Annotated in this window: 103 protein-coding genes, 2 tRNA genes, 1 rRNA gene, 1 pseudogene and 2 riboswitches (1 of these 109 only partly in view); of the genes and pseudogenes, 54 read left to right on the forward strand and 53 right to left on the reverse strand. The window is 65.5% G+C overall.

Going from position 1 to position 112,860, the window contains the following annotated elements:
- The first annotated feature begins 263 nt into the window (after positions 1–263).
- The 3 genes from rrf to NNX38_RS11815 all read left to right on the forward strand — a co-directional run bounded on the left by rrf (position 264) and on the right by NNX38_RS11815 (position 2,378).
- Positions 264–380 (forward strand): 5S ribosomal RNA (gene rrf / locus NNX38_RS11805).
- Positions 381–500: 120 nt separating this feature from the next.
- Complete coding sequence (locus NNX38_RS11810) at positions 501–992, forward strand: hypothetical protein (protein WP_255798179.1); 492 nt, start codon at positions 501–503, stop codon at positions 990–992.
- Positions 993–1,001: 9 nt separating this feature from the next.
- Entirely contained in the window at positions 1,002–2,378 is a 1,377-nt protein-coding gene (locus tag NNX38_RS11815) for an FAD-binding oxidoreductase (RefSeq protein WP_255798180.1), read from the forward strand.
- On the opposite strand, the gene NNX38_RS11820 is transcribed toward NNX38_RS11815, so the two are convergent.
- The gene (locus NNX38_RS11820) at positions 2,375–4,084 is read right to left on the reverse strand and encodes a glycoside hydrolase family 13 protein (protein ID WP_255798181.1); all 1,710 of its coding nucleotides are present in this window, start codon (positions 4,082–4,084) and stop codon (positions 2,375–2,377) included. The genes NNX38_RS11815 and NNX38_RS11820 overlap by 4 nt on opposite strands.
- Before the next feature lie 269 nt (positions 4,085–4,353).
- Between NNX38_RS11820 and NNX38_RS11825 the strand changes: the two genes are divergently transcribed.
- Positions 4,354–4,899 carry a DUF4190 domain-containing protein gene (locus NNX38_RS11825; RefSeq protein ID WP_255798182.1) on the forward strand — a complete coding sequence of 182 codons (546 nt, stop codon included), beginning with the start codon at positions 4,354–4,356 and terminating at the stop codon, positions 4,897–4,899.
- A gap of 34 nt (positions 4,900–4,933) precedes the next feature.
- Here NNX38_RS11825 and NNX38_RS11830 read toward each other — a convergent pair whose 3' ends face one another.
- The 4 genes from NNX38_RS11830 to NNX38_RS11845 form a co-directional block, all read right to left on the reverse strand.
- Positions 4,934–6,295: a DUF4032 domain-containing protein gene (locus NNX38_RS11830; protein WP_255798183.1), complete on the reverse strand. Its 1,362-nt coding sequence runs from the start codon at positions 6,293–6,295 to the stop codon at positions 4,934–4,936.
- 106 nt (positions 6,296–6,401) lie between these two features.
- Positions 6,402–7,490, reverse strand: a complete 1,089-nt coding sequence (locus tag NNX38_RS11835; RefSeq protein WP_255798184.1) for an ABC transporter ATP-binding protein — start codon at positions 7,488–7,490, stop codon at positions 6,402–6,404.
- Positions 7,491–7,670: 180 nt separating this feature from the next.
- A complete protein-coding gene (otsB, locus tag NNX38_RS11840; protein WP_255798185.1) occupies positions 7,671–8,456 on the reverse strand; it encodes a trehalose-phosphatase in 786 nt (261 codons plus the stop codon).
- Complete coding sequence (locus tag NNX38_RS11845; protein WP_255798186.1) at positions 8,453–9,952, reverse strand: trehalose-6-phosphate synthase; 1,500 nt, start codon at positions 9,950–9,952, stop codon at positions 8,453–8,455. The genes otsB and NNX38_RS11845 overlap by 4 nt, the downstream gene beginning before the upstream one ends.
- A gap of 169 nt (positions 9,953–10,121) precedes the next feature.
- On the opposite strand from NNX38_RS11845, the gene NNX38_RS11850 reads away from it, so the two are divergent.
- The 6 genes from NNX38_RS11850 (at position 10,122) to NNX38_RS11875 (ending at position 14,859) form a co-directional block, all read left to right on the forward strand.
- A complete protein-coding gene (locus NNX38_RS11850) occupies positions 10,122–10,991 on the forward strand; it encodes a thioredoxin domain-containing protein (protein ID WP_255798187.1) in 870 nt (289 codons plus the stop codon).
- Positions 10,992–11,147: 156 nt separating this feature from the next.
- Positions 11,148–11,224 (forward strand) — tRNA-Thr (locus NNX38_RS11855).
- Between the two features lie 213 nt (positions 11,225–11,437).
- Positions 11,438–12,250 (forward strand): hypothetical protein, encoded by an 813-nt coding sequence (locus tag NNX38_RS11860; RefSeq protein WP_255798188.1) that lies wholly within the window; start codon positions 11,438–11,440, stop codon positions 12,248–12,250.
- Positions 12,251–12,714: 464 nt separating this feature from the next.
- Complete coding sequence (locus NNX38_RS11865) at positions 12,715–13,452, forward strand: S-layer homology domain-containing protein (RefSeq protein WP_255798189.1); 738 nt, start codon at positions 12,715–12,717, stop codon at positions 13,450–13,452.
- A 153-nt stretch (positions 13,453–13,605) separates the two neighbouring features.
- Positions 13,606–14,430: a histidine phosphatase family protein gene (locus tag NNX38_RS11870; RefSeq protein ID WP_255798190.1), complete on the forward strand. Its 825-nt coding sequence runs from the start codon at positions 13,606–13,608 to the stop codon at positions 14,428–14,430.
- Positions 14,431–14,484: 54 nt separating this feature from the next.
- Positions 14,485–14,859, forward strand: a complete 375-nt coding sequence (locus NNX38_RS11875) for a DUF4259 domain-containing protein (RefSeq protein ID WP_255798191.1) — start codon at positions 14,485–14,487, stop codon at positions 14,857–14,859.
- A 40-nt stretch (positions 14,860–14,899) separates the two neighbouring features.
- On the opposite strand, the gene NNX38_RS11880 is transcribed toward NNX38_RS11875, so the two are convergent.
- The 10 genes from NNX38_RS11880 to NNX38_RS11925 all read right to left on the reverse strand — a co-directional run bounded on the left by NNX38_RS11880 (position 14,900) and on the right by NNX38_RS11925 (position 27,934).
- Positions 14,900–16,375, reverse strand: a complete 1,476-nt coding sequence (locus NNX38_RS11880) for an ATP-binding protein (RefSeq protein WP_255798192.1) — start codon at positions 16,373–16,375, stop codon at positions 14,900–14,902.
- Between the two features lie 77 nt (positions 16,376–16,452).
- Entirely contained in the window at positions 16,453–17,100 is a 648-nt protein-coding gene (locus NNX38_RS11885; RefSeq protein WP_255798193.1) for a hypothetical protein, read from the reverse strand.
- Positions 17,101–17,267: 167 nt separating this feature from the next.
- Positions 17,268–18,170, reverse strand: coding sequence for a ribokinase (locus NNX38_RS11890; RefSeq protein WP_255798194.1), 903 nt, complete (start codon positions 18,168–18,170; stop codon positions 17,268–17,270).
- Between the two features lie 28 nt (positions 18,171–18,198).
- Positions 18,199–19,632, reverse strand: coding sequence for an MFS transporter (locus tag NNX38_RS11895; protein WP_255798195.1), 1,434 nt, complete (start codon positions 19,630–19,632; stop codon positions 18,199–18,201).
- The gene (locus tag NNX38_RS11900) at positions 19,629–21,086 is read right to left on the reverse strand and encodes an MFS transporter (protein ID WP_255798196.1); all 1,458 of its coding nucleotides are present in this window, start codon (positions 21,084–21,086) and stop codon (positions 19,629–19,631) included. The genes NNX38_RS11895 and NNX38_RS11900 overlap by 4 nt, the downstream gene beginning before the upstream one ends.
- Positions 21,083–22,030, reverse strand: a complete 948-nt coding sequence (locus tag NNX38_RS11905) for a nucleoside hydrolase (RefSeq protein WP_255798197.1) — start codon at positions 22,028–22,030, stop codon at positions 21,083–21,085. The genes NNX38_RS11900 and NNX38_RS11905 overlap by 4 nt, the downstream gene beginning before the upstream one ends.
- Before the next feature lie 437 nt (positions 22,031–22,467).
- Positions 22,468–22,695: a hypothetical protein gene (locus NNX38_RS11910; RefSeq protein WP_255798198.1), complete on the reverse strand. Its 228-nt coding sequence runs from the start codon at positions 22,693–22,695 to the stop codon at positions 22,468–22,470.
- A gap of 317 nt (positions 22,696–23,012) precedes the next feature.
- Positions 23,013–23,942, reverse strand: coding sequence for an NADP-dependent oxidoreductase (locus NNX38_RS11915; RefSeq protein ID WP_255798199.1), 930 nt, complete (start codon positions 23,940–23,942; stop codon positions 23,013–23,015).
- A gap of 12 nt (positions 23,943–23,954) precedes the next feature.
- On the reverse strand, positions 23,955–25,130 hold the full coding sequence (locus NNX38_RS11920; protein ID WP_255798200.1) for an SDR family oxidoreductase: 1,176 nt from the start codon (positions 25,128–25,130) through the stop codon (positions 23,955–23,957).
- 296 nt (positions 25,131–25,426) lie between these two features.
- The gene (locus NNX38_RS11925; protein WP_255798201.1) at positions 25,427–27,934 is read right to left on the reverse strand and encodes a CAP domain-containing protein; all 2,508 of its coding nucleotides are present in this window, start codon (positions 27,932–27,934) and stop codon (positions 25,427–25,429) included.
- A 198-nt stretch (positions 27,935–28,132) separates the two neighbouring features.
- Between NNX38_RS11925 and NNX38_RS11930 the strand changes: the two genes are divergently transcribed.
- The 5 genes from NNX38_RS11930 (at position 28,133) to NNX38_RS11950 (ending at position 32,810) form a co-directional block, all read left to right on the forward strand.
- Positions 28,133–29,215: a PLP-dependent cysteine synthase family protein gene (locus tag NNX38_RS11930; RefSeq protein ID WP_255798202.1), complete on the forward strand. Its 1,083-nt coding sequence runs from the start codon at positions 28,133–28,135 to the stop codon at positions 29,213–29,215.
- A 143-nt stretch (positions 29,216–29,358) separates the two neighbouring features.
- Positions 29,359–30,336, forward strand: a complete 978-nt coding sequence (locus NNX38_RS11935) for an ABC transporter substrate-binding protein (RefSeq protein WP_255798203.1) — start codon at positions 29,359–29,361, stop codon at positions 30,334–30,336.
- Positions 30,336–31,175, forward strand: coding sequence for an ABC transporter permease (locus NNX38_RS11940; protein ID WP_255798204.1), 840 nt, complete (start codon positions 30,336–30,338; stop codon positions 31,173–31,175). Before NNX38_RS11935 ends, NNX38_RS11940 begins: the two co-directional genes overlap by 1 nt.
- A complete protein-coding gene (locus tag NNX38_RS11945; protein WP_255798205.1) occupies positions 31,172–31,945 on the forward strand; it encodes an ABC transporter permease in 774 nt (257 codons plus the stop codon). The genes NNX38_RS11940 and NNX38_RS11945 overlap by 4 nt, the downstream gene beginning before the upstream one ends.
- The gene (locus NNX38_RS11950) at positions 31,935–32,810 is read left to right on the forward strand and encodes an ABC transporter ATP-binding protein (RefSeq protein ID WP_255798206.1); all 876 of its coding nucleotides are present in this window, start codon (positions 31,935–31,937) and stop codon (positions 32,808–32,810) included. Before NNX38_RS11945 ends, NNX38_RS11950 begins: the two co-directional genes overlap by 11 nt.
- Positions 32,811–32,876: 66 nt before the next feature.
- On the opposite strand, the gene NNX38_RS11955 is transcribed toward NNX38_RS11950, so the two are convergent.
- Together NNX38_RS11955 and NNX38_RS11960 are read right to left on the reverse strand one after the other, a co-directional pair.
- On the reverse strand, positions 32,877–33,839 hold the full coding sequence (locus NNX38_RS11955) for a catechol 2,3-dioxygenase (RefSeq protein WP_255798207.1): 963 nt from the start codon (positions 33,837–33,839) through the stop codon (positions 32,877–32,879).
- 124 nt (positions 33,840–33,963) lie between these two features.
- On the reverse strand, positions 33,964–34,746 hold the full coding sequence (locus tag NNX38_RS11960; protein WP_255798208.1) for an NAD(P)-dependent oxidoreductase: 783 nt from the start codon (positions 34,744–34,746) through the stop codon (positions 33,964–33,966).
- 150 nt (positions 34,747–34,896) lie between these two features.
- Here NNX38_RS11960 and NNX38_RS11965 point away from each other — a divergent pair, with 150 nt between their 5' ends.
- Positions 34,897–35,562, forward strand: a complete 666-nt coding sequence (locus tag NNX38_RS11965) for a GntR family transcriptional regulator (RefSeq protein ID WP_255798209.1) — start codon at positions 34,897–34,899, stop codon at positions 35,560–35,562.
- Here the strand turns inward: NNX38_RS11965 and NNX38_RS11970 are convergent.
- Positions 35,559–35,885 carry an SdpI family protein gene (locus NNX38_RS11970; RefSeq protein WP_304661715.1) on the reverse strand — a complete coding sequence of 109 codons (327 nt, stop codon included), beginning with the start codon at positions 35,883–35,885 and terminating at the stop codon, positions 35,559–35,561. The genes NNX38_RS11965 and NNX38_RS11970 overlap by 4 nt on opposite strands.
- Positions 35,886–36,166: 281 nt before the next feature.
- Between NNX38_RS11970 and NNX38_RS11975 the strand changes: the two genes are divergently transcribed.
- The 3 genes from NNX38_RS11975 to ligK are packed head-to-tail and all read left to right on the forward strand — an operon-like array spanning position 36,167 to position 39,088.
- Positions 36,167–37,360 carry a 4-oxalomesaconate tautomerase gene (locus NNX38_RS11975; RefSeq protein ID WP_255798210.1) on the forward strand — a complete coding sequence of 398 codons (1,194 nt, stop codon included), beginning with the start codon at positions 36,167–36,169 and terminating at the stop codon, positions 37,358–37,360.
- Positions 37,357–38,412, forward strand: a complete 1,056-nt coding sequence (locus NNX38_RS11980) for an amidohydrolase family protein (protein WP_255798211.1) — start codon at positions 37,357–37,359, stop codon at positions 38,410–38,412. The genes NNX38_RS11975 and NNX38_RS11980 overlap by 4 nt, the downstream gene beginning before the upstream one ends.
- Entirely contained in the window at positions 38,405–39,088 is a 684-nt protein-coding gene (ligK, locus tag NNX38_RS11985) for a 4-carboxy-4-hydroxy-2-oxoadipate aldolase/oxaloacetate decarboxylase (RefSeq protein WP_255798212.1), read from the forward strand. The genes NNX38_RS11980 and ligK overlap by 8 nt, the downstream gene beginning before the upstream one ends.
- Before the next feature lie 75 nt (positions 39,089–39,163).
- On the opposite strand, the gene NNX38_RS11990 is transcribed toward ligK, so the two are convergent.
- Positions 39,164–39,670: a GNAT family N-acetyltransferase gene (locus tag NNX38_RS11990; protein WP_255798213.1), complete on the reverse strand. Its 507-nt coding sequence runs from the start codon at positions 39,668–39,670 to the stop codon at positions 39,164–39,166.
- A gap of 210 nt (positions 39,671–39,880) precedes the next feature.
- On the opposite strand from NNX38_RS11990, the gene NNX38_RS11995 reads away from it, so the two are divergent.
- From NNX38_RS11995 to NNX38_RS12005, 3 genes are all read left to right on the forward strand, one after another.
- Positions 39,881–40,426 carry a hypothetical protein gene (locus NNX38_RS11995; RefSeq protein WP_255798214.1) on the forward strand — a complete coding sequence of 182 codons (546 nt, stop codon included), beginning with the start codon at positions 39,881–39,883 and terminating at the stop codon, positions 40,424–40,426.
- Complete coding sequence (locus tag NNX38_RS12000; protein WP_255798215.1) at positions 40,426–40,962, forward strand: hypothetical protein; 537 nt, start codon at positions 40,426–40,428, stop codon at positions 40,960–40,962. The genes NNX38_RS11995 and NNX38_RS12000 overlap by 1 nt, the downstream gene beginning before the upstream one ends.
- A gap of 102 nt (positions 40,963–41,064) precedes the next feature.
- Positions 41,065–41,484 (forward strand): hypothetical protein, encoded by a 420-nt coding sequence (locus NNX38_RS12005; RefSeq protein ID WP_255798216.1) that lies wholly within the window; start codon positions 41,065–41,067, stop codon positions 41,482–41,484.
- 26 nt (positions 41,485–41,510) lie between these two features.
- Here NNX38_RS12005 and NNX38_RS12010 read toward each other — a convergent pair whose 3' ends face one another.
- Entirely contained in the window at positions 41,511–41,993 is a 483-nt protein-coding gene (locus NNX38_RS12010) for a hypothetical protein (protein ID WP_255798217.1), read from the reverse strand.
- A gap of 130 nt (positions 41,994–42,123) precedes the next feature.
- On the opposite strand from NNX38_RS12010, the gene NNX38_RS12015 reads away from it, so the two are divergent.
- Genes NNX38_RS12015 through NNX38_RS12025 form a run of 3 tightly spaced genes read left to right on the forward strand, consistent with a single transcriptional unit; the run spans position 42,124 to position 44,909 of the window.
- Positions 42,124–42,789, forward strand: a complete 666-nt coding sequence (locus tag NNX38_RS12015; protein WP_255798218.1) for a peptidyl-tRNA hydrolase — start codon at positions 42,124–42,126, stop codon at positions 42,787–42,789.
- Between the two features lie 42 nt (positions 42,790–42,831).
- Complete coding sequence (locus NNX38_RS12020; RefSeq protein ID WP_255798219.1) at positions 42,832–44,091, forward strand: MFS transporter; 1,260 nt, start codon at positions 42,832–42,834, stop codon at positions 44,089–44,091.
- A gap of 50 nt (positions 44,092–44,141) precedes the next feature.
- Complete coding sequence (locus NNX38_RS12025) at positions 44,142–44,909, forward strand: SDR family NAD(P)-dependent oxidoreductase (RefSeq protein WP_255798220.1); 768 nt, start codon at positions 44,142–44,144, stop codon at positions 44,907–44,909.
- A gap of 22 nt (positions 44,910–44,931) precedes the next feature.
- Here NNX38_RS12025 and NNX38_RS12030 read toward each other — a convergent pair whose 3' ends face one another.
- Genes NNX38_RS12030 through NNX38_RS12040 form a run of 3 tightly spaced genes read right to left on the reverse strand, consistent with a single transcriptional unit; the run spans position 44,932 to position 48,309 of the window.
- Complete coding sequence (locus tag NNX38_RS12030) at positions 44,932–45,690, reverse strand: SDR family NAD(P)-dependent oxidoreductase (protein WP_255798221.1); 759 nt, start codon at positions 45,688–45,690, stop codon at positions 44,932–44,934.
- 22 nt (positions 45,691–45,712) lie between these two features.
- Complete coding sequence (gene nhaA / locus NNX38_RS12035; protein ID WP_255798222.1) at positions 45,713–47,539, reverse strand: Na+/H+ antiporter NhaA; 1,827 nt, start codon at positions 47,537–47,539, stop codon at positions 45,713–45,715.
- Between the two features lie 2 nt (positions 47,540–47,541).
- Entirely contained in the window at positions 47,542–48,309 is a 768-nt protein-coding gene (locus tag NNX38_RS12040; RefSeq protein ID WP_255798223.1) for a tyrosine-protein phosphatase, read from the reverse strand.
- A gap of 160 nt (positions 48,310–48,469) precedes the next feature.
- Here NNX38_RS12040 and NNX38_RS12045 point away from each other — a divergent pair, with 160 nt between their 5' ends.
- Complete coding sequence (locus tag NNX38_RS12045; RefSeq protein ID WP_255798224.1) at positions 48,470–49,996, forward strand: acetyl-CoA hydrolase/transferase family protein; 1,527 nt, start codon at positions 48,470–48,472, stop codon at positions 49,994–49,996.
- 17 nt (positions 49,997–50,013) lie between these two features.
- Here NNX38_RS12045 and NNX38_RS12050 read toward each other — a convergent pair whose 3' ends face one another.
- The 3 genes from NNX38_RS12050 to NNX38_RS12060 are packed head-to-tail and all read right to left on the reverse strand — an operon-like array spanning position 50,014 to position 51,571.
- Positions 50,014–50,394 (reverse strand): RNA-binding S4 domain-containing protein, encoded by a 381-nt coding sequence (locus NNX38_RS12050; RefSeq protein ID WP_255798225.1) that lies wholly within the window; start codon positions 50,392–50,394, stop codon positions 50,014–50,016.
- 13 nt (positions 50,395–50,407) lie between these two features.
- A complete protein-coding gene (locus NNX38_RS12055) occupies positions 50,408–51,277 on the reverse strand; it encodes a restriction endonuclease (protein WP_255798226.1) in 870 nt (289 codons plus the stop codon).
- A 3-nt stretch (positions 51,278–51,280) separates the two neighbouring features.
- Positions 51,281–51,571, reverse strand: a complete 291-nt coding sequence (locus NNX38_RS12060; protein ID WP_229952828.1) for a DUF1540 domain-containing protein — start codon at positions 51,569–51,571, stop codon at positions 51,281–51,283.
- 136 nt (positions 51,572–51,707) lie between these two features.
- On the opposite strand from NNX38_RS12060, the gene zapE reads away from it, so the two are divergent.
- Positions 51,708–52,772, forward strand: a complete 1,065-nt coding sequence (gene zapE, locus NNX38_RS12065; protein ID WP_255798227.1) for a cell division protein ZapE — start codon at positions 51,708–51,710, stop codon at positions 52,770–52,772.
- 29 nt (positions 52,773–52,801) lie between these two features.
- On the opposite strand, the gene NNX38_RS12070 is transcribed toward zapE, so the two are convergent.
- The 3 genes from NNX38_RS12070 to NNX38_RS12080 form a co-directional block, all read right to left on the reverse strand.
- On the reverse strand, positions 52,802–53,764 hold the full coding sequence (locus tag NNX38_RS12070; RefSeq protein ID WP_255798228.1) for a hypothetical protein: 963 nt from the start codon (positions 53,762–53,764) through the stop codon (positions 52,802–52,804).
- Complete coding sequence (locus NNX38_RS12075) at positions 53,761–54,132, reverse strand: DoxX family protein (RefSeq protein WP_255798229.1); 372 nt, start codon at positions 54,130–54,132, stop codon at positions 53,761–53,763. Before NNX38_RS12075 ends, NNX38_RS12070 begins: the two co-directional genes overlap by 4 nt.
- Before the next feature lie 137 nt (positions 54,133–54,269).
- On the reverse strand, positions 54,270–55,247 hold the full coding sequence (locus NNX38_RS12080) for an aldo/keto reductase (protein WP_255798636.1): 978 nt from the start codon (positions 55,245–55,247) through the stop codon (positions 54,270–54,272).
- A gap of 136 nt (positions 55,248–55,383) precedes the next feature.
- Between NNX38_RS12080 and NNX38_RS12085 the strand changes: the two genes are divergently transcribed.
- The 4 genes from NNX38_RS12085 to NNX38_RS12100 all read left to right on the forward strand — a co-directional run bounded on the left by NNX38_RS12085 (position 55,384) and on the right by NNX38_RS12100 (position 61,693).
- Positions 55,384–56,901, forward strand: a complete 1,518-nt coding sequence (locus tag NNX38_RS12085; protein ID WP_255798230.1) for a CHAD domain-containing protein — start codon at positions 55,384–55,386, stop codon at positions 56,899–56,901.
- A gap of 13 nt (positions 56,902–56,914) precedes the next feature.
- Positions 56,915–58,480, forward strand: coding sequence for an MFS transporter (locus tag NNX38_RS12090; protein WP_255798231.1), 1,566 nt, complete (start codon positions 56,915–56,917; stop codon positions 58,478–58,480).
- A gap of 129 nt (positions 58,481–58,609) precedes the next feature.
- Positions 58,610–59,683: a peptidoglycan bridge formation glycyltransferase FemA/FemB family protein gene (locus tag NNX38_RS12095; protein WP_255798232.1), complete on the forward strand. Its 1,074-nt coding sequence runs from the start codon at positions 58,610–58,612 to the stop codon at positions 59,681–59,683.
- A gap of 507 nt (positions 59,684–60,190) precedes the next feature.
- Positions 60,191–61,693 carry a threonine/serine exporter ThrE family protein gene (locus NNX38_RS12100; RefSeq protein WP_370646465.1) on the forward strand — a complete coding sequence of 501 codons (1,503 nt, stop codon included), beginning with the start codon at positions 60,191–60,193 and terminating at the stop codon, positions 61,691–61,693.
- A gap of 64 nt (positions 61,694–61,757) precedes the next feature.
- Here the strand turns inward: NNX38_RS12100 and NNX38_RS12105 are convergent, their stop codons facing one another.
- Both NNX38_RS12105 and NNX38_RS12110 read right to left on the reverse strand, forming a co-directional pair.
- Complete coding sequence (locus NNX38_RS12105; protein ID WP_255798234.1) at positions 61,758–62,621, reverse strand: siderophore-interacting protein; 864 nt, start codon at positions 62,619–62,621, stop codon at positions 61,758–61,760.
- Between the two features lie 46 nt (positions 62,622–62,667).
- Positions 62,668–63,447: a uracil-DNA glycosylase gene (locus tag NNX38_RS12110; RefSeq protein WP_370646438.1), complete on the reverse strand. Its 780-nt coding sequence runs from the start codon at positions 63,445–63,447 to the stop codon at positions 62,668–62,670.
- Between the two features lie 167 nt (positions 63,448–63,614).
- Here NNX38_RS12110 and NNX38_RS12115 point away from each other — a divergent pair, with 167 nt between their 5' ends.
- From NNX38_RS12115 to groL, 4 genes are all read left to right on the forward strand, one after another.
- Positions 63,615–63,878 (forward strand): DUF3263 domain-containing protein, encoded by a 264-nt coding sequence (locus NNX38_RS12115; protein ID WP_370646466.1) that lies wholly within the window; start codon positions 63,615–63,617, stop codon positions 63,876–63,878.
- Between the two features lie 67 nt (positions 63,879–63,945).
- Positions 63,946–64,581 carry a LytR C-terminal domain-containing protein gene (locus tag NNX38_RS16840; RefSeq protein ID WP_304661700.1) on the forward strand — a complete coding sequence of 212 codons (636 nt, stop codon included), beginning with the start codon at positions 63,946–63,948 and terminating at the stop codon, positions 64,579–64,581.
- A gap of 200 nt (positions 64,582–64,781) precedes the next feature.
- A complete protein-coding gene (locus NNX38_RS12125; RefSeq protein WP_255792935.1) occupies positions 64,782–64,985 on the forward strand; it encodes a cold-shock protein in 204 nt (67 codons plus the stop codon).
- A 355-nt stretch (positions 64,986–65,340) separates the two neighbouring features.
- The gene (gene groL, locus NNX38_RS12130; RefSeq protein WP_255798235.1) at positions 65,341–66,978 is read left to right on the forward strand and encodes a chaperonin GroEL; all 1,638 of its coding nucleotides are present in this window, start codon (positions 65,341–65,343) and stop codon (positions 66,976–66,978) included.
- Positions 66,979–67,215: 237 nt separating this feature from the next.
- On the opposite strand, the gene NNX38_RS12135 is transcribed toward groL, so the two are convergent.
- The 6 genes from NNX38_RS12135 to NNX38_RS12160 all read right to left on the reverse strand — a co-directional run bounded on the left by NNX38_RS12135 (position 67,216) and on the right by NNX38_RS12160 (position 74,434).
- Positions 67,216–67,506, reverse strand: a complete 291-nt coding sequence (locus tag NNX38_RS12135; protein WP_229952771.1) for a WXG100 family type VII secretion target — start codon at positions 67,504–67,506, stop codon at positions 67,216–67,218.
- Between the two features lie 181 nt (positions 67,507–67,687).
- Positions 67,688–69,103, reverse strand: a complete 1,416-nt coding sequence (locus tag NNX38_RS12140; RefSeq protein ID WP_255798236.1) for a cell wall metabolism sensor histidine kinase WalK — start codon at positions 69,101–69,103, stop codon at positions 67,688–67,690.
- Positions 69,104–69,158: 55 nt separating this feature from the next.
- Entirely contained in the window at positions 69,159–69,872 is a 714-nt protein-coding gene (locus NNX38_RS12145) for a response regulator transcription factor (protein ID WP_227913521.1), read from the reverse strand.
- 139 nt (positions 69,873–70,011) lie between these two features.
- Positions 70,012–71,658, reverse strand: coding sequence for a DNA repair helicase XPB (locus NNX38_RS12150; protein ID WP_230026423.1), 1,647 nt, complete (start codon positions 71,656–71,658; stop codon positions 70,012–70,014).
- Positions 71,651–74,083, reverse strand: a complete 2,433-nt coding sequence (locus NNX38_RS12155; protein ID WP_255798237.1) for a helicase-associated domain-containing protein — start codon at positions 74,081–74,083, stop codon at positions 71,651–71,653. Before NNX38_RS12155 ends, NNX38_RS12150 begins: the two co-directional genes overlap by 8 nt.
- A 39-nt stretch (positions 74,084–74,122) precedes the next feature.
- On the reverse strand, positions 74,123–74,434 hold the full coding sequence (locus NNX38_RS12160) for a hypothetical protein (RefSeq protein ID WP_255798238.1): 312 nt from the start codon (positions 74,432–74,434) through the stop codon (positions 74,123–74,125).
- A gap of 211 nt (positions 74,435–74,645) precedes the next feature.
- Here NNX38_RS12160 and NNX38_RS12165 point away from each other — a divergent pair, with 211 nt between their 5' ends.
- The 3 genes from NNX38_RS12165 to NNX38_RS12175 are packed head-to-tail and all read left to right on the forward strand — an operon-like array spanning position 74,646 to position 76,982.
- Entirely contained in the window at positions 74,646–75,029 is a 384-nt protein-coding gene (locus NNX38_RS12165; RefSeq protein ID WP_229952760.1) for a cold-shock protein, read from the forward strand.
- Between the two features lie 21 nt (positions 75,030–75,050).
- The gene (locus tag NNX38_RS12170) at positions 75,051–75,647 is read left to right on the forward strand and encodes a DUF3027 domain-containing protein (protein WP_255798639.1); all 597 of its coding nucleotides are present in this window, start codon (positions 75,051–75,053) and stop codon (positions 75,645–75,647) included.
- Between the two features lie 54 nt (positions 75,648–75,701).
- Positions 75,702–76,982 (forward strand): MFS transporter, encoded by a 1,281-nt coding sequence (locus NNX38_RS12175; RefSeq protein ID WP_255798239.1) that lies wholly within the window; start codon positions 75,702–75,704, stop codon positions 76,980–76,982.
- Between the two features lie 27 nt (positions 76,983–77,009).
- Here the strand turns inward: NNX38_RS12175 and serC are convergent, their stop codons facing one another.
- The gene (serC, locus tag NNX38_RS12180) at positions 77,010–78,137 is read right to left on the reverse strand and encodes a phosphoserine transaminase (RefSeq protein ID WP_255798240.1); all 1,128 of its coding nucleotides are present in this window, start codon (positions 78,135–78,137) and stop codon (positions 77,010–77,012) included.
- A 217-nt stretch (positions 78,138–78,354) separates the two neighbouring features.
- Between serC and NNX38_RS12185 the strand changes: the two genes are divergently transcribed.
- From NNX38_RS12185 to fdhD, 9 genes are all read left to right on the forward strand, one after another.
- A complete protein-coding gene (locus tag NNX38_RS12185; protein WP_255798241.1) occupies positions 78,355–79,053 on the forward strand; it encodes a metal-dependent transcriptional regulator in 699 nt (232 codons plus the stop codon).
- 90 nt (positions 79,054–79,143) lie between these two features.
- A riboswitch (cyclic di-AMP (ydaO/yuaA leader) is annotated at positions 79,144–79,342 on the forward strand.
- Between the two features lie 3 nt (positions 79,343–79,345).
- The gene (locus tag NNX38_RS12190) at positions 79,346–80,110 is read left to right on the forward strand and encodes a M23 family metallopeptidase (protein ID WP_255798242.1); all 765 of its coding nucleotides are present in this window, start codon (positions 79,346–79,348) and stop codon (positions 80,108–80,110) included.
- Positions 80,111–80,258: 148 nt separating this feature from the next.
- A riboswitch (cyclic di-AMP (ydaO/yuaA leader) is annotated at positions 80,259–80,417 on the forward strand.
- Positions 80,418–80,420: 3 nt separating this feature from the next.
- Positions 80,421–81,218: an NlpC/P60 family protein gene (locus tag NNX38_RS16945; protein WP_255798243.1), complete on the forward strand. Its 798-nt coding sequence runs from the start codon at positions 80,421–80,423 to the stop codon at positions 81,216–81,218.
- Between the two features lie 18 nt (positions 81,219–81,236).
- Entirely contained in the window at positions 81,237–82,019 is a 783-nt protein-coding gene (locus tag NNX38_RS12200; RefSeq protein ID WP_255798244.1) for an NlpC/P60 family protein, read from the forward strand.
- A gap of 252 nt (positions 82,020–82,271) precedes the next feature.
- Positions 82,272–82,772 (forward strand): HNH endonuclease, encoded by a 501-nt coding sequence (locus NNX38_RS12205; protein ID WP_255798245.1) that lies wholly within the window; start codon positions 82,272–82,274, stop codon positions 82,770–82,772.
- Positions 82,772–83,422 carry a molybdenum cofactor guanylyltransferase gene (locus tag NNX38_RS12210; protein WP_255798246.1) on the forward strand — a complete coding sequence of 217 codons (651 nt, stop codon included), beginning with the start codon at positions 82,772–82,774 and terminating at the stop codon, positions 83,420–83,422. The genes NNX38_RS12205 and NNX38_RS12210 overlap by 1 nt, the downstream gene beginning before the upstream one ends.
- Before the next feature lie 36 nt (positions 83,423–83,458).
- A complete protein-coding gene (locus NNX38_RS12215; RefSeq protein ID WP_255798247.1) occupies positions 83,459–83,743 on the forward strand; it encodes a DUF6457 domain-containing protein in 285 nt (94 codons plus the stop codon).
- Complete coding sequence (locus NNX38_RS12220; protein ID WP_255798248.1) at positions 83,740–85,035, forward strand: molybdopterin molybdotransferase MoeA; 1,296 nt, start codon at positions 83,740–83,742, stop codon at positions 85,033–85,035. The genes NNX38_RS12215 and NNX38_RS12220 overlap by 4 nt, the downstream gene beginning before the upstream one ends.
- Before the next feature lie 92 nt (positions 85,036–85,127).
- The gene (gene fdhD / locus NNX38_RS12225; RefSeq protein WP_255798249.1) at positions 85,128–85,997 is read left to right on the forward strand and encodes a formate dehydrogenase accessory sulfurtransferase FdhD; all 870 of its coding nucleotides are present in this window, start codon (positions 85,128–85,130) and stop codon (positions 85,995–85,997) included.
- Here fdhD and NNX38_RS12230 read toward each other — a convergent pair.
- Entirely contained in the window at positions 85,994–87,706 is a 1,713-nt protein-coding gene (locus NNX38_RS12230) for an ATP-binding protein (RefSeq protein ID WP_255798250.1), read from the reverse strand. The two genes, fdhD and NNX38_RS12230, sit on opposite strands and share 4 nt — an antisense overlap.
- Before the next feature lie 196 nt (positions 87,707–87,902).
- On the opposite strand from NNX38_RS12230, the gene NNX38_RS12235 reads away from it, so the two are divergent.
- A complete protein-coding gene (locus NNX38_RS12235; RefSeq protein ID WP_255798251.1) occupies positions 87,903–89,786 on the forward strand; it encodes an ABC transporter ATP-binding protein in 1,884 nt (627 codons plus the stop codon).
- A gap of 38 nt (positions 89,787–89,824) precedes the next feature.
- Here NNX38_RS12235 and NNX38_RS12240 read toward each other — a convergent pair.
- Together NNX38_RS12240 and NNX38_RS12245 are read right to left on the reverse strand one after the other, a co-directional pair.
- Positions 89,825–89,898, reverse strand: a tRNA-Arg gene (locus NNX38_RS12240).
- A gap of 32 nt (positions 89,899–89,930) precedes the next feature.
- Positions 89,931–90,464 (reverse strand): MarR family transcriptional regulator, encoded by a 534-nt coding sequence (locus NNX38_RS12245; RefSeq protein ID WP_255798252.1) that lies wholly within the window; start codon positions 90,462–90,464, stop codon positions 89,931–89,933.
- Positions 90,465–90,550: 86 nt separating this feature from the next.
- On the opposite strand from NNX38_RS12245, the pseudogene NNX38_RS12250 reads away from it, so the two are divergent.
- Positions 90,551–92,512 (forward strand): annotated as a pseudogene (locus tag NNX38_RS12250) (MMPL family transporter); the annotation flags it as partial.
- Between the two features lie 21 nt (positions 92,513–92,533).
- Here NNX38_RS12250 and NNX38_RS12255 read toward each other — a convergent pair.
- A complete protein-coding gene (locus tag NNX38_RS12255) occupies positions 92,534–93,166 on the reverse strand; it encodes a hypothetical protein (protein ID WP_255798253.1) in 633 nt (210 codons plus the stop codon).
- Positions 93,167–93,257: 91 nt separating this feature from the next.
- On the opposite strand from NNX38_RS12255, the gene NNX38_RS12260 reads away from it, so the two are divergent.
- The 5 genes from NNX38_RS12260 to NNX38_RS12280 all read left to right on the forward strand — a co-directional run bounded on the left by NNX38_RS12260 (position 93,258) and on the right by NNX38_RS12280 (position 100,404).
- Positions 93,258–94,061 (forward strand): inositol monophosphatase family protein, encoded by an 804-nt coding sequence (locus NNX38_RS12260; protein ID WP_255798254.1) that lies wholly within the window; start codon positions 93,258–93,260, stop codon positions 94,059–94,061.
- A gap of 96 nt (positions 94,062–94,157) precedes the next feature.
- The gene (gene pcrA / locus NNX38_RS12265; RefSeq protein ID WP_255798255.1) at positions 94,158–96,608 is read left to right on the forward strand and encodes a DNA helicase PcrA; all 2,451 of its coding nucleotides are present in this window, start codon (positions 94,158–94,160) and stop codon (positions 96,606–96,608) included.
- A 202-nt stretch (positions 96,609–96,810) separates the two neighbouring features.
- Entirely contained in the window at positions 96,811–97,980 is a 1,170-nt protein-coding gene (sucC, locus tag NNX38_RS12270) for an ADP-forming succinate--CoA ligase subunit beta (protein ID WP_255798256.1), read from the forward strand.
- A gap of 36 nt (positions 97,981–98,016) precedes the next feature.
- Entirely contained in the window at positions 98,017–98,919 is a 903-nt protein-coding gene (gene sucD / locus NNX38_RS12275) for a succinate--CoA ligase subunit alpha (protein WP_227905829.1), read from the forward strand.
- Between the two features lie 78 nt (positions 98,920–98,997).
- On the forward strand, positions 98,998–100,404 hold the full coding sequence (locus NNX38_RS12280; protein ID WP_255798257.1) for a sugar porter family MFS transporter: 1,407 nt from the start codon (positions 98,998–99,000) through the stop codon (positions 100,402–100,404).
- Between the two features lie 66 nt (positions 100,405–100,470).
- Here the strand turns inward: NNX38_RS12280 and NNX38_RS12285 are convergent, their stop codons facing one another.
- The 11 genes from NNX38_RS12285 to NNX38_RS12335 form a co-directional block, all read right to left on the reverse strand.
- The gene (locus NNX38_RS12285) at positions 100,471–102,024 is read right to left on the reverse strand and encodes a S9 family peptidase (protein ID WP_255798258.1); all 1,554 of its coding nucleotides are present in this window, start codon (positions 102,022–102,024) and stop codon (positions 100,471–100,473) included.
- A gap of 254 nt (positions 102,025–102,278) precedes the next feature.
- Positions 102,279–102,779 carry a hypothetical protein gene (locus NNX38_RS12290; RefSeq protein WP_255798259.1) on the reverse strand — a complete coding sequence of 167 codons (501 nt, stop codon included), beginning with the start codon at positions 102,777–102,779 and terminating at the stop codon, positions 102,279–102,281.
- A gap of 83 nt (positions 102,780–102,862) precedes the next feature.
- Positions 102,863–104,665, reverse strand: a complete 1,803-nt coding sequence (locus NNX38_RS12295; protein ID WP_255798260.1) for an alpha/beta hydrolase — start codon at positions 104,663–104,665, stop codon at positions 102,863–102,865.
- The gene (locus tag NNX38_RS12300) at positions 104,662–105,024 is read right to left on the reverse strand and encodes a DUF6507 family protein (protein WP_255798261.1); all 363 of its coding nucleotides are present in this window, start codon (positions 105,022–105,024) and stop codon (positions 104,662–104,664) included. Before NNX38_RS12300 ends, NNX38_RS12295 begins: the two co-directional genes overlap by 4 nt.
- Positions 105,025–105,198: 174 nt before the next feature.
- On the reverse strand, positions 105,199–107,106 hold the full coding sequence (locus NNX38_RS12305) for a BCCT family transporter (protein WP_255798262.1): 1,908 nt from the start codon (positions 107,104–107,106) through the stop codon (positions 105,199–105,201).
- Positions 107,107–107,450: 344 nt separating this feature from the next.
- Positions 107,451–108,035: a hypothetical protein gene (locus NNX38_RS12310; RefSeq protein WP_255798263.1), complete on the reverse strand. Its 585-nt coding sequence runs from the start codon at positions 108,033–108,035 to the stop codon at positions 107,451–107,453.
- Between the two features lie 83 nt (positions 108,036–108,118).
- The gene (locus tag NNX38_RS12315; RefSeq protein WP_255798264.1) at positions 108,119–108,676 is read right to left on the reverse strand and encodes a hypothetical protein; all 558 of its coding nucleotides are present in this window, start codon (positions 108,674–108,676) and stop codon (positions 108,119–108,121) included.
- Positions 108,673–109,830 (reverse strand): DUF6507 family protein, encoded by a 1,158-nt coding sequence (locus NNX38_RS12320; RefSeq protein ID WP_255798265.1) that lies wholly within the window; start codon positions 109,828–109,830, stop codon positions 108,673–108,675. The genes NNX38_RS12315 and NNX38_RS12320 overlap by 4 nt, the downstream gene beginning before the upstream one ends.
- 495 nt (positions 109,831–110,325) lie before the next feature.
- A complete protein-coding gene (locus tag NNX38_RS12325; RefSeq protein WP_255798266.1) occupies positions 110,326–110,910 on the reverse strand; it encodes a hypothetical protein in 585 nt (194 codons plus the stop codon).
- The gene (locus NNX38_RS16950; RefSeq protein ID WP_255798267.1) at positions 110,907–112,769 is read right to left on the reverse strand and encodes an alpha/beta hydrolase; all 1,863 of its coding nucleotides are present in this window, start codon (positions 112,767–112,769) and stop codon (positions 110,907–110,909) included. Before NNX38_RS16950 ends, NNX38_RS12325 begins: the two co-directional genes overlap by 4 nt.
- Positions 112,766–112,860 carry the final stretch of a hypothetical protein gene (locus NNX38_RS12335; protein WP_255798268.1) on the reverse strand. The gene runs 241 nt beyond the window's last position, so only the last 95 of its 336 coding nucleotides appear in the window; its start codon lies off the right edge, out of view — the gene reads right to left on this strand; the stop codon is at positions 112,766–112,768. Before NNX38_RS12335 ends, NNX38_RS16950 begins: the two co-directional genes overlap by 4 nt.

The raw sequence follows: 112,860 nt of genomic DNA on the forward strand, positions 1-112,860 counted from the left end.
ACACCAGCACCTGGACGGACACGACTTCAAACGGTCCGTCAAAGTATAAAGGGTGTTGTAGATCATGCTGCTTGCGTCCACTATGTGGTTCCCGGACAACAACCGTTGGTTGCTGTGCCTGGAACACGAACCATTGCCCCTTTGTCCAGGGGGCGGGTTCACATTTTTACCGCACTGCCCGGCACCCCTCATTGGGTGGTTCCGGGGGAGTGTTGTAACCATTGTTTTCCCCTCCCGCCTTTGGTGGGTGCGGGTAGAAGGGTTACGGCGGTCATAGCGTGGGGGAAACGCCCGGTCCCATTCCGAACCCGGAAGCTAAGACCCACAGCGCCGATGGTACTGCATCCGGGAGGATGTGGGAGAGTAGGTCACCGCCGGACAATATTTGAAGAGGTTGAGCCCGTACCAGTGTTGGTACGGGCTCTCCTTGTTTAAGCGCCGCCGTACGTTGTGGCTGCCGGCCGCTCAGCAGCAGGCCGGGTCCCGGTAGGCTGGAAAGCATGAGCCCATCCCTGTTTTCCCACGCCCCCGACCCGGATCCGAAGGACGCGGAGCAAGGCACGTCCGTTCCGGACGTAGTGGCGGTGCGGCAGATCCCCCGAGACGCCGAAGAAGCGTTCAACGGCTTCACCGATTACCTGCACCTATGGTGGCCGGAGGACCTTACGGACTTCGGTGAAGGTACACACGCTGAGTTTGAGGGCGGCGTCCTCACCGAGACAGGACCCGACGGTGAAACCGCCGTCTGGGCCACAGTACGCACCCGGGAACCGGACACGTTGCTGGAACTGGACTGGGTGGCTGGCCGGAATCCGCGGATCCCTACGGATATACGCGTCGACTTTTCCCCGGCTGATGACGGTTCCACGCTGGTGACACTCCGTCACTCAGGCCTTAACCGGCTACCCGACGCGGCTCAGGAATATGAGCGGCTGCAAAGGGAATGGCCCCAGATCCTGGACCGCTACGCTCGCTTTATGGGGGCGCGGTAGTCTGCTGGCATGTCTCTGGATGCCCTGCACGACCTCACCCTTACTGGCCCCAACCTGCTGGTCGAGACAGCGCCGGAGGTATTAGCTGCCTATGCCACCGACCAGGGGCCGGTACTGGCCTATATAGAGCCGTTGGCCGTCGTCTGGCCCACCAGCGTGGCGGACGTGCAGCTGGTGCTGCGCTGGGCCTCTGCAACGGGCACCGCCGTGGTACCCCGCGGCGCCGGTACAGGAGTCTCGGGCGGGGCCCACGCTACGGGCGGATGCATCATCCTCTGCCTGGACCGAATGAACCGCATTCTAGAGATCAATGCGCAGGATGAAGTGGCCGTCGTCGAGCCCGGCGTGATCAACGCGGACCTGAACGCAGCGGCGGCGGCCCACGGGTTGATGTACGCGCCGGATCCCGCCAGCTACCTGACCTCAACGATCGGCGGGAATGTGGCCACTAACGCCGGCGGTCTCCGCTGCGCCAAGTACGGGGTTACCCGTGACTCCGTCCTGGCACTCGACGTCGTTTTGGCCGATGGCACCCTCATCAGCACTGGTCGGCGCACCTTCAAGGGAGTAGCCGGCTACGACCTCACCAGCCTCTTCACGGGGTCGGAAGGCACGCTGGGCATCATCGTCGGCATCACCGTACGGCTGAGGTACCTGCCGGTGGAGATCCGAACCATTGCGGCCTTCTTCCCTGATTTTCCGACGGCGGCCGCGGGCGTGCTGGCCGTGGGTGCCGCCCGCGTACAGCCGGCCATTATGGAGCTGCTGGACGGTGCCACCCTGACCGCCCTGGACGAAGCCCACGGCAGCGACCTTCGTGCCCGTGGTGACGCGCTGCTACTGATCCAGACGGATGGTTTCGGTGCCGGAGCCGAGGCCGACGTCGTACGCAGCGTGCTCAGTGAACTGGGTGGAACGGTGAGTACGGAAGGGGCGGCCGAGGCCGAACGGCTGGTTGAACTGCGCCGGCACAGCCGCGGAGACGCGGTGCCGGACCAGCTGCGCGTGGGGGAGGATGTCGCCGTCCCCCGCTCCGCGCTGGTGCGGTATGTCGCGGAGCTGGAACGGATGGCGAGGCAGTACCGGGTCAACCTCAAGGTGGTGGCCCATGCCGGCGACGGCAACCTGCACCCTACCTTTTGGGTGCAGGCTGCCGACAACGGCGGACGCGAACGGTTGGACGCCGCACTGGACGAGTCCATCGCCGTTGCGCTGACAATGGGCGGAACCATTACCGGCGAACACGGAGTTGGCCAGTTCAAGCTGCACTGGCTGCCGCAGGAGCAGCGGGCCGAGGTGCTCGAGCTGCAGCGCAGGGTGAAAGCAGTGTTCGATCCAGCGGGCATCCTCAACCCCGGGAAAGCCATTCCCGGGGAGCCGCACTAGTCCAGGCGCATCCAGACGGTGCGGTTGGGTCGGAGCCGGTCACCCTCGAGAGCATCAGCAGCGCTGCCCACCAGCAACGGCAGATCGGGCAGCTGAACCGGTGCATCCCCCATGTTCATGGCCACCAGCACGCCCTCATTAACAAAGGCAACCAGCCCGTCGTCGTCGTGCTCCGGCCACCACGCCAGTGAACCGTTGCCCAGATCAAGCTCGCGGCGCAGATCAAGAGCGCGGCGGTAGAGGTTCAGGGTCGAGTCGGGGTTGCGCTGCTCGATATCCCGGGAATACCGGCCCCAAATAGGCGGCTGCGGCAGCCAGCTCTCACCCGTAGAACTGAAACCGTAACTGGGCAGGTTCGCCTTCCAGGGCAGGGGCACCCGGTTTCCGTCCCTGCCTACCCGGACACCTGCGGTGCGGTGGAAGGTGGGATCCTGGCGGAACTCGTCCGGAAGCATTGTGTGGTCCGGCAGGCCCAACTCCTCCCCTTGGTAGAGGTAGACGCCGCCGGGCAGGGCCAGCATCAGCAAGGTGGCGGCGCGGGCACGGGCGAGGCCGAGCTCAAGGTTGGGCTGTTCGTCCCGCGGTCCGAGGCCGTCCCCGGAGCGTGGACCGGCTCCGGTCAGGCCGAAGCGGCTGGTGTGCCGGACAACGTCGTGGTTGGACAGCACCCAGGTGGTGGGTGCCCCGACGCGGTCGAAGGCGCGCAGAGAGGACTCGATGACGTGCCGCAGGGCCGGGGCATGCCAGGGGTGGTGCAGGTAGGCGAAGTTGAACGTCTGGTGCATTTCGTCGGACCGGACCCAGTCGCTCAGCCGCTCGATCGGGTCGATGGTCGCTTCGGCGCAGAGCACCCGGTCCCCGTCGTAGGAGTCCAGGATTTTCCGCCAGGACCGGAAGATGTCGTGGATGCCGGGCTGGCCGAACATGGGAGCCGCGGAGCCGGGGAATCCTTCGGAGGAGGATCCGTCCGCGCGTCCGCCCCAGTCGGGGAGCCCGGATTTCTTGATCAATGCGTGGGCGACGTCCACGCGGAACCCGCCGACGCCGCGGTCCAGCCAGAACCGCAGGATCTTTTCGAATTCGGCGTGCACGGCAGGGCTGTCCCAGTTGAAGTCCGGCTGGGAGGTGTCGAAGAGGTGCAGATACCACTGTCCGGGGGTGCCGTCGGGTTCGGTGGTGCGGGTCCAGGCGGGGCCGCCGAAGTGGGACTGCCAGTTGTTGGGCGGATTCTCCCCGTGCTCTCCGGCGCCGTCGCGGAAGACGAACAGCTCCCGTTCCGGGGAACCGGCGGGGGAGGCCAGGGCTTTGCGGAACAGGGGGTGCTGGTCAGAGCAGTGGTTGGGGACCAGATCCACGATGACGCGGATGTTGTGCCGGGAGGCTTCGGCGACTAGGGCGTCGAAGTCCTCCAGGGTGCCGAAGAGGGGATCCACTGAGCAGTAGTCGGCGACGTCGTAGCCGGCGTCTTTCTGCGGGGAGCGGTAGAACGGGGAGAGCCAGATGGCGTCGATGTCGAGTTCGGCCAGGGCGGGGATCTCGGCGGTGATGCCGGGCAGGTCCCCGACTCCGTCTCCGCGCAGGTCGCGGAACGAACGCGGGTAGATCTGGTAGATCACCGAGGACCGCCACCACTCACGGCCGGCGGACGGCTCATGCACGGGGACCAACCTCGTCAGGCTGGAAGCGGTAGTCAGTTGTTCAACCATTCAGGGCGTCATCCTTCGCGCAGAGTTCTTAGACTTACAGTTCCATTTAACGACGTCGGCTTCTGCTAGGTTGGCGGTGGCCGCGCAGATCACATGAGATTCTCGTCACGCCCCCACGGGAAGGGGGAACGTTCCGGGGGAACGGATGGTACGGCTCGGCTTGGATGTATAGGATTGCCGTAGGTCACACCGACTTCGCGTAGTTGAATGGGCACGAATGGACACCCAATCGACTCCGCCAACCACTTCATCTTCAGGGGGAATACCGCGTGTCAGAGAACCGACCAGAATGGCAGACCGGCGGCGACCCGGCAGCCACAAACGATAGTACATCGGACAGCGGACAGTACGGCGCGCCCCCGTCGGCGCCGTCCGCCTACCCAGGGTCCCCGCAGAACGAAACGGGAAATACTGCCTATCCGTCCTACGGCCAGCAGCCTGAAGCGCCGTCTTACGGACAGCAGCCTGTGTACCCGGGTGCCGGCCAGCAGCCGGCCTACCCGGGTTCCGGCCAGGAAGCTTCGGCCTACGGCCAGCAGCCTGGTTACCCGGCCTACGGACAGGACGCCTACGCCCAGCCGCGGCCGAACCCCGGACAGGCCATGGGCATCGCCGGCCTCATCACGTCCTTCTTCTTCTCCATCGTGGGCCTGGTGCTGAGCATTGTGGGCCTGAACCAGTCACGCAAGGCGGGCATGAGCAACGTCCCCGCTGTGATCGGCATTATCGTCGGCGGATTGGGGACCCTCTTCGGGATCCTCTTCTTTATTCTCATCATGATTGGGATCGCGGCCGACAGCGGCTCCAGCTACTGACCGCAACCACGGCACGTCCGGAGGAGCCCCGACCCTAGGTCGGGGCTCCTCCTGCGTCCAGGATCTCCATGGTCCGGGTATCGGTGCTAAGCAGGATCGCAGCTTCGTCACGCCGGTGGCGGAGGATGGTATCCATGTACGACTGCACCGCCTCGGCCATGGGCACGTTGCGGTTGGCTTTTTCAGACATGTACCAGCGGTGCTCCAGGACCTCGTGCACCACCTCGGCAGCCTCGAGCTTGCTGCCCAGATCCCGCGGCACGGCTTTGACTATCGGTTCGAAGACCTGCGTGACCCACAGATGTGCGCTGAGCTCTTCGTCGAGTTCCGGGTGGTTGGTCGCCCGGTAGGAGTCCAGGTCATTAAGCAGCCGGCGGGCCTGGTTCTCCTGGGCATCGATGCCGGTCAGGCGCAGCAGTCGGCGTTGGTGATGGCCGGCGTCGACCACCTTGGGCTGCAACTGGACCTGCGTCCCGTCGGGGGTGGTGCTGATGCTGAGCTCGTCGACGTCGAACCCCAGGTCATTCAGGCGCCGGATGCGCGCATCGACACGCCAGCGATCGGCCATCCCGAAGGATTCCCGCTCGGTCAGTTCGGCCCAGAGACCGCGGTAGCTGTCCATGATCCGTTCGCTGGTGGCCAGCGGATCCACGGACTCCTCGACCAGGCCGCCCTCGGCCAGGTCCATCAGTTCTCCGGCAATGTTCACCCGGGCGATTTCCAGGTCGTATTCGCGCTGGCCGTTGGACAACTCCGGGTAGAGCTCTCCGGTTTCCGCATCCACCAGGTAGGCGGCAAAGGCGCCGGCGTCGCGGCGGAAGAGTGTGTTGGACAGGGACACATCGCCCCAGTAAAAACCGGCCAGGTGCAGGCGGACCAACAAGAGCGCCTGGGCATCGATCAGCCGCGTTAACGTGACTTCGCGCAGGGTCTGGGAGAAGACGGCACGGTAGGGAAGCGAGAAGCGCAGGTGCCGGGTGACCAGTACCGGCTGCAGCTCTTCACCCGCCGGATCCATGCGTCCGGTGATGACCGCCACCGGAGCCACCGCGGGGACATTCAGGCGACGAAGCTTGCGCAGCATGTGGTATTCCTGCCGCGCCACGTGTTCGCTGGTTTCCTTGATGGCAATGAGCGAATCGCCCAGCCGGGCGAAGCGGACAACGTGACGGGAAATTCCGCGGGGGAGTGCGGCCAGGTTCTCCTTGGGCCATTCCTCCAGCGGAATGTGCCACGGCAGGTCCAGCAGGGCCGGGTCCATGGACGCGGCCGTGATGTTCAGCGACCCGAGTGTGTTGATGCGGTTGGTCGAGGAGCGTGTGGTGCGGGGCAGTTTGCCGGTCTGCTCCCAGTCCGTGGGTTCGTTCTGCCAGTTCGCAGGTACGGAGTCTGTCATCGGCGAAAGCCCTTACGTCTCAAGCATGCGTTAACGAAAAAGCGGTGGCTCCCCACCCCAAGAGTTTAGTTGAGCAGGGGAGCCACCGCATGTCGTTCCGGCCGGGTTACGCCTGTTCCGCCAGCCGTTCCCCGTTGGAGGTATCGAACAGGTGTACGTGGCCCTTCTGCGGGCGGACGTGGAGCGTGTCACCCTTCATCGGAGGACGCCGGCCGTCAACGCGGACCACCATGTCATGGTCCTTGCCGTCGATGGTGCTGTGGCCGTAAACGTACGCATCGGCTCCCAGTTCCTCGACCACGTCCACTTCAACGCGCAGGCCCTCGCCCTCGGGCACGGTTTCCATGTCTTCGGGGCGGACACCCAGCGTGACGGTGTTGCCTGCGGCGGCGCCCAGCACCGAGCTCTCCACCGGGTACACGGCCCCGCCGAACGCTACGCCTCCGTCCACCACCGGAAGCTCGAGCAGGTTCATCGCAGGGGAGCCAATGAATCCGGCCACGAAAACGTTCCGCGGGTGGTCGTAGAGGTTGCGCGGGGTGTCGACCTGCTGCAGGACGCCGTCCTTGAGCACTGCCACGCGGTCGCCCATGGTCATGGCTTCCACCTGGTCGTGGGTGACGTACACCGTGGTGACTCCGAGCCGCCGGGTCAGGGAAGCAATCTGGGTGCGGGTCTGCACACGCAGCTTGGCATCCAGGTTGGAGAGCGGTTCATCCATCAGGAAGACCTGCGGGTTACGCACAATCGCGCGGCCCATGGCAACGCGCTGGCGCTGACCGCCGGAGAGCGCCTTCGGCTTGCGGTCCAGATAGTCTTCGAGGTCCAGCAGCTTCGCGGCCTCGCGGACGCGTTCCATGCGCTCTTCCTTGCTGATGCCGGCGATCTTCAGGGCAAAGCCCATGTTGTCCGCGACGGACATGTGCGGGTACAGCGCGTAGTTCTGGAAAACCATGGCGATGTCGCGGTCCTTGGGCGGAACATCGGTGACGTCACGGTCGCCGATGAGGATCCGCCCGGAGTTGACGTCTTCAAGCCCTGCGAGCATCCGCAGCGACGTGGATTTTCCGCAGCCCGAGGGGCCGACGAGAACCAGGAATTCGCCGTCGGCGATTTCGAGGCTGAGGTTGTCTACTGCGGGGCGTTCCGTCCCCGGGTAGACGCGTGTTGCCTGGTCAAACGTTACCGTTGCCATGGTGTTTCCCTTCACGGGCAGGTACGTGCCCGACGATCCGTTGTGAATGGAGAGCTATGTAATTGAGTTGATAACCGCTGTGTTGATTACTGCCGGAAGATCTTCTGCGACTGTGACGCGGCTCACGGGGACAGTATTACACACGTTGTCCAGCTGCGAAGGTCTGGCCGCTGCAGGGAGTTATTCAGCGAGGGCGGCGGCGCGCAGCCGTGCAAGTTCTGCGAGTACCGCAGTGAATGCCTCGGGGGAAGCGACCCGGTATGCGGCAGCCGTGCTTCCGTCGCCAACCTTGATGCCGACGTCGCCGGGCTGCAAAGCCTCGAAGCCGCGCTCATCGGTGACGTCGTCGCCGGCGAACAGCACCGCCGTCGCGCCGGTCAGTTGGCGCAGGGCGCGGATGCCTTCGCCCTTGTTGGTGTGGACCACGGAGGCCTCCAGGACGGACTTGCCGTCGGTGACCTGAACGCCCTCAAGCAGGCCGAGTTCCCTCCGCGCTTCCTCAGTGGCGGCGGCAGCGGCAGCCGGTTCGGAGACGCTGCGGGTGTGGAGGACGACGCCGGCCGGCTTGTGTTCCAGCCGGCAGCCGGGGTGCCGGGCGACCACGGATTCCACCGCTGTGCGGGCGCGGGCCAGCAGCTGGGCCTGCTCGGCGGTCAGCTGCAGCGGTTCCTGGTTGGGGCCGGTCCAGGTCTCGGCGCCGTGGCTGCCGATCAGCAGGGTTTCGGGATCCGGGGAGGCAACGGTGCGCAGGCTGTCCAGTGCGCGCCCGGAAATGAACGCGGTGACTGTGTTCGGAAGGGAAGCGAGGGCCCGGACAGCGGCCGCCGATCCGTCCAGCGGGCGGGCATCCTCGGCAAGCTCCACCAACGGGGCGAGCACGCCGTCGAAGTCCAGCGCCACCAGGAGTTTCCCGGTGCCGGCCACGGACTCCAGCGCCGCCTGCAGCTCGGTGTCCAGTGCACTCATGACTGCTCCCGGTCCTGGGTCTGCTGCCGGTCCTCGGTTTGTTCCCGGGCCTGGTCCTGTTCGAGTGCCTCCAGGAAGTTCTGGGACCACCGCTCGACGTCGTTCTGCAGCACCTGCCGGCGCATCAGGCGCATGCGGCGGCTGGCTTCCCTGGCCGGCATGTTTACCGCGGTGAGGATGGCGGCCTTCAGCCCGTCGATGTCGTGCGGGTTGACCAGCACGGCCTGGCGCAGCTGGTCCGCGGCGCCGGTGAACTCGGAGAGGACCAGGGTACCGGTGTTGCCGGTGCGGGCGGCGACGTATTCCTTCGCGACCAGGTTCATGCCGTCGCGCAGAGCGGTGACGAGCATAACGTCGGCCGCTAGGTAGAGCGCCACCATTTCCTCCACCGGATAGCTGTGGTGCAGGTAGCGCAGTGCGGTGTTGGAGATGGTGTCGAAGCTGCCGCTGATCCGGCCGACGGTGCCTTCCACTTCTTCGCGCAGCAGCCGGTACTGTTCCACGCGCTCGCGGGAGGGGCTGGCCACCTGGATCATGGCGGCGTTTTCCACTGTGATCCGGCCGTCTTCGAGGAGTTCGCCGTAGGCCTTGAGCCGGTGGCTGATGCCCTTGGTGTAGTCCAGCCGGTCAACGCCCAGCAGCACCGTGTCCGGGTTGCCCAGTTCGCGGCGGATCTGCTTGGAGCGCTCAATGACGTCTTCGCGCTGTGCCAGCTCGGCGATCTGGCCGGCATCGATGGAGATGGGGAATGCCTCGGCGCGGGAAACGTAGGACAGTCCGTCTTCCGTGGTGACGTTCACCTGCTGCTGGCGGATGGTGTAGCCGGCGAAGCGGCGCACGCAGCGCAGGAAGTTGCTGGCATCGGAGGGGCGCTGGAAGCCGATCAGATCGGCGCCGAGCAGGCCCTCGATGATGTTCCGGCGCCAGGGCAGCTGGGCGAAGATTTCCAGCGGCGGGAAGGGAATGTGGTTGAAGAAACCGATCTTCAGGTCGGGCCGGGCCTGGCGCAGCAGCTGCGGGACCAGCTGCAGCTGGTAGTCCTGGACCCAGACCGTGGCGCCCTTCGAGGCCACGGAAGCGGCGGCGTCGGCAAACCGGCGGTTCACGGTGCGGTAGGCATCCCACCAGGTGCGGTGGAACTCCGGGGCGGCAATCACGTCGTGATAGAGCGGCCACAGCGTCGCGTTGGAGAAGCCCTCGTAATACAGTTCCACTTCGTCGGTGCTCAGCGGCACCGGTTTCAGGTACATATTGTCGTGGTCGAAGGGTTCCACTTCTTCGTCCGGAGATCCGGGCCAGCCTACCCACGCGCCGTCGGCCTTTGCCATCACGGGAGCCAGGGCCGTGACCAGCCCGCCGGGCGAGCGCCGCCAGGTTTCGCCGTCCGGTCCACTAACGCGGTCAACCGGAAGCCGGTTGGACACGACGATAAAATCGAAGTCGCCGTAGCTGTCCGGAGCGTCTTCCTTGGAACTCGGATCCGCGTCAGCGTTCACGAATGGCACCCCTTTTTAGATTGGTCGTATATTGCCACTCTAGCGAAGCGGGGAAACTTTGTACCGCCCGCGGGCGTTGGTCGAAGGGTGGCGGGCGCCGTTCCCCCTACACTGGTGATGAGCTGAGCGGCCCCGGAAACGTGGCCGGCGTTGAGAGACATGAGGAAATATGACTGACCGGAACCCCAAGCCGACCAAGGCGGAACGCACTGCTGCTGCCCGCGAGCAGGCGCGCGCACTGCGCGAGGCCCAGCAGAAGAAGGAGCGGCGCAACCGTCTCCTGGTGATCTGGGGTGTTGTGGTGGCCATCGTGGCGGTCATCGCGATTGTGGGCGTGATTGTGTTTAACAGCATGGCCAAGGACGTGGCGAACACCGGCACTTCGCCGGCAAACGCCAACCAGTACGGCGGGTTTACCCTGACGTCGACCACCGCGCTGGAGCCCACGGAGACCTTCGACTTCGACACGGAGACGCTGCCGGCGGCACCGGAGGAAGCCGCAGAAGAGACTCCGATTCCGCCGGGGGTTGAAGCTGCGCCGGAGGGTGAGCCGGTCCAGGTGGTGGAATACGTGGACATCAACTGCGTGCACTGCGCGGACTTCGCCGCGACCTACGATGATCAGATCTCCCAGTGGCTGGATGCGGGCGAGATCACCTACGAATACCGCACCGTTGCATTCCTGGACCGTAACTCGGCCACCAATTACTCCTCCCGCGGAGCCAACGCTGCGGCATGCGTGGCGGACCAGAGCCCTGAGTCCTACTGGGACTTCATGAAGGCCATCTTCGCTCAGCACGCCGCCGGTGAAGTGAAGAACGCCGAGCTGGTGGACATGGCCGAGTCCGTGGGCGCCGACACCGAGGGCATGGAGGACTGCATCGACGACGGCACCTACCGTCCGTTCGTGAAGTACGCGGACCAGCTGGCCCGGGTGGACGGCATCAACGGCACCCCGACGGCCTTCGTCAACGGCGAGGAAGCGGACCTGAACGCCTTCGTGGAAACGGTCCAGGGCGCCATCGACGCCAACAAGTAAGCCTGACTTGGCCCGGCGTCCGTTCCCCGTGAAACCTTTCCGGTTTCACGGGGGCGGGCGCTCTGGGCTAATCTTGTCTAGCGCTGTTGTTCACACCCGTTTGTTCGGGCGGACGACGGCGGCGTGACTGGCTTGGACTTTTAGGCCGCCAGCCACGCCCCCTTAGCTCAGTTGGCCAGAGCACCTGTCTTGTAAACAGGGGGTCGCCGGTTCGAATCCGGCAGGGGGCTCCACGAAAACCCCTCCTGATTAGGCATAACGCCTGATCAGGAGGGGTTTTTCTTTGGGCTGCCGGCGATGCGACCGAGGTTCCGGACGCAGCAATCAGTGGAAACCGGTTCCTGATCCTGTTCCTGGCGGAATTTTGCACTTGAAGCGGAGGCGCCGGACCTGCCGGGACAAACGCGGCGGCCGCAGCCTACCCTTGCTACGGGGGTGAGGCAGAAGTGCTCAAGAAATGGATCAATGACTGGCGGTTCACGCGGGTCCTGACAATCGTCGCGCCTGTGGCCATGACCGTCTGGTTCTTCGGCGGCGCACCTGGCCCGGCCGTCGGTTTCTTTGCGCTGGGTGCCTCCTACGGGGTCCTTCTGTTCAGGGTGGTTTCGCTGTCCGTGCGCGCTTCAATGGTGATGGGCGGGGCCTTCACTCTGATCCTCATCGTGATGCTCCGCATGGAAGACATCTCTGGCATCCCAATGGAGGGCCCGGCGCTCATGGGATTCATCGCAGGCGGCATTGCCGGCGGACACCGGTGGTCCGGGAAGAAGGCCGGATCTGAAATCAGGCGCAAGCGGGAGCGTACCGCCGACGGCGGCTACACGGGCGGGTGGCAACTGGCGCTGATCAACGCAGCCTCCGCAGCCGTGCTGCTCGGTGCGCCCACAGCCATGCTCCTTGACGGTGTCACGGTGCAGACCCTCGCCGTGTCCCTGGCCATCGGTTTCGTCGGCGGGTGGGCGCTGGTTCGCTTTGTGAAGTCGTTCCAAACCCGGTTCATAATTCTCATTGCCATGTTCTTCGCCTTCATACCTGCACTGATCCTGGCCGGTTTCATTGGCTACGTAGACGCCGTATTCACCGGGCTGTTCGGCTTCCTCGCAGGCAGTTTGATCGGCGGCAGGTACTGGTGGGGCCCGCGGTTCGGCGCACCGCGCCCTCCATTCGCCGGCAAAACCAAGCGGCGGCGAAAGCGGAAGCGGAAGGCGAAGACTACTTCCTCAAAGCGCCCCGTCGAACTGTCGAAGGTGACTGCCTAAGGCGTCCGCCTAGATCGAAGCGAAGACCCACCAATTCCGCGGTTAATTGTCACGAGAAAATCCGCTGACCCGGCTGTTTTTCTTCGCCATAGCGGCACTGTCGAATTCATAGAGAATGTCTTCAGCCCGGCAGGAACAAAAAACGTGTTATTCTCCCAATTAATCAATCACGGGTTTCTACCCCCATGCCGAAACCCTATCCACGCTATCCCTTTTTTAGTGAACGATTCCGGTCGCAAATACTGTGGCACGGTCGTAGTTTCGGCATTCGGTAGAACTGGCGAATTCCAGATTTTGCCGGCTTTCCAGCCATAGGCAGTCCCCAAAGGCGCATGTTCATCTTGTGCGCCTGCCGGAGCATGCAAAGCGATCAATAAGCTGCACGGATTTCTCTCCGTCGTCCGGGATAAATCGTCAGGTTCGTTCACCGTCATTGACCCGAGCACCACCCGAAAGGACTCCCCGTGAGCTTCATTCCCAGGCCTGGCATCAAATCCGCCAAGGCTCTCACCGCCGTGCTGATGTCCGGCGCTCTGCTCTTCGGTGCGGGTGCTGTCCCCGCCTCGGCCACCGAGAATCAGACCTCCAATGCCGGAGACTCAGCGCTGCGGCCTGCCGCAGCTGCCGGCTTGCCGTTCAGCGACATCACGTGGGAGACGCAGTTCGCGGCGGAAATCGTGTGGGTTTCACGTAGCGGCATCTCCACAGGATGGCCTGATCACACATACCGACCGCTGCAGCCGGTGTCCCGCGAGGCAATGGCCGCCTTCATGCACCGCCTCGACGCGCTGAAGGGGGAGAAGGACGGTCTCGCCGATGCCTCTTTCGCGTTCTCCGATGTGGCCAACTCACAGTTCAAGGGTGAGATCGGGTGGCTGCTGGCTTCAGGCGTTACGACGGGCTACCCCGACAAAACCTTCCGCCCGGGCAATCCCGTAAACCGCGATGCCATGGCCGCTTACCTCTACCGGATGGCCGGCTATCCCGAGTTCACGCCGCCGAAGCAGTCACCCTTCGCCGATGTCAGCACGGACAACCAGTTCTACCGGGAAATCTCCTGGCTCGCCTCTACAGGCATCTCCACCGGCTGGGAGCAGCCCAACGGCACCCGGACGTTCGGTCCGGTGCAGCCGGTGAACCGCGACGCGATGGCGGCCTTCATGTATCGCTTTGCAGAAAAGGGATACGTCCCCAAGCAGTAGGCATTGAGGGAACGGCCACCGGGCTAAAAATCCGGTGGCCGTTCTTGTTTAGAGCCACTGTTGTCGGAGATGACTCAACCCCGGTCAGGCCACCTCGCCGACCACCCATATGATGGAAAAGCAGAATCAGTGCGCACGTATTAGGAGTCTCCAATGGTTATGCCCCGGAACCTGTTCCTCGTCCGGCATGGACAGAGCGAAGCAAACGTTATGCAAAGGGCAGCCAAGGCCGGGGACCCGAGCCTCTACAACGAAGAGACCATGACGGTCCCGGACCGCTCGTGGCGGCTCACGGAACTCGGGGTCCAGCAGGCCAAGGTCGCCGGGGCATGGATCGCCCGGCAGAACATAGAATTCGACCGCGCCATGGTCTCCGTTTACACCCGGACCCGCGAAACCGCCGCGCACCTCGGGCTGGACGTGCGCTGGGAAGAGAACCGGGTGATCCGCGAGCGTTCCTGGGGCGAAATCGGCTCCATGTCGAAGCAGGACTTCGCGCAGAAGTACTCGCAGAACGCCGCCTACCGCGAGAGCGATCCGTTGTACTGGGCTCCGCCCGCCGGCGAATCCATTGCCAATGTCGCCGAAAACCGGGTGCGGAACATCCTGAGCACCCTGCACCGCGAAAACGCCCGCGACAACGTCCTCCTGGTGACCCACGGTGAATTCATGTGGGCCACGCGCCTGGTGCTGGAGCGGTGGAGCGACGAGGAGTTCCTGGAACGGGACGCGGACAAAGAGCAGATGATCCACAACTGCACCGTCCTGCAGTACACCAGCACCGATCCGGCCAACCGGAACAACGTCCGCGAAAAGCTCAACTGGGTCCGCCGCTGCTGGCCGGTTCAGGTCGACGGCGAGTGGACCATGTTCGTCGGCGATTGGGAAGAGTTCGATCGGAAGTACTTCACCAGGGAGGATCTCCTGGAGCGGGCCGAAGCAAACCGGCATTTCCTCGAGGGTGCGTTCGGAAGCTGAACAGGTCCAACCGGCTTCCGCCCCTTAAATTCATTTATCTGCAATACTCGCCGTATGGGTGCATGGGGGAGTGGCATTTTTGCCAATGACACGGCGGCGGACATTCGCGGGGAATACCGCGAACATCTCGAGGACCAGATTCCGGACGAGGAAGCGACGCGCCTGGTCATCGAATCGTTCGGTTATATGCTGCGCGAGGACAACGCTGCCGAGTTGTGGGTGACGCTCGCGGCGGCGCAGTCCCAGGTGGGCAGGCTCGACGACGAGGTGAAAGCCGCCGCGCTTGATGTGATCGATCAGGGCAGCGGCCTCGAGGAGTGGGAGGAAGAGGGCCCGGAGGAACTCGCCGAACGTGTGGCGGCCCTCCAGGAACTGCGGAACCAGCTCACCGGGCCGCAACCGGCCCGAATGAAGCTCAACCGGCGGTAGCCCGCCTGGGCGAGCCAGCAGCAGCGGCTCCGGACAGGACCTACGGCGTCCAACCAACCGTGTACCCCACGCTGACCCCGGGCTGCGGATCCGGGCCGCCCGGACCGAAGCCCGCACCGCCGTCGTCGCCGTCGCCTCCGGAACCGTCTCCGCCGGCGCCCAACAGGCTTCGGGTCAGCGCCTCTCCTTGGCCCAACAGTTCCTCGGCCGCAGCGGCCAGATGGGAATCGCCGGGTTTCTCACCGGCATCTACGGCCCGAAGCACGGCGCGGCGCACCAACTCCCGGGCAAAGGACGCTGTCGCGCCTTCGGACTGCTCGGCCGCGGACTGCAGCGCGGCATCGGAGAACACCCCGGCGGGAGCATAGAGTTCCAGCAGCCGGACCCGGTTCTCGACGCCGGGCAGCGGGATCCGGACGGCAAGGTCCACCCGACCGGGCCGCTGCACCAGTGCCCGTTCGAGCGCCTCGGCGCGGTTGGTGGTCATCAGGAACACGACGTCGGCGTCCGCGTCCAACCCGTCCAGTGCGTCCAGAACCTCAAAGAGCAGCGGCTGCGGGCCGTGGCCCATGTTCCGGTCCTCGGCCACCAGGTCAATGTCCTCGAGAATCACCATGGACGGCGCCATGGCACGGGCCAGCCGTGCGGCCTCACCCACCATGTGCAGCGAATTTCCGGCCAGCAGCACCGCCGTCGTACCCTCGCTGGCGCTGAGCAGGTGGCGCACGGTATGGGTTTCTCCGGTGCCGGGAGGGCCATAGAGCAAGACGCCGCGTTTCAGGTGCTGTCCATGCTCCCGCAGCACCTCCCGGTTCGCCGCGATGCCGAGCACATGGCGCCGCACGCGGTCGAGCACTTCACCCGGCAGAATCACTTCCTCCGCCGGCAACGACGGGCGGGCAAGGAACGTGACACCGGCGCCCTGCTGGCCGTACGGATCGAAGGCGAAAGAGACAACCTGGCCGCGCAGGATGCTGTTGGTGCGCAATTCTTCCTGCAGCTCAGCCAGGAAGCCCACGGCCGCTTCACGGTTCCGGCCGAGCACCGCCACGTCCGCTCCCGAACGTCCGTACTGGGGGTTGGCAGCGCGCTGCAGCACGGCAAGCGGAACACCTTCGTAGGCGAACAACCGCAGCCCCAAGGCCACCACCTCACGGGTACTGTCCGGCCCGACGGCGAGGTTCACGAAATCGGGCTGGCCGACCCCCACGGGTCCGTACCCTTCCTGGACGATGTCGGCCAGGGATTGATGCTGGCGCTGCTGCCCGCCGCCCACCCCGATGAGCCGGGCCCCGGGATCCCGTCCGGCGATCTTCTCCATGGAAATGTCCAGGTCCGCGAACCGGTGAACGGGAACATCCTGCGACACGATGGGCACCTCGGACGCGGGCACGCCGATGTGCTCCGTCAACACGTCAATGATGCGTTCCCTGCCGTCGTTTTGTGCCAAGTGCTCCCGTGAGAGTTCGATCGCGCGGTTGAAGTTGCTAAGGAATGCCCCGAGTTTTTCATCCATGCGGGCAGAGCCTAGCACCGGCGCAAAAAGGCGGTGCCTCCCCGGGAGGCACCGCCTTCAGTGTGTTGCAGAACTGCTTAGTACGGCTGCTTGAGCATTTTGTGCTGCCGGTACTGGCTCATCGCTTGGAAGTACTGCGGCGACGGCTTCCGGAACAGCATTGCCGTTGCGATAACCAGGGCCAGGACTGCCCACCAACCCAGCAGGCCAATATTGGTGATCAGGGTCAGCACTGAGATCCCTGTGTAAACGGCAAGCAGGATCCGGGCCCAGTTATGGCCTTTGCGGATGAAAATAGCGGCAACCAGAGTGATGGCGAGGCAGATGATGCCCAGAACCACCAGGATCATGACACCTGCCATGGGGACATCGGGGCCGGCTGCGTTCGCCAGGAGGATTCCGGCGGGAACGCTCAGAACGGTCAGGCCCAGAATGACCATCAGCAGCGTGAAAGCGGAATCCACCTGCTTCGGCCGCTGCGGCGGTACCAGAGGACCGGCCGGAGCGCCTGTCTGAGCGTAGGGAGCGCCTGCCTGTGCGAAGGGCGGACCTGCCTGAGCGTAGGGAGCGCCTGCCTGTGCGAAGGGCGGTCCCGCCTGTGCGTAGGGAGGACCTGCCTGCGGAACGGGAGGCGCTGCCGGCCCGGGCGGAGTCTGGCCTCCGGGATACGCATTTGAGTTGTGGCTGTTGTTGTTGTTGGCGCCCTGCGGCACTTGTTCGGACATGCTTCCCCCATAAAAGCCGGCTGATCCACGGCGGATTTGCCGCAGTACCTGCCAGCATAGGCGGCGGTGAACGAACTATGAAAAAGCTGCACGGAAAAGGGCCCTGCAGCTGCCGAGTGGCAGCTGCAGGGCCCTTTGCGGCCGGGGCCCGGTGGTCAGCCCACCAATTACAGCCGCGCCGAATACGAGGACTGCGCACCCTCGCGGGTAGCGGCCAATGCGCCGGCGCGCGCCGCAAACTCGGCAGCCTGGACCAGCGAATCACCGGCGGCAAGCCGGGCAGCAGTACCGGCGGTGAATGCGTCCCCGCAGCCGGTGGTGTCCACCGCGGTCACCCGGGTGGGAGCGACGGCAGCAACACGGTCCGCACCGGCAGCGGTGCCGTCCAGTACGACGGCGCCCTCTCCGCCGAGCGTGATGATGGTACGGCGCACGCCCAGGCGGGCCAGGGAAGCGATGACCCGTTCCCAGTCCGACGCCGGATCGGCCAGTCCCGTGACCAGCGCCGCTTCGTGGGCGTTGAGCAGCAGGACATCGGTCAAGGCGAGCAGTTCGGCGGGAACCTCCCGGTACGGCGAGAGATTCAGCAGCACCTGGGCGCCGGCGTCGTGCCCTGCCTGCGCTGCGGCGGCCACCGCTTCGAGCGGAACCTCCAAGCTCAGGCAGAGCACTGCGGCATCGTCGAACAGGTCCGCCGGGAGGTCGGCGCCGGTGACCGTGCCGTTGGCGCCGGGGGAGACGATGATGGTGTTCTCCCCGGCAGCGTCCACCACGATCATCGCGGTGCCCGTCGCTGTGCCGGTGCGGCGCAGGACGCGGGAGGCGTCTACGCCGGCGTCGGCTGCTGCCTTCAGCAGCAGATCACCGTGCCCGTCGGCGCCCACGGCACCGAAGAGCCGCACCTCGGCACCCAGCAGGGCAGCGGCAGCGGCCTGGTTGGCGCTCTTGCCGCCCGGGACAATGACCAGTTCCGATCCGTTCAGGGTTTCCCCGGGGGAGGGGAAACGGTCGGTGCGGACGGTCAGATCGGCATTAAGCGAGCCGACAACTACAACTTTTCCGGCGGACATGCAGTGATTCTCCTAGGGTGGCGGACGGTCAGCGGTGGTCGGTCTCGGCCGGGGCGGCGTCAACCTCGGCATCGGCCGGCCTCGGAATGAGGAAGGACGAGGCCAGGGCCAGCGCCAGGATGACCAGTCCGGCAATGATACCGGCGTAGTACCCGGTGGATCCGGCGCCGTCGGCCGGGGTGGCAGCCGTCTTCACCGCGTAGATCACGGCGAAGCTCAGGCCCGCGCCCAGATTGAACGCACCGGCGTTGAGGCCGGGCAGGAAGCCGGGGTTCTCCTTCGGGGAGAGCACGATGCCCAGTCCGTTGAGCATGATGTTGCTGATGCCGGCGTAGGTGATGCCGATCAGCACGGATACGCCCAGCAGCCCCAGCCGGGAGTCGCTGCCGACTATCAGGAGCATCAGGGCCAGGGTGATGACGGAGCCGATCAGGCCGATCCGCAGCACCTTGCCGTAACCCCAGCTGGCGGCCAGCCGGCCGGCGAGGGGCCCCAGGAACAGGCCCGCGAGGGCGTACGGCGTAAGGGTCCACCAGGCGGACTCCTCGGCGCCCATGCCGAAACCGACAACGCCGTCCTGCGCCAGGGCCGGGATGATGCCGTTGATCACGGCAAAGACGCCGGTCATGGTCAGCAGCGTGGTCAGCAGCAGGGCCCAAGTGGAGCGCTGCTTCAGCAGATAGGTGGCCACGAGCGGCTGCTCGGTGCGGTTCTCCACCTTCCAGAACGCCACGAAGGCGACTACGCCAATGACGATCAGGGCGATGACCAGCGGCCAGTTGGCGTCCGCCAGTTTGCCCGCCTCATTGAACGCGGTCAGGAGCGTGCCCACGGAAATGACCAGCGGAACAACGCCCACCCAGTCCATCTTTTCCTTCTTTTCGGCCCGGGATTCGGGGGCCAGGAAGAAGAGCAGGGCCGTGGCGACCGCACCGACAATGGCCATGGCCCAGAAGACGGACGCGAACCCGTGGTTTTCCGCAAGGTAGCCGCCGGCGACGGCGTCGACCCCTGCGATGCCGCCGTTGACGGCGGTGATGACGCCCATCAGGGTGCCGTACAGCTTGGGATCGCGGATCTCCACGCGCAGCATGATCAGCGTCAGCGGCACCACCGGTCCCGAAACGCCCTGGATCAGGCGGGCCAGGAAGAGGACCTCGATGCTCGGTGCCAGGGCGGCTACCACGGAGCCGATGGTCAGGACCACCAGCATCCCGGTGAGGACCTTCTTGCGGCCGATGATGTCGCCGAGGCGCGGCAGGAACAGCGAGAACAGTGCGGCAGCGGTGAAGAACGCGGTCTGCGTCAGGCCCACTGCCGCCGAGGTGGTTTCCAGTTCCTCCTCGATGCTGACCAATGCGGGGGAGAGCATGGAGGCGTTGAGCTGGAACGCCACGCAGGCGGCCAGCAGGGCGGCCATCAGTGCGCCGACATTTACCCGTCGGCGGGCGGTTTCAGTCACGAGTTCACCTCGATTTTGGCTCGGGCGGCATCGGGTTCGGCTGCCTCCGGATCACCACTGATGTCAGCAGGCTTGGGGATGAGGAAGGACGTGGCCAGGGCCAGGGCCAGAATGACTGCGCCGGCAATGATGCCGCCGTAATAGCCCTCGGTGCCGGACCCGTCCGTTACCGTGGTTGCCGTCTTCGCGGCGTAAATCACGGCGAAGCTCAGGCCGGCGCCCAGGTTGAACGCACCGGCGTTGAGGCCGGGAAGGAAGCCGGGGTTCTCCTTCGGGGAAAGCATGACGCCCAAGCCGCTGAGCATCACGTTGCCGACGCCGGCATAGGTGATGCCGACCAGGATGGAAATAGCCAGCAGGCCCAGCCGGGAATCGCTGCCGACGACCGGGAGCATCAGTGCCAGCGCGATGACCGAGCCGATGGTGCCGATCCGCAGCACCTTGGCGTAGCCCCAGCTGCCTGCCAGCCGTCCCGCGAACGGTCCCACGATGAGGCCGGCGAGGGCGTAGGGGGTGATGGTCCACCAGGCCGACTCTTCCGCACCCATGCCGAAGCCTACGGCGCCGTCCTGGGCCAGGGCCGGGATGATCCCGTTCATCACGGCGAAAACGCCGGTCATGGTCAGAACGGTGGTCAGCAGCAGGGCCCAGGTGGAGCGCTGCTTCAGGAGGTAAGTAGCGATGAGTGGCTGCTCGGTCCGGTTTTCGATCTTCCAGAACACCGTGAACGCGATGACGGAAATGACGATCAGGCCGATGACCAGCGGCCAGTTGGCTTCCGCCAGTTTGCCGGCCTCGTTGAAGGCCGTGAGCAGGGTGCCGACCGAGATGACCAGGGGGACAACGCCCACCCAGTCCATCTTTTCCTTCTTCTCGGCACGGGATTCAGGGATCACGGCAATGACGAGGGCGGCGGCAATGACGCCGACGACGGCCATGGACCAGAAGATTGATGCGAAGCCGTGGTTCTGCGCCAGATAGCCGCCGGCAATGGCATCAACGCCGGCGATGCCGCCGTTGACTGCGGCAATGACGCCCATCAGGGTGCCGTACAGCTTGGGGTCGCGGATCTCCACGCGCAGCATGATCATGGACAGCGCAACGGTGGGTCCGGAGACGCCCTGGATCAGCCGGGCCAGGAACAGGACCTCGATGCTCGGTGCGAGGGCGGCAATCACGGAGCCGATGGTCAGGACCACCAGCATTCCGCCGAGGACCTTCTTGCGGCCGATGATGTCGCCGAGGCGCGGCAGGAACAGGGAGAACAGTGCGGCGGCGGTGAAGAACGCCGTCTGGGTCAGGGCTACGGCAGCCGAAGTGGTGTTAAGTTCCTGCTCGATGGTGAACAGGGCGGGGGAGAGCATGGAGGCGTTGAGCTGGAACGCAACGCAGGCGGCCAGCAGAGCCGCCATCAGTGCGCCGACGCTCACCCGGCGGCGGGTCGTTTCACTCACAGTTCAACCTCGCCAATGCGCTGAAGGGCGTCCACAACCAGATCCCAGAACTTCCGGTGGTCCAGGTCCACGGCCACGGAGGTGTTGCAGTCTGCGGGGGCCGGCGCGCGGAAGTCCGCCACCGTCATCCCCAGTGTCAGGGTGCCGGTCAGTTCCACGTCCAGCGGGACGCGCCGGGTGGTCATGACGGAGGGGTCGATGACGTAAGCGACGGCGCAGGGATCATGCACGGGCGGGAAGTCGAAGCCCTGGGCATCCTTGTAGGCCTCGCCGAAGAAGTCGAGCAGTTCGCCGACGAATTTAGCGGGCTTCGTGCCGACGGCGGCGATGCGCTCGGCAACTTCGTCCGTAGCCAGTGCCTGGTGCGTGAGGTCCAGGCCGACCATGGTCAGCGGCCACTTCTCGTTGAACACGATGTGCGCTGCTTCGGGGTCGATCTTGATGTTGAACTCGGCCACGGCGGACCAGTTGCCTACGTGGTAGCCGCCGCCCATGAGGACGACTTCCTTGACCCGTTCGGCGATGCGCGGTTCCTTGCGCACGGCCATGGCGATGTTGGTCAGGCCGGCTGTGGGGACGAGGGTGACGGTGTTCGGCTCGTGTGCCATGACGGTGTCGATGATCAGATCCACTGCGTGGCGGGAATCCAGTTCGAGGGTTGGCTCCGGAAGCTCGGGACCGTCCATGCCGGAGTCGCCGTGGATGTCCGGGGCGTTTTCGATCGTGCGGACCAGGGGCCTGTCACAGCCCGCTGCGAAGGGAATGCCTGTGATATTTGCGACACGGGCAATTGCCAGTGCGTTACGTGTCACCTTCTCCAGGGTCTGGTTTCCGACGACGGTTGTCACCGCCAGGAGGTCGATCTCCGGGCTGCCGTGTGCCAGCAGCAGGGCGACCGCATCATCATGCCCGGGATCGCAATCCAGGATGATTTTGTGGGGCATTACGTCTCCGCTTCGTTGAGGTTCTAGCTCCGGGACCGCAGTTCCGGCATTGCGGCGTCCGGCTCCGGTACTCCTGCAGCGGTCCGCAGCGGTGCGGACATGGGGGAGTGCCTGCCTGGCACCAGAATTAACGATATAGACGTATTGCGGACCACTCCGCCGTGGCTCCTGCCGCGCACCGGCCGGAACTCCGTTCCGATTTGCCATCTGGCTGCGGGGAAATTATGCTGTCCGCCGCTCTTTCGCGGGCGGGGCGCGACGCCGGGCCGCTGCCTCCCTTCCAGCATGACCGAACGCCCCGGACCCCACCAGACGGCAGCTTGATTTGGGTTGCCGGTGCGACCTATTCGGGGGATGTTCCCTGCTCCGATCGGGGAGTCAAAGACGGCAGCCCCGCTCCGGGGAGAGCGGGGCTGCCGAAGATGCCCTTCAGCTACTTACCACCGGACCTTTCGCTCCCGCGGTCCCTGCCTGGTGGTCGCACGGGTGGGCTTGTGGTCTTTGCCGAGACTCTGCCAGCCGGGCAGGGCGGTCTCCGGGGCAGAGCCCAGCTGCTGGGCGCTCGCCTCGCTCAGCCGTGCTTCGGCCGCGGGAGCGAGATGGATCTCGACGAGCGGCAATACGGGTTGTGGGGCTTCGGGCTTTTTCTCTTTGGGTACACGCATGGTGTCCTCCAATGGCTCTGGGCCGTTGAGGTTATGTCAGGGACACCGTCCGGGCGTGCGGAAGGCACACCGGTTCTACCGGGAGGTTTTGGCTGGGCAGACGGACGGACTCGGAGGCAGTGCCTCAACAAGCTCTAATGGATGGTGTCTGCGGTGGGTTCGAGCGCGCGGCGCTACTCGAATATCAGTATTCCCATGCCGATGACCATAACAGTGCGCCGGTGCCCCGGATAGCCCTTTCCCAAAGAACCTGACGTATTAACGGTGACGACGGCGGCACCTGGGCCGGTGCCGCCGTCGCGCTGTTTAGCGAAGGATTAGAAAGTCAGGACAATTCGGCCGCGCAGGCCGCCGGCCTCCAGCCTGCGGTGCGCATCGGCAGCCCGTTCGGCGGGCAGGACGTCCGCGATCCGCAGGCTGAGCAGGTCCGCTTCGGCCAGCGCCCGCAGCCGGTCCAGCTTCACCCCGGAGGAGTACTCCTCGGCGACTCGGATCGGATGCACCGTAATGCCGCGGCCGGGATGCCCGTCCCACCCGCGTACGGTGGCGAACCCGCCGCCGTCGCGCACAGCGCCCGCTGCCAGCTCGTTCATCACCGCCGCATCCGCGACGGCGTCTACACCGTCGGGGAAAAGCTCCCGGATCCGGTCGGCAACGTCGTCGCCGCGCTCCACCACGTGGTCCGCCCCCAGTGCCGTTACGACCTCAGCGTCCCGCGGGGAGGCATCGGCAACAACAGTCAGTCCGGCCTCCTTGGCGAGCTGGATCAGATAGTTGCCGAGGGTTCCGGCTGCACCGGTGATCGCCAGGACCGAGCCTTCGGCAAGGTCCAGTTTCTCCAAGGTCTGCACCGCAGTCAGTCCGTTCATCGGCAGCGTGGCGGCGGCCTCCAGCCCGACGCCGGCCGGGATCCGTGCGATGGAGTCCGACGGTGCCACCAAGTACTCGGCATAGGCGCCCCGCCGTGCGGCCCGGGGCAGGGCCAGGGCCATGACTTCGTCGCCGATCCGCCAGCCGGCGCCCTCACCCACCTCGTCGACCACTCCGGCGGCGTCCATGCCCGGGATATAGGGCGGCTCCTGCCCGCCCATGTCCTGGGCGCCGGAGCGCAGCACGGTGTCGGTGGGGCTGACCGCGGCCGCGTGGACCCGGATGCGGACCTCGCCGGGGCCGGCATGGGGTTCGGGCACGTCGAGGACCTCCAAGACCTCGGGGCCGCCGAAGGCACGGATGCCAACAATCTTCATGGGGAACTCCTCTTACTTCTGCAGCGGGGCCGTGGGCCCCGGAATGATGCGCTGTTGTGCCAGCCGGTCGAAGAGCTCCAGGAACCGGTCTTCGGAGTCCAGGCAGTCGGCAAAACCTGCCTGGCGGGCCTTGATGGTGGAGGAGACGTTGTCGAACTCCGAGCGGAAAATGAAGTCGGCGAATTCCCAGCGCACCAGTTCTTCGTAAGGGATCTGTTCCAATCCGTACCGTGCGGTCATCTGCTTCCAGAGGGCACGGTACTGCGGCATTGCATCCGTCAGGGGCACGGGCTGTGGCTCTGCGTATTCCATGCCGAAGTACCTGGCGAAGGCCGGCCACAGCTGCCGCCAGCGGAACTGGTCGCCGTTGGTGATGTTGTAGATTTCCCCTGCGGCGGTGGGTTCCGAGCCTGCCCATGCGGCGGCGCGGGCCAGCAGCTCGGCGTCGGTGACCTGGTACAGGGCATCGTATGCCGCCACGGTGCCGGGGAAACGCAGCGGCTGGCCCAGTTCCTTGCTGATGCTGGCGTAGACCGCGATGGCCATCAGCAGGTTCATCGGGTTGCCGGTGGCGTAGCCGATCACGCCCTCGGGACGCAGCACGGTCAGGGTGAAGCCGCGCTCGGCGGCCACCTCGCGCAGCAGGTCCTCCTGGTCGTAGTAGAAGTTCGGCTGGATCAGCCGCGGATCCCGTTCCTTGGCCGGGGCGTTGAAGTAGCCCAGATGCGCGCCGTAGGCCTTCCCGCCCTGATAGAGCGTGACATGGCGCAGCGGAGCCCCGGCGGCGTGCAGGCCGTCCAAGGTGTTGCGCAGGAGAGCGGTGTTGACCTCGGACAATTCGGCCGACGTCGGACGCTCAATGTAGGCACCGAAGACCAGATGGGTGGTGTCCGCCGCCGGGGCCAGGCCTTCGCGGGCCTTGTCGGCATCCAGCAGGTCCACGGACAGATGCTCCCAGTCTGCGCCGGGCACGGGGCGGCGGCTGGCTCCGCGTACCTTCCAGCCACGGCGGGCATACTCGTCCGCGGCATGCCGGCCGATCACTCCGCCGGCGCCGGCCACGAGCACGACGCCGGCTCCCGAGTCGTGGGGCGGCGCCGCGGTGTGGGCCTGGTCCTGTTCGATGATGCCGGGCGTCGGGTTGGCGCCGGCATGTGACTCGGCGGCTGCTTCAGGGAAGGTTTCCATGGGTTCTCCTGTTGATTCCGTAATACCTGGTCAACGGCCAGTACCTCGACGATATCGATCATCAGCGTGCTTATGAAAATCCCGGGGGTTGCCGCATGGGGCGGACAATCCATCAGGCCTGTTCCAGGTTCCGGTCCCGGCCGGCTGGTCCGCTCCCTTTTCCTCACGGCTGGTCCTTTCCCAAAGACCCTGACGCATTAACGGTGACGACGGCGGCACCTGGGCCGGTGCCGCCGTCGCGCTGTTTAGCGAAGGATTAGAAAGTCAGGATCGTCCGGCCCCGCAGGCCGCTGGTCTTATCGTGCTCCGGACACTTTGTATTCCTTCTGGTCGAACCGGAACATGAAGGCGGCCATGGCATCGCGCTTTACCGGCTCCAAGGCGCGGTAAGTGCGGGTTCCATTGGCTTCGGTCCACCCGGTACTGATGCCTTGATCGGCCAGCCAGGCCATTTCCTTGTAAAACTGCTGGCCGGTGGTGACATCTGCAAAGGGCGAAATAGCCGGGGCGGTGTAGGCGGGGGAACCGGCCAAGCGGTACATGAAGGCGGCCATGGCATCGCGCTTTACCGGCTCCAAGGCGCGGTAGGTGCGGGTTCCATTGGCTTCGGTCCACCCGGTACTGATGCCTTGATCGGCGAGCCAGGACATTTCCTTGAAGAACTGTCTATTTACCGGCACATCCGCGAACGGGGAGACGTTCGGAGCAGCAAAGGACGGCTCGTCCGCAAGGCGGTACATGAATGCGGACATCGCATCACGCGCCACGGGATTTAGGGGACGGTACGTGCCGTCGTCCCAGCCAGTCGATATACCCTCAGCGGCCATCCAACGGATTTCCTCGGAAAACTGCATGTCAACCGGAACATCCTTGAACGGTGCTGTTACCGGCGTGGTGCTCCCTCGGACTATGGCGGTAGGGCTGGACGTAACCGCGGTACTGGCGTAGTCGGGTGCAGACCCAGTCACAGTGACAGTGATGGTGCTACCGGAATCGCCGATGTCGAGCTTATATCGGCTCGAAGTGGCCCCGGTTATGGCTTTGCCTCCACGGTTCCACTGGTAGGTGAACTGGACGCCCTTGTCCCAGGTCCCCGGGGCGGCGGTCAAGGTTTCGCCTACCGTGGGGGTTCCGGTGATGACGGGTCCGGACTGGTAGGCGACGGACCGGATGGTCACGTTGGCGGTGGGTGCCGTGGTGACGGAGGCGGAAGTGAATCCGGTTCTGCTGCCGGTAACCTTCGCGGAGATTCTAGTCCCAGTGTGGAAAGCCGTGAGTTTGAGGGATTTCCCGGTGGCACCCTCAATAGCCTTTCCGTCGCTCAGCCATTGATAGGACAGCGAAGCTTTGTCGCTCCATGTTCCCGGTTCGACGGTCAGTGTCTGTCCCTGGACTGCCGCTCCTGAGATGGCGGGCTTAACGAGGTTCTTGACCGTCTCGGCCGGCGCGGCGACAACTTGGACCGTAGGGTTGGACACGACCGTGAGAGGGTTGTAGCCGCGCGCTGAGGCCTGCACCGAAAAGGAGATGGCCGCGCCGATGTCTTCAGGGACGGGTGTGTAGGAGGTGGCACCCTCGGCACCGCTTATTTCCATACCGTCGCGGAGCCAGGTGTACTTAAGGACCGGATTCGCGTTCCAGCTTCCGGAATCCGGAACGATGGGTTTACCGACAATGGCCGTGACGTCTTTGATGGAGGGCTTTACCGTATAAGCCAGTTGCGGTGCCGGGATATCGATAGCCAAATCAATGCTCTTCGGAGACATTCCGGAAGCGCTTCCGGTGACGGTCACGGACGTATTCGTCTCAAAGTCTTGGATTACATGGGTGGGCCCGGTTTCGCCGGTGCTCCACAGGTACGTCAGCGTTGCTCCGTCGGTCCATTTCCCAGGGGCAACGGTCAGTGTCTCACCCCATGCACGAATGCCGGCAATTGTGGGCTCCTCGAAGATTTCCACCGATGTGGGTCGCGGAATTACCGGGGTCGCAGCGGAAAAGACGGTTGTGGTGCGGTAACCAGGTGCCGTCGCTGTCACTCCCACCCAGATATTAGTGCCGGGGGCGTAATTGACTCGAAGTGTTGCCTCGGTGGCACCGGGAATCTTCCATAGTTCGGCATACCACTGATAGGTAAGCTGGGTTCCGGCCGGCCAACGGGCTTCCTTCAACCCGAGGGTCTGTCCGTATGCTGCTGTTCCCAGGATGGCCGGTGTTTCGGCCGGCACGGGAGGCAGGGCGGTAGCGGCCAGGAATTCCTCCGCAGTGGCATAGGTTGCCTCCGGCACGGTGCGGTATGTATAGAAAGTTGTGGAACCCCATAGCCGTTCCCGCCCGTCGGTGGAAAGGCCTATTCCAATAACGTTGTCTTCCCGGCGGCTCATATTGTCATTGTGGCCAGGGGAGTTTATCCACTGCGTGACGAGTAGCGGCGCGTCGGCGGGGGAATTGTAGGCGATATTTTCGGAAGCTGAAGAGTAGCCTGACACCCGCAAATCTTTGTGGTAGCTGGTGGAATGCACCAGTAAACCGGTATCGGCCATATGCCGGGACCATTCCTGTGCAACGGCGGACGCGTTGACTCCTATGCGCAGGGCAGGAAGTCCCTCGCTCTTGCGGAACGCGTTGATTCCGTTGAAGACATCTATGATCTGTTGTTCGCTGGCTGTCCACGCTGCGGGTTTCAGCACCTGTGCTTCAGTGGCTCCTGCGGGAGCCGCCATGACCGGTGGCGCTGCGCTGACAGTTCCGAGCGTAATCAAAACAGCCATGAGAAAGGCACCGGCTGCCACTGCAGTCTTGTCCATGCCGCGGCCGGGCAGAAAGGTTTTCCGGCGGAAGTGCATAAATGGTGCCTCTCGAAAAGGGGGTAAATAATAAGTTGCGCTAAAAGATGTGCGAATGGAAATGTACCAGCACCGAATAGGCTTTCCCGTGCAACACGTTCCAAATACCGGGACTTTATTTATCTACGGATGTCAGAGCCTGCCGCGTAGGCTGGAAACGTGAACACTCTTACGCTTCCGGACCGCAGCTGGGCCGAAACCGCCATCCGACGCATCGAGGCCGAGGGGGCACGCTCGGCTGACACGCACCTGTTCCAGGTCCCGGTCCCGGCCGGCTGGTCCGTGCAGATCTACCTGAAGGATGAGTCCACCCACCGCACCGGCAGCCTCAAGCACCGGCTGGCCCGCTCCCTCTTCCTCTTCGGCCTGGTCAACGGCTGGATCACCGAGGGCACCACCATCGTGGAGGCTTCCAGCGGTTCCACTGCCGTCTCGGAGGCTTACTTCGCCCAACTCCTGGGACTGCCGTTCGTGGCCGTGATGCCGCAGACCACCAGTGCGGAGAAGATCCGGCTGATCGAGCACTACGGCGGGCGCTGCCACTTCGTCCAGGAGCCTTCCGAGGTGTACGCCGCTGCCGAGGCCGTAGCGGCCAGCACCGGCGGGCACTACATGGACCAGTTCACGTATGCCGAACGCGCCACCGACTGGCGGGGCAACAACAATATTGCCGAGTCGATCTTTTCCCAGATGGCCCAGGAGGACCATCCGCTGCCGGACTGGATAGTGGTGGGTGCCGGTACCGGCGGGACAAGTGCAACGATCGGCCGCTATATCCGCTATCACCGGTATCCCACCCGGCTGGCAGTGGTGGATCCGGAGAACTCCGCATTCTTCCCCGCCTGGCAGAACCCGGGGGAGCCCGCGGCCGGAAGGCCCTCCCGGATTGAGGGTATTGGCCGGCCCCGGCCGGAACCCAGCTTCGTTCCGGCGGTAATCGACCATATGATCCAGGTCCCCGACGCCGCCTCGGTTGCCGCCTCGCGGCACCTGCGGCGAATCACCGGACTGCATGCGGGACCCTCCACCGGCACCAATCTCTGGGGTGTCTGGCAGTTGGCCGCAGCAATGGAAGCGGCCGGCCGTGCCGGAAGCATCGTCTCGCTTGTGTGCGACTCGGGGGACCGGTACACCGCGTCCTACGGCGACGACGCCTGGTTGGAGTCCCGCGGGCTGGATCCGGCCCGGGCCACGGCCGTGCTGGAGGAACTGTTCCGGACCGGGCGGTGGCCTGCGGGCTGATCCGCTCCGGGCGGACCGCGGCCGGAGCAATGGCGGCAGGCACCGCTCCTTGATCGTTATTGAGAATTGTTGACAATCGTGTTTACCAAAAATACCGTGTGTGTGACCTAGCTAACTTTTTACACGGAAACCGGGGAATGACAATGAAGCCAATTCTTAGGGTGCTCGCCGCCTCCACTGCGGTCCTGGCTCTGGCCGCCTGCGGCTCGGGGTCGCCCAGCGGGGAGGCCGAAGACACCGGCGAGGCCGGTGGCGGTGAGCTCACCCAGGTGACGGTCGGAGTCATTCCCATCGTCGATGTTGCCCCCATCTACCTCGGCGTCCAGGAAGGCTTCTTCGAAGAGGAAGGCCTGGAGCTGGAACTGCAGCCGGCCCAGGGCGGCGCGGCCATTGTTCCGGCCGTCATGAGCGGCAGCATGGACTTCGGCTTCAGCAACATTTCCTCGATGCTGGTGGCCAAGTCCAAGGGCCTGGATGTGCAGGTGGTGGCCGCTGGAGCGGCGTCGACAGGCGAGGACGGCGCCGATTTCGGCGGCATCCTGGTCAACCCGGATGCCGGGATCGAGACGGCGGCGGACCTCGCTGGCAAGAAGGTCGCCGTCAACACGCTCAACAACATCAACGACACCACCGTCCGGGCCTCCGTGCGCAAGGCAGGCGGTGACCCGTCGGGCATCGAGTTCGTGGAACTGGCCTTCCCCGATATGCAGGCTGCCCTGGAACGCGGCCAGGTGGACGCCATCCAGGTGGTGGAGCCCTTCCTGACCGGCGGCCAGAACGCCGGGTCCACGCCGATCGCTTCCAACTACGTGGATACCGCGGAGGACCTGACCGTCGCAGGCTACTTCACGACGTCGGCGAAGGCCGAGGACGATGCCGAGACGGTGGAGAAATTCACGGCGGCCATGAACAAGTCCTTGGAATACGCGGAGGAGAACCCGGACGCCGTCCGCGAAGTCCTGCTCACCTACACGAAGATCGACGCCGAGACCGCGAAGGCACTCACCCTGCCCAGCTTCACCACGGAAATCAATCGTGCCGGCGTGGAAACGCTTGCGGAGCTTTCGCTCAGTGACGGTTTGATCAGTGAAGAGCCGAAGCTGGATGAGTTGCTGCCGTAATGAGTACTGACGTGCTGGAACCCGGCCGGGCTGCGCAGCCACGCGCAGCCCGGCCGGGTGCGCGCCGCCCAGTGCCGAAGCCGGTGCTGGGCCTGGCCGGGGTCCTTGGCTTCCTGCTGATCTGGGAACTGGTTCCACGAGTCGGCCTGGTCCAGCCCCGCTTCCTGCCCCCTGCCTCGGAAGTCATCATCGCCCTCGTCCGGGACTTCGGGCTGACTGCCTTCTGGGTGGCCGTGGGGCACACCCTGATGGCCTGGGCCATCGGCCTAGCAGCCGCCGTCGTCGCCGCCGGCATCCTGGGCCTGGTGATCGGCATGAGTCCGTTCCTGCGCCGCTTTACCAACTCCACCATCGAGTTCCTGCGCCCGGTTCCCTCCGTTGCGCTGATCCCGCTGGCCGTGCTGCTGTTCGGCGTCAAAATCGAATCTTCTTTGATGCTGATCATCTATGCCTGCTTCTGGCAGGTGCTGATCCAGGTGCTCTACGGGGTGGCCGACGTCGACAATGTGGCAACGCAGACGGCGCAGTCCTACGGCTTCTCCAAGCTGCAGCGGATCCGGCATGTGGTGTTTCCCACCGTGCTGCCGTACCTGATGACGGGCATCCGTCTCGCGGCCTCCGTGGCGTTGATCCTGGCCATCACCGCCGAGCTGATCATTGGCTCGCCCGGACTCGGGCGTGAGATTGCCGATGCCCAGTCCGGCGGTGCCATCTCCGGCATGTACGCGCTGGTGCTGGCCACCGGCCTGCTGGGCGTGGCGATCAATATCGTGATGCGCCAGGTCGAGCAGCGCCTGCTGTCCTGGCATCCGTCCGTCCGCGGAGAGGTGGTGCTGTGAAGACGCTCAAGAGTCTTGGCTACGTGGTTGCGCTGCCCCTGCTGCTGGTGCTCCTCTGGTGGGCTTCCACCCGCGGCGAACCGAACTTCTTCGTGCCCACGCCCTCCGCCCTGGTGGATGTCTTCGGGCCCACCTGGTTTGAGGGGCGGATCACCGGGGATGTCCTGCCGTCGGTGGGGCGGCTGCTCGCGGGGCTCGCCATCGCGATCATCCTGGGCATCGTCGTCGGGCTGCTGGTGGGCTTGAACCGGACACTGCGGGCGCTGACCGAACCCGTGTTCGAGTTCTTCCGTGCCCTGCCGCCCCCGGTGCTGGTTCCGGTGCTGATCCTGCTGGTGGGCCTCAACGACGGCATGAAGGTTGCCGTGATTGTGGTCGGCTGCATCTGGCCGGTGCTGTTGAACACCATCGAAGGGGTCCGCTCCATCGACCCGGTGCAGAACGAAACGACCCGGTCCTACGGCATTTCCGGGCTGAACCGGATCCGCTACCAGGTGCTGCCTTCAGCCGCACCGACGATCATGGCAGGCATCCGGCAGTCGCTGTCCATCGGCCTGATCCTCATGGTCATTTCGGAGATGTTCGGTTCCTCCTCGGGGCTGGGCTTCACTATCCTGCAGTTCCAACGGTCCTTCGCCATCCCGGAAATGTGGTCCGGCATCCTGGTGCTCGGCCTGATCGGCCTGGCCCTGTCCCTGATCTTCCAATGGTGCGAACGGCGCGTGCTGCGCTGGTACCACGGCCTTAAAGAGGTAGAAAATGCAGCCTGACGCCATCTCCGCCAAAACAACTCCGGCGCCGGCGGCCGCCACACCGTCCGGGCGTACCCTGCCCGAAGGGGAAGCGCTGCTTTCGGTCCGCGGGCTGAAAAAGGTCTACTCCACCGACGGCGGCCCCATCGAAGCCGTCCGCAACCTCACCTTCGACCTGGGCCACGGCGAGCTGGCCTGTCTGGTCGGTCCCTCCGGCTCCGGCAAAACCACCCTGCTCAAGTGCATCGCGGGACTGCTTGGAGCCACCGAGGGCGAAGTGCTGCTGGACGGCAAGAAGGTGACGGCACCGCCCAAGAAAATGGCTGTGGTGTTCCAGGAATACGGCCGTTCCCTGTTTCCCTGGCTGCGGGTTGCGGACAACGTGGAACTGCCCCTGAAGAACGCCGGCGTGCCCAAGGCGGAACGCCGGCAGCGGGTTGCCGACGCGCTGGAAGCGGTGGGACTGGAGCACGTGCCCAAGTCCTATCCCTGGCAGCTGTCCGGAGGCATGCAGCAGCGGGTGGCCATTGCCCGCGCGGTGGCATACCAGCCGGAGGTGCTGCTGATGGATGAGCCGTTTGCCGCCGTCGACGCCCAGACCCGTGCCGATCTGGAGGACCTTACCCGGCGGCTGTGGAAGGACCTGGGCATGACCATCCTGTTCGTCACGCACGACATCGACGAATCCGTGTACCTCGGTGAACGCGTCATCATCCTGTCCTCCTCGCCAACCGTGGTGCAGGAGGATATCCGAATCGATCTCCCGGAGGACCGCGACCAGCTGGAGACCCGGGGAATGCCGCGCTTCACGGAACTGCGCCACCACGTCTACGAGCAGATCCAGCTCGCCAAGAAGGGCCACCGGCCGGACGCGGCGCGCTGAATCCGCTAGAACAAACGACTTACGGCCCCTCCCGCGAAGGAGGGGCCGTAAGTCGTTATACCGGGGTCAGTCGGCGGGAAGCTCCACCGGGGGAGTGCCGTGGGTATGGAAGGTGTCGATGGTCTTCATGCCCCAGGCCTGGCCCTTGGCACGCTCGGCCTCGGTCCATTCGATGGTCTTCCAATCCGGCGCCAGGATCAGGCGGGCACCGGCATTGCAGAATTCGATCCGGTTGCCGCCGGGTTCATACACGTACAGGAAAAAGGTCTGCTGGATGGCGTGCTTGTGCGGCCCCGTTTCGATGTGGATGCCGTTTTCCAGGAAGATGTCCGCAGCCTTGAGGATGTCTTCGCGGGTGTCGGTGGCGAACGCGACGTGGTGCAGCCTGCCGCTGCTGCCGGTCCAGTCACCGCTGTAGACCAGGTCATAGGACTTGTTGGAGAAGGTAAACCACTGGCCGGAAAGCCGGCCGTTGTCCAGCCGGATCTGTTCGGTGGGCTTGCCGCCCAGCACCTCTTCCACGAACCGGCCGTTCTCGGCAACGTCTGCGCCGAGGAAGTTCACATGGTCCAGCCGGCGGGCATTCACTCCGCGGCCCGGGAAGCGGTCCGCCTGGTTCTTCAGGGCCGGCCGGGACTCCTCGGTGGGGACATGCCATTCGCTCTCGAAATAGATGTCCATCGGATGCCCGTCCGGATCCGTGAAGGCGTAGGTCTTGCCCATGCCCGGGCCGCCGTCGTGCCAGCCGATCCCGCGTCCTGCCGCCTCGATGGCGGCGACCCGGCGCTGCAGAGCCTCTTCGCTGGCGGCACGCAGGCCCAGGCGCCCGACGCCGGAGGTCTCGTGGGCGGTCAGCTTGATGGTGTGGTGTTCGTAGTCATCCCACGCGTGCAGGTAGGCCGAATCGCCGTCGCGCGCGACTTCGCGCATTGCCAGCAGTTCGGTGAAGAACCAGAGGCTCTTGTCAAAATCCGGGGTATAGAGTTCCACGAAGCCCAAATGGGCAACGTCGCGAAAAGCATTAGGCATTGCGGTTTCCTTTGCGGTCTGCTCAAACGGCACGGGCTTCGTTGCCGGTCTGCCGGTCCCGAAGCAGTGCTGAGAGTCAACCAGCGGCTCCAAGTATTGTCAACAATTTCGCAGCCAATGCGGGTCAGTCGGCTTCGGCGCCGTCCGCAGCCAGCGCGGACAGCCAGCTGAACGTGCCTTCAGTCATCCAGGCGGGCGTGCCAAGCCCCCGGAGGTAAGCCAGCGAGTCTTCGACCTCGTGGGCGCGCCGCACGGCGTGTGTCTGCGACCCCTGAAGGAGGCGGGTCACCAGGTCCGGCCCGTCCGGCCCCAACTCCCCGGCGATTTCCGCCAGGAGCCACTCCTCCGCGCCGGCCGCCCTCCCTGCGGCCCGGCACTCCAGCACCAGACCGGCCAGCCCCTTCATGAAGACGCTGCGCAGCAGTTTGCGGCCTGCCGCGGCCCCGGGGGCGCCGGGGATCGTTTCGACGGGGCTGCCGAAGCCTTCCATCAGGGCGGCAAACCTGTCCGCCGCGGTGCCGCTGACCAAGAGCGGGGTTCGGCTGCCGGCGCGGGGGACCGGTGCCATTACGGCCACGTCCACCAGATCCACCCCGTGGCCTGCGGCGAGTTCGGCGAGTCCGGCTTTGTCCTCCGGGCCGGCGGTGTTGAAATCCGCGAACACTGCGTTGGCTGGAAGCAGCGGCAGTGCCTGCTCCGCGACGCTGCGGGCGGCGGCGGCGCCGACCAGGCTGATGACCAGATCGGTTCCGTCAACGGAATCGGCGAGCGAGCCGAACTGGTGGATGCCGGCCTCCCGTGCGTCGGTGTAGGGGTCGTAGCCGCGTACATCTGCCCCGGCCTCCGCCAGTCCAAGGGCATACAGGCGTCCGGCTTCACCCAGGCCCAGTACGGTCACCGCAGTCATGGTCGTGTCCTCTCGTAGCTGTCCGCCGATTATTGCCATGATTGTCAACAATTCCAAGCTGCGGCTGCGGAGGACCCGGCAATGCAGTGATAACTTTGCGTGATACTAAAATGAGAGCGGGCGGGGTGCCGTTCCGCCGAGGAGTTTCCAATGACAGCAGATGCAGCAGCGACCACGAGTAACGCTGCGCAGGTGGCGGACGCAATCCGCACCGCAATTCTTGACGGCGAGCTAGTGCCGTCCCAGCGGCTTGTGGAGGCGGACCTGTGCACGCAGTTCAAAGCGAGCCGCAGCGCGGTCCGCTCCGCCCTTGCCGAACTCGCCGTCGAAGGCGTGGTGGAGCGGGTGCAGAACCGCGGGGCCCGCGTGCGGTCGGTGCCCGTGGAAGAGGCCGTGGAGATCATTGAAGTCCGCGGCGTGCTGGAGGCGCTGTGTGCCCGCAAAGCAGCGGAGCGGATTGACGCCGGGCAGGTCGCCGAACTCCGGCAGATGGCCGACGATATGGCGTCCGCCGTAAAGTCCGGAGAGTTGATGCGCTACTCGGAGATCAACTCCAAGCTCCATCGGCGCATCGTGGAAATCAGCGGCCAGGGAACCGCCGGGGCCACCATCGAAAGGCTGCGGGCACAGAATGTGCGCCACCAGTTCCGGCTGGCGGTCCAGCCTGGGCGTGCCAACGTTTCGCTGCCGGAACACGTGGACATCATTGAGGCCATCTGCACCGGGCAGGGCGAGCAGGCCGCCCGGATGATGGAGGCCCACATGGTGAGCATTGCCGATGCCATCCGCCGGACAGGCTCTGCATCCGCGCACTAAGCCGAGTTCCCGCCAACCGAGCGCGCGGCGCGGTTAGCGGCTGCGGCAGCACGGATGAGGACCACCGTCTGGAAGACAAGGGCCAGAAGGGCAACGCCGTGACCTGTCGGACCGCCGGCCAGTAGCTGCACGGCCACCGCTGCCGAGAGTCCGAAACCAGCAACGGGCCACATTTTCTTCACTACCGGCAGGGCCGCCCTGTGCCCGGCGACCCAGGCCGCATCGGACATCTTTGTGTATCGGGTGCGGATCCCGACGGCACCGTTCGCTCCGATGAGGCCCTCAGCTGCCTGGCGCGTGACTGCAACACAGGCGCCCGGCAGGAGGACGAGGACAAAGTAATAAGGGGATCAGGCCGCCAAGCTCCTCAGCCACGGTCTGCGGCTCCTGGGCGAGGCAGGACGCTCCTGTCGGGCGGCGTGCTGCTCAAAACGTGCTCAAATGTCCCCGTAGTCATGCCATCGAATCTAACGCATAGGTCAGTCCGCTGCCGGGACCAGGGTGACCTCCAGCGTGGGACCGGGGAGCATGGGGGCTGCCGTTCCGCTATTTGTTTTTGTCACCGTTATTGTCAACAATCTGGTTGACGCGGTACATTCTTGTGGTGCAGACCACAGAAAAGTCCTCGGTGCCGGGTTCCATCCGCGGCAGTCAGCTTGGCATCCCCTGCTGGTTCATGCGGGGAGGGACCTCCCGCGGACCGTTCTTCCGCCGCGCCGACCTGCCCGCTGCCCTGCACGGCGAACGCCGGGACGAGGTGCTGCTTGCCGCCCTCGGATCCCCCCACCCCCTGCAGATTGACGGACTGGGCGGCGGCAATCCGCTGACCAGCAAGGTGGGGATTGTGGACGTCAGCAGCCGGGACGGGGTGGACCTGGAATTCCAGTTCGCCCAGCTGCAACCAACTTCCGACACCGTTGATACCACGGCCAACTGCGGAAACATGCTCGCCGCCGTCGTTCCGTTCGCCGTGGAGTCCGGCCTCCTTCAGCCCGGCGGGGATACCACCACTGCCCGGGTCCTGACCCTGAACACGGGCATGGTGGCCGAGATCAGCATCGTGACGCCGGCAGGGGACCAGGGCCGGTTTGTCGAGTACGGCGGGGACACGCGGATCGACGGCGTTCCCGGCACGGCGGCGGCTGTCACCATCAACTTCCTGGACACGGCCGGTTCCGTCTGTGCCTCCCTGCTTCCCACCGGCAACGCCAGCGACACGGTCGTTCTCGACGGCGGAGGTCCGGTCCGCGTCACCTGCATCGACAACGGCCAGCCGCTGGTCATGGTCCGGGCCGCGGACCTGGGCCGCACCGGCTACGAATCCGCCGCCGATTTGAACCGTGACGAAGAGCTGAAGCAGAGGCTTGAAGCACTGCGGCTCCAGTGCGGGCATCTGATGGGGCTGGGAGACGTCACCGCCAAGAACTACCCGAAGATGACACTGATAGCCCCGCCGGCACACGGCGGCACCATCACCACCCGCAGCTTCATCCCGCATGTATGCCACGAATCCATTGGCGTGCTGGCCGCCGTCACCGCTGCCACCGCCTGCGTCATTGACGGCACCGTGGCACGGGAAGTCAGCACCGTTGCGGATGCCGGTGCCGGAGCGGACCTGACGGTTTCGGTGGAGCATCCCTCCGGTGAATTCACCGTGGAACTCGGGCTCGACCCGCAGGACCCCCAGCACGTCACCAAATCCGCGCTGCTGCGCACCGCCCGGCTGATCATGGCCGGCGAAGTTTTTGTCCCGCGCCGTCTCCAGGAGGCGGCAGCAACAGAGGAGAACACCCGATGATCATCGATTGCCACGGCCACTACACCACCGCACCGCCGGCCCTGGGCGACTGGCGGGACCGGCAGATCGCGGCGCTCGCCGATCCCGGAACGGCTGCTCCGGACCCGGCGGACCTGGTCATCAGCGACGATGAACTGCGCGAAAGCATCTCCGCGAACCAGCTGCGCCTGATGGACGAGCGCGGTATCGACCTGACCGTCTTCTCGCCGCGCGCCTCCTTTATGGCGCACCACGTAGGGGACTTCGCCACTTCCGCCGCGTGGGCGGCCATCTGCAACGAGCTGTGCTTCCGGGTCAGCCAACTCTTCCCCGACCGGTTTGCTCCGGCCGCCATGCTGCCGCAGTCGCCCGGCGTGGACCCGGCGTCCTGCATCCCGGAACTGGAACGCTGCGTCAACGAATACGGTGCCGTGGCGTTGAACCTCAACCCGGACCCCTCCGGCGGCCACTGGACCTCCCCTCCGCTGACGGACCGCTCCTGGTACCCGATCTACGAAAAGATGGTTGAGTACGGCCTGCCGGCGATGATCCACGTGAGCACCAGCGTGAATCCGGCCTTCCACACCACGGGCGCCCACTACCTCAACGCGGATACCACGGCGGTAATGCAGCTGATCCAGGGGGACCTGTTTACGGACTTCCCGGAGCTGAAGTTCGTTATTCCGCACGGCGGCGGCGCCGCGCCCTACCACTGGGGGCGCTTCCGCGGTCTGGCCATGGCACTGAAGAAGCCGCCGCTGGAGGAACACCTGCTCAACAACGTCTTCTTCGACACCTGCGTCTACCACCAGCCCGGCATCGACCTGCTGTTGGAGGTGATGCCCACCCGGAACATCCTCTTCGCCTCCGAGATGATCGGAGCGGTGCGGGACGTCGATCCAGGCACCGGGTTTAACTTCGATGACACCGGGCGGTATCTGGCTGCGGCGGGCCTGACCGGCGAGGAACTTGCCGATATCCGTGAGAACAATACCCGTGCCGTCTATCCGCGCCTGGATGCCCTGCTGACGAGGCAGGGCCATGAACCCCAAAGGAGCAGCACCCATGCATGAACTCGGAGTGGTCCACCGCAGCATCACCCGTGCCCCGCAGTCCGACGTCGAGGCTTTGGCCCCGTACGGCACCAGCACCGTGCACGAGGCCATGGGCCGGCTGGGACTGATGCGCCCCTACATGCGCCCCGTCTACCCCGGTGCCAAACTCTGCGGCCCGGCGGTGACCGTGCTGCTGCAGCCAGGGGACAACTGGATGCTGCACGTGGCCGTTGAACAACTCCAGCCCGGCGACGTGCTGGTGGCCGCCTGCACCACGGAGAGCGAAGACGGCTTCTTCGGCGAGCTGCTGGCCACTTCGGTGCGTGCCCGCGGCGGTGTTGGTCTGGTGATCGACGGCGGCTGCCGTGATGCCGCGGCTTTGGAAGAGATGGACTTTCCCGTGTTCTCGCGTGCCATCAACTCCAAGGGAACGGTGAAGGCGACCCTGGGTTCGGTAAACGTTCCGATAGTGTGCGCCAACGCCCTGGTGAACCCCGGCGACGTGGTGGTCGCAGATGTGGACGGCGTCGTCGTCGTTCCTGCCGACCGTGCCGCAGAAGTGGCCGAGGCTTCCCGGAAGCGGGAGGACAACGAGGCAGCCAAACGCGAACGCCTCGCCGCGGGAGAACTCGGACTGGACATGTACTCGATGCGGGGACCGCTGGAAGCGGCAGGACTGCGCTACATCGATTAGCCGATGGAGGGTGGTGCGGGTTGGAACTCGGTCCGCATCACCACCCGCCGCGGCGGAGACGGGAATCGACGCAGCTTACGGCAGCGGCGGAAGTACACGCTTGAATCCGATGTGTGAGGCGTCAAAGCCCTGCCGCTGGTAAAAGCGGTGTGCGGACTCCCGCCGCGCATTGGAGGTGAGCTGGACCAACGTGGCGCCGTTCCGCCGGCCTTCGGCAACCGCCCAGTCCATCATGGCCGCACCGAGCCCGTTGGACCGGAGATCGGCCCGCACATGGACGGCTTCAACCTGTAACCGGGTTGCCCCGCCGAGAGCCAGGCAGGGGATCAGGGTCAACTGCAGTGTCCCCGCAATCTTCCCGGCTGAATCCTCGACCGCGGCCAGGAAGTTGGCCGGATCCGCGGCAATGGCAGCATAAGCGCGCAGATACGGCGCCAGGGGATTGGCGCCCGGCGTACCGGCAACGGCATCGGAAGCCGGCATGTCGGCCATCAGCAGTCGAACAATCGGAGCGACGTCGTCGCGCTCTGCCCTGCGCACCCGGTAAGAGCCGCCGAGCAACGCGGCGGGACGGATTTCCATGCCCGCAGTCTTCCACATGCTCGCAAACGGGCTCCATCCATTGACCCGGCGGGCCGGGCGCGGGCAGGGTTAATGGACCGGATGACCGTTGCCGCCGTCAGGAGCCGTTTCTGCCTCGAATCCGATGCGGCACTCTTTCCCGGTACAGCGGCAGACTGTAGAGAGGCAGCTGTGGGCGAAAACCTCAGGCGGGTCCAAAGGATAGTGCAGGTGCAGTTCGGGGTTCCCGGGCCCCCGGACAGGTACGCCGAGACCTGCGCGCGGCTCGATGCGGCGATTGCTGCCACCGCAGCACGCCAGGACGTGCTGCGGAACCAGGTCCGCGCGGCATGGGAAGTGACGCGGCACTACAGTGCGGTCACGCGGTCCTACGAAACCCGGTTGAAAGCGTTGGAAGCTGTTGTAGCGGAGGAACGGCTGACCGCAGGCCACGCCGTCAGTCTCGCCGCTACCGCGCGCCGCATGCATGACCTGGCGGTACGCGTTGAAGCCACGGCGCGCCACCATTTTGAGGTTGTCCGTGCGAAGGAATCCCGTGTGGAGGAATTGATGCAAAAACTGACAAATTCGAAGTCGCAGCTGAAGCTGGCGCAAACGGCGGAGAACCACCGAAACCGGCTGCGCTCCCTCGAAGCGGCCATCGAGCAGGACCCCATGATTTATAACCGAAGCCGCTCCGACCACGAGCTCCACGAGGCGGCCAGGCTCGCCCGGGAAGCAGAGGCATTGGCCGGGCTAAAGGGAGGCTGGTCCTGATGGCCGCGCAGATCCAACCGATACTGGTCACCATTCCGCTCAGCCCACGGCACCCGCACTCAGTGCGGACCATCGTGGGCCTGAGCGTGGCCGCCATGCTGTTCCTCGTTATGGGCGGCGGTGACCTGATTGCACTGCTTATCGCGTTCGGCTTCATTGTTCAGCCCGTCCAGGCAGTCACGGACAAACTGATCCGGTGGCCGCGGCAGGACCGCACGGATGCGGAAGCCCTCACCCGAGTGGTCCGGGAGTACTTCTACAACGCACCTGCAGTGGATGCCAAAGGCGTCCGTGAACTGGTAGCGAAGCGGCAGTTGCAGGTCAACGACGACGGCGGCGGGCAGCTGCGCCTGGCGCTTACCGGGCGGCGGAAACCTACCGCGGCGGGCAGCAGGCCCGAGGCCAGGCTGTCCTTCAAATGCGGCGACGTGGGGCTCATGGACTTCGACCGGCTGCTGCAGAACGCGGAAAGCGATCCACCGGTCCGGCGTGCAACTGACCGGATGCGCCGACCGGACACCGGGGCAGCCGCCTGAACCGGCGCCGGGACGGCGTGCTGGCAGGGTGGCGGGGCGGCGTGCCGGCAGGGTGCCGGGGCGGCGGCAAGGTTTGTGCCCTGCGGCTGAGAACATAGAAGTATGCAGACACTCAGCCTCAAGGAAGCCACCGCCCTCGCAGAACAGGCAGCAGCCGTAGCCGAGGCCCATATTCCCTACGGCTCCGGGCTGGGTGCCCCCGCTTCCTTCACGCTTGCCTGGCTGATGTCCTCCGCCGGGCTGGAGGACGTGCGGGTGGCCAGCGGAAGCTCCGGCATGGGCGATCACTTCTGGGTGGAGACGGATCAGTGGCGCATCGACCCGACCCTACGCCAGTTCGCCCGGCTGAATGACCGTCCCCTGGTGGAACCGGTCAGCGAACCGGGCAACTTTGCCGCTATCAAATACCACGCCGTGCCCGGTTCCCGGCAGGAAGCGGTGCGGGAGGTCTCCTACGGGTTCCGGAACGCGGCCGAGACCGAGGACTTCGTCAACGAGATGGCTGCCGCCATCCGCCTCTAGCCCGGGACCCCCGTTCCGGCGAGCAGTTACTGCCCGAACTCTTCCCCGGCGAGAGCGATCAGCTCCTCCTCATTGGCCCTCACGTCCACCGGGCGTTTATGCGACAGACGCCGGTTGGATGTGTAGAACCACAGGGCAATCCGCTCATCCGCCCAGCCGGCCTGGCGGCCCATCCTGACCACGTCCTTGACCGTGGGAAGAACCCGTTCGCTGCCCCAGTCGAACTGGAAACCCGGATACAGGAACTGCTCTCCCCGCTTTACAACAAGAATCCTCCCCTTCCCGGTGAGCTGCCGTGCCATCGAATTGGGGCCGCCGCCGAAGCCCAGCTGCTGGGCTATCTGGGCCACGGTGTACAGGCCGTCCTCACGTTCCATCGCCTGCCACTGCGTCTCCGGTCCTGCCGTATCGGCTGTCCCGGGGCTGCGGGAAGGACCCGGGGTCGGGGCGGAAGCGGGTGCCTGCCGCGGGGGAATGGAACTGTGTCTCTGGGTTTCGCGATCGCTCATGCCGCGCACGCTACCGCGGCGGCGGGAGCAGGGGCAGAGTAGTGACGGCATCCAAGGTTCGACGGCGGCCCGGCTCAGCTGCGGTGCACCCCGGCAGAACGCGTCCGCCGGAACATGGAAAACTGGAAGCATGCAGCCGTTCGACAAAGTCCAGCCCATCGTCCTGCTCGTGGACAAGACCGATCCAGCCGCCCACCGCGACGCCGTGGCCGCTGCCGCCGTCGCCAGCGTTCGGGCATATACGGCCACTGAGGACAGCGAAGCCTGGGAGAACTGGTTGTACGGCCGGTTTACGAAGACCGTCCGCCGCGCGAATCCGAGCACCTTCGGGAAGCTGGCCGCTGAAGCGCCGTCGGGAGCGGTGACAGTGGGCAGGGCGCAGGCCCTCGCCTTCGAACCGGTCACTTACGAGCAGATGCCCAAGAACCTCGCGAAGCTGCAGGTTTCCGGTACCCAGCTGCCGGATGAGGCCCCCGCGCCCTGGCCGGGAAACGCCCCGGTGATCGTCCTGAACGCGGACCTGGACATGTCCACCGGCAAGGCCTCCGCCCAGGCAGCGCACGCGTTGCTGTCCTGGTACCTGCAGCTGGACCCGTCCGCTCGACAGGCCTGGCAGCAAGCGGGGGAGCCTGCGGGAGTCCGCTTCACGGCCGGGAAGCTTTTTGCCGAGTCGGCCGCCCGCCCGGGCGCAGGACCTCTGATTGTCGACGCCGGGATGACGGAGATTGCTCCCGATACCGCGACGGCGTTCGTGGAGTCGGCCAGCTTCAGCCCGGCCGCCGGTTCGCCCGTCTGACACATGGGTCCCGGGTGCCCGCGCCGTGATAGAAAGACTCGGGTGAGCGACACCAAGGGGACACCGGCCAACACCACCGCGGGCGGCCGCACCCTGCCGATCTGGCTGGTCGGCATCGCCGTGGTTCTGGTCGCCGTCAATCTGCGCCCCGGCGCGTCTTCCGTCGGTCCGGTCCTGGCCGAGCTGCAGGCCGCACTGGACCTGGACGCCACCGCCGCCGGGGTGCTGACCGCGCTGCCGGGACTGACTTTTGCCGTGGTGGGGGCGCTCGCCGTCGCACTCTCACGCAAGACCGGAATCAACGGCGCCATTGTCCTGGCGCTGGGAGCGGTGGCCGCCGGACTGCTGGCGCGGGCGCTGGCAGGATCCGCCGTGCTCTTCCTGATGCTTACCGTGCTTGCCTTCGCCGGCATGGCGGTGGGCAACATCCTCGTCCCCGCCTTCATCAAGCGCCACGGCGGGCGGCGCCTGGCGCTGCTGAACTCCGTCTATGGAACCACGCTGGCCCTGGGCGCCAGCCTGCCGCTGCTGCTGGGCGGCGTACTGGCGGGCAGTGGTCCGGCCGGCTGGCGGCTGAGCCTGGGAGTGTGGGGTGCCGCGGCCCTGGCGGCGTTTATGTTCTGGGCGGTCCTGGCACTTCGCACCGGGCGGGACCCGCTGGCTGCCGGCGGGCCGCGCGCGGCGAAGGGCACCCGGATGCGCTCGTCACGCACCGCCGTCGCCCTGAGCATCTTTTTCGGCGTCCAGTCCATGCACGCCTACGTCCAGTTCGGCTGGGCTGCGCAGATCTACCGCGACGCCGGACTGGAACAGGCGCATGCCGGGCTGATGGCCGCGATCATTGCCGGGCTTGGCATCCCGGGCGGCCTGATCATGCCCGTGCTGGTGGCTCGCTCGCCGCGCCTGCGGACCTACATTGTTGGCCTCGGTGTCTGCATGGCGGCCGGCTACAGCGGGCTGCTGCTGGCAGCGGACACACTGCCCTGGCTCTGGGCACTGTTCCTTGGCGTGGGCGGGTTCGCCTTCCCCACCGCGCTGGCGCTGATCACCGCCCGCTCCCGGGAACCGCGGGTCACCGCGCAGCTTTCGGGCTTCATCCAGCCCGTCGGCTATTTGCTGGCCGCCATGGGACCGTTCGCCATCGGCGCCCTGCACGATCTCTCCGGCAGCTGGACCCTGCCGCTGGCGCTCCTGATTGCCTCTGCCGCCGTGATGGTCGGTGCCGGCATCCGTGCAGCCGCACCGCGGTTCGTGGACGACGAACTGGACGCGGTGCCGAAACGCCCGGTGATAGGTTCGTAAGGACTGGCACTACCGCTGGCACCCTGCTTGGACACGAGGAAGGCTTGCACATGAATAACCGTTTTGAGGGCAAAGTCGTCATTGTCACCGGCGCCGGATCCGGCATCGGCGAAGCAGCGGCGCGGGGCTTCGTTGCCGAAGGAGCCACCGTTGTCCTGACCGACACCGTGGCAGAGAAAATCACCGCCACCGTAGCCGGCCTGCCCGAGGGCACGGCCACGGCCGTCGTCGCCGATTCCGCCAACTGGGACGATGTCCGCAAGCTCGTCGAGGACACCGTGCAGCAGCACGGGCACCTGGACGTCCTGGTAAACAACGCCGGCACGCTGACCAACGGGCCGGTCGAAGAGACCGACGTCGAGGAATGGCACCGGGTCATTGAGACCGACCTCTCGGGCGTCTTCTACGGCACCAAGGCAGCGATCCCGCACCTGATCGAATCCAAGGGCTGCATCGTCAACACCTCCTCCGTCTCCGGCATGGCAGCTGACTGGAACATGAGCGCGTACAACGCGGCCAAGGGCGGGGTCAACAACTTCACCCGCGCGGTGGCCCTGGACCACGGCAAGGACGGGGTCCGCGTGAATGCCGTGGCACCGGGCCTGATCTGGACCGACCTGGTCGAGGACAAGAAGGACGACGAACAGCAGAAGGCAAAGTTCGCCGAACGGATTGCCCTGGGCCGCCCGGGCCAGCCGGACGAGGTGGCGGACGCGATCCTGTTCCTGGCCTCCGACGCCGCCCGGTTCATCACCGGCGCGATCCTGCCCGTCGACGGCGGCACCACGGCCAGCAACGGACAGCCGCAGCAGGCCTAGGGGTCAGCCCCGCCCGCGGAGGTCAGCGCAGGTGCGAGGCGCCGTTGACGTCGATCACCGTACCGCTGACCCACTCCGGAGCCGCCGTGGCGAGCCAGGCTACGGTCGCAGCGACTTCCTCCGGCTCCGCGACCCGGTTGAACGGACTCTGCGCCCGGATGGCTGCGCCGCTGGCACCCTCCAACGCGGGGCGGCCCATCCGGGTGTCCACGAATCCCGGTGCGACGGCGGCGGAGAAGATCCCATGCGGCGCCAGCGCCACGGCAAGGGACTGGGTAAGGGAGTGCAGCCCGGCCTTGCTGGCGCCGTAGGCCGGGTTCTCCGGTTCCCCGCGGTACGCGCCGCGCGATCCCACATTCACCAGCCGTCCGCCCGCCGGACCCGCGGGCCGCTCAATCAGGTGCTCGGCCATCAGCCGGCAGAGGTTTGCCGGTGCCGTCAGGTTGATGTCGATGGTCTGCCGCCATGCCTCCTGCCAATCGGCAAAAGATCCAGACGTCACCGGCTGGGCCCGGAAGATGCCCGCGTTGTTCACCAGGACGTCCAGGCCGCCGAGCTGGTCCACGGCCTCGGCGAAGACCCGTTGGCACTCCGCGGGGGAGGACAGATCCCCGACGACGACGGCGTGCCCCGCCCCGGGCAGCGCATCGGCAACCCGGCGTGCGGCGTCGGCGTCGTGTCCGGCGTGCACCGCCACGGTATAGCCGGCCTCTGCGAGGGCGGCTGCGATTGCTGCTCCGATGCCCCGGCCTGCGCCGGTGACCAATGCGTTTGTACTCATCGTCCGAGCCTACCCGCAGGCCCTACGGCACGGCGGAACGTGATGCCTCCAGAGCACGGATCAGGGTGGCCGCGTCGTAGGGGCCGTGGTGCCTGCGACGCCCGATGAAGAAGGTGGGAGTTCCGTGCAGGTCCATGGACTCGGCGTCCAGGGCATCGTCCAGCACGCGGTTGCTGACCTCCGCCGAGCGCAGGTCTGCTTCGAACCGGTCCATGTCCAGGCCCAGGCTCTCCGCCGCACGCAGCAGGTCTTCCGGGAGGAGGTTGTCCTGGTTCTCGAAAAGGTGCGCGCTGTACTCCCGGAAGCGCCCCTGCCGGCCCGCGGCCTCTGCGGCCTCGGCGGCCGCAACGGCATTGGGATGGACCCGGGACAAGGGCAGATGGCGCCAGACGTAGCGCAGGTCTGCACCGAAGTACTCGCGCACTTCCATGATGGTCCCCGTGGCCCGGCTGCAGAACGGGCACTCGTAGTCCCCGTATTCCACGAGGGTCAACGGAGCGTCTGTGGGTCCCACCACGTGGTCGCGGGCCGGATCCACCGGCCGGGCCAGCACCTCACCCGGGGGAACGGCAGGGCGCCGTCCTTCCACGGTCCGGAAGATGGCGCTCCCCGCGGCGAACGCCAGAAGCGATCCGGCCAAGACCGCCACCCGTGCTTCGTTCTGCACCGCAGGGTCCTCGATGGCGAGGCCGATGATGAACAGGGCGATGGTGAATCCGATGCCGGACAGGGCGGCGCCGCCGGCGATGCGGCCCAGCGTCAGGCCGGGGCCGAACTCGCCGATCCGCAGCCGGTGCAGCAGCGCGGCAGCACCGAAAATGCCGATGAATTTTCCCAAAACCAGGCCGCAGACAATGCCCCAGGCCAGCGGGGAGCGCAGGGCTTGTTCCAACGTTGGCCCGTCCAGTCGCACTCCGGCGTTGGCGAGGGCGAATACGGGCAGGATCAGGTAATCCACGTACGGCGTGTAGGCACTGTGCAGGCGTTCGTTGATGGAGAGGGACTCCCGCACGCCGTGCACCGCAGCCCGGGCGTACCGGGAATTGGGCGACTGGCGGAATACACGGGTCAGCTCCAACGCATGTTCCACGTCCCGCCGGGCGGGCGGAAACACCGGGACCATCAGGGCAATGCCGACGCCGGCCAACGTCGGATGCACTCCCGATGCGTAAAAGGCCAGCCACACAAGGACTGCCAGAACGGCGTAGGCGCCGCCGCGACCGTACGGCAAGCGGCGGGTCAGTGCGACGGCGGCGAGCCCGGCGAAGGCCAGCAGCAACGGCACGGGTTGCAGATGTTCGGTATAAACCAGGGCGATGATGCTGAGCGCGGCAACGTCGTCGACCACCGCCAGGGTCAGCAGGAAGATCCGCAGCCTGCCGGGAACCCGAGGTCCTGCAACGGCCAGTGCACCCAGCAGAAACGCGGTGTCGGTGGAAATGACCACGCCCCACGCGGCGGCATTGTCCGTTCCGGCCGTGAACAGCAGGAAGACTGCGGCGGGCACGGCAATCCCCGCGGCCGCAGCGACCACCGGAATCACGGCCCGGGACCGGTTGGTCAGCTCGCCCAGGGCAAATTCCCGCCGCACCTCGAGCCCCACCACGAAAAAGAACACGGCCATGAGCGCGTCATTGACCACTTCCCGGGCCGTCAACTCCAAAATCATGCTGCCGGCACGCACCTCGACGGTGGTTTCCCAGAAGTACTCATAGGAACCGGAAAACGGCGCATTGGCCCACAGCACCGCCGCGATGGTGGCCAGCAGCAGCAGTGCAGCGGGGCGCTTGTCCGCATCACCCCGGCCGGTGGCAGCCGTAGTGGCAATACGCTGCGGGCGGGCCGGCACCGCTACACCTGCGCGGGTACGGGCTGCACCAGCTTGCGGCGCAGGCGGCCGACCAGTTCGGAAGAGAGCCCGCCGGAACGCAGCACCGCGGCCGCGCCGCCCGCCCTGGAATCGAGGGTTGCCAGCATCGAACGCATGGCGGCCGGGTGGGCCGCCAGTACGGGATGATCCGCGGGGATGTCATAACCGCCGCTGAGCTCGGTCAGCCCCATCCTGCGATAGACCTCGGGAAGCCGGGCCTGGGTTCGGGCGTAATCCTCGACGACGGCCTCCGGTTCCGCACCCAGCACCACCAGCAGCGCTGCGGCGAACAAGCCGGTGCGGTCCTTGCCGGCGGCACAATGGAACAGCACCGCGCCGGGGGAGTCGGCCACAGCCTGCAGGCCGCGCACCAGTACCTCTTTCTGCGAGACGAAAATTTTGGCATACCACTGGCCCACCTGCTCGGGGGAGCGGACCGACTGCAGGAGCTGCCCCGCCAGTTCCGGCGGGGCGTCCATGGCATCGGTCAGAGGCAGGGCCAGATACTGCACCGGATGGTCTGCGGACGGGCCCCGTCCGGTGCGTTCCGCCTCGCCGGCGGAGCGCAGATCGATGATGGTGCGCAGACCCGCCTCCACGAGCTCGGCTACCTGCTCCGCGGTGGTGGTCGCGACGTCGTCGGCCCTGAGCACCAGGCCGGTGCGGATCTTTCCGCCGTCCACTGGAATCCCGCCCAGATCCCGCAGATTCGCCAGCGGAGCCGGGGCAGGAATGATGGGTTTCGGCATGGCAGGTTTCCTCCCGGGTGCCATCCGCCGGGCATGGCCGGCGGCGCTTGTGGGCACCATCTTAGGCACGATCGGCAACGTGTGCGCCGACACCCGACTATGAGGCACGGCTCACATGGCGATAGGGTGAATTCGATCTCGTTCTCTGAAAGGCCTCTCCATGCACCGTCGCATTTCCCATCCCGGACTCCAGCAACTCGTTATGACCGCCGAACAGGCAGCGGCCATGATCCGCCCGGGAATGACCGTGGCGATGAGCGGTTTCACCGGCGCAGGCTATCCCAAAGCGGTCCCGCAGGCGCTCGCCGCCCAGATGGAAGCAGCGCACGCAAAGGGCGAGGACTTCCAGATCAAGGTCCTCACGGGCGCCTCGACGGCCCCGGAACTCGACGGCGTGCTGGCCAAGGCCGGCGGCATGGAACTGCGCCTGCCCTACCAGTCCGATCCCACGCTGCGGAAGCGGATCAACGACGGCGAACTCGAGTACATCGACATCCACCTCGGGCACGTGGCCCAGTACACCTGGTTCGGGTTCTACGGGCACGTGGACCTGGCCGTGATCGAGGTAGTGGGCATCAACGAGGACGGCAGCCTCATCCCGTCCTCCTCCGTGGGTAACAACAAGACCTGGCTTGAGCAGGCGGACAAGGTCATCATCGAGGTGAACCGCCAGCAGCCGGAAGCCATGGACGGCATGCACGACGTCTACTACGGCACCGCACTGCCCCCGCACCGCAAGCCCATCATGCTGGTGAACCCGGATGACCGCATCGGGGAGCCTTACCTGCGTCTGGACCCGGAGAAGGTCATTGCCGTGGTTGAGACGGACGCGCCGGACCGCATGACTCCGTTCGCAGCGCCGGATGAAACCTCGCAGCAGATCGCCGGGCACCTGCTGGACTTCTTCGATGCCGAAATCAAGGCCGGCCGGCTGACCAACAAGCTCCTTCCGCTGCAGTCGGGGGTGGGCAACATCGCCAACGCCGTGCTCGCCGGACTCTCCACCGCCGGGTACACCGGGCTCACGGCCTACACCGAGGTGATCCAGGACGGCATGCTGCACCTGATCCGCGACGGCGTGATCCGGGTGGCCTCCGCGACGTCCTTCTCGCTGAGCCCGGCGGGCATCGAGGAATTCAACTCGAACATCGATTTTTACCGCAAGCGCATCATCCTGCGGACCCAGGAGATCTCCAACCACCCCGAACTGATCCGCCGGCTGGGCTGCATCGCCATGAACGGCATGATCGAAGCTGACATCTACGGAAACGTGAACTCCACGCACGTTGCCGGTACGGCCATGATGAACGGCATCGGCGGCTCCGGGGACTTTGCCCGCAACGGCTTCCTTTCCGCCTTCATGTCCCCGAGCACGGCCAAGGGCGGGAAGATTTCCGGGATTGTGCCCATGGCCGCGCACGTGGACCACACGGAACACGACACCATGCTGATCATCACCGAGCGGGGCCTGGCGGATCTGCGCGGCCTGTCGCCCAAGCAGCGCGCCCGCGTCATCATCGAGAAGTGCGCGCACCCGGACTTCCAGCCGCTGCTGCAGGACTACTTCGAGCGCGCCAGCCGGAACAGCATGGGCAAGCACACCCCGCATCTGCTGGACGAGTCCCTGTCCTTCCACCAGCGGTTCGTCGAAACGGGAACCAGCCTGCCGGAGCCCGCCGGCCTTTAGCGCATCTGCGCGGGGGCCTAGCTCCCGCGCAGCCGGTCCAGTTCGCGGCGGTCCTTTTTAGTGGGCCGGCCGGCGCCCCGGTCCCGTACCGGAATACCCAGCGCCGGAGCTGCGGGACGGGCAGGCGTGGAATCCGTGAAGCAGTGCGACGCCGCTTCGGCACCGACGCGTTTGCTGATCAGCTGCCGGACCTCGAGGATCCGTTCGAATCCGGGCTGCCGGATCCGGACGGTGTCCCCGGGCTGTACCGGCTGCGCGGCCTTGGCGGGATTGCCGTTCAGCCGGACATGGCCGGCGCGGCACGCCGCGGTGGCCGCGGACCGGGTTTTATAGGCGCGGACCGCCCACAGCCAGGCGTCCACCCGGACGGTTTTTGAAGTGCTCGCTGGAATGCTCATGGGAGTTCCGAGTCTAGCGAAGTCCGCGCAGCCGGGCGGCGTCTTCCAGCGCCTGCTGCTGCTCCGGGCTCACTAGGGACCCGACGACGACGGCATCCCCGCCAGCTGCCCGTGCTGCGGCATCCGGTGCTGCGGCCAGCAGGCCGCGCACCTCGGCGGGCGTGTAGGGGACCGGAACCCGGGTATGTGCCACGGCGTGGCAGGTGGGACACAGCGGCACCAGGTCCGAGACCGGATCCAATGCGTAGCCGCCGGGCAGGTCCGTGCCCGGCACCAGATGATGCACCTGCATCAGCGCCTCGGTTCCCGGACCGTACCGCTGCGAAGGGACCAGCCCGCAGGCCGCACAGCAATTGCCGTGGAACGCCAGGCACAGCCGGCGGGCCTCGGCGTCGTGCTCGTAGGAGTTAGTGCGCTGCAGGCCCAACGCTTCGGCAGCCAGCGTGCCCGGGGGAGGGCTCAGCGGATCCGGCTCGGCGCCGAGAAATCCCGACCACAGCCGCCGCAGTGCCGGCAAGGAAGCTGACGGTACCGGCACGGCGCCGCCGACCCGGGGCAGGTTCGGCACATCTTCCTCGAGGAGCGACGCCGGCACTTGCTCGCCCAGGGGCAGCAGCCTGTCGAAATCCACCGTCACGGCGTCGGCGGTGCCGGTGGGGCCGGGCGGGACAACGACGCCGTGGCCCACCAGTCCGCGCTGCATCCCCTGGCTGCCGCACAGCAGGAGCCATACCTCGGTTCCAGCAAGCAGCGGGCGGCCGGCCATCAGGGGCATGCTCCGGCGGAAGGTTCCGCCGTCGTTCACCGCTGCTACTGCCGGACCGTAACCGCCGGGCCAGGGATCCGGGAGGTCCGGATTCCATTCAAGAAGGACTGATGCCACCGGTTAGCGGGGCTGGTAGGTGAGGCAGTCAGCGAGTTCCGCGCCGGGACCCACCCGTACATCGCGGGCGTCGCACATGAGGTGGTCATTGAACCGGCACTCATTGCGCTGGCACGCACCCACCTGGGCGAGGACCTTGGGCAGCCCGCCGGTGGCTGATGTGTCGATGAATGTGGCGCAGCTGGCGTGATCGGGAGAGCCGCCCACCGTGATCGCGTAGGCGGTGCATCCCTCATGGTTGAAGTCGCAGCTGGATACGGTGCAGTCCTGCACATGGGCAACGTGGTCGGTCATGGTTCCTCCAAAAGGCGGTCATTCGTTCCGTGCCTGGTTTCGAACGTACCACCGCGGTGCGGGAATAATTAGCGCGAATTTCCCTGCCCTATTTGGCCGGTTTGGCCGGTGCCGTCCGGTTGGGTAGAACGGAAGGATGACCGCTATGCAGGCCCCGGCCTCCGCCGCCGAATTCCAGCTCGCAGCGCAAGCGCAGGGCCTGGCCCTGGACGCTGCCCAGCTGGGCGTCCTTCCGGCGCTTGCCGCGGCTGCCGCGGCGGCCCGATCCGCCGAACCCGCGCCGGACAATACCTCCGTCTACCTGTGGGGCCCGCCGGGGCGGGGGAAGACCTGGCTGCTGGACACGTTGTTCGACTCCGTGGATATCGCGCAGAAACGGCGGCTGCATTTCCACGACTTCTTCCGTGAACTCCATGCACTCGTCTTCGCCGGTTACGGAAACCCCGGCTACCGGCAGGATTCGGCCTTCGCCGCGGCCCTGGACCAGATGCTGGGCCGGGTCCGGCTGCTGTGCTTTGACGAATTCCATGTAAAGGACCCGGCGGACGCAGCCTTCATCACCCGACTGCTCCGCACCGTGCTGGACCGCGGCATCGTGCTCGTGGCGACATCCAACTACGCGCCGCAGGAGCTGCTTCCGGACGAGATGTTCCACCACCTCTTCGAACCCGGTATTGCACTGATAACCGGACACCTGCAGGTCCTGGAGCTGGACGGGGACACGGATTACCGTGCCCGCCCCGGAAACACCGCCGGTTTCGCCGCCGGGTATCACCTGCGCAGCAACGACGACGCGCTGCTTGCCGTAGCCGGGCTGATCCCGCCCGGCGCAGCGGAAGGGGTGCAGCTGACACCGGGCACCCGGACGCTGGAGGCCCTGCGGGCGGACGGCGGGCAGCTGTGGTTCGATTTCGAGGACCTGTGCCATGCGCAGTCGGCCACCTCCGACTACCTGCAGCTGGCGCAGGCGCACCGGCACTGGGTGATCAGCGGCGTGCCCCCGGTCGGAGGATCGAATCCCTACGGCTGGCAGCGCTTCGGCAACGTCGTGGACGTGCTCTACGACGCCGGCTGCCGTCTGGACGTCATCGGGATGCCGGATTACGACGGCGTGTTCCCCGGGATAGCCCACCCCACCGACCTGGCGCGGATCCGCAGCCGGTTCGGGATGCTGCAACAGCTGCCTGCGGCCGGAAGTTAACTACCGCGTCCCACCGTTAGCGCCCGATGTCAGTTCCCGGCGTCGGCCGCGTCCTGGGCGTCAGCGAGCTTCTGCCGGGCTTTTTCCGCCGCCCGTCGGGCGGCACGGGCCGCGCGCCGGGCATGGTCCCGCTCTCGTTCCAGCTTCCCGGAACGCCGGTCCACGGTTGCGACCTCCCGCTCGAGTTGCCTAATCCGCTCCCGCAGTTCGTCGATCTCATCCGTGAGCTCGTCCCGACGGCCGGCGGACTCATCCACTTCCCGCTGGGCGGCGTCCAGCGCTTCCTGCGCCGTGCGCTCGGCCGCTGCCGCTTCCTCCAGGTCCGCCTGCGCCTTCCGGACAGCCCGCCGGGCTTCGGCCTGCCGTAGGCGGACCGCGGAACTGTCCTGGCTCCCGCCCTTGTCCTTCGCAGCCCCGACCCGGCCGGCCCCCGCCCTGCCGCCGGCCCCGTGGGCTATCGAGTCCGGGTCGGCAACGGCACCGTCCAGGTCCACCTCTTCCCACCCGCTGGCCGCGAGGGAACGGACCAGCTGGCCGCTGGCCACGGCCTCGGCCGCCGAGGGGTCTGTCATCGCGGCCCAGAGGGTCTGTTCGGCTTCCGCTGCCAACGATTCGCTGACCGGGTGGTCCAGCTCGGAGGCCAGGTCCCGGGCCTGGCGGACAATCGCGCGCAGCAGCCGCTGGCGTTCGGTGCTTAAGCGGCGCAGCTGCTTCTGGTCCAGGTCCTCCTGGGCTTCGCGCAGCGCCGCTCCCAGCTCCAGCACCTGATCCAGGTCCTCCCGCCGCCGGTGCGCCAGCAGATTAACCAGCCAGGCCGCCGTCGAGGGCTTTGGCAGGGCCTTGATGCGTTTGGCCAGATCCTTGTCCCCGGCCCGCCCGGCATCGGCGGCGGCGGCGTTGCGAGCGGCAGTGAATTCAGACGGCAGCAGCGCGTAGAGCCCGACGACGGTGGCACCGAGCGACGGCGGCGGCTGCGGATCCGCACTGCTCACCCGAAGACACCAAACCGGCCCAGCGCCACCACCAGCGAGAGCATCATCAGGATGACGCCCAGGGCGATCCGGTTGCGTTCGCCCCGCCGCACGTGGACCAGGACAGCCAATGCCATCAGGACGGTCAGCCCGGATGCAGCGATCGGCGTCAGTACGGGCGCCAGGCCGGTTGCCTCGGGAATGACCAGTCCGGCCGCTCCAAGGACTTCGAGGACGCCGATCAGTTTCACGGTGACCGGGGAAAAGTCCTCGGGCCAGCGAAGGTTCTCCCGGACACGCGCATAGCTCTGGAAGATCTTTACGACGCCGACTCCGGCAAATAGAAGTGCCAACAGCAGTTGAACAAGCCATAAGACCAGAGACAGCATGGGTACCTAAGCGACTTTCTGTGTACGGGCAGGAGTCAGCAGATTAGAACAGAGTGAACCAATGGAACCATCACAACCCAAGGATGGTCTGCCGTCGGGGAACTGCGCAACAACGGGCGTGGCGTAGCGCAGGTCGCTCAGAACCCGGCCACGGGACGGGGACGGTAGAACTCCTCGAGCGCACTGAACTCCTCTTCGGCGAGCTGGATGTCCAGGGCCTGGATGTTGTCGTCCAGATGGGAAGCTGCCGTGGCGCCGATCAACGGAGCCGTGACCACCGGGTTGGCCAGGACCCAGGCGAGGGCGACCTGCGCCCGGGTGGCGCCGAGCCCCTCGGCTACGTTCCCCACTGCATCGGTGATGCTGCGGTCCACTTCCTCGTTGCCCCCGTAGAGCATGTGGCCCTGTTCGTCGTAGTCCTGCCGGACCGTCCTCGTTCCCCAGGGACGGGCCAGGCGCCCGCGCGCCAGCGGGGAATAGGGCAGCGCTCCGATGCCCCGGTCCGCGCAGAGCGGATACATTTCCCGTTCCTCTTCGCGATAGAGGAGGTTGTAGTGATCCTGCATGGTGATGAACTGCGCCCAGCCGTGCTGTTCCTGCAGGAAGATGGCTTTCGAGAACTGCCAGGCGTGCATGCTCGAGGCGCCCAGATACCGGACCTTGCCGTCCCGGACCAGCTGGTCCAGGGTCTCCAGCGTTTCTTCGAGCGGCGTGGTGCCGTCCCAGCGGTGCACCTGGTAAAGGTCGATGTAGTCGGTGCGCAGGCGCCGCAGGCTCTGCTCCACCTGCCACAGGATGTGTTTGCGGGATAACCCCCATCCATTGGGACCCGGTCCCATCTCGCCGTGCACCTTGCTGGCGATCACGACTTCTTCCCGCCGGCAGTATTCCGCAACGGCAGCTCCGAGGATTTCCTCGCTGTGGCCGGCGGAATACACGTTCGCGGTGTCGAAAAAATTGATGCCCAGCTCCACCGCGTGCCGCAGCAGGGACTTGGCCTCGTCCTCGCGGATGGTCCATCCGTGCGCGCCGCGGTCCGGATCGCCGAAGCCCAGGCAGCCCAGCCCAATGACCGAAACAGTTGCCCCTGACTTGCCGAGCTTGGCGTATGTCATCGAGTTCATCGGCTGGCCTCCGCTGCTGCAGTGCGGGTTCATTACCGCACGATGCTACCGGGACGCGGCCCCGCTCCGGTAGGCAGGAGGCCCGAGGACTCCCGGCAGCTGCGGTTGCGGTCCTATACTGGCGCACATGGCCGCCGGAACAGGTACCGCAAGCCGTTTCTTGGTAGATGAAGCATTGGTGCTGCCGCCGCTGCATGAGCTGGCTGGTGTCGCTAAAGTGGCACAGCCCCGGGAAGGCCGGCGCACGGAAGTCCGGTATGACACCCCGGACGGCTCCCTCCGCAGACGCGGGTTCAGCCTCTCCCGGCACACGGACGACGACGGCGGTACGCGCTGGGAGCGCAGCGCACCCTCTTTGGAGCCTGCGGTCCGGGCCAGCAACACTACCGGGCCCGGTGCAGGGGTTCCGGCGGAACTGGTGGAGGACCTCCAAGCCGTGCTTCGGGGCCGGGAACCGGTGCCTGTTCAAACCCTTGTCACGCGCTATCTGGAGTACGGCCTGCTGGACGGTGCGGGCACGGTGCTTGCCCGCGTCACTGATGAAAGCACCAGGGCAGAGGGCATCGGAGCCGAGCCCTCCGGCCCGGACCGGCGGGTCTGGGCCGTTGCGTCCGCGGGCGGGGCGCTGGGCAAGGACGCGGGAACCATGTTCCTCGCTGCCGGTGCCGTGCCGGCGGGCACGGACGGCGTTGGGGGACAGGACGCAGTGCGGCACCCGGAGGGGACCGGCGCGGGCAACGGGGATACTCCGGACGGAACCGATGCCGGCATCCTGGACGCTCGAAGCCCGGTAGCACTGCTGCTGCTGGAGTATCTGCGCGAACAGTTCGAAGAGCTGCTGCGCCACGATCCGCGCGTGCGGCGGGGGGACGCTGACGGCATCCACAAGATGAGGGTTGCCACCAGGAGGCTGCGCTCGGCCCTCTCCAGCTACCGCAGCATCATGGACACCGAGCCGGGGCGCTCGCTGCGCGGGGAGCTGCGGTGGCTCGCCCGGGTACTGGGGAAGGCCCGGGACGCGCAGGTGATGCGGCACCGGCTCCAGCAGCTGATTGCCGCCGAACCCGCTGACCTGGTCATGGGGCCGGTTGCCGCCCGCGTGGACGAGGAACTGCTCCATGACTATCGGGAGGCCTACGGTCACGTCCGCGAAGCACTGCACTCCCAGCGGTATTTCCAGGCATTGGACGGACTCGAAGCACTACTGGACAGCCCGTTCTGGACGGAAACGGCCAGGGAACCGGCAGGTCCCGCAGCTGCCCGCATCATCCGGCGGGACCGGAAAAGGCTGCACCGTCGGGTACGGTCCACACGGACATTGACGGGCCTCGAATATGCGGAAGCGCTTCATGACGCGCGCAAGGATGCCAAGCAGTTGCGCTACGCAGCCGAAGTCTGGGCGCCCGTGCAACCGAAGGAAGCGAAGGAAATGGTGGACGCCGCCGAGCATGTGCAGAAGGTCCTGGGTGAGTACCAGGACAGCGTGGTGACGCAGGCCTACCTGCGGCGTATGGGGGCAACGGCGTTGGCTGCCGGTGAGAACGGCTTTACCTACGGGCGGCTGCATGCCTTGGAGCAGGCCTCGGCCCAGTCGGCCCAGGAGCGGTTTGCCCACGCTTGGAAAGGCTTCCCGACCAGCCCCTGAGGGAGGCAATCGCATGGAATCGCCCTGGGCGCCGCTGCGCCGGCGGATGTTCCTCATTCTGTGGCTTGCCCAGCTGGGGTCCAACATCGGCACCTGGATGCAGACCGTGGGGGCCCAGTGGTTCCTGGTGGAAAACAGTGACAATCCCGCCCTTGTATCCCTGGTCCAGACTGCGAACCTCGCACCGTCCCTTCTGCTGGGTCTCATTGCCGGGGTGCTGGCGGACGCCTTCAACCGACGTCGGCTGATCCTGGGCGCCAACATCTTCGCCGCCGGTGCTGCTACCGTGCTGACGGTCGTGGCCGCGCTGGGCCTGCTGGACCCGGATTCGCTGCTGCTCTACACCTTCCTCATCGGCTCCGGCATGGCGCTGAGTGCCCCCGCCTGGCAGGCCATCACCCCTGCACTGGTGCCGCGGGAAGAGATCCAGGCAGCCGCAGCGCTCGGCAGTGTGGCAATGAACACGGCCCGCGCCGTTGGTCCCGCCATCGCCGGCCTGCTGGTGGCCCTGACCGGTCCGGCCTTTGTGTTCGGCCTGAACGCACTGTCCTTCGTGGGCACCTCCATTGCGATCTACAGTTGGCGGGCTCCGCAGCGGGATCCGGACGAACGCGAACACGTGGGAGAGGCGCTCGCCGCAGGTATCCGCTACATCCGTGCTGCGCCGCTCATCCGCCGGATCCTCCTGCGGTCCGGCCTGTTCATATTTCCCGCCAGCGCCCTCTATGCGCTGCTGCCCGTTGCCGCCAACGGCCATCTCGGCCTGGGTTCGGCAGGATACGGGCTACTGCTCGGGGCGCTGGGTATCGGCGCCGTGCTGGGTGTCCTGCTCCTGCCGCGGCTCCGGACCGTCCTGAAGGACAACACACTGCTGGGCATCAGCGCCGTGGTCTTCGCGGCCGGGACCTTCGCCTCGGGATACCTGCCGGCGTGGGCCGTTGCCGTGCTGTTGGTCTTCGCGGGGTTCGCCTGGATCTCCACGTTCTCCACCTTGAACGCAGCTATGCAACTGACCCTGCCCGAATGGGTGCGTGCCCGCGGCCTGTCTGTGTATCTGATGGTCGCCGCCGGCACGCAGGCCGTGGGCGCTGTTTTCTGGGGATCGGGTGCCACCGGTGCCGGCTACGCTCCTACCCTGGCTTTTGCCGCCGGCGTACTGCTGGTGGCGGGGGTCAGCGTCGCGGTGCTTCCGCTGCTGCCGGGCACCGGACGCCTGGACCGCAGCGTAGCCGGCACGGAACTGCACCTTCCCGCCGGTGAGGAACCGAAACCCGGTGCCGGGCCGGTGACGGTCCTGATCTCCTACGAGGTCCCCGCGGACCTCAGTGACGAGTTCGTGAAGGCCATGCACAGAGTCCGGCTGTCCCGCATGCGCACCGGTGCCACGGACTGGGAACTGGTGCACTCGGTCACTGACCAGGATCAGTTCCGGGAGATTTACGATGTGCCGACCTGGCGGGAGTACCTGCGGCAGGAACAGACGCGGACTACGGGGGAAGACCGCCGGATCATTCAGGCCGCATGGGACCTGGCCGAAGTGGAACCGCGGGTCCGCTGGTTCCTCCCCGCCTCCGCCTGAGCGTTCGGCCCGGCGGCAGTCCAACGGATAGACTGGGACCCGGTTCGAAGGCCGTTTCCGCGGCGGGCCGGCGCGTTGGTAGCGATGCGCTGAAAACGATGCAGTGAACAAACCATTAGTTGAGGTATTTTGCGAGATTTTAGTGCACGCCTGGCCACTGCCGAGGAGATCGCCAACTGGGATAAGCACGTGCTTGCCAACCCCGGGGGCGGCAATGTCCTCCAGTCGGCGTCCTTCGCGGAAGTGAAGTCCCACCACGGCTGGAATCCCGTCTACCTGGCCTTCACCGGACCCGATTACGTGACCTACACGCTGGCGATCGAGAAGAAGGTCCCGGCCCTGGGCAGCCTCTGGTACCTCATCAAGGGTCCCGACGTCGCCGCCCCCGAAGACGTGCCGCTGGTGGTGAACGCGCTGACCCGGTTCATCAAGGAGACCCGCCGCAAGGTTTTCGCGATCAAGGTCGAGCCGGACATCGTGGACAGCGAAGAGGTCCAGGCCCTGTTCACGGGGGCCGGATTCATTAAGACATTCAACCTGCAGCCCAACGACTCCACGGCACTGCTGGACACCACGCCTGACGAGGAGCAGCTGCTCAAGAACCTCTCCTCCCGCGGCCGGAACGCGGTCCGCCGGGCCATCCGTGAAGGCGCCGATGTCCGACGGGTCGAGCCGACCGAAGAAAACATGCGGACCATGTACCGCCTGATGGCCCACATCGAGGACCGCTCCGCTGCACGGCTGCGCTCCTACGAGTACTACCACCGGTTCTGGTCCAACTTCGTTGCCGCCGGCCAGGGGCGCTTCTACTTTGCATTCGAGGACGGGGAGCCCACTGTGGGTGCCTTCGTGATTGCCTACGGGAACAAGGGCACGTACAAGGACGGCGGGTCCAAGCCGCGGCGCTCCCAGTACGGGGATTCGCATCTGGTCCAGTGGACCGCGATCACCGAACTCAAGAAGGAGTGCGGCATTGTCCAGTACGACTTCTGCGGCACACCGCCGAGTAACCAGCTCAAGGATAAGAGCCACCCGCACCACGGGCTGGGTCTGTTCAAGACCAGTTTCTCCAAGACGGTCACGGATTTCGTTGGGTGCTACGACTTCGTTGTGGACCCGGTCCGTTACCGGATCTGGAACACCATCGGCGAACGCGTGGCGCGGCAGATTTACTGGCGCCGCCACCAGCAGCCGTTCTACTAAGCAGCAGTTCCAGCAGGCAATAACCCGGGCGGGTCCCGGAACAGGCGAAAGGGTGAATCCTTGGAGAACACATCCGATCCGGGTGGGCGCAAGCCCGGATCGAATCCGGATTCGGCACCGAATCCGGACCCGGTTGCGGGGCCCATTCCGTTGATCAGCGTGCCGGCCCGCCGGCGGGCGGAGCCCGCAAAGGCGCAGCCGGAACACCCTGAGCAGGGGAAGGCGCAGCAGGGGAGCCGGCAGCCTGGCAGCACCCAGGCAGGGAAGCCGCAGGCCCAGCGGGCAAAGTCCGGCAAGGGACCCCGGCCGGGGCAAGGCGCGGCCGGGCGGTCTTCGCGGCCGGCGGCAAAGGCGCCGACGCCGCCGTCGAAGGCTCCGGGGCAGCCAACCGCCGGTATGGACATGCCCACCGCTGCCCTGCGCAGCACCCGGCCCAAGCCGCCGCCTCCCACCACATCAGTAATCCGCCCGGCCGGGTCCAAGGCGCTTCGTCCGCAGACGGGCCGCATGCGGACCACGGCCGACCCGCGTGAGAAACGGCCGGCGCGTACGCGCAAAACCGTTCCCCCGGGAACGGTGCCGCTGCCGTCCACAACCGTCCGTGCGGACCGCTCGTCCGCTGCGGCGCGGCGCATGCTGCGCAGGCTGGTCCAGGGGGAGAATCCGCCCACCCAGGCCATGTCCATTGTGGAGCGGCTGGCCGGCAGCCCCTATGCCAACCCCATGGTGCGCACCGGCGGGCCGGACGCGAATGCCCGCAAGACCCTGGACCTGGCCCTCGGCATGGCCGAAACCATGTTCCGTTACGGTGCCGGCGCGCTGGAGGTGGAAACCGCCATCATCGCGGTGACCGCCGCATTTGGGCTGGAAAGCATCGAAGTGGACATCACCAACCAGTCGGTGCTGCTCAATTACTCTCCGAAGGACCAGACGCCCATCACGGTGATGCGCGTGGTCCGTTCCTGGACGAACAACTATGCCGGGCTCGGCCTGGTCCACCAGCTGGTCACCGACATCATCGACGGCGGGCTCTCGCGTGCCGAGGCGGCCAACCGGCTCAACGAGATCACGCAGCGGCCGAAGCCGTTCCCGCGCTGGGCGGTGACCGTGTCCGCCGGTGTCTTCGCCGCGGCGATCGTAGGGTTCATCGGTGGCGGCCCGCTGGCCTCGCTGGTGGGCTTCGCCGGCACGGTGATGGTCAGCCTGCTCCAGCGCGTGCTGGGCAGGTGGCGGGTCCCGGACTTCTTCACGACGGCGGCCAGCGGCTTTGTCGTCACGGCGATGGCAATGCTGTTCTGGTCCATGGAGGTGCCGATTTCCCCCGGCATTGTCGTTGCGGGCGGAATCCTGCTGATGCTGCCCACCGGGCGTCTGGTCTCCGCAGTACAGGATGCGATCAACGGGTTCCCGGTGACGGCGTCGGGCCGGTTCCTGTCCGCGTTCCTGACCTTCGGCGCCCTGGTGGCCGGTATCGCCGTCGCGCTGGTAATGGGTGCGTTGATGGGCATGGGCCGGTTGAACGTGACGGACGTGACCTCGTCGCAGTACTCCTTCCCGGTGACCCTGCTGTTGTTGGCCGTTGCGCTGGGAACCATCTGCATTGTCGAACAGTCCCCGCGCCGGCTGGTGCTGCCCACGGTGCTGATCGGCACCGTCGGTTTCCTGGTCTACCAGCTGGCGGAGGCAGGCGGCATGGGGCCGCGCCTGACACCGGCGGTGGCTGCCATCTTCATCGGCATGGTGGCGCGCATCGTTGCCCTGCGGATGGGGGCACCGCAGCTGATCGTCGCCGTCCCCGCTGTCCTGTTCCTCTTCCCGGGGCTGGCGATCTTCCGGTCCATGTACGGCCTGAGCATCGGCACCGACGAGATGTACCAGGGCGTGGTGGGCCTGTTTGACGCGCTCACCGTCATTCTGGCCATCTCCGGAGGCGTGGTGCTCGGTGACAACCTGGGCCGGCCCTTCACCCGGAACCTCAACGGCAACGACCGCCGCAACCGGCGGCGCTAGCAGCCCCCGAAAAGACAAAAGCCCGGCCCGCTGATGAAGCGGGCCGGGCTTTTTGCCGTCCGGGCTAAAGAATCTTGCCCACCGGTGTGCGCTTTTCGGCCTGGAAGACGTCTTCGGTGCGTCCCGCAGCCCAGTAGCCGGAAAGGGAGACCTGCCGGCGTTCCAGTCCCCGGTGGCTGAACAAGACATCGCGCAGGGACTTCATGGCCTCCCGCTCGCCATGTGCAAAGACCTGCACGGTTCCGTCCCGCCAGGGTGCCGCCGAAACGGCGTCGGTCAGCATCCGGCTCCGGCCGGCGGGGATGTCCCCGCGGTACAGCCAGGTCAGCTCCACGCCCGCAGGTTTCGGCACGGGCTGGCGGTCGGCGGGGCCGGCGACTTCGATGAACGCCTGCCCGACGGCGTCCTGCGGCAGCGCACGGAGCACAGTGGCAGCCGCGGGGAGGGCTGATTCATCGACGGCCAGCAGGTACCAGTCGGCGTCGGGGTCGGGGTTGAAGGCACCGCCGGGGCCGGAGAAGGTCAAGGGTTCACCCGGCTGTGCCGTCGCCGCCCACGGCCCGGCCAGGCCTTCGTCTCCGTGGACTACGAAGTCGATGCTGATTTCGCGTGCTTCAGGATCCACGTTCCGGACCGTGTAGGTGCGGGACACCGGCCAGTGTTCCCGTTCGCTCCGCGCCCGAATGGTGTCCAGGTCCTCGGTGCCGTCAATCGGGCGGCCCTGCGGGCCAAACCAGATCTTGCAGTAGGCATCGGCGCAGCTGTTGGGCTGGAACCGGTCGAAGCCGGGTCCGCCGGCAACCACCCGCACCATATGCTCGCTGATCTGCTCCCGGCGGAGAACCTCAAGGGTCAGCAGGGGGCGCTGGCGCCGGGGAGCAGGAGACTCAGGCTCCTGCTGGCGCGGGGAAGTCATTGGTTCGGACATGGGTGTCTCCTAGGAAAGGGCCTATAACTACCGTATCGCGCCGCTCTTACCGCTCCCCGCGAAGCCGCCAGTCCACGGGCTCGGCGCCCTGCTGGGCGAGCAGCTCGTTAACCCGGCTGAACGGCCGGGAGCCGAAGAACCCGCGTGATGCCGACAGGGGGCTGGGATGCGCCGATTCGACGGTGGGCGTGCCTCCGAGAAACGGGACAATGCCCTGCGCATCGCGGCCCCACAGGACGGCGACCAGGGGAACGCGCGTGCCGTCCGGGCGGCGGCGGGCAGCCAGTGCCCGCACGGCGAGTTCAGTGATTTCCTCCCACCCCCGCTTCCGGTGTGAGCCTGCTTCCCCGGCACGCACGGTGAGCACGCGGTTCATCAGGACCACACCCTGATCCGCCCAGGCGCTGAGGTCCCCGGAGGGGGAGGCATTGATTCCCAGATCGGCGTGGAGCTCGGTAAAGATGTTGTTCAGGCTTCGGGGAAGCGGACGCACGCCCTTCCCCACGGAGAAGGAGAGGCCCACCGCATGCCCGGGGGTGGGGTAGGGGTCCTGGCCTACGATCAACACGCGGGCGCTGGCCAACGGACGCTGGAAGACGCGCAGGATGTTGCCGGGGGCAGGCAGGATGCGCTGTCCGGCGCGGCGCTCCGCCTCCAGTTCGGCTGCTATTTCTTCCAGGCGCGTCTTCACCGGGGCCAGCACATGGGCCCAGTCGGGAGCCATGAGGTCCTCAAGGCGTGCGGGTGCAGCGAAGGGGAAAGGGATATTTTCCTCCCGTGCGGCTTCGCCGGTGTAGGAAAAAAGCTGGGGTTCGTCTGTGGTCACTGGTCCATTTTGTCACCGGTGCGTTTGCGGTGTCTTGCCGGGGACCGTCCTAAATGACAAGCCTGTTATTCCCAATTAGCATGGGCGGTAGATATACAACAGGGATCTTTTTGGGAGTGAATGTGGCGGAATCGGCCGAAGCCGAGCGGTTTTCCCTCGATGACGCAGTGGACCCGGAGAGCCCGTTGGGTGCCCAGGAACAGCAGATGCTTGCGTTGGAACGGGCGTGGTGGAAATACGCCGGCGCCAAGGAACAGGCCATCAAGGACCTCTTCGGGATGTCGGCCACGAGGTACTACCAGGTCCTGAATGCCCTGATTGATACCGAGGAAGCCCTCGCCCATGATCCGATGCTGGTCAAACGATTGCGTAGACTACGTACGACCCGCCAGCGTGCCCGTACCGCCCGCCGCCTGGGCACCGGCGTTTAGCGCCGGTTCCCTCCAATGTTGGCGGCCCAGCATGCGGCGCCATCAGAACAAGGATTGAAACTCCACAATGAGCCAATACCCCCGGGACGAGTTCGACAAGGTCCCTGAAACGTCCGCGCGGCAGGGCGTGCACCGCGAACGCCTCATTCCCTCGCGTTCGAACGGGCTGGGGCTGCTGATCACCGTGGGTGTGTTGGCTCTGCTGATCGGCCTGGCAGCCTTCTTAGTGCTGCCGCGGCTGGGCATCGGTACGGGGTCCGATGATCCGTCCGCGGCGGCACAGGCTCCGGCGCCTGCCTCTGCGTCCGCCTCAGCTGCGGCCACTCCGACTCCCGAGGTGGAGTCCGACGCCGCCTCGCCGAGTCCGACTCCGGCATCCACGCCCACTCCGACTCCCACGCCCAAGCCGACGCCGACCCCGACTGTGCCGGCGGTCGACCGTACCCAGCCGGTGGCAGTGTTCAATGCCAGCGGGGTCACCGGACTAGGTGCCAGCGTTTCCGGCCGGATGAGCGCTGCTGGGTGGGCCGTGGGAACTGTGGCTAACTGGGGCGGCGCACCCCAGCAGGGATCCGGCGTTTACTACAGCTCGCCGGAGCTGGCAGCAAATGCGCAGGAAATCGGCGCGCAACTGGGGATACCCGCTCTGGAAACGCCCGGCTTCACCGGTGTCACCGTGATCCTGGGCCCGGGATACCGGTAAACCGGGCTCGGGTAAAAAGACCATAACGTTATCGCTGCCTGTGTATGTGATCGGTATCACCGTAGTTAGAGTGATGCCAGCCGGTTTGCGCCGCTGACCTTGGCCTCCCTTGGGAACCGACAGAGGCGCCGGATCCGGCGCCTCCGGCGTCCAAGCATGCCGCCGGAGGGCGGCATCGGAATCTAGGTTGGAGAAAGATCATGGCGCAGGGGATCGTCAAGTGGTTCAACGGTGAAAAAGGGTACGGCTTTATTACCCTCGACGAGGCAGAGACGGACGTGTTCGTACACTGGTCAGCCATCCAGGCATCCGGTTACCGGACGCTGGAAGAAGGCCAACGGGTTGAGTTCGAAATCGGCGAGGGCCAGAAGGGTCCGCAGGCCGAGGAAGTCCGTGCACTGTAGGCCACTTTAAGGAACATCCTCCCGGCTTGGGGGCGGGATCGGCAGCGGCGGAGCCTCGGCTCCGCCGCTGCTTTTGCATTCGCCCGCCGGCAGCGGCCGGGAACGCTGTGAACCGGATGGCATGTCGGCGTGATCGCTTGCACTCAGTGTGTGGGAGTGCTAATTATTGACTTAGCACTCTTGCCGGATGACTGCTAAATGTCCGACGGTGTTGAGTGAACAAGCAACCCACTGGGGTGAGGAACGGGGAGCGCGTAAAGAGATCGCGCGATCCGGGCCGTCCGTCGCGGGCACTCCAGCCAGGAATGCAACATTTTGCTCCAAGCATGACTGTTCCGGAAGGACGATAGCCGTTATGGCCAAGATCATTGCATTTGAAGAAGAGGCACGCCGCGGCCTCGAGCGCGGGTTGAACATCCTCGCCGACGCCGTCAAGGTGACCCTCGGCCCGCGTGGCCGCAACGTGGTCCTCGAAAAGAAGTGGGGCGCCCCCACGATCACCAATGACGGCGTTTCCATCGCCAAGGAGATCGAGCTGGACGATCCCTACGAGAAGATCGGCGCAGAGCTGGTCAAGGAAGTTGCCAAGAAGACTGACGATGTTGCCGGTGACGGCACCACCACGGCAACTGTCCTCGCCCAGGCACTGGTCCGGGAAGGCCTGCGCAACGTTGCCGCCGGCGCCGACCCGCTGAGCCTGAAGCGCGGCATCGAGAAGGCTGTTGCCGCCGTTACCGCCGAACTGATTGCATCTGCCAAGGAGATCGAAACCAAGGAGCAGATCGCCGCTACGGCTTCCATCTCCGCCGGTGACCAGCAGATCGGCGACCTGATTGCCGAAGCACTGGACAAGGTGGGCAAGGAAGGCGTCATCACGGTCGAGGAGTCCAACACCTTCGGCCTGGAACTGGAACTCACCGAAGGCATGCGCTTCGACAAGGGTTACATCTCCGGTTACTTCGTCACCGACGCCGAGCGCCAGGAAACGGTCCTTGAGGATCCGTACATCCTGATCGTCAACTCGAAGATCTCCAACGTCAAGGATCTCGTTGCAGTCCTCGAGAAGGTCATGCAGTCCGGCAAGCCGCTGCTGATCATCGCCGAAGATGTTGAGGGTGAAGCCCTGGCAACTCTGGTGGTCAACAAGATCCGCGGCACCTTCAAGTCCGTAGCCGTCAAGGCACCGGGCTTCGGCGACCGCCGCAAGGCACAGCTGGCCGACATCGCCATCCTCACCGGTGGCCAGGTCATCGCCGAAGAGGTTGGCCTGAAGCTGGAAAACGCCACGCTGGACCTGCTGGGCAAGGCCCGCAAGGTTGTTGTCACCAAGGACGAAACCACCATCGTGGAAGGCGCAGGCGACGCTGAAGAGATCGCCGGCCGCGTCAACCAGATCCGTGCCGAAATCGAGAACTCCGATTCGGATTACGACCGCGAGAAGCTGCAGGAACGCCTGGCCAAGCTGGCCGGCGGCGTTGCAGTCATCAAGGCCGGTGCGGCAACCGAGGTTGAGCTGAAGGAACGCAAGCACCGCATTGAGGACGCTGTCCGCAACGCAAAGGCTGCCGTTGAAGAAGGCATCGTCGCCGGTGGTGGCGTGGCCCTCATCCAGGCCGGCCTCAAGGCCTTCGCGAACCTGTCCCTCGAGGGCGACGAAGCAACGGGCGCCAACATCGTCCGCGTTGCCATCGACGCTCCGCTGAAGCAGATCGCCTTCAACGCAGGCCTGGAGCCGGGCGTTGTTGTGGACAAGGTCCGCGGCCTGCCCGAAGGCTTCGGCCTGAACGCAGCAACCGGCGAGTACGAAGACCTGCTGGCTGCCGGCATCAACGACCCGGTAAAGGTAACGCGCTCTGCCCTGCAGAACGCAGCTTCCATCGCCGGCCTGTTCCTGACCACCGAAGCAGTGGTTGCTGACAAGCCGGAGAAGTCGGCCCCCGCCATGGGCGGCGCTGACGAGATGGCCGGCATGGGCGGCATGGGCGGCTTCTAAGCCCCCGCAGCTCTTGCCTAAAGCGTAAGTAAGAGGCGGGGGGGGCGCCGGCCGGGGGGCCCCCCGCGGGGGTTCATAGACAACCGCCACGGCGACATCTGGCGTGTGCCCCGCCGCCGCCCGCGGCCCGCCCCCCCCGCCTCTTGCATTTAAGAGCGCACCTGCATTTAAGAGCGCACTGCCTGTAAGAGGGCACTGCCTTGCAGAGCGCCAGCACAGCTCCGGGCGGCGACGGAATCAGTGCATAAAGAGCGACGTGTTCGCCGCCTCCGTCTCGGCGTACTGCGCTGACGCGAAGGCCAGCGCCTGGTTGATGCTGTCCAGTGATTCCTCCACCCGGGCCTGCGTGGCCCGCCAATCGGTAACCAGCAGCTGGAAATTGGCCGACGCGGATCCCCGCCAGATTTCGCTTAGCGAGGCCAGCCCGGCCTGCATGCCGTTCACGTCTGCCCGAAGGCGCTCAATGGTTCCTTGTACTTCGGCACTCTTGGCAGCCAGCGCCTCGCTGTCCACGGCAAATAGGGGCATGATTTCCTCCTGGTAGCGGCTTGGATCGGATACCGGAAGGGTAGGGCGGCAGCCGGCCGCCGGCGCGAGAAGGACCAATAGGGTGTGGAGGACGAAGGCCGGTCTTCCTCCGGGATACCCCTGTGGAGGGCAGAACGGCCCCTCCGGCCCGTCTGGAGGCCCGGCGGCGCCCAGGGGAGGGTCAGTTGTCGTCAGCGTCGTCGGGACGCTCAGGGAACTGCTCCGGAGCGCGGTAGGGTAGGCGGATGGACAGGGTGGCGCCTCCGCCTTCCGTCTCGGCCAGCCGCACCGTCCCGTCGTGCTGGGCCACCAGGGCGGCCACAATGGCCAGTCCGAGCCCGGTGCCGCCGGTCTCCCGGTAGCGGGAGGAATCGGCGCGGTAGAAGCGTTCGAACACCCGCGCGGCGTCGTCCTCCGAGATCCCGGGCCCGTGGTCCCGTACCTCCAGCACCGCGTCCATCCGGTCATGGATAACGGGTGCTACTCCGACTGCCACTTCGATGGGAGAACCGGCCGGCGTGTAGCGCAGGGCATTGGTCATCAGGTTCGCCACGACCTGCCGCAGCCGGGCCTCGTCTCCCATGGTCGGTGCGCTCTGCGGCGCGTGGCCGTCCAGCCCCACCACCCGGATGTCCCGGTCGGGAGCGCTGGCACGCGCGTCCAGGGCGGCGTCGTTGCCCAGGATCATCAGGTCCACCGGCTCGTATTCGAGCGGGCGCTGCTCATCCACCCGGGCCAGGGTCAGGAGGTCCTCTACGAGTTGTCCCATGCGCTTGGCTTCGCTCTCGATTCTGCCCATGGCAGCGGAGATCTCTTCGGGTTTCTGAAGTGCGCCGTGGCGATACAGCTCCGAGAAGCCGCGGATGGTCACCAGCGGGGTCCGCAGTTCATGGGAGGCGTCCTGCACGAAGCGGCGCATCTTGCGCTCGGATTGGGTGCGGGCTGCAAACGCAGTTTCGATATGGGCCAGCATGGCATTGAGCGAGCGGGACAGGCGGCCGATCTCCGTGGCAGGGTTGCCCACCTCCACGCGGCGGGAGAGGTCCCCGGCAGCAATGGCGGCTGCGGTTTTTTCCACCTGGCTCAGCGGACGGAACTGCCGGGTGACCGCCCAATAAGCGATCCCCGTGGCGCCCAGGGTTCCGAGCAGCCCGACCGAAAACACCAGCGACGCCGCCTCGTCCACGGTCGCGGCGACCGAGTCCAGCGGAATCGCAACGGCCACGGAACCGGGCAGGTTCTCGAAGTCGTAGATGCGTACCCGCCAGCCCTTCGATGTCGGCTCCGTGCCGCGGACATCGAAGCCCTCGGCGTCCATGGCCTCTACCTGTTCGGAGGTGTAGTTATCGAGCTTCGGGATGTCCGTCGCCGACTCCGAATGCGTCGCCGGACCATGGCTGCCGTCTTCGTTCAGGTACAGCCCGTAGTACCGGAACAAGGAGGCGTCGGTGCTCGGCTCGTTCACCAGCAGGTAGCGCGAGACCTTGGACGCATTAGCGTCGATGTCCGCGTCCAGCCGGTCCACCAGTATCTGGCGCAGCAGGGTAATGGTGGCGAAGCCGGTGATGGTCACCGTGACCACCATCAGCACCGCCATGATGGCGAGAAGCTGCGACCGAAGTGAAGCGGATTTCCAGCGCCGTATCAAAGCCCTAGCGCTTCTCCGAGGAGCGGAGCAGGTAGCCCACGCCGCGCTTGGTCTGGATCAGCGCCGGCGCGTCCGGGCTGCGGTCGATCTTGCGTCGCAGGTAGGAGATGTAGGACTCCACGATGGAGGCGTCTCCGTTGAAGTCGTATTCCCAGACGTGGTCCAGGATCTGTGCCTTGGACAGGACACGGTTCGGGTTCAGCATCAGGTACCGCAGCAGTTTGAACTCGGTGGGGGAGAGGTCGATGGTGACCCCGCCGCGTCGCACCTCGTGGGCGTCGTCGTCGAGCTCCAGATCATCCACGCGGATGACGGCGTCGTCGTCCTCGAGCGGTTGGGTGCGGCGAAGCACGGCGCGGATCCGCGCCACCACCTCGTCGAGGCTGAAGGGTTTGGTGACGTAGTCGTCGCCGCCCACGGTGAGGCCGGTGACCTTGTCCTCGGTGTCGTCGCGGGCGGTCAGGAAGACCACGGGGAAGTGCTGTCCGGCGGCGCGCAGCCGGCGCGTGAGGGTGAAGCCGTCCATGTCCGGGAGCATTACGTCCAGGACCGCGAGGTCCGGATTGTGGGAGTCGACGGCGGCAAGGGCCTCACGGCCGTTGGCTGCCGCGACGACGTCGAACCCGGCAAAGCGCAGCGAGGTGGACAGCAGCTCGCGGATATTGGGCTCATCATCGACAACAAGGAGGCGTGCTTCGGGTGCAGACGATTTGTTCACCCGCCCAGTTTCTTACATTTAGCTGGACGTTGTCTGTAGGTGTGCAGAACAAAATCTGGGAGTGCCCGGTGAGCGTCAGCTCCTATATCGGCCGACATTGCGCTCGGCCCGGAACGATATGCACTTCCCCGAGGCCGCACTACACCGGCTTTTCGATATCCGTAGCGTCCAGGATGGAGTAGGCGTAACCCTGCTCGGCGAGGAAGCGCTGCCGTTTGGCGGCAAAGTCCTGGTCCAGGGTGTCGCGGGCCACCACGGTGTAGAAGTGCGCTGCCTTGCCGTCCGCCTTGGGGCGCAGGAGCCGTCCCAGCCGCTGGGCCTCTTCCTGCCGGGAGCCGAAGGAACCGGAGACCTGGATGGCCACGGACGCCTCGGGCAGGTCGATGGAGAAGTTCGCAACCTTGGACACCACGAGGGTGCTCAGGGCTCCTTCGCGGAATTCATTGAAGAGCCGCTGGCGTTCCTTGACCGGGGTGTCACCCTTGATCACCGGTGCGTCCAGCCGCTCGGAGAGTTCGTCCAGCTGGTCCAGGTACTGCCCGATCACCAGGGTCTGCTCGCCGGCATGGCGGCGGACCAGTTGTTCGACGACGCCGGTCTTGGTCTCCGAAGTCGAGCACAGGCGGTATTTGTCCCCGTCTTCGGCCATGGCGTAGGCCACCCGCTCATCCCGCGGCAGGTCCACCCGGACCTCGATGCATTCGGCCGGGGCAATGTAGCCCTGCGCCTCGATGTCCTTCCACGGGGCGTCGTAGCGCTTGGGGCCGATCAAGGAGAAGACCTCGCCCTCGCGGCCGTCCTCACGGACCAGGGTGGCGGTCAAACCCAGCCGGCGCCGGGCCTGCAGGTCCGCGGTCATCCGGAAAATCGGTGCCGGGAGCAGGTGCACCTCGTCGTAGATGATCAGGCCCCAGTCGTTGGCGTCCAGCAGCTCCAAGTGCGGATAGAGTCCGCCGCGCTTGAGGGTCAGGACCTGGTACGTGGCGATGGTGACCGGCCGGACTTCCTTCACCGCGCCGGAGTATTCACCGATTTCGTCCTCGGTCAGGGAGGTGCGCTTGAGCAGCTCATCCTTCCACTGCCGGGCGGAGACGGTGTTGGTTACCAGGATGAGGGTGGTGGTGGAGCTGGTGGCCATGGCCGCGGCACCCACCAGGGTCTTGCCCGCACCGCAGGGCAGTACCACCACGCCGGAACCGCCGGCCCAGAAGTTCTCGGTGGCGAGCTTCTGGTAGGGGCGCAGGGCCCAGCCGTCTTCGTTGAGCAGGATCGGATGCGGCGTGCCGTCCACATAACCGGCCAGGTCTTCGGCAGGCCAGCCCAGCTTCAGCAGCAGCTGTTTGAGCTGGCCGCGCATGGCAGACTGCACCACTACCGTTTCGCCGTCGATCCGCGGGCCCAGCAGCGGCTGGATTTTCTTGGCGTGCATTACTTCTTCGAGCACCGGGTAATCATTGGTGCGCAGCACCAACCCGTGCTGGGGGTCCTTCTCGAGGCGCAGCCGGCCGTACCGGGACATGGTTTCTTCAATGTCGATCAGCAGCGAATGCGGCACCGGGAAACGGGAGTACATAAGCAGCGTGTTCAGGACCTGTTCGGCGTCGAGCCCCGCAGCCCGCGCATTCCACAGTCCCAGCGGCGTCAGCCGGTAGCTGTGGATGTGCTCGGGGGCACGCTCGAGTTCGGCGAAAGCGGCGATGGCGTGCCGGGCCTCGGTTGCCTGTTCATGATCGACCTCCAGAAGAATCGTCTTATCGCTCTGGACAATCAACGGTCCGTCAACCATGTGCCGGGCTACCCTCCACTATTTCCACGTCCATAATCCGATGTACTGACACTGTGCGTTCGACGTCGCTGCGCGGGTCATAGACCCGGACCCTGCCGTCGCTCACTGACAGGGGAACGAAAATCTCCTGCCGCTGATTCCCCTGGGCATCCACCACGCCCATCCGCACCGAACTCTTGGTGCGGATGGCCTTGCGCAGGGTTTCCAGGCTGACCAGGGACTGGCTCTCGCCGGCGTGTGGGACGGGCCCTCCGCCGCGCAGCGCGGCAAGCTGCCGGTCCAGGTCCTCGTCCGTAAGTTCCCACGGGTTCAACCGGGCCCGAGAGGAGGACGGTGCCGGCACCGGGACCATCCGGTGGGAGCCAACCGGTTTGCGCGCCGGGCCTTCCAGCGCCGGCGGATAGCCGAGCTCCCGAAGGGAAAAGGTGAGTTCCTTGGCGGGCACGTTGGCTGCGACCACCGTCGGGGCCAACCGCACCAGGCCGAGTGAAGCGGTCCGAGGGTCCGCCAGCAGGGCGTTCAACCCGGCCTCGTCATCACTGCGCAGATACGATCCGGCCGCACCCACCCGCAGCCGGCCGTACCGGGCTGCGGTGTCCTCCACCAGGTAGCGCAGCGGCTGGGGGACCTCCGTTGCGGAATGCTGGTGCAGGAAGGCGAGGATGCCGTCGGCGTCGTGCCCTTCATCCAGTGCCCGCCGGATGGACTCGGCCGAGAACCGGTAGATCGTTGCCGGTCCCTGGCCTTCCGCCGTGGAAATCAGGGCCAGCTCCCGGGCGACGTCGGGCTCCAGGTACCCGGGCGCCACCGCCGTGAGGTCAGCCTGCAGGAGGAAGGAATTCAAGGGCGCAGGCAGCGCGTCACGCAGCACCGAAGTGGCACGGGAATAGTCGCTGCCGGCAACGGCCGAGCCCAGCACCGTCAACGCCCCTGAACCGAGCAGCCCCAGCTGGGCGGCCTCCTTCAGGATGCCCGGCACCAGCCGGGCAAAACGCCGCTGCAGCCGCGGCTGGTGCCAGGTCAGGGCACTGATGAGGTCCTCGGTTTCGAAGGCACCGACAGTCTCGTTTTCGCCGGCGCCCTCGACGTCGGAGAGCAGGGCAAGCATTTCCAGGGCCCGACGGCGGACCACAGGGGCGTCCGGACGGGAAACTTCGGCGGCCAGCGCGTTCACTGCTCCGCCTGCCGGCAGGGGGGCGCCCACCAGGGACGGTGCGCGGTCCGCGTCCAGCCAGGCTTCCACCAATCGGCGCCACTGATCTTCACGGTTCTGGGTGAGCCAGGTTCCCTCGGTGGCGCCCCAGCGTGAGGTTGCAGCATCCAAGGTGATCAGCCCGGCCAGAGCAGCCAGCTCCAGCAGCCAGGACGTAGCGGCACCGTCCAGCCGCAGGGACTCGGAGAGGCGGCGTACTTCGCGCACGCCGACGCCCCCGGAACGCAGCGTCCCGATCGGATTTTCAGCTGCAAGCGCCAGCAGTTCCGTAACCAGCCGCAGGGTTTCGGCCACCGCTCCAAACGCGGCGTTGTCCCGGAGGTTGCGGGCGACGTTACGCGGAACCGGCCGGGGTGCCTCCAGCTGGAAGTCAGAGACGATTACATGGCCACGGGACGCCTGGCCCACCGGCCGCGGAAGTTCCACGTGAAGCGCATCCAAGGGGACCAGGAGGCCGCGGGCCACGAGCCACTCCACCGGGGTGGGGGAGGGGTTGTCCAGGACGGCGCGTCCCAGGGCGGCCTTCTTGGGGATGGTGCCCACCGGCGAATACTTGAACCGGCGAAGCAACTCTGTTGTCTGCGGCGGAGCGCCCTCCATAAGCGTCGCCCAGCCTGCAGGATCAGAGACCAGATGATGCAGGGAATGGGCGGCGGTGGCAGGGGTGTCGGCCTTCTCTATGGGCAGTCCGCTGCTGCGCAGCCCCTCGACAATGCCCACCAGGCGTTGCCCGAACTCCGGATGCTGAGCCGCCAGGGTGGAGTACGGCCTGCCCAGCCCGGCGGGGTAGGCTCCCAGCGCCTCGCCAAGGACCGAGACGGGCAGATAGAACCGGCGCGACGCGTCAGCCTTCGGTGCTCCGGGGTGCGGCTTGGCCCGCCGAAGCAGGGCCAGGGAATGCAGATGGCCCAGGATCGCATCGAGGGATTTGATGGTTGAGCCCGAGATTGCCGTTTTCAGCCATGAAGCGGTGGTGCTGAGCTGGGAATCTTCGTTGGTGGTCAGGTCCACCGCTTCCAGGACCTGCAGCTGCGGTGCCGTCAGTTTCTCGAGGATCCGCTGGACGCTGACACGTGTGGAAGCGCGTGCAGCCAGGGCCTGGAAATCCGGGACGGCAGGGAGCGCCAGATCGGGCCGGGCCGTGAGCAATTCACGCAGTTGGTCATCACTGCGTGCGGCTAAATCTTCGGCCAGAGCTCGAATCGCGGACATCAAAACCACGTTACCTGAGTGGGGAGAAAAACGGACCGATCAGCCCCGGCGCCGGCGCCTGATTCCGTCGATCACCAGGCCCGCCATAAGCAGGAACGCGAGGGGGAGCGCGTAGAGGGAAGCCGCCACCAGCCAAGGCGCCACTGCCTCGCCCCCGAGGGAAAGGATCAGTACCGCAGCGAGCGTGCCCAGTCCGAACAGGGCCAGCACGGCCGCAAGTAGGGTGGCAAACCAGCGGAGCGGTGATTTGCGGGGAGGAACTCGGGGATCCGGCGGGGTGTGGGGTGCCGACATCTGCTTCTCTGCGCTTGCCGCGGGGACCCGGACCTTCTCCGGTGGGGTGTTGCTCATGTTAATTAACGCTAACAGCGGAAAACCGCGGGACAAAGGGGAGGCCTTGGTGCCCCATTCCCTTGTCGGGATATTCTAAAGGGAACAGACTTCCCCGTAGTATCTCCAAAGGTACTCCGGCGCCGCTTCGGGCCTGGCGGGCCAATGCGGGTCACGTCCATTCCTGCGGCAGGTGTCCTGCTGCAATTAAACTAAGAACGAGGTAACCGAAGTGCCCATCGGCAAGGTCAAATGGTTCGACACTGGTAAGGGTTTTGGGTTTCTGGCCACGGACGATGGGCAGGAAGTCTTCCTGCACGCTTCGGCCCTGCCTGCGGGAGTCAGCGAGGTCAAGCCCGGCACCCGCATGGAATTCGGTGTGGCGGACGGCCGCCGCGGACCGCAGGCCCTTTCCGCCCGCATTCTGGAGGCCCCGCCGTCGGTAGCCAAGGCCACCCGCAAGGATGCCGAAGACATGGCCGCGATCACCGAGGACCTCATCAAGCTGCTGGACGGTATTTCCAACGGACTGCGGCGCGGCCGCTACCCGGATAAGAAGCACGCATCCAAGGTAGCTGCCGTCCTGCGGGCCGTTGCCGATGATCTGGATATATAAGGTACGTGCGCTGAAGTGACTATGAGACCGGTAACTCCCTCTTCCGACCCGTCCCCTGAACGTGATGCCGACGCTGCGGCGGATGCTGCTGCTCCGGCGGTGCGCAAGCGCGCCCCGCGCCGGCCGGGGAAGCCCGACGCTGTGCTCGCGGCTGCCGTGGCCGAAGCCCGCGCCGGACTGCTGGACGTGGTGTCCGAAGGCGAAGTAGGCAATTACCTGGGTGCAGCGGCCGACGCCGAACGGGTGGTGACGCACCGGTTCTCTTCCCTCCGTCCCGGCTACCGCGGGTGGTACTGGTACGCCACGGTTGCCCGTATGCCCCGGAGCAAGAAGGTGACAGTCAGCGAGGTGGGGCTGCTCCCCTCGGACGAAGCGTTGCTGGCTCCCGAGTGGGTGCCCTGGTCCGACCGGCTGCGTCCGGAAGATATTGCGGCCGAACAGGAACAGCAGGAACAGGAACAGCGGGCGCAGGAACAGGCCGACCAGGAACAGGCCGACCAGGAACAGGCCGATAAGGAACTGGCTGGCCAGGACAACGACGGGCAGCAGGACGAGGCAGGCGAGGACCAGACCGGCGAACAGCACGCCGATGAGACAGGTGCGCAGGAGGACGAATAATCCCGTGACGGTTGCGGCAACAGAGTTCACTATCCCCAAGGGGGCGTTGGACTGATGTTCCGTTCCCTTCGCATCTTCAACTACCGCATCTGGTTTATCGGTGCCTTGGTGTCGAACATCGGCACCTGGATGCAGCGTACGGCGCAGGACTGGCTTGTCTATGACATCCTGACCGACCAGGACGCGGCAGCCATGGGAATAGTCATGGCGCTGCAGCTGGGCCCGCAGCTGCTCCTGGCCCCGTGGTCAGGCCTGATCGCCGACACGTACAACCGCCGCAAGGTCCTCCTGCTCACGCAGGTCAGCATGGGCGCCCTGGGGCTGGCGCTGGGGTTCCTGGTGCTCTCCGGGCATGCCGAGCTGTGGCATGTCTACGCCTTCGCGCTGGCTCTCGGCGTGGTGTCCGCCGTGGACGGGCCGGCGCGGCAGGCATTCGTCTCCGAGGTGGTGTCCGAGCGGGACCTGCCCAACGCCGTCGCCCTTAACAGCGCTTCCTTCAACGGGGCACGGATGATCGGCCCCGCCGTCGCCGGCCTCCTGACCGTGGCCGTGGGCCCGGGCCTGGTCTTCGTACTCAACGCCGTGACGTTCGGCGCCATGGTCATTGCGCTGCTGAAAATGCGTGCCGGCGAGCTGCGCGTGTTGCCGAAGGCGCCCCCGGGGAAGGGCCGCATCCGGGCCGGACTTGCCTACGTGCGGCACCGGCCGGACCTGATCATGGTGATGCTCGCGATCTTCATCGTGGGGACCTTCGGCATGAACTTCGCTATCTACATAGCAGCCATGGCACGTACCGAGTTCGGCCGGGACGCCGGCATTTTCGGCGTCCTGAATTCGGTGATGGCCATTGGATCCGTTGCCGGCGCGTTGCTGTCCGCCCGGCGGGACCGGCCCCGCCTGCGCTTTGTCTTCGGTGCAGCCGGAGCCTTCGGCCTGGCCTGCATCCTGTCCGCCGCGGCACCCAGCCTGATCCTGTTCGCCGTCTCGCTGATCCCCGTCGGACTGTTTGCCCTGACCCTGATGACCAGCGCCAACGCATATGTCCAGACCACCACGGCCCAGATCATGCGCGGGCGGGTGATGGCCCTGTACTTTGCCATCTTTATGGGCGGCACGCCGCTGGGCGCCCCGGTGGTGGGGTGGGTCTCGAACTCCTTTGGCCCCCGCTGGAGCCTGGGCGTTGCCGCCGCTTCAGGTCTGCTGGCCGCTGCGATTGGTTTCGTCTGGGCCTGGCGCACCTACGGCATGCGTTTCCACTATGACCGGAGCCTGCCGCGCAGGCTGAGCATGACCACGGATATTCCGGATAAGCAGCAGGACCCGGACAACGCCTAGCGTCCGGGTCCTGCTGCGGGGCATGGGTCAGGAATTCGCGATCACATAATCGATGCACTCGAGCAGGGCGCTGACGTCGTCGGGCTCGATGGCAACGAAGGTGGCAATCCGCAGCTGGTTGCGGCCGAGCTTGCGGTAGGGCTCCACGTCCACGACGCCGTTGGCGCGCAGGGTCTTCGCTATTGCCGCGGCGTCGATGTCCGCCTCGAAATCGATCGTGGCAATCACGTTGGAGCGGTCCTCGGCGCGGGGAACGAACGGAGTGGCCACCGAGGACTTCTCCGCCCACGAATAGATCCGCCCCGCCGACTCGGCGGTCCGGCCGGCTGCGAAGGCAAGACCGCCGTTGGCGTTGAGCCATTCGATCTGCGCGTTAAGGGTCACCAGCGTAGACAACGACGGCGTGTTGTAGGTCTGGTTCAGCCTCGAGTTGTCGATGGCGGTCTGCAGGTTCAGGAAGTCCGGAATCCAGCGCTCCCCGGCGTTGATCCGGGCCGCCCGTTCCAGCGCCGCCGGAGAGAACATGCCCAGCCACAGTCCGCCGTCGGAAGCGAAGTTCTTCTGCGGTGCGAAGTAATAGACATCCGACTGGGCCAGGTCCACATCCAGGCCGCCCGCAGCGGAGGTGGCATCAATCAGGACCAGGGAGCCGGCGTCGGCGCCTTCCACGCGCCGTACGGGGGCGGCCACGCCGGTGGAGGTCTCATTCTGGGGCCAGGCATAAACGTCGACGCCGGCCTCCGCGGCGGGCTCGGGGCGCGTCCCGGGAACGGAGGTGATGATGCTGGATGCCGAGAGGAACGGAGCCTTGTTGGTGGCTGCCGCGAACTTTGAGCCGAATTCGCCGAAGGACAGGTGCTGGGCCTTGTCCTGGACCAGGCCGAAGGCCGCAATGTCCCAGAAAGCGGTGGAGCCGCCTACGCCCAGGACAACTTCGTAGCCCTCGGGAGCCGAGAACAACTCGGTGAGGCCTTCACGGACACTGCCAACGAGGTTCCGTACCGGAGCCTGCCGGTGGGAGGTGCCGAGCAGGTTTGCTCCCGCCGCTGCGAGTGCGGACATTTGTTCCGGGCGTACCTTGGAAGGACCGGCACCAAATCGGCCGTCCTTCGGGAGGAGTCCAGCGGGAATTTTCAGTGCGGCGGTATCGCCCATGGCGTGACGCTCCAAGCAGGTTTCGAAGGTGGCGGATATGCACTTCCATTCTGCCGTACACGCCCGGGAGGCGGCGATGTATGACGCCCGCCACCAGACCCTGTGCCCGGCGCCGCGCAATTATCGGGCGGTCCGGCGGATAGGCTAACGTGTTGGCGTACACCCCCCGGGCAGCGGTGCGTTGCCCTTCTTCCTCCCTTACTAGGAGCGGCCCGTCATGACGGATCTCATTGACACCACTGAGATGTATCTCAGGACCATCCTGGAACTGGAAGAAGAGAACATTGTTGCCCTCCGTGCACGCATTGCCGAACGGCTGCGGCACTCCGGCCCCACGGTTTCCCAGACCATTGGACGGATGGAACGTGACGGGCTCGTAGTTGTTGCCGGAACGCGCCGGCTGGAGCTGACGGAACTGGGCCGGCGCCGGGCCACCGAAGTTATGCGCAAGCACCGCCTGGCCGAACGGCTCCTTGCCGATGTCATCGGACTTGACTGGGCGTACGTGCACGATGAAGCCTGCCGCTGGGAACACGTGATGAGTGAGCGCGTGGAACGGCGGCTGTATGAGCTGTTGGGCCGCCCCACGGAATCGCCCTACGGCAATCCCATTCCCGGCCTCGAGGGAATCGGCGGGGTGGCGGCGGAAGTGTTCATCACCGGCGTCGTCGACCTGGTGTCCACTGTCGCTACGGCCGAGCCGGGGGCCAAGCTTCGGCTGGTCCGGCTGGCGGAACCCATCCAGGTGGAACCCGAACTGCTTTCCCAACTGGACGAAGCGGGGCTGCGGCCCGGAGCCCAGATCACCGCAGAGGTTGTAGGCGGCTATATTTCCGTTCGCGTTCCGGGCATCGAGGGTGCCTTGGAACTGCCTATGGAAGTGGCCTCCCACGTCTTTGTTTCTCCTATTGGGTAACGGAATGGTCACTTTTGTGACATTTACCCTATAGTGAGTTCCGACGCTGAAACACCATCGTTATCCGGTCCGTCCGCCGAGCCCTGCCAGCGGACCGGAGCACCAAACTCGTCCAGGCAGGGGCGGAGGACCCACTTTCCGGCAGCAATGCTGCCTTGGGGTGAAGCCTTTCGGGGGCCGGCGGCATTTCCTGCATAGTTGCAGGCGATGCCCCGCCTTTTCCGGAAAGGCCGAGTTTTCTCTACTCGAATCCGACAGCTAACTTCGCAGGCGATCCATGAGAGGGAATAACTTGTCGAAGCATGCTGCTTCGGGCCGACGCCGCGCGTCAGCTCCTATTGCACCTGCGCGCCCGCGCAACGCCTCACCGTCAGGCCGTCGGCGCGCCGAAACCAAGTCCGTGTCCGTGGGCTGTGCCGCCCAGAAAGTGGCCATTACCGCTGCCACGTCGGGCCTGATCCTCACGGCCGCCATGCCCACGCATGCGGCGGCGGACGACCCGGTCCAGCTCGAGCCGGCGGCGATCGACGCGCCCGTCTCGGCGGACCCGAACGCTGATATCGGATTCGCCCGGGCCGGGCTGAGCAGCAAATATGACCCGGACGCCAAGCTGGCCTCCATCACCGTTGCCGCCGGCTCGCATGCAGTCCCTGCCGCGGCGAAGGGCACACTGTCCGCGCCCCTGGACTCTTCTTTGGTGCAGACCTCCGGGTTTGGCCACCGGGTCAGCCCCATTACCGGGGAGCACGGCGAGATGCATAACGGGCAGGACTTCGCCGCCGTCTGCGGTACCGCGGTCAACGCTGCGGCATCCGGCACCGTGGTCTTCGCCGGCTGGCATCCCTACGGCGGCGGCAACCGCGTGGTGATTGATCACGGCAACGGAGTACAGACGACGTACAACCACCTTTCCAACATTGCCGTCACCATGGGCACCGAAGTCGACCGCGGATTCCTGGTCGGCGCAAGCGGTACAACCGGTTCCTCAACCGGCTGCCACCTGCATTTCGAGGTCATGGTTAACGGCGAAGTAGTGGACCCGCTGAATTGGTTGTAAGCGCGTAATTCAATTGGTTGTAACCAGTTGAATATCATTTCGTGATCGGAACGTGACATACCTCAAATGTTGCTGTACGCTCATCCTCGTGCCCGATTCGCCAAAGGTGGGGCACCTTCGAACAGATCGCCTAGCTCTGCCACTGTTTGAAGTCCGTTCGCAGAATCGCATGGCAGAGGCGGGGGAACCAATTTCGGGTTTCGAAAGAAACCCTTGGGGTTAAGTTGCAAAAGGCCATTGGCCGGGCAACCGGGTGACTCCCATCCGAATCCGACAGCTCACCTCGTAGGCAATTGGGAGAGGCAAACTTGTGTCATCACACGCTCATGGCCGCCGTCGCGCTGCCACCGTACAGACCAACCCGATTACTGCACTTTCCAAGGCAGTCAGCAGCAACGCCGGAACCGTAGGCCGCCAGGCCGCCGTCGTAGTTGCAGCGTCCGGCCTCGTGCTGGCTGCCGGACTTCCTGCACAGGCTTCTTCCGTTAGCACGGACCGCCAGGCACTCGCAGCAACCCCCCTGAACATCGTGGCCGGCAGCGTTACCGCTCCCGCCAACGCACCGTTCGAGCTTCCCCTGGTTGCCCCCAGCTCCACCTCGGGCGCCGAATACCGCGCACAGGTTGCAGCCGAAGAGGCCGCAGCCCAGGCAGCCGAAGAGCTGGCAGCCTCGCAGGCCGCAGCAACCCAGGCAGCAGCCACCAAGAATGCCGCAGCCGCCCGCACCGCCCCGGCAGCCTCCGGCCCCGCCGTAGTGGCAGCTTCCTCCACCTCGGCAGCTGTCGAAGCTCCGGCTTCCGGCAACGTCGCGGCCGGCCTGGTTGCCTCCGCCTACGGCCAGATCGGTGTGGCGCAGGATTGCACCGCCATGGTCGAGAACGCACTGCGCTCCGTCGGCAAGTCCGTCGGCGACCTGGCCCCCGGCCAGTTCTTCCAGTTCGGTTCCGTAGTTTCCACTCCGGCTCCCGGCGACCTCGTGATCACCGGCGGCCACGTCGCGATCTACGTTGGCAACGGCCAGGTAGTCAGTGGTGGCCTCAACGGCATGAACACCGGCCTGCACGCACTCTCCGATCTGCCGGGCGCCAGCTTCGTCCGCGTCAGCTAAGCCCGGTTTCGAGACAGCATGACTTCGACAATTGAGCGCGCCCGCCACCGGGCGCCGGTGGAACGCACCACCACGCTGAACGCCCTTGCCGGCGCCGTCAGTGCCAACGCCGGAACGGTGGGCCGCCAGGCCGCCGTGATCGCGGCGGCCTCCGGGCTGGTACTGACCACCGGTGTCGCGGCCAATGCCTCCGGGGCAGACGCCATGCGCGACGTCCAGACAAGCACCCTGGATCTTTCCTCGGTCAAGACCCTCCAGGTCTCCGGAAATGCGCCGGTTTCGTTCGAACGGGACAGCATTGCCGGAACCACTCCGGCTCCCGTGGCCGAACCGGTAGCTCCGGTTGCCGAAGCACCTGCACCGGCTGCCGTGGCTGCGGACACGCGTGCCCCTGCCAAGGCGGTTCCTGCTGCTCAGGCCACAACCCTCAGCACGCCGGCCCCCGTTCAGCCGACGCAGAGCGCGCCTTCCGGTGTGGCATCCACCATTGCAGCAGCTGCCTACGCGCAGCTGGGCATCGGCCAGGACTGCACCCGGCTGGTTACCAATGCACTGGCGGCGGCCGGAATCAACCACCACGGCTGGCCTGCAAGCTACCTCTCCCTTGGACGGACGGTGAGCGCAGCTGAGGCCATCCCCGGTGACCTTATCTACTACGCAGACGGCGGGATGGGCATGGCCCACATCGCCGTGTACGTGGGCGGCGGCCAGGCCGTGCACGGCGGATTCAACGGTGGATCCACCGTTGTGGCGCCGGCCGAGCTCGGCTCCGGCGGCGTCTACATCCGCGTAGGCGGCTAAGCAGCCCCCGGCACAGCATTCAGGCAAGGCCCCTCCTTCGGGAGGGGCCTTGCCTGGTTAAACCCTTGTTGAACCGCAGCCCGGGCACGGACGCAGGCGGTGCTGCTGGCCGGGGCCGGACCCCTGTCCCACCGGCATAAATAGCAAAGATGGCGATCGCGTTCTACTCTTGCATAGACAATCCGATGTGCCGTTGGCGAAGCGGTGTCTTGTACTCACCGGTTCGCGGGCGGCAGGCGAAGAGGTATGTGCATGCGCACTCTCGTTCTGAATGCTGGATATGAACCGTTGGCCGTGATCACTTTCCGCCGCGCCTTGGTGCTGGTCCTGAATGGAAAGGCGAGTGTGGTGGCGGAAAGCGGCGAGCCCGTGGTCGGACCAAACGAAATCCTCCCTCGACCTTCGGTGATCCTGCTCCACCGGTACGTGAAGATTCCCTACCGGGAGGGCACCGTTGCCACCCGAAGGGGCGTCCTGCGCCGGGATAACCATGAATGCGCCTATTGCGGAAAGGCGGCGGCTACCGTGGACCACGTGGTGCCGCGGTCCCGCGGCGGCGATGACAGCTGGGAAAACCTGGTGGCCTGCTGCCTGCGATGCAACAACAGCAAAGGGGACCGGACGCTGGCCCAACTCGGCTGGGAGCTGCGGGTATCTCCCAAGGCACCCCGGGGTGCGCGCTGGCAGATCCGCGAGCTTGAACGTCCGTCGCCGCAGTGGGACCCGTTCCTGCAGAATGACACGGCTGCCTGATGTCCGCTGCTTATGATGCAGTGATCCTGGCGGGCGGCCGTTCCACACGCCTTGGAGGCACACCCAAGGCGCTGCTCCTGGCCGGGGAGCGAACCCTGTTGGAAACCACCCTTGCCGCAGTGCCGGATGCACGAAACGTCGCCGTCGCGGGGCCGCCGGAGCTGGCGAAGCTGCTCGGTTCCACCGTGCCGGCCGGGTGCCCGGGGAGACCGCTGCTGGTCCGCGAGGAGCCGGCCTACGCCGGACCGGCAGCAGCGGTCGGAGCCGCCGTCGCCGCCCTGGCGGCCCTGACGGACGGGAACAGGGACAGCGGCGAAAGCCCCTGGACGATGGTCCTGGCCTGCGATATGCCGCAGGTCGCCGCCGCCGTCCGGGCCCTGCTGGCTGCAGCGGCCGTGCCGCCCGCCGAGAGCCTGCTGGCAGTGGATTCCAGCGGCACCCGCCAGCCGCTGGCGGCGCTTTACCGCACAGCTGACCTGCGCGCCGCTGTTGATTCCCTGGCCGCAGAGGGTTTAGCGAACAAGCCCATGAAGGCGTTGCTTGCTAGGGTGCAATGGAGGGGTGTTGATGTTCCCCCGACGAGTACAGCCGATGTTGACACCTGGAATGATGCACAAACCTTGGGTGTGAGCGCCGGGGACCTGCCGTAGCACCGGGCGGTCCCCAAGCGAAACGAAGGAGCACGAATGGCAAGCCAGCAGGAACAACTCGAGGCGTGGAGCGGCAGGCTGCTGCAGGCGCTGGAACTCGAGGGCACACCGGTGGATGTCTCCGCTGTCCTCGATCTGGCTGCAGCTGCAGCGCACAGCGTGGTGCGGCCCGCCGCCCCGCTGACCACCTTCATTGTCGGATATGCGGCGGGCCTCGCCGCCGGCAGCGGCCAGGCCGGCGACGCCGTCGCCATGGAATCGGCCATGGCTGTAGCCACGGAACAGTGCCGGAACGCCGCAGCGGAAGGAGATGCCCGATGAGCGAACATGCCGCACCCGTCATCCTGCCCGCCCAGCCCAATGCGTCCTGGGCGCAGGCCCGCCACGCCGCCTATGCGGCCGCCCGTCCACTGCCGTATGAGACGGTGCCCCTCGACGAGGCACTCGGCCGGATCCTGGCCCTCGAAACCAGTGCCCTGCAACCGGTACCGCATTACGCCTCAGCGGCCATGGACGGATGGGTTGTCGCGGGGCCGCCGCCGTGGACTGTCATTACCCATGAGGAACCCGAGGTTGAGCGCTGGCAGATCCACCGTGAATCGGGCCGCCGCGCCCTTCAGCCGGGCGAGGCCGTGCAGATCCTCACCGGCGGGCTTATCCCCGAAGGCGCCGAAGCCGTCCTGCGCTCCGAAAGCGGAACGGTGTCGGCCACAACGCCGCCGCAGCTGACGCTCAGCGACCAGGCAAAGGAGTCGGAACCGCGTGCCGGCGAACATATCCGCCCGGCCGGCGAAGAGGCGGCGGCGGGGGAGACCACTATCCCTGCGGGGAAGCTGCTCAACCCGGCCCATATTGCACTGGCTGCCGTGTGCGGACATGACACCCTGCCGGTGCTGCGCTCCCCGCGCGTGTCCCTGCTGCTGACCGGAGATGAAGTCATCGAAGCCGGCCTGCCCGAGCCCGGACAGGTCCGGGACACCTTTGGACCCCAGCTGCCGCAGCTGATCACGATGCTGGGCGGACGCATCGACGTCGTCCGGCGCCTGCCGGACCGGCTGGAGGATGTGGTGGCGGCGCTGAGCAGCGAAGCCACGGATGAACTCTCCATCGCAATGTCTTCCGGCGACGTCCTCGTCACTACCGGCGGCACCGGACGTTCGGACGCGGATCATCTGCGCCGTGCCTTGGAAGAGGTCGAGGCTGAACTCCTCGTTGACGGAATTGCCATGCGTCCGGGGCATCCCACCATGCTGGCCCGGTTGCAGGACGGCCGCCTGCTGGTAGCGCTGCCCGGCAACCCGCTGGCCGCGATGATGGCCGTCTTCACGATCGTCCAACCGCTGCTGGACGGACTCCGCGGGGCACCGATTTCCCGTGAACGGCATGTCCTTGCGGGTGTGGATCTGGAACCATTGCCCGGAAGGACCCGGCTGGTTCCCTGCAGCATCCAGGAAGACCGGGCCATGCCTTCGCCGTATTTCCGCTCCGGGATGCTCCGCGGACTGGCCGAGGCGGACGCCGTTATGGTGGTGCCGCCGGAGGGCTGCATCAGGGACCAGGCCGTGATGGCGCTGCCCCTGCCATGGCAGGTCAACCGCGCACCGTCCGGATAAGCCCGGCCACCGGTAGGCACGGCGAGCAGGACACCCCGGGAAGCCCCGGCCACCCGGAGCCAGAGTCAATGCACTAAAGACAGGGAGACACCATGGGACGGGTTACCCAGCGAGGGCGGGTCACACGCTTCCGGTTGGACGGGACCGTCAGCCGGCGGGACGACGTATTGGCGGGGGAGGAACCGCTGGAAATCCGGGTGATGGGTAAGTCCTTCACCGTCACCATGCGGACCCCCGGCGACGACTTTGACCTGGTGGCCGGGTTCCTGGTCTCAGAAGGGGTGATCTGGGATCCGGCCCAGCTCATCAGCCTGCGGTACTGCGCCGGAGTGGATGACGATGGCAAGCAGACCTTCAATGTGGTGGATGTCCAGCTCCGGCCGGGTACCCCGCTCCCGGACACCGGGATGGAACGGCACGTCTATACGTCCAGCTCCTGCGGCATCTGCGGAACGGCGTCCATCGAAGCGGTCCGGAAGTCGTCGCACTTCGATCCGTCCTCGGACGGAGTGAGGCTCCCGTTGGACATGCTGGCGGCCCTGCCGGACCGGCTGCGCGAAGGCCAGAAAGTCTTTGACCGCACCGGCGGCGTCCACGCGGCGGGTCTGTTCAACGCCGACGGCGAGCTGTTGTGCCTGCGCGAGGACGTTGGCCGGCACAACGCGGTGGACAAGGTGGTGGGGTGGGCCCTGCGCGCCGGGATGCTGCCCCTGCGCGGAATGGTGCTGCAGGTATCCGGACGGGCGTCCTTCGAGTTGGTCCAGAAGGCCCAGCTCGCGGGCATCCCGGTGCTCGCCGCCGTCAGCGCGCCGTCCGCGCTTTCCGTGGATTTGGCCAAGGACGCCGGACTAACGCTGATCGGTTTCAGCCGCGGTACGTCGCTGAACTGCTATTCCGCGCCGGAACGGATCCTAGCTGCCGCCCCCGCACCCGTCCAGCCGCAGTTGTCGGCGGGCGCCTAGCGGGCGGCCGGAAGCTGGACGGTGGCCGTGGTGCCCTCGCCCACCTTGGAGGCAATCCCCAGGTCCCCGCCGTGCTGAAGCACGATGTCCTGGACGATGGCCAGGCCCAGGCCGGTACCGGGGATGGCTGCGGACGTGGCATTGGAGGCACGGAAGAAACGCCGGAACAGGTTGGGCAGGTCCGCTTCCGGGATGCCGATGCCGGTGTCGCGGATCTGTACCCGCACAACGGGGCCGGCGCCGTCCGGTGACACCAGCGCGGCACTGACCTGCACGGTTCCACCGGCCGGCGTGAATTTCACGGCGTTGGAGCAGAGATTGGTGAAGACCTGCTCCAACTGGGCGCGGTCTCCGTCGACCAGCAAGGGATCGGTGCCGAGCTCCAACCGCAGATCCAGGCTGCTGGCCCCGGCGGCCGGTGCCAGTGAGGCGGCAACGGCGCGCAGGAGTTCTTCCAGGTCCACTTCCTCCACCTCGAGGTTGGTCTCATCCGCATCCTGCCGGGAAATGGTCAGCAGATCACTGATCAGCTGGTTGAGTCGAACGGCATTGCGGCCAACGATCTTGAGCATCTGCGCGACGTCGTCCGGGATGTCCCCGCCCGAGCCGTCGAGGATGAGGTCCAGGTAACCGGTGATCGAGGTCAGCGGTGTCCGCAGTTCATGGTTGACCGTGGCCACGAAATCGGTCTTGGCCCGGTCCAGGTCACGCTGGCGTTTGAGCACCATCCGCTGCGCGGTAATCAGGTTTCCCTGCACGAGACCGTGCGCCAGGTTTCCGCTGACATGCTGGATCAGGGAGATCTCCGTGCTCGTCCAGTCCCGCGGGGCACCCTCGCCGGCAAGCCAGAGCAGCCCGAACGCCTTGTCTCCGTGGCCGAGCGGCACAATCACGGAGGTGCGCAGCCCGGCAGTCCGTGAGTCGGCGCTTATCGATACCGGCTCATCGGCGGGCTGACCGTGGTCTTCCACCGCCATTCCCCGGCCCCGCTCCCAGAGCGTTTCGGCCAGCTCGCCGGTGGTATGTGCGTTCAACGCGGGAATGCCCCCGGAGGTGTCCTCACGGCTCCACGCCAGCGCCAGTTCCGGAACGCGCTCATCCGGGAAGGTGACCAGCAGTACGTGGTCCGCTTCGAAGGTGGCTCCGAGTCCGTGAACCACTACCTCAGCCATTTGCTGCGGATCATTCGTGGCCCGGATGGCGGCGGAAATGCGGCGCGTATCCTCGCGCAGCCGCGAGGTGGCCGCCCGCCGGTCCCTGCGTGCCCGCGCGGTGGCCAGGATGAGGTTGACCCGGCGCGCCAGGTCCTCGGGGTCCACCGGGCTGGACACGAAGTCGGCAATGCCCAGGTCAACCATGAAGTCCATGTCCAGCCCGGCCTCGCCTGCCACGAGGATGACCGGCAGCTTGGTCATGGCCGGTTCGTGTCGGAGGCGCTTGAGCATGTCCATTCCGGCAACCTGACGGACGGTGGAATCCACCACCGCCAGCACCGGCGAGCCGGACCGGGCAGCTTCCATGGCCTCGTCCAGGTCCAGCACGGGGACTGCATCCAGGCCCGCATCGGCGAGGATTCCGGCCACGACGGAGAAGACCTCGGGCTGTTCAACGGCAACCAGCGCCGTGGGACGCGGTTCTGTGCCGGGAATATTGCCCTCCGAAGAGGCGTCGCCCATGGGGGCGGCGAAGGGTTTGAGTGCCGGGGGCATTACGGCCTTTCGTCGGTGCCCGGTTCAGCTTCAGGGGCAGCGATTCGAAGTGTACCAGCGCCCGGAGCCAAAATAGTGACTTGTTTCACTGTGCCCTCAGGGGCGGATTCCGCAGCAGTTTCAGCCACTAGCGATCGGCCGGGAACGTCCTCCGGACGGGCTTAAGCTGGAACGTGCGGATATCGGAGGAACAGACATGAGCATGGAAGGCGCAGCGTGGGGTTCGCTGATGCAGATCTCCCGCGCCAAAGGCGTAGACGGCAAGATTTCGCGGGAAACACTGAAGCGGATTGTCCGCTTCGCCGCTCCCTACCGGACCCGGCTCCTGGGGTTCGTGCTGTTGTCCGTGGTGGGCGCGTTCCTGGCCGTGGCGACGCCGGTCCTGGCCGGGCAGGTGGTCAACTCCATCGTGGCCGGCACCGCGCCGGACGTCGTGATCCGGTTGGCTCTGCTGATTGCCGCCGTCGCCGTGGCGGACGCGGCAGTCTCCCTTGCCACGCGCTGGTTTTCCTCGCGTATCGGCGAAAGCGTCATCCTGGATCTGCGCACCGCGGTGTTCGACCACGTCCAGAAGATGCCCATTGCCTTCTTTACCCGCACGCGCACGGGTGCGCTGGTCAGCCGGCTCAACAATGACGTAATCGGTGCCCAGCAGGCCTTTAGCGGAACCCTTTCCGGCGTGGTGAGCAACGTCGTCGCACTGGTGCTGACCCTGATCGTGATGCTCGGAACTTCCTGGCAGGTGACCGTGCTGGCCATGTTGCTGCTGCCGGTGTTCCTGCTGCCGGCACGGCGGATGGGCGGCCGGCTCGCCGCGCTCCGTCGGGAGGCTGCCAACCACAACGCGTCCATGGGCACGCAGATGACCGAGCGGTTCTCCGCACCCGGTGCCACCCTGGTCAAGTTGTTCGGCCGGCCCGACGCCGAGTCGCGCGAATTCGCCCTCCGCGCCTCCCGGGTGCGGGACATCGGCGTGAAGATGGCAATGATGCAGGCCGTCTTCGTGACGGCCCTGACCCTGGTGTCGGCCCTGGCCCTGGCCCTGGTCTACGGGCTGGGCGGTTACCTGGCGCTCCAGGGCAGCCTGAACACGGGCGACGTCGTGACCCTGGCGCTGCTGCTGACCCGGCTTTATGCGCCGCTGACCTCCCTGGCCAACGCCCGGGTGGAGATCATGAGCGCGGTAGTGAGCTTCGAGCGGGTCTTCGAAATCCTGGACCTTCGCCCCTTGATCCGTGAGAAAAAATCCCCGGCACCGGTGCCGGCCGGGCCCCTGAGCGTGGAGTTCGACGACGTCCGGTTCGCCTATCCCACCGCGGACAAGGTGTCCCTCGCCTCGCTGGAAGAGGTGGCTGTCCTGGACACCCGCGGCGGGGAGGAAGTCCTGCATGGGGTGTCCTTCCGCGTTGAACCGGGGCAGACCGTCGCCCTGGTTGGGACTTCGGGAGCGGGCAAGTCGACCATTGCGCAGCTGCTGGCACGGCTGTACGACGTCGATTCGGGGGCCGTGCGCTTCTCCGGCACCGATGTGCGGGACCTGAGTTTTGCCGGCATCCGGCAGGCGCTGGGCATGGTGACCCAGGACGGGCACCTGTTCCACGAGACCATCCGGGCGAACCTGCTGCTGGCTAACCCCGAAGCCGGCGACGACCAGGTCTGGGATGCGCTGCGCCGTGCGCGGCTGGAGGATATGGTGCGGTCCCTGCCGGACGGGTTGGAGACCATGGTGGGGGAGCGCGGCTACCGGCTTTCGGGCGGCGAACGCCAGCGCATGACCATCGCGCGGCTGCTGCTGGCACAGCCGCGGATCGTGATCCTGGATGAGGCCACGGCCGCTTTGGATTCCACGTCCGAGGCCGCCGTGCAGGCCGCCCTGGGTGAGGCGCTGCAGGGGCGGACCGCCGTCGTGATTGCCCACCGGCTCTCCACCATCCGAAATGCCGACCGGATCCTGGTCATCGAGGGCGGTCGGATCGCGGAACAGGGAACGCACGCGGAACTGCTGGAGCGGGACGGGCGCTACGCGGAGCTGTACAACACCCAGTTCGCCGCTGAGCCGGCCACGGAGGCAGTGGAGTAAGTCCACGGGCGAAGAGGGGTGCCCCTTAAAGAAAAATGTGCCCCCGGCCGGAATCGAACCGACGACCTGCCCTTTAGGAGAGGGCCGCTCTATCCTACTGAGCTACGAGGGCGGACCGCCGACTTCCCGGCGGGCGGTACCAGCTTACCCGTTTCTCCCGCTGCGTGGTTGCAACCCGTCCGGAGCGCCGTCGTTGTCGGGGGCCGCGGCGCCGTCGGACTGCCGGTCCTTAATATGGCGGTCATAGCTCTCACGGATGGCCTGCATAAAGCCCAGGATGGTGCGCAGCTCCGTTTCCGTGTACCGCGACATGACCTCGTCGGTGAGGGCGCCCAGGGGGCCGAAGTAGGCACCGGCAAGCTGCATGGCCAGGGGTTCGAAGTGCAGGGTAACCTTCCGCCTGTCCGCATGGCTGCGGTTGCGGTGGATGTGGCCGATGCGCTCCAGCCGGTCGATCACCGCTGTTGTGGCGCCGGAGGAGGTGCCCAGCCGGGCGCTGAGCTGCCCGGCGGTTAGTGCCTCATGCCGCATCTCCGCCTCCATGATGAGCACCAGGGCGCGCATGTCCGTGGCATTCAGGCCGTTGGAGTGCGCGAAAGCGTCCGCGACACGCTGGCCGTCCAGGCTCATGCCGCGGATTGCGTCGACGATCTCCCGCCGTAGCTCTTTGTCCTCCACAAACCAATAGTAACTGGGAATTGAAGTATCTCTATATCTAAGATACTTTCGAATGGAGATACTTTTTAGACGGCTTGGAGAAGCGCATGTATGCAGGGATAGTGAAGAACGCCAAGACGGCGTGGATCACGCTGCTGATCGGGGTGGCCGTCATCATTGGCCTGTTCGCCCTGCCGGCACAGGAAAACGACACCACCGACGTGGGTGGGCTGAATGACAAGTACCAGTCCGCCCAGGTCGCCGACCTGCTCCAGGAGTTCCCCGACGCGCAGGAATCCTCCGCCATTGTGGTGGTTTCCCGGGAGGACGGCGGTCCGCTGACGGACGCGGACACTGCCGGCATTGCCGGGATCAACGCGGCGGCTACGGAGGCCGGGGCCTCGGGTCCGCCGCCGCAGGTTCCGCCGGTGGTTTCGGAAAACCGGCTGGTCGCGATTGTTCCGCTGACGCTGCAGGCAGCCGCCGACGACGGCGACGCCGTCTCTGCGGAGGTCGAAGATCTCCGGACCGCCGTTGCCGATGCCGCTCCCGAGGGCGTTAAGGCCGAGCTGACCGGCGGGGCGGCCTTCAGTGCCGACCTGGCCGGCGTGTTCTCGGGCGCCAACTTCGTGCTGCTGACCGTCACCGCCGGCGTCGTCGCCGTGCTGCTGCTGATCACCTACCGTTCGCCGTGGCTCTGGATCGTGCCGCTGGCGATTGTCGGCGCCATCGAACAGCTGGCCGCAAAGGTAGTGGACCTGCTGGCCCCGGCCACGGGAATCACCGTGGATCCGTCCGCCGTAGGTATTACCAGCGTCCTGGTCTTCGGTGCAGCCACCAACTATGCCCTGCTGCTCATTGCCCGGTACCGGGAGGAACTGCGCGTCCACGACTCCGTGTACGAGGCCATGCGCAAGGCCCTGACCCGCACCCGCGAAGCCATCATTGCCAGCGGCGGCACCGTCATCCTGGCCCTGCTCACCCTGCTGTTCGCCGATACCCAGAGCTACCGCGGCCTCGGCTTCTCGGCGGCCATCGGCATTGTGCTGGCCATCTTCAGCGCATTGTTCCTGCTGCCGGTGGCCCTGGTGCTGCTGGGCCGCAAACTGTTCTGGCCCTTTGTGCCCAAGGTGGGGGACCCGGCCAAGGAAGGCAAGTTCTGGGGCCGCCTCGGTGAAGCCACCGCACGCCGGCCCAAGACCATTGCCGGCACCGCCGTCCTGGTGCTGCTGGCCCTGGGCAGTGCCCTGTTCACCCTGCAGATCGGCCTGAGCGAAAACGAGCAGTTCCGGGAAAAGCCCCAGGCCGTCACCGCTGCGGAGACCCTGTCCGAAGGCTTCCCGGCCGGCTCATCCTCGCCCGTCACCGTCCTGGTGGACACCGACTCGGCGGACGACGCCGTCGCGCAGCTCTCCGGCATCGAAGGCGTCACCGCGGCGACTCCCGGCACCGAGCATGACGGACGTACCCGGGTGGAACTGGTCACCGGGTACGAGGCCGGCACCGACGAAGCCAACACCTTCATCACCGACCTGCGGAACGACCTTGCCGGTGAGGACTATGAGGCGCTGGTAGGCGGCGAGGCCGCCGAACGGGTGGACCAGCTGGCTGCGAACCAGCACGACACCGTGCTGGTGGGCACCTCCGTGATCGCCCTGGTGTTCCTTGTGCTGATGATCCTGCTGCGTTCCCTGGTGGCACCGGTGCTGCTGGTCGCCTCCGTGCTGCTGACGTTCCTGGCCGCAACCGGTCTGAGCTGGTTGCTGTTCGAGAATGTGCTCGACTTCCCGGCCATGGACGTGCAGACACTGCTCTACTCGTTCCTGTTCCTGGTGGCACTGGGTGTGGACTACAACATCTTCCTGACCACCCGCGCCCGGGAAAACGCGGCCACCATGGGCACCAAGCAGGGCATGCTGGCGGCCCTGCGCTCCACCGGCGGCGTGATCACCAGCGCCGGCATCCTGCTGGCGGCCGTCTTCGCGGTCCTCGGCGTCCTGCCGCTGGTGACCCTGACCCAGGTGGGCATCATCGTGGCCATCGGTGTCCTGTTTGACACGCTGCTGGTGCGGACCGTCGTGGTCCCGGCCCTAACCTTTGTCCTGGGCGACAAGTTCTGGTGGCCGTCCAACCCTGCGGGTAAAGACGGACACCACGGACGCCACGAGGCTGAGCCCCAGCAGGATCCAGCGGGCGACGGTCAGCGTGCCGGCCAGGGCGGCATCTCCGCCCGTTAGTTCGGCCGCACCGAGGGCATTGTCAATGGCAATGTTCTCCCACAGGTCGGCCACCACAAAGAGGATCGGCGCACTGAAGAGCACCCAGCGCAATGCCCGGCGCTGGGTGTTCAGCCCGATAATCAGCAGCCAGGTCAGGCCGAAGATCAGGGGAAAGAGCGTCCCGGCCGTCTTGTGCACGTAACTGAGCCGGCCCAGCGCCTCCTCGTCCATGGCACTGCGCAGGGCCGCCAGGTGGTCTTCGCCGTAGCCGAAGACCATGGAGTCGGGCATGGACAGGCCGTCCGCGAGTTCGGACAACTGGCCCGGCACCATGAGGTGCAGGTACCAGAACAGGAACAGTGTGGCCACCACCCCCGCAATCACAAGCAGACCCGGACTGCTCTTACCCTGCGGTCCCGCGGGTATTGCTCCCGGGGCGCCCGGGCGGGCTTGTCCGGCTTGGACTCCGTGTTTGGCGGCGCGCTGCGCGGCGGTTTTTCCCATAGGTACAGTATGGCCGCACCGGTCCCGCACCCCGATGAGCCGCCCCGTGTGCGCCTGTCCGGGGCGCCGGCAGGCGGCTACGCTGGGGTCTATGAGTGCCGTTGCATCCCCCGAAGACTTCGACCTCGCCGCCGAACTGGTGCGGGAGGCCGGGCAGCTTGCCCTGCGCATGCGCTCGGAAGGGCTGACCGCCAGCGAGAAGACGTCGGTGTCCGACGTCGTTACCGCCGCGGACCGCGAGGCTGAGGCCCTGGTGGTGAACCGGCTGCGGCAACTGCGCCCGGATGACGGGATTGTGGGGGAGGAGGGGGCCAGCCACCAGGGCACCTCCGGCCGGTCCTGGGTCATCGACCCGGTGGACGGAACCTACAACTTCTTCGCCGGCTCCACCTACTGGTGCTCGGCCATCGCGCTTCGGAACGAACCCGGTCCGCACGAACCTCCCGGAGACCCGGATGTCCTGCTGGGCGCCATCTACCAGCCGCAGGAAGACCGACTGTGGATCGGGGGGAAGGGCTTCCCGGCCACGGTCAACGGATCCGTTATTGCTCCACCCGGTGACGAATCGCTGGACCGCCTGTCCGCGGGAACCTACATCCATCCCACCTGGCTGCTCCGCCCCGAGGTCACCGGTCCATGGACAGCGGCGGCTTCGCGGGCGGCGACCATCCGGATGATGGGATCCGGCTCCTGCGACCTGGCCCGCGTGGCCACCGGCCAGTCCGGCGCCTGGTTCCAGCACAGCTGCCCGGAGTGGGACTGGCTGCCGGGCAAGGCCATAGTCCGAGCCGCGGGCGGCAGCACCGCCGTCGTCGAAGTGCATGGCTTCCGTTGGCACATTGCCGGCACCGCCTCAGCGGTCCGCGAGATCCACGGCGCCCTGACCTCCGGCTGACCGGTTCGGCCAGGTCCGGCCCGGTCCGCCCCGCCGGAGCGGACGGTTTGGGTGCTCACCGGAATGTCAGCCGCAGCGCCTAGACTTAAAGCCATCATGGACTATCTCTTTGATCCACTCTTTCCCGCACCCCGCAAAGCCGAACCGGCGCCTGCCGCAACGGCGCCGCCTTCCGGCACTGAGCGAAGGGGCTCCTCCTACGCGGACGAAAGCCGGGCCGCGGACCTGCTGCAGGGGCTGAATCCGCAGCAGGAGGAAGCGGTGAAGCATGCCGGCTCACCGCTGCTGATCGTGGCCGGTGCCGGCTCGGGCAAGACCCGGGTGCTCAGCCACCGGATCGCCTACCTGCTCGCCACCGGCCGGTCCAACCCCGGCCAGATCCTCGCCATCACCTTCACCAACAAGGCCGCCGCCGAAATGCGCGAGCGGATCGAAAACCTGGTGGGCGGCGTCGCGAAGACCATGTGGATCTCCACCTTCCACTCCTCCTGCGTGCGGATCCTGCGCCGGGAAGCCAAGACCGTGGGGATGAACTCGAACTTCTCCATTTACGACTCGGCGGACTCGCTGCGCCTGATCACACTGGTGGCCAAGGGGCTGGATCTGGATCCGAAGCGCTTCACGCCCAAGTCGATCATGAACAAGATCTCCGCCCTGAAGAACGAACTCATCGACGAAGAGTCCTACGCGGAATCGGCCAACTACTCCGATCCCTTCGAGCAGGCCGTCGCAGACGTCTACAAGGGCTACGCGCAGCGGATGCGCCAGGCCAACGCCATGGACTTCGATGACCTGATTGCGCAGACCGTGTTTATGTTCCGCGCGTTCCCCGGTGTCGCCGAGTACTACCGGCGGCGCTTCCGGCACATCCTGGTGGACGAATACCAGGACACCAACCACGCGCAGTACGCCCTGGTCCGCGAACTGGTGGGCAGCGACGACGACGCGCTGGACGTGCCGCCGGCCGAACTGACCGTGGTGGGCGACTCCGACCAGTCCATTTACGCCTTCCGCGGCGCCGACGTCCGCAACATCAATGACTTCGAAAAGGACTACCCGAGCGCGCGGACCATCCTGCTCGAGCAGAACTACCGCTCCACGCAGACCATCCTCAACGCCGCCAACGCGGTGATCTCCCGCAATCCCAACCGCCCCGAGAAGCGGCTGTGGACAGCGGAGGGCGACGGCGAAAAGATCATCGGCTACGTGGGTGAGAACGAGCACGAGGAAGCCCGTTTCATCGCCGAGGAGATCGACCGCCTGCAGGACGAGGAGAACCTGCGCCCGGGCGACGTCGCCGTCTTCTACCGGACCAACGCGCAGTCCCGTTCCTTGGAAGACGTCCTGGTGCGGGTGGGTCTGCCCTACAAGGTGGTCGGCGGCACGCGGTTCTACGAGCGCAAGGAAATCAAGGACGCGCTGGCCTACCTTCGCGTGCTGGTGAACTCGGACGACGTCGTGAACCTGCGCCGGATCCTCAACGAACCCAAGCGGGGCATCGGCGACCGCGCCGAGTACTCCGTGGCCGCCCTCGCCGAACGTGAACGGATCTCCTTCATGGCCGCCCTGCGGCGTGCCGAGGAGGCTCCGGGCCTGGCCACCCGCTCGCTCAACTCCATCAACGGCTTCGTCAAGCTGATTGACGACCTCGCCGAGGTGGCCAGCGGCTCCGGCGCGTCCGCAGCCCTGGAAGCCGTGCTGGAACAGACCGGCTACCTGGCGCAGCTGCGTTCCAGCAATGACCCGCAGGACGAATCCCGGGTCGAGAACCTGGCCGAACTGGTCGCCGTGGTCCGCGAATATGAGCGGGACAATCCAGAGGGTTCCCTCGGCGAGTTCCTGGAACAGGTCTCCCTGGTGGCGGACGCCGATTCCATTCCCGATGCCCCCGGCGGTTCGGCGGAGGAAGTCGCGGCCGCCGTCGAGGAATCCCGCCGGCAGGGCGTGGTGACCCTGATGACCCTGCACACCGCGAAGGGACTGGAATTCCCGGTCGTTTTCCTCACCGGCATGGAACAGGGCCTGTTCCCGCACCAGCGTTCGGCCACGGATCCGGCCGAACTGGCCGAGGAACGGCGGCTGGCCTATGTGGGACTGACCCGGGCACGCCAGCGCCTGTACCTGACCCGGTCCGAGGTTCGCAGCATGTGGGGCCAGAGCCAGTACAACCCCGCCAGCCAGTTTGTCAGCGAAGTTCCGGCCGAGCTGATTGAGTGGAAGCGCGAGGGCATGGACCGTCCCACCTGGGGCGGCGGCGGCAGCATCACCTCAAGCCGCTACGGCGGATCCTCCTGGGGCGCCGGAGCGCCGAGCGGCACCGGCGGCAGCACCGCCAATTCACCGGTGGCCAAGGCCATCGGCCGCGTGCAGCCGCAGAAGGAAGTCGTGTCCGTGGCCGCCGGCGACAAGGTCAACCACACGTCCTTCGGCTCCGGCACGGTGCTGGCGGTGGAAGGCGCAGGGGATAAGACAGTAGCGAAGGTGAAGTTCGACGTCGGCGAGAAACGCCTGCTGCTGCGTTACGCGCCGCTCACCAAAGAGAGCTGAGCAGGGATTTTTTCATAACCCAGACCGGGCATTTTCTACAAACGATAGAACTGTGTGCTTTATCACTAAAGGGGTAGTCTGGGATCGGCGTTCTGCCCTAAGGGACTAAAGTTCCTGATGGGGCAGACCGGCCGGATGCATCTGCTCGGCGATCGCCAGATCGCATGTAAACCCCTACTTCGACGTAGAAGGACACTAGCCCGTGGACCTGTTTGAATATCAGGCGCGCGATATGTTTGAGGCGCACGGTGTACCCGTGCTCGCCGGAATCGTGGCGCACACTCCTGAAGAAGCCAAAGCTGCTGCTGAGAAGATCGGCGGCGTTGTAGTCGTCAAGGCGCAGGTCAAGGTTGGTGGCCGAGGCAAGGCCGGCGGCGTGAAGGTTGCCAAGACCGCCGATGAAGCTTTCGAGCACGCATCCAACATCCTCGGCATGGACATCAAGGGCCACACTGTTAACACGGTGATGATTGCCCAGGGTGCCGACATTGCCGAGGAATACTACTTCTCGGTCCTGCTGGACCGCGCAAACCGCAATTACCTGGCCATGTGCTCGGTTGAGGGCGGCATGGAGATCGAGCAGCTGGCCGTGGAGCGTCCCGACGCACTCGCCCGCATTGCCGTTGACCCCGCCGTCGGCATTGACTCCGCCAAGGCCGCAGAGATCGTCGACGCCGCCGGGTTCGCCCCCGAGCTGCACGAAGGCGTTATGAACGCCATCATCAAGCTGTGGGATGTCTTCACCAAGGAAGACGCCACCCTCGTTGAGGTCAACCCGCTGGTGAAGACCGGCAACGGTGAGATCCTGGCCCTCGACGGCAAGGTCTCCCTCGACGAAAACGCCGACTTCCGCCAGCCCGGCCACGCCGCGCTGGAAGACAAGGACGCCGCGGATCCGCTCGAGGCCAAGGCCAAGGAAAACGACCTCAACTACGTCAAGCTGGACGGCGAAGTGGGCATCATCGGCAACGGTGCAGGCCTGGTTATGTCCACCCTCGACGTCGTCGCCTACGCCGGCGAAAATCACGGCAACGTGAAGCCGGCCAACTTCCTGGACATCGGCGGCGGCGCCTCCGCCTCCGTCATGGCCGCCGGCCTGGACGTCATCCTGAATGACTCCCAGGTCAAGTCCGTGTTCGTCAACGTCTTCGGCGGAATCACCGCCTGTGACGCCGTGGCCAACGGCATCGTCAAGGCCCTGGAAATCCTGGGCGACGAAGCCAACAAGCCGCTGGTCGTCCGTCTCGACGGCAACAACGTCGAGGAAGGCCGCCGCATCCTTGCCGAGGCCAACCACCCGCTGGTCACCCTGGCCACCACCATGGACGAAGGCGCCGACAAGGCCGCCGAGCTCGCTCACGCTGCTCGCTAACCGAGCCTGTCGAAACCTAGAAGAGAGAACCCACCTATGTCTATCTACTTGAACAAGGACTCCAAGGTCATCGTTCAGGGCATCACCGGCGGCGAAGGCACCAAGCACACCGCCCTGATGCTCAAGGCCGGCACCCAGGTTGTCGGCGGCGTGAACGCCCGCAAGGCCGGCACCACCGTCACCCACGGCGACGTTGAACTGCCTGTCTTCGGCACCGTTGCCGAGGCCATCGACAAGACCGACGCCGATGTCTCCATCGTCTTCGTACCGCCGGCCTTCACCAAGGACGCCGTAATGGAAGCGATCGACGCCGGCATCGGCCTCGTCGTCGTCATCACCGAAGGCGTTCCGGTACAGGATTCCGCCGAGTTCTGGGCCCACGCCCAGTCCAAGGTGGACGCCGACGGCAACCAGGTCACCCGCATCATCGGCCCGAACTGCCCCGGCATCATCACCCCCGGCGAAGCACTGGTCGGCATCACGCCCGCCAACATCACCGGCAAGGGCCCCATCGGCTTGGTCTCCAAGTCCGGCACCCTGACCTACCAGATGATGTACGAGCTGCGTGACCTTGGCTTCTCCACCGCCATCGGCATCGGCGGCGACCCGGTCATCGGCACCACCCACATTGATGCACTCGCTGCCTTCGAAGCGGATCCCGAAACCAAGGCCATCGTGATGATCGGCGAAATCGGCGGCGACGCCGAAGAGCGTGCCGCTGAGTTCATCAAGGCCAACGTCACGAAGCCGGTTGTCGGCTACGTGGCGGGCTTCACGGCTCCCGAAGGTAAGACCATGGGCCATGCCGGTGCCATCGTTTCCGGTTCCGCCGGAACGGCACAGGCCAAGAAGGAAGCCCTCGAGGCCGCGGGCGTGAAGGTCGGCAAGACGCCGTCCGAGACCGCTACGCTGCTGCGCGAAGTCTACGCAGCCCTCTAGCTCGTCCCTGCACACCCCCGTCCAACGGATTTCTCCGCTGGACGGGGGTTTTGTGCGTCCCAGCCACGAAAGTCGCAAATGTCCACCACAGTAAATGGCCCCGACCGGGCTCCCAAGGCTTCCCCGCACAGACGCGCGCTTCGCCGTGCCTCCTGGATCGTCACCCTTGGCGGTTTCCTGTTCGGCTACGATACCGGTGTCATCAACGGCGCCCTGCCGTACATGGAAGACGATCTGGGCCTGACCCCCTTCACCGAAGGCCTGATCACCTCCAGCCTGCTCTTTGGCGCGGCGTTTGGCGGGGCTATTTCCGGGAAGCTGACCGATCGGTTCGGCCGGCGCCGGATCCTGATGGGACTCGCCGTCGTCTTCCTGATTGGAACCCTCGGCACCTCCCTGGCACCAACGATCGCCGTCATGGTGCTGTCCCGGATTGTGCTCGGCCTGGCCGTGGGCGGTGCTTCGGCGCTGGTGCCCGTTTTCCTGGCCGAGCTCGCGCCGGCGGAACGCCGCGGCCAGATGGTTACCCGCGACCAGCTCATGATTGTCACGGGCCAGCTGGTCGCCTTTGTTGCCAACGCGGTGATCGGCAACATCTGGGGTGAAGACCAAGGGGTCTGGCGCTGGATGCTGGTAGTGGCCACCCTGCCTGCCATTGCCCTGTGGATCGGCATCGCGTTTGTTCCCGAAAGCCCGCGCTGGCTCGCCTCCAAGGGGCGCTTTGCCGAAACGCTCGCGGCGCTCCGCCGCATCCGCAGCGAGGCGGACGCGCAGGCCGAACATAACGAAGTGCGCGGCCTGGCGGAAAAGGAATCAGGACAGGCAGGTACGCTGCGGGACTTCGCGGAACCCTGGCTGCTGCGGGTGCTGCTGATCGGTATGGGGCTGTCCATCGTTCAGCAGATCACCGGCGTGAACGCGATCATGTACTACGGCACGCAGATCCTTGCCGACGCCGGTTTCGGTACCGAGGCGGCGCTGACCGCCAACATTGCCAACGGTGTGGTGTCCGTGGCAGCGGCTATCGTCGGCATCTGGCTGCTGGGCCGCGTCCGCCGTCGGCACATGCTGATGACCGGACTGATCGGCACCGGGTCCTCGCTGCTGCTGATCGGGCTGGTATCCATCTTCGTCACCGAAGGCAGCGTCCGCGGTTACCTCATCCTGGCCCTGACGGTCACGTTCCTGGCCTTCCAGCAGGGCGCCGTTTCGCCGGTGACCTGGCTGATGCTCTCGGAGATCTTCCCGTTGAAGGTCCGCGGCCTGGGCATCGGCCTGTCGGTCTTCGTGCAGTGGATGACCAACTTCGCCGTCGGCTTCTCCTTCCCGATCCTGATGGACGCCATCGGCATCTCGAAGACCTTCTTCATCTTCGTGGTGCTGGGCCTGCTGGCGCTGGTGTTTGTCCGCCGCTTCGTCCCCGAGACCCGGGGGCAGAGCCTGGAACAGGTGGAAGAACAGCTCCGGGCAGTCGGTACGAAGTAAGAGCCTGGGTGCACACACGAAGAAGGGAACCAGCCGGCGGCTGGTTCCCTTCTTCGTTGTTCGACGCTAGGGGATCGCGGGGTAGGCGGCCACGGTTGGAACCGTGACAGACGCGGTGAAGCTGGTCAGCGCCGTCGCCTTCGGCAGTGCGTAGACGGAGGTGGCGGGCGTGACCTGCAGGACCAGCCGGGTATTTGGGCCGGCGGTGTAGGAAACCTCTTCCAAGGGGATGGTCAGGGTGTGTTCCTTCCCGTCCAGGATCAGCGGAATCGGTGTGACCTGGTTGCCCAGCACGAGGGAGGAGCGGGACCGATCAATGATCTGGGCATAGACATGGGTGTTCACCTGCCGGGCCGAGCCGCGGTAGGTCAGCGTCAGCTGCGGTGCGCCGAAGACGGACGTCGTCACCGTGGGGGCGCTGATGGGGACGTTGACGGCCACCGGAGCGACGGCGGCTGCCACGACTGCCCCGCTGATGGCGGCGGGGGAGAGGATGATTGACCCCTTCCCGGTGCCGGTCAGGGCGCCGGTGGCCTGCGGGTAGCCCGGCGCTCCGCGGGTCACGCCGGCCTGGTCGATGAACTGGAAGGCCGCGCCGGTGTCCACCGGTTCGTTCCGCAGGTAGCGGGCAAACCAGTTCAGCACTGCGGGGGTGATCCGGTCCGGTCCGGCAGCGGAATTGCACAGCCCGTGGCCGCCGCAGAACTGCAGCATCTTGGTGGGCGTGCCGGTGCCGCGGATGAGGTCATAGTTGCGTCGGGCCTCATCCAGCGTGAAGAGCGTATCCGCCGTGCCCTGGATGATCAGGGTGGGCGCCGTAATCGAGGTGAACATGGTGTCCGGGGTCAGCGATTCAAAGTATGCAATGGACTCGGCGCTGAGCTGGTTGGGGTAGGTCAGGCCTTCCTGGCAGGCCTTGCGGACCGGTGCCGCAAGGGCGCCCTGGTTGCCCACGAGGGAGCCCAGCTGTCCCAGCGCCGTCCCCTCGGCGCAGAGCAGGGCGCCCCAGCCGGTCTTGAACGAGCCGGCCTTGTACAGGCTGGTGGTCAGGTCATTCCAGGCGATGGTCGGGGTGATGGCGTCCACGCGCTGGTCCTGGGAGGCGAGGACAAACTGGATGCCGCCGCCGTAGGACGCCCCTGCCATGCCGAGTACGGGGTCGCCGGGGGACTCCAGTTGAGCTTCGGGCTGGGCGGCAATGTAGTCGATGATCGCGGATCCGTCCCTGCCCTCATAGGCGGGATTGTTGACGTAGGCCTCGCCGCCGCTGAGCCCGAAACCGCGGGGGTCCCAGGTCACCACGTTGTAGCCGGCGTCGCGCAGGGGAGCGATACCGATGGAGCCGATCAGCGTGCTGGTGGAAGACAGCGGGATACGCCCGCCGGGCAGCCCGAACCCGGGGCCCACCATCACAGTGGGTGCCTGTTGTCCGGCCGCAAGACCGGTGGCGGGGAAGAAGTTCGTGTGGATGGGGGTGCCGTCAAAGCTGGTGATAACGACGTCGGTGCGGCTGGCAGGTGCGGGTGCAGCGACAGTCGGTGCTGCGACGGCGGGCGCCGCGGCCAGGGATGAACCCAAAAGCGCGGCGGACACCGCCAAGATGCCCAGATGTTTCCTCATGGTGACCTCATTGTCTGCGGGAAAGCGCGAGTGGTTACCGGGCGGTAACTTTCCGCAGACTATGAGGAGAATCGCGGGGGTGCAAGGAACTGGGGGAATCCAGACATCGGCGGACGAGTTTCACGGCTAGCTATTGCGCCGGCACTGGGGCAGGGATAAAAGCAGGTTCCGGTTGTGTATTCCCCCGGTCCGCGGAGCATGCGGTTAGCCCCGCATAGAGGCGGACTATGAGAAACACCGGCCACAGCCGGCGTTTACGGCGTGGTGGGTGAGACTACTTCCTGCATCGACGGATGGCTGGAACACTCACTCGTGACAATAAATCCCCGTCCCAAATGATTGCTTGAATATTTGATTTTCACTCCGTCCGGGGATTTTCCAGAGACCGTCCACGGAGCATGCGCTGGTTCGTGCGGTTCTGGTTGGAATTGAGCAGTTATTTCCATGCCCTGGCTCTCCAGATACCGGCGCATTTGGTCCCTGTCGGCCTCCGGATTCTCAGCGGGCTCACCCAGCAGCACATGCTCAAAGTGCCACGGGCCGGTAGTGTTATCCCCTTCTCCACATGTCTCTGCGAGGATCGGCTGTTCGTGCACCGGCGACCACGGTGCTTCATCTGTAAATCGCCATCCTTCCAGGGCTCCAGTGGCTTGGATGGCTGCGTCCGAAGTTGCCATGAAGTCATCGAAGATCTCGCGCGACGTCCGATTGGTATCGAGGACGGCCGCCTGGCTGCTGTTCACTTGTGGTTCCATATCAGAAGTTCCTTCGGTGCAGGCGGCGAGTCCGGCCGCTAAGAAAATACAAATCAATGCCGTGCCATTACGCCGGTTTCGGTTCACTGCCCGTCGCTCTCGTTTACAAGCTGCCAACCGTCGCCGGTAGTAGCCAGGACAATACCCCGAAGGCTACTGGAATCCTCCTTGAGGTATTCAGAGAGGTGATGCTCTTCCGTGGGCAACAACACCTCGCCGTCTGGTGTGATGAAACCGTCCGAAGTGAAGCCTTTTCCTCCCCACTCTTCGTCCGTAGGATCGACCCGGATTTCGTCCAATGTGTCGAGGCCTTGGCCAGAGTTGTAGTAGGCAATAAATTCAGTTGCGTCGATACCGAAGGTGGCCAACTCGTCTGCTTCCGCCGTGCTCACGTAAATATCTCGGCGGCCATCCGCGCCGCGGTCCACGTTCAGATCCTCGGCCGTGATGTGTTCCTCGACCCCGGCTGATCCAATGAAAACCGCAGAGTTGATTGGATACAGGGTTATGCCTAGTGCTTTGGTCGTCATGGTCGTCCCATAGGAGTGAGCCAGTACATTCACAACGGGTGCGGGAAGCCCGTCAGCGGTCCGCGTGAGGTGAAGGCCATCCAGGGCATTAGCGAAATCCGGGGCTCCGCGGTCAGCATGGTTGTCGCCGACGACATCAGTAAGGCCGGGGGTCTCGTACCCCATGTAGGCCACAACCGCACTGGTAGTCCCCGGCTTAGCCACCTGTTGCTCTTTCAACAACAAGCCCGCGTCGTTGACCAGGGATCCCATACCTGTGGAATAGTTATCCATCCCCGGAACCAAATAAGTGGTGTTGCTGGCCTCATCCAGGTCTCCGACGGCTATTGCAGCAAGCGGATGATCATGGCCCGGCTCAAAGGAAATCAGCATTTTGTGAGGTTTACCGTCTTTCTTTTCCGCCTCCTGCGCGTCGCCACCCAGTGCGTTCCAGATAGAGCGATAGGCCTCCCGTTGCTCTTCCGTTGCATCGTGACCGGGTAAAAGGACCTCCTCCAGGACCTTCCGGTTAGCCTGGTCCCGGACTGCGTATGGAGCGCCCTCCAAATTGCCCACCAAACCTGGCATGGACTTAGCCAGACCGTCACGTTGGGCGGGTGTCAGGGACTTCCAGAATGAGGCTTCCTGATAGGCGCCCATGCCCTTCACGAACAGCGAGGCCGCGGGCACGGCTGCAGCGAAGGCCGCGAGCTGTGCGGGACCCATTTCCCCGAGCAGCCGGTAGAACGCGGCAACATCCTCGTCAGTTGCGTCCGGTTTGGTGGCGTTCGCGAAGGAAGCGGTCAGATCCGCGGCGCCCTCGGACTCCAGATCCATGTACGGTGAGTCGTAGGTTGAGACGACGTGGGAGGACACGCGGACGATATCACCGAGCGCAGCCTCACACGTGGCCCGGGCAGCCTCGTAGCGATGTTCAAGCTGCGTTATCTTGGCCTGCAATGCAGCTCGTGCGTCATCCCACATAGCGTGGGCACGGTCCGGGTTATCATTATGGATTTCTTCGACTTCCGGGCGGAGCCTCGCGTCCTCAGCCTCGGCCTCATCCTCGACGGCAATGCGCGCGGTATCGATATCTGCCAGTTCGGCTGCCAAGACATTCAACGCCTTGGCAGCAGTCGATACATTTTCCAGATGCTCGCCAGATTGCTGGGACGGTGTGTCCATCGCTTGGAGGACCTGTTCCCGTTCGGGTGCCGAGTACAACCCATCCAATGCGGACCATTTGTTGCGCACGGAGGTGATCGCTTCGCTGAATTGGGTTGCCGAGGACAGCAATTCCGCCGCGGCGTCCTGAATTGGTTCCGCGGGCGGCAGGTTGCGCAGCATGAGCGTATCGACAGACAGTGCGCGGATCATGCGACGGCCTGCGCATGGCGGACGCCGTACTGGGTCTGCGTTGGGAATTCGCCTGAGGCCGCAGCAGATTGGGCGTTCTGGACCATCTCCGTGTCACCGGCAAGATAGGCGGACACCGCTTGTCCGGTGCCTTGGACCGCGTTGTTGCATCGAATCATGATGTCGGTTGCATCCGGACGGAAAACCTCCTCATGGACCCGTGAAATCCCGGTATCCAGGCCTGTGCAGCCGGTGAGCGCCTCCTGCAGGCGGGATGCAGCATCCGTCAACCGGGTCCGTTCGGTTTCCAAGTCTTCCAAATCCGCACCGGTGTCGCCGAGCAGGCTCCGGACCTCCGGTACACGAATATCGATTCTCATGGTTTCCCCCGCATTTGAAGTGATTTCAGTGAGAATACAGAATCCGCTACCGATGGACATGGGTAGTTCTGCCCATGCTAAGACGATGCAAAATACAGGAAGGTCCCAGCACGTTCTGTTCAGGGACCTTCCTGTATCGATTACGGCCTTTTATTCAAGGCCTCCGAATTCCGGCTACTTATGTTCAGCCGCCGTGGCGTTGGCTGGCCCGGCGTCCGGGCCGTCGTCGTGCTCTGTGGTGTGCAGATCGAAGGAGGAACCGTGTTCCTCCACGCCGGCCTGGATGGCCCGGTCCACCACGGAAACGGCAAGCCGGCGGCGCAGTGACAGCGGGTCCTTGGCCAGGTCCTTGGCGAGGGCGATGGTCATCAGCAGCATTACCACGGCGAAGGGCAGCGCGGCCACAATGGTGATCCGTTGCAGGCCGTCCAGTGCCTCGGCAGGGTCATCGCCGCCTGCCAGCAGCATCACCGCCGCCACGGCGCCGGTGAGGACGCCCCAGAAGATAACGACGCCGCGGGACGGGTGCTCGGCCCCGTTGGAACTCAGCGACGCCATGATGATGGAGGCCGAATCCGCTCCGGTGACGAAGAAGATGGCCACCAGGACCATGGCAAGGATGCCCACCGCAGCGGCGAGGAGGTTCGGCATGGGGAGGGCTGCAATCAGATCGAACAGCGAGCCGTCGAAATCAATGGTGGGTTCGCCGTCGACCATTGTGGTGAGTCCGGGTGTGCCGTTGGCTGCCGCTTCCTGCTGCGTACCGATCGCTGCGCCGCCGAAGATGGAGAACCAGACCACGCTGACAACGAAAGGAACCACCAGCACGCCGGTGACGAACTGGCGGATGGTGCGGCCGCGGCTGATGCGGGCAATGAACATACCGACGAACGGTGTCCAGGACAGCCACCAGGCCCAGTAGAAGATGGTCCAGCTGGAGAGCCAGGCGCGCATGGATTCGTCGCCTGACACCTCCGTGCGGGAGGCCATCTGTGCCAGGTTGGTGGCGTAGTCACCGATGGCTGCCGGAATGACGTTGAGGATAAACAGGGTCGGCCCAACAACAAAAACGATGGCGGCCAGCACCAGCGCGAGGACCATGTTGATGTTGGACAGCCACTGGATGCCGCGGGAGATGCCCGAAACGGCGGACGCCACGAAGCAGCCGGTCAGGATCGCGACGATCGCAACAAGGACCGTGGTTCCTGCGGTCCCGAGGAAACCAACGGACTGCAGGCCGCTGCCGATCTGCAGGGCGCCGAGGCCCAGCGAAGCGGCGGTGCCGAAGAGGGTCGCGAAGATGGCGAAGATGTTCAGCACCTTGCCCAGCGGGCCTTCCACCCGCTTGACGCCGAAGAGCGAGGTGAAGGCCGAGGAAATCAGCTGACGGCGGCCGAGACGGTAGGTGCCGTAGGCCATGGCAATGCCGACAACGGCGTACATGGCCCACGGATGCAGGCCCCAGTGGAACAGCGATGTACCCATGGCGGTCTGCAGGGCCTCAGGGGTCTGGCCGTCAACGGTGCCGGGGGGAGGGGAGATGTAGTAGAACAGGGGCTCGGCCGCGCCGTAGAACATCAGGCCGATGCCCATGCCGGCGGCGAACATCATGGAGATCCAGGAGATCGTCTTGAACTGCGGTTCCTCGCCGTCCTGGCCCAGGGGAATCTTGCCGTAGCGTCCCACAGCCAGCCAGATCACGTAAACCACGAGGAACGAGGCAAGGAGCACAAAGAACCAGCCCGCGTTGGTGATGACCCAGTCCAATGCCGTCGAGGAGACGGAGGACAGGCTGTCTGTCCCGAAGAAGCCCCACGCAATGAACGCCAGCGCAAGGGCACCGGTGATGGCGAAGATCACCTTGTCGAGCTTCGCAGATACGCCGAGCCTGAGCGCCGCTTCCTGCTCGCGCTGTCCCTCGATCAGCTGCTGGACGAGTTCGTGTTCCTGCTCCACTATGGGCATCGACGAAGTGGAGGGATCCTCCGTGACAACGGAGGAGTGGGTAGTGGCGGGAACCGGGGCGCCGGGGTCAGCTGCGTGTCTCCCGGCGTCGCGCGGTGGACCTTCTGTGGTAGCCATAGGGCCTTCCTTATGTCAGCATGTCAGCGCAAAAGGGCCCGAGCCCTCCTTGGAGGACCCGGGCAGGCAGAATGGCAGCCACTCTTTATTTGAGCGTGTGGTGGACGGTTCACCGTCCACCGGAATCGATAAAGTAACGCTGCCTAGCTTCTGCGTCCCTTTACATAATTCGCAAGTGTGTTAGTTCCAGACTCGCGGCCTGCGGCGCACCAAGTCAAATTGGACAGCGTCCCGGGAGAACGCCGCGCGGGCGCTTGCGCACTGTTCTCCGGCGCCGTATCTGGTAGCTGTGCTTGAGGCCACCCTGCACTGTGCGTCGGGTCACGGACGCTGAGGTGAAGCTGTTACGGTTCGCGGCTGGGGCGGATTTTCATCGCAGGATCATCCGTGCAGGGACCTTCGACGGAGACGGTGCTGAGATGGTTGCCCGCCTGGTAAAACAGGATGTTTCCCTCTTTGTCTGCGAGGGTCAGCATGATGTAGTAGCCGGAGCCGATATCTGCCGGCACGTCAGCGTTGTACCGGTTGGTTTCCACGAAGCCCTGCTGTTCGAAGTGTGAAACATACTTGTCCACCGCGGCCGCCGGATCGTCCACTGCGGGTCCAAAAATCATGTTGTCATACCGGTACGTTTTCCCAGGACCAGAGCACGGGATGCCTTGGAGCGCACTGGGGTCGTTGGCATCCCAAACAGTCTCCTCGGGGTCGCCATGGACCCACCGGCCGCCGTGGAGCTGAACAGTCTCTTCAGTCAGTTCCATCATGCGCTGAAGCAGTTCGGCGGCTGGCTTGGACGAGCTCTGCGAATCGCGGGGGTTTTTTTCGCCCAAAGGCATCATGCAGCCGGTAAGGGCGAGGCACAGGGTCGCGGCAAGGACGGCGGCTCTTCGGGAGACGGACCGGGATTGGTTTTTCGTTTGAGCGTCCATAGTGCCATCCCGTTGGCGTCCGAGCGGCGCGGCGCAGCCCGGGAGGGCTACGGTGAGCAACAGCAAACCCGCCAGGGAAAGCTTCATTGATCCTCGCCGTACACGGAAACCACATCCCGCGTGTTTCTTGTGAACATTGCTGAGTGGGCCCGAATGCAGGCGTCTTCAGCTACACGGAGTTCCTCCGTGAGCGCATCCGCCCGCTGCTGAAGACGCAGTTGAATCACCAGGTCCTCACCCATGTCAAAGAGATCGCCCAGGACATGGTGGGTGCGGTCCTCGCTGCGCTTGGCGTCTTCCGTGGCATCCGCCTGTTGGGCCTGGAGAATGTCTGCCTGGAGTGCAGCCCTCTTTAGCTTGATTGCCTCAACTGCTTCCGCGAAGGCTTCGAGGGCACTAACAGACGACCCAACCCCATCGGCGATCTCCGCGCTGGCATTCCGAGGCTCATCCATGGCGGTGTAAACGAGCGTCTGCTCCGGCGCACGATAGTGATCCGTAAGGGACCACCACTTCATCTGGGCATTGCCATAAGCGTTGGTCATCTGGGCAATGCGTGCCCCCAGATCACGGGCGGCGCTGGGGATTTCGCTGGTGTCGGGCAGTTTATCCGTCCCGCTCAGGTCCACTGTGATGCTCATGTCAAACCCCACCTTCCCCGGGGAGCCGGGCTGGGAGCTGATTCGGTGGGTACCTCGTCGGCTCGCGAAAATAGTTCGACTACTGGAATTTCTTCATTTACGACCGGTGCAGGCCCGGGAGTGTCCCCGCTGATCGGAGGCACCGTAACCGGCAAATCCGGGTTGGGGAGCACAGGCAGTGGTGGTTCGAACACACCAGGCAGCGTGCGGTATACGGGTGGGTCTTCGGGGAAGCCGACGTCGGGCACTGGGCGGAAGTCGGGCAGCGGTGTGGCGAAGGGTGGGTCAGGAAAGCGCCGGTCCTTGAGGTCCCGAAGCTCGTCTTCCGGGATGCGAAGCAGCCAGTTATCGGCCATGGGCGGTGGGTTGCCGCCGGCTTTGGGCTCGGGGCTGCCGGTCTCGGGGATCGGGATCCCTACCTCCGGCGGATCGAGCTCGACGATCCCCGGCAGCGTGCGGTATACGGGTGGATCGGGAAAGCCCGGTCCCCACTTGTTGCCCCATTTATCCATATAGAGGATGAGACTCCTGGCGAATGGCAACCGTTCGCCGGGCTCGTACCGGGGCTTTATGTACTCGACGTGGAGGAGCAGATTCTTGGCGAACCTGATCTTTTCGCCGGGCGTTTTTTCTGGCCCGATGTCGAGGGTGAGGAGCAGGTTCTTGGCCGGGCGCACTTTGTCAGCGTCAGGGTCTGCGTTGCCGAGCTCGGGGATCGGGGCGGGCATCGGATGCAGCGGTGTAGCCGGGGCCGGTATGTGGGCCGCAGGAGCCGAATCAGGCGACGGCTCGGCAGACGGGGCGGGGTCCGCCGGCCCCGCCTCCGGAGGGGGTGTCAAAATGCCGAGGCTCGCAGCCGCCTGCTGGGCGGTGGCAACCATCTCATAATCGCCGGCGGCATATTCGCTCAGGGCCCGTCGAGTGGCCAGGATGGCGTTTGCCGATCTGGTCGCCAAAGCGTCGATATCCGGCAGGAGCATTTCCCTGGCGTAGTGCGAAAACGAGGCCAGCGCCGGGCTGTCTGCGAGCGCCGCCTCAATTGTGCCGACGAAGTTCTGCACCTCGGCGGCCACGGTTTCGTTTGGCTGCAGTAGTGCTTCGGTCTCACTGATGATCCCGCCCGCTGGTGCAGCGTCTATGTCATAGCCGCCCATTTTCTCCCCCTTGTACGGGCCCCGAACGGCAGGCTGACGACTGCAGTTGCGAGGCGGCGGGAGATCCGCTCTATGACAGTTCCCCCTGAATGTCAGGAAGAACATAACCCGCCGGAAGCAATCCGTACATGGGGAGAACTACCCATGTACGCGTGTCCCAGAGGGCAGTCGTCCCGAAAACCATGCCCAGCAGATACGTGGCGGCGGCTGCACCGAAGTGATGGGCGCCGGGACCCCCTAGACCGTTAGGTTTTTGGCACCCGCATGTTGGGATCCTCGGAACACGGGCCCTCGTAGGACAGGCTGCTGAGGTGGTTGCCTGCCTGGTAAATCAACGCGTTATCCTCGGGATCCTCAAGGGTAACCATGATGTAGTAGCCCGCCGTGGACGCGGGTGGATTCGTCGCTGAGCACAAGCATCTGTTGAAGTAGTTCAGCCGCTGGCTTGGACGGCAAGGAGAGCAGCGGCTCTTCGAATTGTTATGTGGTCGTCTTCTAGGTGGTCCGGAATTCCATTGCAGGGTCATAGGAACATGGCCCTTCGTAGCTCAGGCTGCTGAGATGGGTGCCGGCCTGGTAAACCAATGTGCTTCCCTCGTCGTCCTGAAGGGTAACCATGATGTAGTACCCCGGTCCCAGGGACTTGGGCACTGGGGAATCGTAGCGGTTGGTTTCGGTGAATCCCTGCTGTTCGAAATGGGAGACATACTTGTCCATGGCGGCTTCCGGGTCTTCCACCGCGGGGCCCATGATCATCGAACTGTAGCGGTACGCGCGCTTCTCGCCGCTTCCGGGCTTCAGCCTCGTACAGGTATCCGCGATATACCCGCTCGTTTTCGTACCGTCCCAGGCGGAACGTGCATCATTGGAATAGGTCCACTGTCCACCGTGGACCTTGGTGGTTTCATCGCTTAGCTCCAGCATCCTGGCGAGCAGCTCCGAGGCAGGCCGGGACTGATCCACGGCTTCGCTGTTTTCACTTTTCATGGTGTCCTCTGAATCGAACGGGGTGGCGCAGCCGGCCACCGTTAGGGCTAGGGCAAGGGCGATCGAGCCAACCGCCAGGGTCAGCCGGTTCATCGTCTGCCAAAACTGTGCGGGTAATAAGGCATCTCAGACCGTCTCTCTTCAAAGGCTTTCGAAGTATCCGCTAATTCTTCCTCGCGCTCTAGGACCTCATCACCGTTTCCGGTTGTAATCTTGGCGATGGAATCCAGGCTCTGTGTTCCAACGTCCAGATACCCATGTTTATCGTAGGTGTGCATGGGATTCCATTTGTCACCGTCCTCCCCGAGGACGGAGTGTCCCAGGGTCTGCTTGAGCTCCCGCTCTGCGTCCCCCTCCGAACTGAATTCATGTGACCCGAAACCGTCCCCCAGCGGGTTGGTGCGACCTGAGGACCGACCAAGCGATGCGACGTCGTCTTGAGTGGCTTGGGTAGCAAACAACGCCGGCTGTCCCCCGGGACCATCTTTAATGCGCATGTCCGCCACAGCCGTATCGTCCAGGCCCGCGGAGCCATAAAAAGCCACGGAGTCCACGTCAAAATCAATCCCGGTCAAGCCGTAGGCAGTGGTCGTTGTGCCGTAGGAGTGCGCTGCAACCGAAACATAGGCATCACGGCCGTCGCTGGCAGCGTTGAAGCCATTCAGCGATGAGGCGAGCCGCTCACCCCCGTCTAGGGCATGTGCGTTGCCCAAGACTTCGGTGGAGGGCGGCATGGCTGGTGTGTGGTAACCGATCCAGGCAACCACTGCCGGCTCGCCGCCGCCGAGCTTCACCTGGGCATCGTAAATGTTCTGTGAACCCTTGGCCCAATCGTCCATGGACCCGGCGGTCGTTCCCATCCCCGGGACATTCCATGTGACGTTGTCCGCAGTATCCATGTTTCCGATAGCCAGGGCGGCCAGCGGCGGGTGCGTGGGATCAAAGGAAATAAGTCCTCGGACGGTCCGATCGTCGCGGCCGGGGTCAGCGGCATGTTTTATTTCCAGCAGGACATCCCGCTGTGCATCCGGAAGCGGCTTCTGGGCCAGTGCCAGGTCCAGCGCCACATTGTTCGCAGCAATTCGGTCTGAGTAAGGAATGCCCTCCAGATTGCCTACGAGGGACGGCACCTTCTGGCTAATGACGGCGCGCTGCTCCGGCGTGAGCTTCTCCCAGGCTTCCTTGTTTTTCTGGGGATCCGATCCGAGAGCCGGCGGCGAGAGCGCCGCCTCTGGGTTACGGGCCAGGAACTGATCCATTTGGTCGGGCCTGAGCCCGGCCAAGAGCGCAAGATACTGCTGCATGGCTACAGTCGGGTCACCGATGGAGTTCTGCACCCGGTTGTAGGCCTGGGTAACATCCTGGATAGCCCATTCGTTCAGGGCTTCCTTGCTGATTGGCGGAACATCAGCAGTAGGGCGGACCAAGGCCCTGTGCGCCCGGTTACACTCCTGCTCTGCCTTTTGCAGGTCGTCTGCCAGCTGGTCCGCTTCCCTTTGGAGCATGAACTGATCCATGAAAGCGTCCGCGGAGTCCATGACGGACCCGATTTTGCTGACAGCCTCTCCGAGGAAGCCGAATTCTCCGATTCCATCGATGATCTCGGCTTCGCGCTTGTCTTGCGCTTGGGCAGTTGCGATTTTGGTCTTGAGGTCGGCGCGCTTTGCCCTGATGGTGCGGATTTCTTCCGCGAAGACTTCCAAAGCCTGTTTTGAGGAGCGCACCGCAAGCAGGATCTCCTCACCGTCGTCGCGTGGTTTGTCCATCGCCGTGTGCACGAGGCTTGCTTCCGGGGCGCGGTAGAAGGAATTTACGGTCTGCCACTTGGCCTGTGCGTCGTCCAAGGTGTCAGCCATACGTTCAGCGCGTCTGTCCAGCCTGCCGGCAGCAGCCAGCAGCGCCGCTTCGTTGGGCAGGTTGTCAGTACCACTCAGATCAACATTGATGCTCACGTCAAACCCCACCTTCCGCGGGACGTCTTATTGGGCTCCGCGTCGGACGGTGCCTGGTCAACCAGGGGAATCGCTACTGGAATGCCGTTGA

Origin of the sequence: Arthrobacter sp. zg-Y238, assembly GCF_024385525.1 — a bacterium.
GTDB lineage: Bacteria > Actinomycetota > Actinomycetes > Actinomycetales > Micrococcaceae > Arthrobacter_B > Arthrobacter_B jinronghuae.

What these genes read in the sequence shown, in the direction of transcription:
- NNX38_RS11920 (WP_255798200.1), bottom strand. Translation starts at nt 25,130, where the DNA reads ATGGAAACCTTCCCTGAAGCAGCCGCCGAGTCACATGCCGGCGCCAAC.
- NNX38_RS12135 (WP_229952771.1), bottom strand. Translation starts at nt 67,506, where the DNA reads ATGCCCCTATTTGCCGTGGACAGCGAGGCGCTGGCTGCCAAGAGTGCC.
- NNX38_RS11955 (WP_255798207.1), bottom strand. Translation starts at nt 33,839, where the DNA reads ATGCCTAATGCTTTTCGCGACGTTGCCCATTTGGGCTTCGTGGAACTC.
- NNX38_RS11890 (WP_255798194.1), bottom strand. Translation starts at nt 18,170, where the DNA reads ATGTCCGCCGGAAAAGTTGTAGTTGTCGGCTCGCTTAATGCCGATCTG.
- NNX38_RS12220 (WP_255798248.1), top strand. Translation starts at nt 83,740, where the DNA reads ATGAGCGAACATGCCGCACCCGTCATCCTGCCCGCCCAGCCCAATGCG.
- NNX38_RS11915 (WP_255798199.1), bottom strand. Translation starts at nt 23,942, where the DNA reads ATGAAGATTGTTGGCATCCGTGCCTTCGGCGGCCCCGAGGTCTTGGAG.
- NNX38_RS12040 (WP_255798223.1), bottom strand. Translation starts at nt 48,309, where the DNA reads ATGCCGAAACCCATCATTCCTGCCCCGGCTCCGCTGGCGAATCTGCGG.
- NNX38_RS12125 (WP_255792935.1), top strand. Translation starts at nt 64,782, where the DNA reads ATGGCGCAGGGGATCGTCAAGTGGTTCAACGGTGAAAAAGGGTACGGC.
- NNX38_RS12170 (WP_255798639.1), top strand. Translation starts at nt 75,051, where the DNA reads ATGAGACCGGTAACTCCCTCTTCCGACCCGTCCCCTGAACGTGATGCC.
- NNX38_RS12280 (WP_255798257.1), top strand. Translation starts at nt 98,998, where the DNA reads ATGTCCACCACAGTAAATGGCCCCGACCGGGCTCCCAAGGCTTCCCCG.
- NNX38_RS12210 (WP_255798246.1), top strand. Translation starts at nt 82,772, where the DNA reads ATGTCCGCTGCTTATGATGCAGTGATCCTGGCGGGCGGCCGTTCCACA.
- NNX38_RS12215 (WP_255798247.1), top strand. Translation starts at nt 83,459, where the DNA reads ATGGCAAGCCAGCAGGAACAACTCGAGGCGTGGAGCGGCAGGCTGCTG.
- NNX38_RS12050 (WP_255798225.1), bottom strand. Translation starts at nt 50,394, where the DNA reads ATGAGCATTCCAGCGAGCACTTCAAAAACCGTCCGGGTGGACGCCTGG.
- NNX38_RS12300 (WP_255798261.1), bottom strand. Translation starts at nt 105,024, where the DNA reads ATGAGAATCGATATTCGTGTACCGGAGGTCCGGAGCCTGCTCGGCGAC.
- NNX38_RS12315 (WP_255798264.1), bottom strand. Translation starts at nt 108,676, where the DNA reads ATGAGCATCACAGTGGACCTGAGCGGGACGGATAAACTGCCCGACACC.
- NNX38_RS12320 (WP_255798265.1), bottom strand. Translation starts at nt 109,830, where the DNA reads ATGGGCGGCTATGACATAGACGCTGCACCAGCGGGCGGGATCATCAGT.
- NNX38_RS11965 (WP_255798209.1), top strand. Translation starts at nt 34,897, where the DNA reads ATGACAGCAGATGCAGCAGCGACCACGAGTAACGCTGCGCAGGTGGCG.
- NNX38_RS12080 (WP_255798636.1), bottom strand. Translation starts at nt 55,247, where the DNA reads ATGACATACGCCAAGCTCGGCAAGTCAGGGGCAACTGTTTCGGTCATT.
- NNX38_RS11875 (WP_255798191.1), top strand. Translation starts at nt 14,485, where the DNA reads ATGGGTGCATGGGGGAGTGGCATTTTTGCCAATGACACGGCGGCGGAC.
- NNX38_RS11980 (WP_255798211.1), top strand. Translation starts at nt 37,357, where the DNA reads ATGATCATCGATTGCCACGGCCACTACACCACCGCACCGCCGGCCCTG.
- NNX38_RS12105 (WP_255798234.1), bottom strand. Translation starts at nt 62,621, where the DNA reads ATGTCCGAACCAATGACTTCCCCGCGCCAGCAGGAGCCTGAGTCTCCT.
- NNX38_RS12005 (WP_255798216.1), top strand. Translation starts at nt 41,065, where the DNA reads ATGCAGACACTCAGCCTCAAGGAAGCCACCGCCCTCGCAGAACAGGCA.
- NNX38_RS12260 (WP_255798254.1), top strand. Translation starts at nt 93,258, where the DNA reads ATGAGTGCCGTTGCATCCCCCGAAGACTTCGACCTCGCCGCCGAACTG.
- NNX38_RS11880 (WP_255798192.1), bottom strand. Translation starts at nt 16,375, where the DNA reads ATGGATGAAAAACTCGGGGCATTCCTTAGCAACTTCAACCGCGCGATC.
- NNX38_RS11810 (WP_255798179.1), top strand. Translation starts at nt 501, where the DNA reads ATGAGCCCATCCCTGTTTTCCCACGCCCCCGACCCGGATCCGAAGGAC.
- NNX38_RS11935 (WP_255798203.1), top strand. Translation starts at nt 29,359, where the DNA reads ATGAAGCCAATTCTTAGGGTGCTCGCCGCCTCCACTGCGGTCCTGGCT.
- NNX38_RS11850 (WP_255798187.1), top strand. Translation starts at nt 10,122, where the DNA reads ATGACTGACCGGAACCCCAAGCCGACCAAGGCGGAACGCACTGCTGCT.
- NNX38_RS12290 (WP_255798259.1), bottom strand. Translation starts at nt 102,779, where the DNA reads ATGGAACCACAAGTGAACAGCAGCCAGGCGGCCGTCCTCGATACCAAT.
- serC (WP_255798240.1), bottom strand. Translation starts at nt 78,137, where the DNA reads ATGGGCGATACCGCCGCACTGAAAATTCCCGCTGGACTCCTCCCGAAG.
- zapE (WP_255798227.1), top strand. Translation starts at nt 51,708, where the DNA reads ATGACCGCTATGCAGGCCCCGGCCTCCGCCGCCGAATTCCAGCTCGCA.
- NNX38_RS12030 (WP_255798221.1), bottom strand. Translation starts at nt 45,690, where the DNA reads ATGAGTACAAACGCATTGGTCACCGGCGCAGGCCGGGGCATCGGAGCA.
- ligK (WP_255798212.1), top strand. Translation starts at nt 38,405, where the DNA reads ATGCATGAACTCGGAGTGGTCCACCGCAGCATCACCCGTGCCCCGCAG.
- NNX38_RS12295 (WP_255798260.1), bottom strand. Translation starts at nt 104,665, where the DNA reads ATGATCCGCGCACTGTCTGTCGATACGCTCATGCTGCGCAACCTGCCG.
- NNX38_RS11885 (WP_255798193.1), bottom strand. Translation starts at nt 17,100, where the DNA reads ATGTCCGAACAAGTGCCGCAGGGCGCCAACAACAACAACAGCCACAAC.
- NNX38_RS11870 (WP_255798190.1), top strand. Translation starts at nt 13,606, where the DNA reads ATGGTTATGCCCCGGAACCTGTTCCTCGTCCGGCATGGACAGAGCGAA.
- NNX38_RS12310 (WP_255798263.1), bottom strand. Translation starts at nt 108,035, where the DNA reads ATGGACGCTCAAACGAAAAACCAATCCCGGTCCGTCTCCCGAAGAGCC.
- NNX38_RS16840 (WP_304661700.1), top strand. Translation starts at nt 63,946, where the DNA reads ATGAGCCAATACCCCCGGGACGAGTTCGACAAGGTCCCTGAAACGTCC.
- NNX38_RS12175 (WP_255798239.1), top strand. Translation starts at nt 75,702, where the DNA reads ATGTTCCGTTCCCTTCGCATCTTCAACTACCGCATCTGGTTTATCGGT.
- NNX38_RS12100 (WP_370646465.1), top strand. Translation starts at nt 60,191, where the DNA reads ATGCGGACCACGGCCGACCCGCGTGAGAAACGGCCGGCGCGTACGCGC.
- NNX38_RS11940 (WP_255798204.1), top strand. Translation starts at nt 30,336, where the DNA reads ATGAGTACTGACGTGCTGGAACCCGGCCGGGCTGCGCAGCCACGCGCA.
- NNX38_RS12000 (WP_255798215.1), top strand. Translation starts at nt 40,426, where the DNA reads ATGGCCGCGCAGATCCAACCGATACTGGTCACCATTCCGCTCAGCCCA.
- NNX38_RS12185 (WP_255798241.1), top strand. Translation starts at nt 78,355, where the DNA reads ATGACGGATCTCATTGACACCACTGAGATGTATCTCAGGACCATCCTG.
- NNX38_RS12075 (WP_255798229.1), bottom strand. Translation starts at nt 54,132, where the DNA reads ATGCTGTCTCTGGTCTTATGGCTTGTTCAACTGCTGTTGGCACTTCTA.
- NNX38_RS12285 (WP_255798258.1), bottom strand. Translation starts at nt 102,024, where the DNA reads ATGAGGAAACATCTGGGCATCTTGGCGGTGTCCGCCGCGCTTTTGGGT.
- NNX38_RS11960 (WP_255798208.1), bottom strand. Translation starts at nt 34,746, where the DNA reads ATGACTGCGGTGACCGTACTGGGCCTGGGTGAAGCCGGACGCCTGTAT.
- NNX38_RS12235 (WP_255798251.1), top strand. Translation starts at nt 87,903, where the DNA reads ATGAGCATGGAAGGCGCAGCGTGGGGTTCGCTGATGCAGATCTCCCGC.
- NNX38_RS12010 (WP_255798217.1), bottom strand. Translation starts at nt 41,993, where the DNA reads ATGAGCGATCGCGAAACCCAGAGACACAGTTCCATTCCCCCGCGGCAG.
- pcrA (WP_255798255.1), top strand. Translation starts at nt 94,158, where the DNA reads ATGGACTATCTCTTTGATCCACTCTTTCCCGCACCCCGCAAAGCCGAA.
- fdhD (WP_255798249.1), top strand. Translation starts at nt 85,128, where the DNA reads ATGGGACGGGTTACCCAGCGAGGGCGGGTCACACGCTTCCGGTTGGAC.
- NNX38_RS11910 (WP_255798198.1), bottom strand. Translation starts at nt 22,695, where the DNA reads ATGCGTGTACCCAAAGAGAAAAAGCCCGAAGCCCCACAACCCGTATTG.
- NNX38_RS12205 (WP_255798245.1), top strand. Translation starts at nt 82,272, where the DNA reads ATGCGCACTCTCGTTCTGAATGCTGGATATGAACCGTTGGCCGTGATC.
- NNX38_RS11820 (WP_255798181.1), bottom strand. Translation starts at nt 4,084, where the DNA reads ATGGTTGAACAACTGACTACCGCTTCCAGCCTGACGAGGTTGGTCCCC.
- NNX38_RS12025 (WP_255798220.1), top strand. Translation starts at nt 44,142, where the DNA reads ATGAATAACCGTTTTGAGGGCAAAGTCGTCATTGTCACCGGCGCCGGA.
- groL (WP_255798235.1), top strand. Translation starts at nt 65,341, where the DNA reads ATGGCCAAGATCATTGCATTTGAAGAAGAGGCACGCCGCGGCCTCGAG.
- NNX38_RS12255 (WP_255798253.1), bottom strand. Translation starts at nt 93,166, where the DNA reads ATGGGAAAAACCGCCGCGCAGCGCGCCGCCAAACACGGAGTCCAAGCC.
- NNX38_RS11830 (WP_255798183.1), bottom strand. Translation starts at nt 6,295, where the DNA reads ATGACAGACTCCGTACCTGCGAACTGGCAGAACGAACCCACGGACTGG.
- sucD (WP_227905829.1), top strand. Translation starts at nt 98,017, where the DNA reads ATGTCTATCTACTTGAACAAGGACTCCAAGGTCATCGTTCAGGGCATC.
- NNX38_RS11835 (WP_255798184.1), bottom strand. Translation starts at nt 7,490, where the DNA reads ATGGCAACGGTAACGTTTGACCAGGCAACACGCGTCTACCCGGGGACG.
- NNX38_RS12160 (WP_255798238.1), bottom strand. Translation starts at nt 74,434, where the DNA reads ATGAGCAACACCCCACCGGAGAAGGTCCGGGTCCCCGCGGCAAGCGCA.
- NNX38_RS12015 (WP_255798218.1), top strand. Translation starts at nt 42,124, where the DNA reads ATGCAGCCGTTCGACAAAGTCCAGCCCATCGTCCTGCTCGTGGACAAG.
- NNX38_RS12150 (WP_230026423.1), bottom strand. Translation starts at nt 71,658, where the DNA reads ATGGTTGACGGACCGTTGATTGTCCAGAGCGATAAGACGATTCTTCTG.
- NNX38_RS11815 (WP_255798180.1), top strand. Translation starts at nt 1,002, where the DNA reads ATGTCTCTGGATGCCCTGCACGACCTCACCCTTACTGGCCCCAACCTG.
- NNX38_RS12305 (WP_255798262.1), bottom strand. Translation starts at nt 107,106, where the DNA reads ATGGCTACCACAGAAGGTCCACCGCGCGACGCCGGGAGACACGCAGCT.
- NNX38_RS12045 (WP_255798224.1), top strand. Translation starts at nt 48,470, where the DNA reads ATGCACCGTCGCATTTCCCATCCCGGACTCCAGCAACTCGTTATGACC.
- NNX38_RS12155 (WP_255798237.1), bottom strand. Translation starts at nt 74,083, where the DNA reads ATGTCCGCGATTCGAGCTCTGGCCGAAGATTTAGCCGCACGCAGTGAT.
- NNX38_RS11925 (WP_255798201.1), bottom strand. Translation starts at nt 27,934, where the DNA reads ATGGACAAGACTGCAGTGGCAGCCGGTGCCTTTCTCATGGCTGTTTTG.
- NNX38_RS11950 (WP_255798206.1), top strand. Translation starts at nt 31,935, where the DNA reads ATGCAGCCTGACGCCATCTCCGCCAAAACAACTCCGGCGCCGGCGGCC.
- NNX38_RS12200 (WP_255798244.1), top strand. Translation starts at nt 81,237, where the DNA reads ATGACTTCGACAATTGAGCGCGCCCGCCACCGGGCGCCGGTGGAACGC.
- NNX38_RS12230 (WP_255798250.1), bottom strand. Translation starts at nt 87,706, where the DNA reads ATGCCCCCGGCACTCAAACCCTTCGCCGCCCCCATGGGCGACGCCTCT.
- NNX38_RS12325 (WP_255798266.1), bottom strand. Translation starts at nt 110,910, where the DNA reads ATGAACCGGCTGACCCTGGCGGTTGGCTCGATCGCCCTTGCCCTAGCC.
- NNX38_RS12090 (WP_255798231.1), top strand. Translation starts at nt 56,915, where the DNA reads ATGGAATCGCCCTGGGCGCCGCTGCGCCGGCGGATGTTCCTCATTCTG.
- NNX38_RS12140 (WP_255798236.1), bottom strand. Translation starts at nt 69,103, where the DNA reads ATGGCGGTGCTGATGGTGGTCACGGTGACCATCACCGGCTTCGCCACC.
- NNX38_RS12085 (WP_255798230.1), top strand. Translation starts at nt 55,384, where the DNA reads ATGGCCGCCGGAACAGGTACCGCAAGCCGTTTCTTGGTAGATGAAGCA.
- NNX38_RS11905 (WP_255798197.1), bottom strand. Translation starts at nt 22,030, where the DNA reads ATGCCCCACAAAATCATCCTGGATTGCGATCCCGGGCATGATGATGCG.
- NNX38_RS12060 (WP_229952828.1), bottom strand. Translation starts at nt 51,571, where the DNA reads ATGACCGACCACGTTGCCCATGTGCAGGACTGCACCGTATCCAGCTGC.
- NNX38_RS11990 (WP_255798213.1), bottom strand. Translation starts at nt 39,670, where the DNA reads ATGGAAATCCGTCCCGCCGCGTTGCTCGGCGGCTCTTACCGGGTGCGC.
- otsB (WP_255798185.1), bottom strand. Translation starts at nt 8,456, where the DNA reads ATGAGTGCACTGGACACCGAGCTGCAGGCGGCGCTGGAGTCCGTGGCC.